This is a genomic window from Pseudomonas sp. IT-P100 (assembly GCF_949767185.1).
GTDB classification, from domain to species: Bacteria; Pseudomonadota; Gammaproteobacteria; order Pseudomonadales; family Pseudomonadaceae; genus Aquipseudomonas; species Aquipseudomonas fluorescens_B.
In genome coordinates this window covers 56,016-166,576 of record NZ_CATKQK010000002.1, presented here as the reverse complement: position 1 = coordinate 166,576, position 110,561 = coordinate 56,016, and the positions used below count along the sequence as shown (strand labels likewise).

Genomic DNA, 110,561 nt, shown 5'->3' with positions numbered 1-110,561 from the left:
CACGAGTGCGAGGTTCTTGAACTTCACTTCGTCCTGAAACAGCGCGTGAGTGCCGACCACCATCGGTGTGCCGCTGGCGATCTGCTCGAGCGCAGCCGCGCGGTTCTTGCCTTTGAGCTTGCCGGCCAGCCACGCGACTTCAATGCCCAGCGGCTCGAGCCAGCGCTTGAAGGTGATGAAGTGCTGCTCGGCGAGGATTTCGGTGGGGGCCATCAACGCGACTTGATAACCCGCCTCCAAAGCCTGGAGCGCGGCGAGGGCGGCGACCACGGTTTTACCCGCACCGACGTCGCCCTGAATCAGCCGCAGCATCGGTTCGTGCTGGCTGAGGTCGTAGGCGATTTCGTTGCCGACGCGCTGTTGGGCGCCAGTCGGTGCGAACCCCAGGTTGGCCAGATACTTGGCCGGAAGCGTCGTGGCTTTCGGCATCGCTGGCGCGCGCAGGGAACGCATGCTTTCGCGCAGGCGTTGCTGCGACAGTTGATGGGTCAGCAGTTCTTCGAAGGCCAGACGGTGCTGGGCCCAGTGATGACCGAGGGCGAGTTCGTCGACGTCGGCATCGGCCGGCGGGTGATGCAGGTAGCGGATCGCGTCGGCCAGCGGCGCCAGTTGATAGTCCCGCGCCAGTTCGGTCGGCAGCCAGTCGGGCAGGCTGGTCGGGCCGAGCATCGTCAGGGTTTGCATGCACAGTTGGCGCAAACGCTGTTGGGTCAGGCCTTCGGTGAGCGGGTAGACCGGCGTCAGGGTTTCATCCACGGGCGGCGGCTCGTCGCCGGTGATGGCGCGGTATTCCGGGTGGTAGATTTCCAGCCCCGACGCACCGGGCCGCGCTTCGCCGTAGCAGCGAATCCGCGTGCCGCGTTTGAGGCCTTCTTTCTGGGCGTTGCTGAAATGGTAGAAGCGCAGGCTGAGCCCGCCAGTGCCGTCCTGCAAACGCACGACCAGGCTGCGGCGACGGCCCATGACCACGTCGGCGCCGCTGACGGTGCCTTCGATCACGGCGTCCTGTCCGGGTCGCAAGTGGCCGATCGGCACCACACGAGTGCGGTCCTGATAGCGCAGCGGCAGGTGGAACAGCACGTCCTGGAGATTCTCCAGGCCGACCTTGGCCAGTTTCTCGGCCATGGCCTCGCCGACACCCTTGAGTGCCGTTACCGACACTTGCGACAACTCGGTCATGACAGCGACTTAAGCCGCAACTACCGGCGCGGGCGGTTTGGCCACCGAGCACAGGCGAATGGAGTCAGCGAGGATTTCAATCGCCTTCGGCCGCGGGAAGCTCGCGCGCCAGGCAATGGCCACGGTGCGGAACGGCACCGGCGGTGTCAGTGGCCGCACTTCGATCACGCCGGGGGCGTAGTGGTGGCTGTCGACTGCCGAGAGCGGCAGGATCGAAATCCCGAGCCCCGAGGCAACCATGTGGCGAATGGTTTCCAGCGAGCTGGATTCCACCGTGGTGTGCTTGGCGCCGTCGTTGCCTTTGGTCAGCGTCGGGCAGGCTTCCAGCACTTGGTCGCGGAAGCAGTGGCCCTCGCCCAGCAGCAGCAGGCTCTTGTCGTTGAGCAGGGCGGCGTCGATGGATTCTTTTTGCGTCCACGGGTGCTGGGCCGGCATCAGGACGTAGAACGGCTCGTCATAGAGCTGCAGGGTCAGCACGTCGGCTTCGTTGAACGGCAGGGCGATGATGATCGCGTCGAGTTCGCCGTTGCGCAGTTTGTCGCGCAGCACGTGGGTGAAGTTTTCTTCGATGTACAACGGCATCTGCGGGGCGACCCGGTGCAGTTGCGGGATCAGGTGCGGAAACAGGTACGGGCCGACGGTGTAGATCGCGCCGACTTTCAGCGGGGCGGTCAGCTGGTTCTTGCCGGCCTGGGCCAGTTCGCGGATGCCCTGGGCCTGTTCTAGGACTTTCTGTGCCTGGGCCACGATGCCTTCGCCGACCGGGGTCAGGCGCACGGCACTCTTGCTGCGCTCGAAGATCAGCACACCGAGTTCGTCTTCAAGCTTTTTCACGCCCACCGACAGGGTCGGCTGACTGACGTGGCAACGCTCGGCCGCGTGGCCGAAGTGCTGCTCTTGGGCGAGGGTAACGATGTAGCGTAATTCTGTAAGAGTCATAGCGAGCGTCCATGAAGTTGCGGGCCAAGCATACCGGCTGCAATCGATAGACGCACGTTATCAGAGAGAGTGTGTCGGGTGACACCGGGCAATGCGGGTTTGCCGCTGGCGGATATGCGAAAGGCACCTTTCGGGTGCCTTTTGCAGGTATTTCGCTCGCTGAAGATCTCCTGTGGGAGCGGGTTTGCTCGCGATAGCGGTGTGTCATCCAACATTGATGTCATCTGATACGGCCCCTTTGCGAGCAAGCCCATTCCCACCCTGGTTCAGCGGTGGATTAGCGGCGACGTTCGAGCGAATAAACAAACGGTGCAACGATTTCGATGGAACCGTTGTTCAGCATGTCGGCCGGTGGCTTGGGCAACGGTTGGGCACGTCTGATCATTTCCAGGGTCGCCCGGTCCAGATCGGCGTTGCCGGAGCGGCCCACCAGTTCGAATGACAGTACGTTACCTTCGCCATCCACCACGAAACGCAGACGGTTCAAGCCTTCCTTGCCCCGCGCCTGGGCACTGGCCGGGTACTTTTTGTACTTGGCCAGGTGAGCGAGCAGCGTCCCTTGCCAGCTGGCCTTGGCGGCCTGCTGTGCGGGCGATGGGCCCGGTGCCGGTTGTGCGGATTTTTCCGTCGGTGCCTGGGTCGGTTGCGTGTCGCTCGGTTTTTCCTCGGACGGTTTTTCCTTCGGCGGCTCCGGCTTTTTCTCCACAGGCTTGGGCGGCTGAGGCTTCGGCTTGGGTTTGACCGGTTTCGGTACGGTAATTTCTGCCTTCGGCACTTCGGCCAGTTTCGGGATCGGCAGTTCTTCCACCGGCGCGGGTGGTTGTGGCGGCGTTATCACCTTTGGCGGTGCCGGCGGTGGCGGGGCAGGAACCGGCGCCAGCTCGACCATCATCGCCTGCGGTGGCAGCTCGATGGGTGATTGTGCGGTCCAGTTCATCGCCAGCGCAATGGCCACTGCATGGACGCCCAGCACCACGGCCAGGCTCCCGCTGTAACGCGTCAGCTTATGGCGCGTCGTGATCATTTCTTGACTGCCGTCTCAAGCCCGACCAGACCCACCTTCAGGTAGCCCGCGGAACGCAGGTTATCCATCACGCTCATCAGGTCGCCGTAGTCCACGCCTTTATCGGCCTGGAAGAAGATTGTCGTGTCTTTCTTGCCTTGGGTCCTGGCGTCGAGGGTGGCGCCGAGGGCTTCGGCCTTCACTTCTTCTTCGCCGAGGAACAGGCGCTGGTCAGCCTTGACGCTGAGGAACACCGGTTTCTCTGGCCGTGGCGCCGGTTTGGCGCTGGAGGCGGGCAGGTCGACCTTGATGTCCACGGTGGCCAACGGAGCGGCCACCATGAAGATGATCAACAGCACCAGCATCACGTCGATGAACGGCGTGACGTTGATTTCGTGGTTCTCGGCCAGATCGTCGTCTGCGCCTTCTTTCAAATGCAGGCCCATGGCCGATTACCCCACTTTCACCATGTGCGGTTGCGAGCTGCGCTCAGGCTGGTGGTCGAGGTCGCGGCTGACCAGCAACAGGACTTCTGCCGAGGCGTCGGACACTTGCGCCTTGTAGCCGGCGATGGAGCGGGCGAAGACGTTGTAGATCACAACGGCTGGAATCGCGGCCACCAGGCCCAGCGCCGTCGCCAGCAGGGCTTCGGCAATGCCGGGGGCCACGACGGCAAGGTTGGTAGTCTGGGTTTTGGCGATGCCGATGAAGCTGTTCATGATGCCCCATACGGTACCGAACAGACCCACGAACGGCGCGGTAGAGCCGATGGTGGCGAGTACACCGGTGCCGCTGCTCATGTTGCGACCACAGGCTGCGACCAGACGCTCGAGGCGGAAGGCGACACGTTCCTTGATGCCTTCTTTCTCGCGGCTGTTGGTCGACAGGCGCATTTCTTCCAGCGCGTCATGCACCAGCAAGTTGGCGAGGGTGCCTGCCTTGGTGGCAGACGCGCTGGCTTCCTTGAGGGTGGTGGCCTTTTTCAGGTGGACGATTTCGGTGCGCAGACGACGCTTGGCGCCCATCAGCTCGAAACCCTTGGCGATCCAGATGGTCCAGGTGATGATCGACGCGATAGCCAGGCCGATCATCACGATTTTCACGATGATGTCGGCGTTCTGATACATGCCCCACGGCGACAGGTCATGGGCCATGCCCAGGGAGTTGTCGGCTTCGAGGACTTCAGGAGCGTCTTCGGCAGTGGTGTCTACTGCCTGGGCCGGGTCGGTGGCAGCCGGTGCGGCGTGATCGGCTGGAGCAGGTGCGGCCGCGGCCTGGGTGGCTGGGGTAGCCGGCGCTTGTGCGTCAGCAAATGTGGCGGTTGGCGCCAGCATCAGGCTGAGCAGCAGGGCGGCCACCGCGCTCCAGGCGCGAGGTCGTTTGGTTGGCGAAGCGAGGAATTGATTGCGTGTCATGCTGGCCGGACCTGAGAGAAAAAGACGGTAAATGTTCTTCCAGGCCTCGAAGGCCGAGAACAAAAGTGGTGGGCATTATTGCAAGTAATTCTTGTTAACAAAAGTAATAGAGTATCTTTTTTTCCTTCATCGCTAGCCGCTCGTCCATTGCCGGCGCTAGTCTGTGGCTTTCCGATAGGAGTTTTTTGATGTCCGCGCCATCTGTTTTGATCGCCGGCTGCGGCGACGTCGGCAGTCGTCTGGCCACACAATTGCTGGCTGCAGGGTGGGAGGTTCACGGCCTGCGACGTGACGTCTCGCGCCTGCCCAATGGGGTGATCGGTGTTGCCGGCGACCTGTTCAACAAAGACTGCCCGCACACCTGGCCGGTTGGTGCGGTGGACTACCTGGTGTATTGCGCGGCCGCCACCGATCACGATGAAGCCGGTTACCGCGCCGCTTATGTCGAGGGCTTGGAGCACGTGCTTGAGTGGCTGGGCGACTATGGGCAGGTGCCCAATCGCTTGCTGTTCGTTTCCAGTAGTAGTGTTTATGGCCAGCAGGAGGGCGAGTGGGTCGACGAAACATCGCCGACCATCGCTGCCGGCTATTCAGGTCGACTGATGCTGGAGGCGGAGCAAGTGGCGCTCAACAGTGGCATCCCGGCGAGCATCGTGCGTTTGACCGGTATTTATGGCCCGGGCCGTGAATATCTGCTGACTCAGGTTCGTCGCGGCTATCGCGTGGCGATCGATCCGCCGCTGTACGGCAACCGCATTCACGCGGATGACGCGGCGGGGCTGATGGCGTTTCTGCTTGAGGCGGATCGGCGTGGTGTTGCGCTGGATGACATCTATATCGGTGTCGACGATGCGCCTGCACCGCTGGCCGAAGTGGTGGACTGGTTGCGTGAATATCTGGGCGTGACTGAATGGTCCGAGGATGCGAGCGTGCGGCGCACAGGTAGCAAACGGTGCAGTAATGCACGGGCGAAGGCCTTGGGCTGGACGCCAAAGTACCCAAGCTATCGTGAAGGTTACGCCGCCATTCTCGAAGGCCGCTGCTGACTCCCAGTCACCACAAACCAAATGTGGGGGCGGGCTTGCTCGCGAAGGCGCCATAACATTCAACATCATCGTTGACTGTTTCACCGCTTTCGCGAGCAAGCCCGCCCCCCCATTAGTTTTTTGGTGGTCTTAAGATCGGGTTACTGTTTTTCCAGCAACCATTTGCGCTGACCCGGCGTGAACTGAGGCATTTCATCCGCCTGTGCGGTGTTCACTGCCTGCAGGATCTCCAGTTCCTTGCCCTTGCGCGCAAAGATCCACGTGTTGCCTTGGCCGTTCAGTTGCAGCCACATGTTGTCGTCGCCGCCACTCATCGACGCGCAATCGCCGGCCAGACACAGTGCGTAGCGATCCGCGCCCGGCAGACCGGTCACCTGGCCGTCGGCCTGGAATTGCACAGTGCTACCTTCACCGGGGCCGCTGACGACTTTCCAGCTGCCACCCATGTAGGCGGAATACAGCGCGCGTTCGAAGCTCGCACCCATCGGCGCGCCATCCGGTACGGGGATCAGGGCGCGGTCAAAGACCTGTGCGGGTTCGTTGTCGCTGGCGATCTGGCTCAGTTGCTTGCCGTCACGCTTCAGCTCGCTGGCGGAACTGCCATAGAAGTCGACTTTCCAGGCGCCGGACTCCTCGCCCAGCAGCTTGCCGTCGACATTTTCAAAACCGTTGGTGTAGCGGGCCTGCCCGGCCTTGGTGTTGACGTCCCATTCCAGGTTCGGGCCATAGGCCTGGAGCGCTTCACGCAGTGGGCCGCCTTTGGATGCAGCGTCGATCGCCACCTGATTGATCCAGGTGCCGCTGATGTCGCGGTCGGCAGGGTTGCTGGCACATCCGCCCAAGAACAGGGCGACCAGCGAGAGGGCTAGCGCTTGGCGCATGGTGGAATCCTTTCAAAACAGAATCGACGCAGCCCAGGGGCTGCGCCGGACGTATTACTCGATGACCAGAATGGCATCCATTTCAACCTGCGAACCCTTTGGCAGGGCGGCTACGCCAATGGCGGCGCGGGCAGGGTATGGCTGGTCAAAGTACTTGCCCATGATCTCGTTGACCTTGGCGAAGTGGCTCAGGTCGGTGAGGAAGATGTTCAGTTTGACGATGTCCTTGAACGAGCCGCCAGCGGCTTCGGCCACGGCTTTCAGGTTTTCGAACACCTGGACGGTCTGGGCCTCGAAGCCTTCAACCAGTTCCATGGTTTTTGGGTCCAGAGGAATCTGACCCGACATGTAGACGGTGTTACCCGCCTTGATCGCCTGGGAGTAAGTGCCGATGGCGGCCGGGGCCTTGTCGCTGGTGATAACAGTCTTGGTCATGAATGACTCCTTGTAATAGGTTGGCTTAGGCGCGCATGCGGGTGATGCGAATCACCCCGGTCAGTGCGCGCAGTTTCTTGATCACGCGGGCCAGGTGCACGCGGTCGTGCACGCTGACCACCAGTTGAACCACGCTGATGCGACCATCGCGCTCGTCCATGCTGATTTTTTCGATATTGCCGTCGGCCGCGTTGACGCTGCTGGCCAGCAGTGCGATCAGGCCACGCTGGTGTTCCAGCTCGACGCGCAGCTCGACGTTGAATTCGCCGGTGACATCCTTGGCCCACGAGAGCTGGATGCATTTTTCCGGGTTGTGGCGGATTTCGCTGATGTTGCGGCAGTTGTCCAGGTGCACGACCATGCCTTTGCCTGCGGACAGGTGACCGACAATCGGGTCGCCCGGGATCGGCGTGCAGCACTTGGCGTAACTGAGGACCAGACCTTCGGTGCCGCGAATCGCCAGCGGGCCTTCCGGGCTTGGCAACTGTTCGCCTTCGCCCAACAGGCGGCGGGCGACCACGTAAGCCATGCGATTACCCAGGCCGATGTCTTCGAGCAGGTCTTCGATCAGTTCGAGACGGTACTCGGTGAGCATCGCCTTGACGCGCTCCGCCGCAACTTTTTCCAGCGAGCTGTCGAAGCCATTCAGCACCTTGTTCAGCAGGCGCTCGCCCAGGCTGATGGATTCGGAGCGGCGTTGCAGTTTGAGTGCATGACGGATATGCGTCCGCGCCTTGCCGGTGACCACGAAGTTAAGCCACGCCGGATTCGGCCGTGCGCCGGGAGCGCTGACGATCTCGACCGTGGAGCCGCTTTGCAGCGGTTCGGACAGCGGCGCGAGACGACGATTGATCCGACAGGCGATGCAGCTGTTGCCGACGTCGGTGTGCACCGCATAAGCGAAGTCGACTGCCGTGGAGCCTTTGGGCAGCTCCATGATCCGGCCTTTGGGCGTGAACACGTAGACCTCGTCCGGAAACAGGTCGATCTTCACACTCTCGATGAATTCCAGCGAGTTGCCGGCGCGTTGCTGCATCTCCAGCACGCCTTTGACCCACTGGCGGGCGCGGGCGTGAGTGCCTTTGGGCTGCTCGTCGCCGCTGGATTTGTACAGCCAATGGGCGGCGATGCCATTGTTGGCCATCTCTTCCATTTCACGGGTGCGGATCTGAATCTCGATCGGTACGCCGTGCATGCCGAACAGCGTGGTGTGCAGCGATTGATAGCCGTTGGCCTTGGGGATCGCGATGTAATCCTTGAAGCGACCCGGCAACGGTTTGTACAAATTATGCACGGCACCCAGCACGCGGTAGCAGGTATCGACCTTGTCGACGATGATACGGAACGCATAGACGTCCATGATCTCGTTGAAGGCCCGACGCTTGCCGCGCATTTTCTTGTAGATGCCGTAGAGATGTTTCTGACGACCGCTGACCTCACCCTGAATACCGTCGATGGCGAGGCAGTGGCTGAGGGACTCTTCGATCTTGTTGACGATTTCCTTGCGGTTGCCCCGGGCGCGCTTGACCGCCTGGTTGATCCGTGCGGAACGCATCGGGTGCATCGCCTTGAAGCCGAGGTCTTCGAATTCTATGCGAATGGCGTGCATGCCCAGCCGGTTGGCGATGGGTGCATAGATTTCCAGGGTTTCCTTGGCGATCCGCCGGCGTTTTTCGCCAGACAGGACTTCCAGCGTGCGCATGTTGTGCAGGCGGTCGGCGAGCTTGACCAGGATCACGCGAATGTCGCGCGCCATGGCCATGGCCATCTTCTGGAAGTTTTCGGCTTGTGCTTCGGCCTTGGTCTCGAAGTTCATCTGGGTCAGCTTGCTGACGCCATCGACCAGTTCGGCCACGGTTTCACCGAACTGCGCTTGCAGCGCTTCCTTGGCAATACCGGTGTCTTCGATCACGTCATGCAGCATCGCGGCCATCAAACTCTGATGGTCCATGTGCATGTCGGCAAGAATATTGGCCACGGCAAGAGGATGCGTGACATACGCCTCACCGCTGCGGCGGCGTTGGCCGTCGTGGGCTTGTTCGGCGTAGAAGTACGCTCGGCGGACCAGGTTGACCTGGTCCTTGCCGAGGTAGGTCGATAAGCGATCGGCGAGGGCGTCTATGCTCGGCATGATGACTCCTGCCGTTCGTTGTGACCCCGCGCCGTGCTACGTCGACCAGGCATAGGCTTAGACGGCCTCGTTGGACTCGTCCTCGAACGCTGCGAACAGCGGTTCGTCTTCGACGATTTCAGCGTTGGCGATGAACTCGTAGCTCATCAGGCCTTCGGCGATTTCACGCAGGGCTACAACGGTAGGCTTGTCGTTTTCCCACTGAACCAGTGGCTCTTTGCCGCCTGTGGCCAGTTGACGGGCACGCTTGGTAGAGAGCATGACCAGCTCAAAGCGGTTTTCCACGTGTTCTAGGCAGTCTTCAACGGTTACGCGGGCCATGGTATTCCTCGGAGCGAATGCAATATGCGCGCTGCCCGGTTGGGCGAGCGGACTCAACAGTTTAAAAAATCACCAGCGATTAGGGAAGCGCTGATTTTTTGACCAAGCCCTTCAACGCGCTGCAAGTGCCAATGTAAAGCCCTTGCAGCGGTTTTGGGAAGAGCTGTTTCAGCCCAGCAATTCAGCCAGCAACATGCCGAAACGCACCTGTTGGCGCTTCTGTTGCAATTGATTGGCACGGAAAATCGCCTTCAGGTCATCCAGTGCGTGGGAGAAATCGTCATTGATGATCAGGTAGTCGTACTCGACATAGTGGCTCATTTCGTTGACGGCTTCACGCATCCGGCCCGCAATGATCTCGTCGCTGTCCTGGCCACGGTGGGTCAGGCGCTGGTGCAAGGCTTGCAGCGATGGCGGCAGAATGAAGATCGAACGCGCCTGAGGCATCAGCTTTCGCACTTGTTCGGCGCCTTGCCAATCGATTTCCAGAATCAGGTCGTGACCTTCGTCCAGCGTTTGCTGCAGATGGCTTTGCGAGGTGCCATAGAAGTTGCCGAATACTTCGGCGCGCTCCAGAAAATCGCCGTGTTCGCCCATCTTCACAAAGGCTTCGCGGCTCACGAAGTGGTAGTTCACGCCGTCCACTTCACCCGGGCGCATGGCACGGGTGGTGTGGGAAATCGATACGCGGATCTCCGGGTTGGTGTCGGTCAGGGCCTTGACCAGGCTGCTCTTGCCCGCGCCCGAAGGGGCGGAAATGATGTACAGGGTGCCGGTGCTGTGGGTCATGTCGGGTTTGCCTTACTCAATATTCTGCACTTGTTCGCGCATCTGCTCGATCAACACTTTAAGGTTGACCGCTGCCTGTGTGCTGCGCGGGTCGAAGGCTTTGGAGCCCAGTGTGTTGGCTTCGCGGTTGAGTTCCTGCATCAGGAAGTCCAGGCGCCGACCGGCAGCACCACCGGACTTGAGCACCCGGCGAACTTCAATGATGTGAGTGCTCAGGCGATCCAGTTCTTCGGCGACGTCGCTCTTTTGCGCGAGCATGACCATTTCCTGCTCCAGGCGCTGCGGGTCCATCTCGGCTTTCATGTCGGCGAAGCGGTCGAGGACTTTCTGGCGCTGGGTGGCGAGCATCTGCGGAACCAGTTCTCGCAGGGTCACCACGTCTTCTTCGATGGAGGTCAGGCGATCGTTGATCAACCGTGCCAGCTCCGCGCCTTCGCGCTCGCGGCCAGCCTTGAGTTCTTTCAGGCCTTCGTTGAACAGTGCCAGCGCTTCGGCATTCAAGGCTTGCGGGTCGCTGGCGTCGCCGACCAGAACGCCGGGCCAGGCCAGCACTTCCAGCGGGTTCAGCGCCGCCGGATTCTTGATCAGGCCTGCGATGGTTTCGGCGGCCGCAACCAGTTGCGCGGCGCGCTCGCGGTCCACTTGCAGGGGTTTGTCAGTGTTTTCTTCGGTGAAGCGCAGGGTGCACTCGAGTTTGCCTCGGGAGATGCCCTGACGCAGTGTCTCGCGGACCGCGCCTTCGAGGTCGCGAAACGACTCGGGCAGCCGCAGGTGGGGTTCCAGGTAGCGGCTGTTGACCGAGCGCAGTTCCCAGCTCAGGGTGCCTTGGGCGCCGGCTTTTTCGACGCGGGCGAAGGCGGTCATGCTGTGCACCATGGAGGTACCTCGCAATGCAGGTCCATGCGTTACCCAAGGTTTCGCGGACCCGCTATCTGTGAATTGAAGCCAAGAGGCAGCAAAGGCGCAGGATTGTAGCGCAGTGGGGCGGATGCGCCCAAACACACGGTGTGACAAAGGGCTGCAGGCCGTCGGTTAAGCGCTGTTCTAAGCTCAAACCAGGCCCTTCAATCGTCGGGCGGCTTTTTTAGAAGTGCCCAGTCTTGGCGCGCGGCTCTATAATGCTCGGCAGTTTTCCGTCCTCCGTACAGGTATTCCCTATGAAACGTCCAAGTGGTCGCGCTGCCGATCAGCTCCGCTCGATCCGCATTACCCGCAACTACACCAAACACGCCGAGGGATCTGTGCTGGTCGAGTTCGGTGATACCAAAGTCATCTGCACTGTCAGCGTTGAAAACGGCGTGCCGCGTTTCCTCAAAGGCCAGGGCCAAGGCTGGTTGACCGCCGAATACGGCATGCTGCCGCGCGCCACCGGCGAGCGTAACCAGCGTGAAGCGAGCCGTGGCAAGCAAGGCGGCCGGACCCTGGAGATCCAGCGCCTGATCGGTCGTTCCCTGCGCGCCTCGCTGGACATGTCCAAGCTGGGCGACGTTACCCTGTACGTCGACTGCGACGTGATCCAGGCTGACGGCGGCACCCGCACGGCGTCCATTACCGGTGCCATGGTTGCACTGGTCGATGCCTTGAAAGTCATCAAGAAGCGTGGCGGCCTGAAAGGCGGCGACCCACTCAAGCAAATGATCGCGGCCGTTTCGGTGGGCATGTATCAGGGCGAGCCTGTGCTCGACCTCGACTACCTGGAAGACTCGGCTGCCGAGACGGACTTGAACGTGGTAATGACCAGCACCGGTGGCTTCATCGAAGTGCAGGGCACCGCCGAAGGTGCGCCGTTCCAGCCTGAAGAGCTGAATGCCATGCTGGAGCTGGCGAAGAAAGGCATGACCGAAATCTTCGAATTGCAAAAGGCTGCACTGGCTGACTGACCGGAACCATTCCAGACAAGGAGGACATCATGAGTGACGAGCAAGAGCTGCTTCCCACCCCGAGCAAAGAGGTTCGGCAGTGGGCAATGTTTTGTCATCTGTCCGCCTTGCTGGGAATCTGGATTCCGTTTGGCACGTTGATCGGCCCGCTGATTCTCTGGCAGATGAAGCGCGAGATGGACCCGTTTGTCGATGCGCAGGGCAAGGAGGCGCTGAACTTCCAGATCACCGTCGCCATTGCCTCCGCCATCTGCTTCTTGCTGATGGTGGTGATCATCGGGTTCTTCCTGTTTGGGCTGGTGGCGATTGGTGCGTTGGTGTTGACGATCATTGCTGGCGTGAAAGCCAATGAGGGCGTGCCGTACCGGTATCCGTTCACTTGGCGGTTGATCAAGTAGCCAGTAGCACGTAATTCATGTGGGAGCGGGCTTGCTCGCGAAAGCGGCTTATCATTCAACACTTAAGTTGAGTGATACACCACTTTCGCGAGCAAGCCCGCTTTCACATTTAAAATTCAGCGGCAAAACGCAGTGCACCGAAACTTGAAATTAATTACCCTGCCGTGTAGGACTTTTCTTTTTTTAAAGTTGAAACTTTCTCCCGATGTAAAAGATGCGTGCCCGACTGGCTAAGCCTCTGCCCAGATTTACACTTGTATAACTATCTCCCTTACACTTTTAGTCACAACTGTAAAGCTTCAGTGCCGTGTATGAGCTTGGCAATCTGACTTGGCGGTTGATAGAGTTGCGCCAAGTAATATTTATCAAGAAATATTTCGATATATTCTGACCATTGACGGTCCTTGAATCCAAAACTAACCAGCGTTGATAAATCAACCTGTTCAAGAGGCGTGTCCAGGTAAAAAGTTCGCCCCTGAATATATATCAAAGAATAATCCCAATGGTTCAGCTCGATTTTTATGGAACACTTGTGGCCGCCTCTTTAGTACTGTTACTGGGGCGCGGGCTGGTCACACGAATCGGTTTTTTACGTAACTACAATATCCCTGAGCCTGTAGCAGGCGGCCTGGTGGTTGCTCTGCTTCTCCTGGCTTTGCGGGGGCTCGATATTGACGTCCGGTTTGACACCTCACTGCAAACGCCCTTGATGCTGGCATTTTTTGCCACCATCGGCTTGAGTGCAGACTTCGCCAGCCTGAAGAAAGGCGGGCGCGTAGTGGGAATCTTTGTACTGGCGGTCACCACGCTTTTGGTGGTCCAGAATGCCATGGGCCTCGCGCTGGCAAAAACGTTGGGACTCGATCCGTTGATGGGCCTGCTGACAGGCTCGATTACCCTGGCGGGCGGTCACGGTACAGGCGCTGCGTGGGGAACGGTGTTCAGTGAGAAGTACGGTCTGGCTTCTGCCTCCGAGCTCGCGATGGCCTCTGCGACGTTTGGCCTTGTGTTGGGCGGTTTGATTGGTGGTCCGGTCGCTCGCCTGCTCATCAAGCGTGTCCAGGTGCCCGGTCTTACGCAAGAAAAGCCACGGCTGCCAAGGGGGTTTGAGCAACCGAACAAAGAGCGCTCGATCACGCCATTTTCGTTTGTCGAGACGCTCGCTCTGATCGCGGTCAGTTTGCTGGTGGGTTCTCTCCTGAATGGTCAGCTCCAAGGAACTGCATTTGAGCTGCCGACGTTCGTTTGCGTCTTGTTCGTGGGGGTGATTTTACGGAACGGGCTTTCAGCGCTTGGCTTGTATCAGGTGTTTGAGCGTGAAGTTTCCGTGTTGGGGAATGTCAGCTTATCGCTGTTTCTGGCGATCGCCTTGATGTCGCTCAAGCTGTGGGATCTGGCCGCACTGGCTTTGCCGATCTTTATCATCCTCGCTGCGCAAGCGTTGGTCATGGCGCTGTTTGCGATTTTCGTGACATTCAGAATGATGGGCAGTAACTACGATGCCGCCGTTCTGGCGGCAGGGCATTGCGGTTTTGGACTGGGTGCAACGCCAACTGCCATCGCAAACATGCAAGCGGTGACGCAGCGTTATGGGTCTTCGCAGATAGCGTTTCTGGTGGTGCCAATGGTGGGTGCTTTCTTCATCGACATCATTAATGTGATCGTGATCAAGTTGTATCTGGCGCTGCCATTCCTCGCTGCTGCGTGAAGGGATAACCCATAAGAAAAATGCCCGTATCTTTCGATACGGGCATTTTCGTTCACCGGTCAGCAGGTTTTCGTGTCAGCGAAAACTAGATAGTCAGCGTCCAGTCGTAGTCAACGATCAGCGGAGCATGCTGCGAGAACCGTGGCTGACGTGGCAGGCGCGCACTGCGTACAAAGCGGCGCAGGCCCGGGGTCAGTATCTGGTAATCGAAGCGCCAGCCCAGGTTGAGCATTTCTGCCTGCTCATTATCCGGCCACCAGCTGTACTGGTCACCTTCCCGGCTGACTTCGCGCAGGGCATCGACATAACCCATGTTGCCGACAATCTCGTCCATCCAGGCACGTTCAGGTGCCAGGAAGCCCGGGGATTGCTGGCTGTCGCGCCAGTTCTTGATATCCAGCTTCTGTTGCGCCACGTACAGCGAGCCACAGTAAATGTACTCGCGACGTTTGCGCCGCTGTTTATCCAGATAACGGGCGAAATCATCCATTAGCTTGAACTTCTGGTTCAAGTCTTCATCGCCGTTCTGCCCCGAAGGGAGCAGTAAGGTCGCGATGCTGACCTTGTCGAAATCGGCTTGCAGGTAGCGCCCGTAGCGGTCGGCCGTCTCGAACCCGAGACCGCTGATGACTGCCTTCGGTTGCAACCGCGAATACAAAGCCACGCCACCCTGGGCGGGAACTTCGGCTTCGCAGGCATAAAGGAAGTAGCCATCCAGTTGGAAGGCTGGATCGTCCAGTTCAAAGGCGGAGGCGCGGGTGTCCTGCAGGCAGATGACGTCGGCATTCTGTGCTTGCAGCCAACTGAGCAAACCTCGCTCCACTGCAGCCTGAATACCATTGACGTTCACACTGATGATCCGCATAAATGGCCCCAAAAATCGCGTGCGTGTATGATACACGGCGTCAACCTAATTAGCTAAATCCGTGGTATTTGGGGTTTTTTTCATGCAAGCGTATCAGCGCGATTTCATTCGTTTTGCCATCGATCGCGGCGTTTTGCGCTTCGGTGAGTTCACCCTGAAGTCCGGGCGCACCAGTCCTTACTTCTTCAATGCCGGCCTGTTCAACACCGGTTCCGCCCTTGCGCAGCTGGGTCGTTTCTACGCGGCAGCCATTGTCGAGAGCGGTATTTCGTTCGATGTACTGTTTGGCCCGGCGTACAAGGGCATTCCGTTGGCGGCGACCACTGCGGTGGCCCTGGCTGAACATCACAACCGTGATTTGCCATGGTGCTTCAACCGTAAAGAGGCCAAGGCCCACGGCGAAGGCGGCAGCCTGGTTGGCGCACCGTTGACCGGTGACGTGCTGATCATCGACGACGTGATCACCGCTGGCACCGCGATCCGCGAAGTGATGCAGATCATCGCTTCCCAGGACGGCGCCAAGGCGGCGGGCGTGCTGATCGCCCTCAACCGTCAGGAGCGTGGCAACGGTGAGTTGTCGGCAATCCAGGAAGTGGAGCGTGACTTCGGCATTCCGGTGATCAGCATTGTTTCGCTGAATCAGGTGCTGGAATTCCTGGCTGACGATCCGCAGCTCAAGCAGCACCTGCCAGCTGTAGAAGCTTACCGCGCCCAATTCGGCGTATAACGGCAGCTCCCTCAGGGATCGCAGGCGAAAAAAGACCCCGCTCAGTCAGGCTGATCGGGGTTTTTTTCTGGATCGGGGGCGTCCGCGAGGTTATTTTTTGCTCGCGGGTTTGATGACCTCGGCGCTTTTGATTCCAGGTTTTTCCGATTTCTCCGGATAGGGATCCTTCACTGCGTCGCCTTGGCCGGTGAGAATTTTCCAGCCATAGCGCGAATGCACGGTTTTACGAAACTGTGGACACGGCGGCATCGAAGTTTTGGCCTGATTCGAATATTGGTGGCCGCAGTCGACACACTCGTAAGTACCTGGGGAAACATCGCTGCCGTAAGGAACGTAATCTTTTTTCATGAGGGAGTCCTCCTGTGGATACAGGGAAGATCCTATGCAGATTGATTCCTGAGCGATGTCAGGCGTTTCGCTGAATCTGGTCAGGCATTTCCTATGCCCATAAAAAAAATCGCAGATTTCTTCAGAGCCTACGGAATTTTCTTACATCCGAAGGCGCTGCCAAAAGCTGCGATCTTTTAACGTTTTTGAATCAGTGACGCTTGCGATTGCTGATCAACGTACCCACACCCGTATCGGTGAAGATCTCCAGCAGAATCGCATTCGGTACCCGACCATCGATGATCAACGAACTGCCCACGCCGCCCTGAACCGCTTCCAGCGCGCAACGGATCTTCGGCAGCATGCCGCCGTAGATGGTGCCGTCGGCGATCAGATCGTCCACCTGCTGAGTCGTCAGGCCGGTCAGAACCGTGCCCGACTTGTCCATCAGGCCAGCGATGTTGGTCAGCAGCATCAGCTTTTCAGCCTTCAACGCCTCGGCGACTTTACCGGCCACGAGGTCAGCGTTGATGTTGTACGACTCGCCGTTGGCACCGACGCCGATTGGCGCGATCACCGGAATGAAGTCGCCTTTTACCAGCAGGTTCAGCAAGTCGGTGTTGATCCCGACCACTTCGCCCACCTGGCCGATGTCGATGATTTCCGGTTGGGTCATCTCTGGGGTCTGGCGGGTCACGGTGAGTTTTTTCGCGCGAATCAGCTCGGCGTCTTTACCGGTCAGGCCGATGGCGCTGCCGCCATGACGGTTGATCAGGTTGACGATGTCCTTGTTCACCTGGCCACCGAGGACCATTTCCACCACGTCCATGGTTTGCGCATCCGTCACGCGCATGCCATCGATGAAGTGGCTCTCGATCGACAGACGCTTGAGCAGGTCGCCGATTTGCGGACCACCGCCGTGAACCACCACCGGGTTGATGCCCACGGCTTTCATCAGCACGATGTCGCGGGCGAAGCCGGTTTTCAGCTCCTCGCTTTCCATCGCGTTGCCGCCGTATTTGATCACCAGCGTCTTGCCGACATAGCGGCGAATGTAAGGCAGCGCTTCGGACAGGACCTTGGCGGTGTTGGCGGCGGCTTCGCGTTCGAGGGTCATTCAGGGCTCCGGGTGAATCAGAACGGTAGTTGGAGATCAGGTGCAACACGCTTCAACTGGACTTTGAATACGTCCTTGATGCGCTGCAATTCAGCCTCGTCATCGGCCTCGAAGCGCAGCACCAGCACCGGTGTGGTGTTGGACGCGCGCACCAGGCCCCAGCCTTTGGCATAGTCGACTCGCACGCCGTCGATGGTGGTCAGGTCGGCGCCTTCGCCCCACTTCGCGTCGTGCAATGCATCAATGATGCTGAATTTGCTCTCTTCGGTCACATGGATATTGATTTCCGGCGTAGAAATATCGTTCGGGAAGGTCGCAAACAGCTCTTCCGCCGTGGATTTTTCCTTGCTCAGGATCTCCAGCAGTCGCGCGGCGCTGTAAATGCCGTCGTCGAAACCGAACCAGCGCTCCTTGAAGAAAATGTGCCCGCTCATTTCGCCGGCCAACAGGGCGCCGGTCTGTTTCATTTTCTTTTTGATCAACGAGTGACCAGTCTTCCACATGAGCGGACGACCGCCGTATTCCTTGATCAGCGGCGTCAGGCGGCGGGTGCATTTGACGTCGAAGATGATTTCCGCGTCCGGGTTGCGCGCCACCACGTCGCGGGCGAACAGCATCAGCAGGCGGTCCGGGTAGACGATGCTGCCGGTGTTGGTCACCACGCCAACGCGGTCGCCGTCGCCGTCGAAGGCCAGGCCGATGTCGGCGTTGGTTTCCTTGACCTTGGCGATCAGGTCGACAAGGTTTTCAGGCTTGCCCGGGTCCGGGTGATGATTCGGGAAGTTGCCGTCGACGTCGCAAAACAGCGGGATGACTTCGCAGTTCAGCGCTTCGATCAGTTGCGGAGCGATCACACCGGCCGCACCGTTACCGCAGTCGACCACGACTTTCAGGCGGCGAGCCAGTTTGATGTCCCCGACGATTTCAGTGTTGTAGCGGTCGAGGATTTCGACTTGGGTGATGCTGCCCTTGCCGCTGCTCAGGTTGTTGGTCTTGAGGCGGTCGTGCAAGGCCTGGATTTGTTCGTTGGCCAAGGTATCGCCAGCGATGACGATCTTGAAACCGTTGTAGTTCGACGGGTTGTGGCTACCGGTGAGCATCACGCCCGACTTGCCGGCCAGTACGTTGGCGGCGTAGTAAAGCGCCGGCGTTGGCACCAGGCCCACGTCACTGACATGGCAACCAGCCTCGGCCAGGCCTTTGATCAGTTGTTCGACGAGTTCCGGGCCGGACAGGCGACCGTCACGGCCAACGGAAACGTTCGGTTCGCCCTCGGCCAGGCTCTGGGCGCCGATGGCGCGACCGAGCCAGTAAGCGGTCTCAGCGTTCAGGAATTCCGGGACGGTGCCGCGAATGTCGTAGGCGCGGAAAATGCTGTCAGGGAACTTGGGTGCGACTTGGGCGGGGGTGTTCATCTGTAGGAATGCTCCATCTCGAAAGTGGCTGGACCTGCACGCGAAGAACGCTTTGGCGGGTTCGAACTGAAGGGTATGACGACGTTTTCCACAGAGAGTTCGTGGTGCGAAAAGGCCATGACACCGGTTTCAGTCAGCATCTGGCCGGTCAATGCCTTGGTTTTCAGTAGTAAACCTTGCAGATGACGGCTGTGCGATTTCAGCATCCTGTGGCGAGGGAGCTTGCTCCCGCTTGAGTGCGGAGCACTCACAGTATTTAAGGGTTGCTACGCAACCCAGCGGGAGCAAGCTCCCTCGCCACAGGGTCGCCGTCTATCCGATCAATGGCTGCCGGAATGCCCGAAACCGCCCGTACCGCGCTGGGTTTCAACGAACTCTTCGACCATCTCGAAATGCGCTTGAACCACTGGCACCAAAACCAACTGTGCCAAACGCTCGCCCACCACCATGTTGAAGTCGGTCTGCCCACGGTTCCAGCACGACACCATCAGTGGACCCTGGTAATCGGAGTCGATCAAGCCGACCAGATTGCCCAGCACGATGCCGTGCTTATGGCCCAGGCCGGAGCGCGGCAGAATCAGCGCGGCCAGACCTGGATCGCCGATGTAGACGGACAGGCCCGTCGGAATCAGCACGGTTTCGCCCGGCTTGATCACGGTGTCTTTTTCCAGCATGGCGCGCAGGTCGAGGCCGGCGGAGCCTGGGGTGGCGTACTGCGGCAGCGGAAATTCGGTACCGATGCGGGGGTCGAGGATCTTGGCTTGCAAAGCGTGCATGTAAATTAAACCTGGTTCAGACGTTCGGCGATAAAAGTGATCAGCTGGCGAGCAATCTTGCTCTTGCTGGTCTGGGCGAAAAGTGTGGCGTGTAGCTCCCGGTCGATCACGCTGCAGGCGTTTTCTTCGCTGTTGAAACCAATGCTCGGGTTGGCGACGTCGTTGGCGACGATCAAATCGAGGTTTTTGTCTTTCAACTTGCGCGCAGCGTAGTCGAGCAGGTGTTCGGTTTCGGCGGCAAAACCGACACTGAACGGACGGTCGGGGCGGGTGGCAATGGTGGCCAGGATGTCTGGGTTACGCACCATTTGTAGTAACAAGCCGTCGCCGTTCGTAGGGTCTTTCTTGAGTTTCTGTGGGGCAACGACTTCGGGGCGGTAGTCCGCGACCGCTGCCGAGGCAATGAACAGGTCGCAAGGGATCGCGGCTTCGCAAGCGGCGAGCATGTCGCGGGCACTGACCACGTCGATGCGCGTGACGCGATCCGGGGTTGGCAGGTGCACGGGGCCTGTGATCAGGGTCACGCGGGCGCCGGCTTCAACCGCCGCTTCGGCCAGGGCAAAGCCCATTTTGCCGGAGCTGTGGTTGGTGATGTAGCGTACCGGGTCGATGTTTTCCTGGGTCGGGCCGGCAGTGATCAGCACGTGTTTGCCGGTCAGCGCCTGGCGCTGGAAGCAGTCCGCCGCGCATTGCGCGAGTTCGACGGCTTCGAGCATGCGGCCCAGGCCGACGTCACCACAGGCCTGGCTGCCGGAGGCCGGGCCGAAGGCTTTGATGCCGCGGCTTTCGAGGGTTTGCAGGTTGGCCTGGGTGGCTGGGTCGCGCCACATGGCCTGGTTCATCGCCGGGGCTACGGCGACCACAGCGTCGGTGGCCAGCACCAGTGTGGTCAGCAGATCGTCGGCAATACCCTGGGCCAGGCGGGCGATCAGGTCCGCAGTGGCGGGGGCGATCAGCACCATGTCGGCCCATTTGGCGAGCTCGATATGGCCCATCGCGGCTTCGGCCGCCGGGTCGAGCAGGTCCAGATGAACCGGGTGGCCGGACAGGGCCTGCATGGTCAGCGGGGTGATGAACTCGCTGCCGCCACGGGTCATGACCACGCGCACTTCGGCGCCCTGGTCGATCAGGCGGCGAACCAGGTCAGCGCTCTTGTAGGCGGCAATACCGCCGCCGACGCCCAGAACGATGCGTTTCCGATACAGCCGCTGCATAGGTCTGCCTTTCATTTCGTTGATGACTGCGTGGCGGTACCCCCTCCCCAGGAGTGAAATCGCCCGCAAAAAAGATGGGCTACGATATCACAGCGACCGCTACGGAACAGCGGCGCCCACAGACCAGGGAGGTGTTATGAGTATTCGGGATTGGCCGGCGGCGGAGCGGCCGCGGGAGAGATTACTGGAGTTGGGCTCGGCGAGCCTTTCGGATGCCGAGCTGCTGGCGATTTTTTTACGCACCGGGGTGGCCGGTAAAAGTGCGGTGGATCTGGCGCGACACTTGTTGAGCCAATTTGGCAGTCTGCGTTCGCTGTTGGAAGCCGATCAAGCAACATTCAGCAAGCAATTAGGGCTCGGTCCGGCGAAATTCGCTCAGTTGCAGGCGATTCTGGAAATGGGGCGGCGACATTTGGCCGAGCGCGCGCGTCAGAAACCAGCGCTGGAAAATCCCCAGGCCGTTCGTGATTACCTGAAGTCGATGCTTCGGCACGAGCCTCACGAAGTGTTTGGCTGCCTGTTTCTGGATTCGAAGCATCAGGTGCTGACCTTCGAAGCGTTGTTTCGCGGCTCGATCGACAACACGAGCGTTCATCCACGGCAGGTGGTCAAGCGCGCCCTGGCGCACAACGCCGCCGCGTTGATCCTCTGCCACAACCATCCCTCGGGAAACACCAACCCCAGCCAGGCCGACCGCACGCTGACCAAACGCCTGCAAGAGGCGCTGGAATTGATTGATGTGCGGGTGCTTGACCATTTCATCATTGGTGACGGCGAGCCGCTTTCAATGGCCGAGTATGGGTGGATGTAGGGCGGGGGACGGGCTTCTGTGGCGAAGGAGCTTGCTCCCGCTTGAGTGCGCAGCGCTCACAGGATCTTCAGGGCCGCTGCGCAGCCCGGCGGGAGCAAGCTCCCTCGCCACAGAGAAGCATTTGCGCAGCGTTTCCGAGCGTTACTTGAGGTTGACCCTGGAGTAATCCTGGCGACCAAACGGGCTGACCGAATACCCCTCGACTCCCTTGCGCATCAGCGCGAAGGCCGTCGGGTGGGCCAGCGGCAACCACAGCGCCTGCTGCTGGATCTGCGCCTGGGCCTGTTCATAAAGCTTGGTGCGCACGCCTTGCTCGGAAGTGGTCTTGCCGGCACTGATCAGCTTGTCCAGATCCTGATTGCAGTAGCGAGCGAAATTGGTGCCGGACTTGACCGCCGCGCAGGAAAACTGCGGCGTGAGGAAGTTGTCCGGGTCACCGTTGTCGCCGGCCCAGCCCATGAACAGCAGATCGTGTTCGCCTGCCTTGGCGCGGCGGATCACTTCGCCCCACTCGATCACGCGAATTTCGGCCTGGATGCCGATCTCTGCGAGATCCGATTGCAGCATCTGCGCCCCGAGGCTTGGGTTCGGGTTGAGCAGGCTGCCGGATGGGCGCGTCCAGATGGTGGTCTGGAAACCGTCCTTGAGCCCGGCTTTGGCCATCAATGCCTTGGCTTTTTCCACGTCGTACGCGTAGCCCGGCAAGCCTTTGGCATAACTCCATGTGTTGGGCGGGTACGGGCCGTTGGCGGCTTCGGCGGTGTCTTCGAACACGGCTTTGACATAGCTGGCCTTGTCGAACGCGAGATTGATGGCTTGCCGTACTTCAGGCTTGTCCAGCGGTGGATGCTGGCTGTTGATGGCGACGAACGCCGTCATGAACGCGTCGGTCTTTTCCACTTTCAGCGTCGGTTCTTTCAGCGCGGCTTGTACGTCCAGTGGCTTGGGCGACAGGGCGATCTGGCACTCGTTGCGGCGCAGCTTCTGCAGTCGGACGTTGGCGTCCGGGGTGATGGCAAAAATCAGCGGGTCCACCGCAGGCTTGCCACGGAAGTAGTCCGGGTTGGCCTTATAGCGAATCGAGGCATCTTTCTGGAACCGCGTGAATACGAAGGGGCCGCTGCCGATCGGCTGGCTGTTGAGCTTCTCCGGCGTACCGGCTTTCAGCAGTTTATCGGCGTATTCGGCGGAGTAGATCGAAGCGAAGCCCATGCTCAGGGTCGGCAGAAAGGTTGAATCCGGATGGTCGAGGGTGAAGCGCACAGTCAGCGGGTCGAGCGCGTCGATCTTCTTGATCAGCGCCGGTAGCTGCATCGATTGCGCGTGCGGGAAGCCGCTCTGTGCCACTTTGTGCCAAGGGTTGGCCGGGTCGAGCATGCGGTCGAAGCTGAATTTCACGTCTTCGGCGGTCAGGTCGCGCGTCGGGCTGAAGTATTCGGTGCGGTGGAATTTCACCTGCGGATGCAGCTTGAACACGTAGGTCAGGCCGTCGGGGGTGACTTCCCAGCTGTCCGCGAGGCCGGCGACCACTTTGCCGCTGGCCGTGTCGAAGTCCACCAGACGGTTCATCAACACGTCGGCCGAAGCGTTGGTGGTGGTCAGCGAGTTGTATTGCACCACGTCGAACCCTTCCGGGCTGGCCTCGGTGCAGACGCTCAGGGCGGCAGCATGGGCCAGCGGGCTCAGTAGAAGCGGGGCGAGCAACAGCGGTAGGGCAGCGAGGCGCATGGTCGGATTCCTTTACAGATCGAAGGCCCATCTGCAAGTGCAGTCTGGAAACGTCTTACCCTAGTGGGCTCTTTTGCAAATGACTATCCCCTTTTTCATTTTAAGAGGACTATATGCGATCGTTTTCGGTGAATGCCGGCCGAGGAAAACCCTGAACAGGCCGGTTGGCCGATTTTCTGCGACGAGCGGTCTTTATCGACGATAGCCTTTATCCAAGGCGCTCGGAGCCAGAAAAACGGGGTTTTTATCATGTCCGTGCACACGGAATGTTGTTGCACCCCAGTCTTTCTGGTATAAAGCAGCGCTCTTTTCTAGGGGCCCGGTTCCTTCACTGTAGGTGTAGCCGGTAAGACCTCTAAAGAAACGCGGCGCCTGGCGCCAAATGACTGAGAGATTAAGCGGCCAACCCATGCCGGGTTGGGCATGTGGTTTTAGAGGGCTGAGGCATGTCGAGAGTATGTCAAGTTACCGGTAAGGGTCCGGTGACTGGGAATAACATTTCCCACGCAAACAACAAAACCCGTCGTCGTTTCCTGCCGAACCTGCAGCATCACCGCTTCTGGGTTGAAGAAGAGAAACGTTTCGTGCGTCTGCGCGTATCTGCCAAAGGCATGCGTATCATCGACAAGCGTGGCATCACTGTCGTGCTGGCCGAAATCCGCAAAGCTGGCAAGATCTAAGGGAGATAATCATGCGTGAATTGATTCGTTTGATCTCGAGCGCCGGTACTGGTCACTTCTACACTACCGACAAGAACAAGCGCACTACTCCGGACAAAATCGAGATCAAGAAATTTGATCCGGTTGTTCGCAAGCACGTGATCTACAAAGAAGGCAAAATCAAGTAATTGATTTTTCCCTCTTACGAAAAAGGCCCGTATCGCGAGATACGGGCCTTTTTTGTTGCCTGAATTTCTTGTTGCCCAGCTCAGACAGCGCAAATCCTCACGCTTTCTGTTCAAACGCCACATAGATCTTGCGGCACGGCTCCAGCACTTCCCAGGTGCCGCGGAACCCGGCCGGGATCACGAAGCGATCACCTGCGCGCACGGTCTTGCTGTTGCCATCGTTGTCGCGCAGCACCGAAACGCCCTGAACGATTTCGCAGTATTCATGCTCGGTGAAGTTCACGTGCCACTGGCCAACCGCCCCTTCCCACACGCCCGCATTCAACTGGCCACACGGGCTGTTGTAGTGGTTGTAAACCACCTGCTCAGGGTCGCCCTTCAAGATTTTCGCCTGGTCCGGTCTGTAGCGCTCGGGCTCGGTAGCGGCCTGGCTGAAGTCGACGATGTTCTGGATGCTCATTGTTGTTATCCCCCGTGATTGCGGCGCGAGTGGCTGGAAAGGTGCTGGAAAGCCCAAAGTCTATGTTTATTAAAATGAACACCGCAAGGCCGTTTAACGACCTTATGTCAAATATATTGAAACAACCCCGGTCACTGGTTTAGGGTGGCGGTTGCCTTGGGCCGAATTGCAGGCTGGCCGGGCAGAATTCCTGGGGACGTCCGCGAAGAACGCGGGGCGCTCGTATTCAATAAGAGGAGGACACTCGAATGACCACCCTGACTCGTGCCGATTGGGAACAACGGGCTCGCGATCTGAAGATCGAAGGCCGCGCCTACATCAATGGCGAATACACCGATGCCGTCTCCAGCGAGACCTTCGAGTGCATCAGCCCGGTCGATGGCCGTCTGCTGGGCAAAGTCGCCAGCTGTGACGCCGCCGATGCCCAGCGCGCTGTTGAAAACGCTCGTGCCACGTTCAATTCCGGCGTCTGGTCGCGCCTGGCGCCGACCAAACGCAAAGCCACCATGATCCGTTTCGCCGGCCTGCTGAAACAGCACGCCGAAGAGCTCGCCCTGCTTGAAACCCTCGATATGGGCAAGCCAATCAGCGATTCCCTGTACATCGACGTTCCCGGTGCGGCGCAAGCCCTGAGCTGGAGCGGCGAAGCCATCGACAAGATCTACGACGAAGTCGCCGCGACCCCGCACGATCAACTGGGTCTGGTGACCCGCGAGCCGGTGGGCGTTGTCGGCGCCATCGTGCCGTGGAACTTCCCGTTGATGATGGCCTGCTGGAAACTCGGCCCGGCGCTGTCCACCGGTAACTCGGTGATTCTCAAACCGTCGGAAAAATCGCCGTTGACCGCCATCCGCATCGCTGCGCTGGCCGTTGAAGCCGGCATTCCGAAAGGCGTGCTGAACGTGCTGCCGGGTTATGGTCACACCGTCGGCAAGGCTCTGGCCCTGCACAACGATGTCGACACCCTGGTGTTCACCGGTTCGACCAAGATCGCCAAGCAACTGCTGATCTACTCCGGCGAATCGAACATGAAGCGCGTCTGGCTTGAAGCCGGTGGCAAGAGCCCGAACATCGTGTTCGCCGATGCTCCGGACCTGCAAGCTGCCGCAGAAGCCGCCGCCGGCGCCATCGCCTTCAACCAGGGCGAGGTCTGCACCGCCGGTTCGCGTCTGCTGGTCGAGCGCTCGATCAAGGACAAATTCCTGCCGCTGGTGATCGAGGCCCTGAAAACCTGGAAGCCGGGTAACCCGCTGGACCCGGCGACCAACGTCGGCGCGCTGGTCGATACCCAGCAGATGAACACCGTACTGTCCTACATCGAATCCGGCCACGCCGATGGCGCCAAACTGGTCGCTGGTGGCAAGCGCACGCTGCAGGAAACCGGTGGCACTTACGTTGAGCCGACGATTTTCGACGGCGTCAGCAACGCAATGAAAATTGCCCAGGAAGAAATCTTTGGCCCGGTCCTGTCGGTCATTGCTTTCGACACTGCCGAAGAAGCCGTCGCGATTGCCAACGACACGCCTTACGGCTTGGCCGCCGCGGTGTGGACCAAGGACATCTCGAAGGCTCACCTGACTGCCCGTGCGCTGCGTGCCGGTAGCGTGTGGGTCAACCAGTACGACGGCGGCGACATGACCGCACCGTTCGGTGGCTTCAAGCAGTCGGGCAACGGTCGCGACAAATCGCTGCACGCGTTCGACAAGTACACCGAGCTGAAGGCGACCTGGATCAAGTTGTAAGCCGTTAAGGGAGGCCTATAAGTAACAGGCCTCCCGAACGACGCAGATCCCTTGTGGGAGCGAGCCTGCTCGCGATAGCGGTGTAACAGTCGACGAAAATGTTGAATGTTGCTCCGTCATCGCGAGCAGGCTCGCTCCCACAGTGTTTTGTGTTGTACATAAAGATATCCACAGGAGCGTGGAACATGCGTTGGGCGACTTATTTCGCCGTGCTGGCGTCTGTCTTGAGTGTCGGCCTGGCCCTGGGCGTCAGCATGCCGCTGGTATCGTTTCGCCTGGAAGGCTGGGGCTACGGTTCGTTTGCCATCGGCGTAATGGCCGCGATGCCGGCGATTGGTGTGTTGCTGGGGGCGAAAATCTCCAGTCATCTGGCGGCGCGTCTCGGCACGGCCAATCTGATGCGCCTGTGCTTGTGGGCCGGGGCGGTATCCATCGGGTTGCTGGCGCTGTTGCCGAGCTATCCGGTGTGGCTGGTGCTGCGATTGATGATTGGTGTGATCCTCACGCTGGTCTTCATTCTTGGCGAAAGCTGGATCAATCAGCTGGTGGTCGAGCAGTGGCGTGGCCGACTGGTGGCACTGTACGGCAGCAGCTATGCGCTGAGTCAGTTGGCCGGGCCGTTGCTGTTGGGCGTTCTGGGCACCGAACACGATTATGGATTCTGGGTCGGCGTCGGTTTGCTCACGGTGGCGCCGTTCCTGTTGCTGGGTCGCAGCGGCGCACCCACCAGTGAAGCCTGCAGCGTGACCTTCAGCGACTTGTGGCGCTTCTGCCGAGGACTGCCGGCGATTGCCTGGGGTGTGGCGCTGTTCGCGGCGTTCGAGGCGATGATCCTGACCTTGTTGCCGGTCTATTGCCTGCGTCAGGGGTTCACTACTGAGATAGCCTTGGCGATGGTCAGCACCGTGGTGGTCGGTGATGCCTTGCTGCAATTGCCGATTGGTGCGTTGGCGGATCGTCTGTCGCGACGCACGTTGTTCACCGGTTGTGCTGTGGTGCTGATGCTGTCGAGTCTGGCAATCCCGTTGCTGATCGACACGTTGCTGATCTGGCCGTTGTGGGTACTGTTCGGCGCCAGTGCCGGGGGCTTGTTCACCTTGTCACTGATCCTGATCGGCGAGCGTTATCGCGACGATGCGCTGGTGCGGGCCAATGCGCATATCGCGCAGCTATGGGGCATTGGTTGTCTGGTCGGACCGTTGGCTGCCGGGGCTGGCAGTCAGTGGATCAGCGGGCACGCGTTGCCTCTTTTGATGGCGGCTGGTGCGTTCGGGCTGGTGATTTTGCTGATGCGCGAAGGTGCATTCGGTACGGTCGCCGAGCCTGCCTGACGCCACGGACTGTCCCGCGGGGGGGGGGGGTGTCGTCTGTCAGAGCATCCGTTCCAGGCCGACCGCGGTACTCATCCACGCATTGAAATGGCGCCACCAGCTGCCCGGCTCCTTGGTCAGCGTATGCATTTTTCCGTCGTCCTCGGTCACCCAGACGATCCGGTCGTTTTCCAGCTTCACCTGATAACTGAGGGGCGGCGCCATACCCTCCATCGCCGCTGTGCGCACATGCGCGGCGAGTTCGGGGCTGTCCACCAGCACGCCGACTTCGGTGTTCCACAACACTGAGCGCGGGTCGAAGTTGAACGAGCCGATGAAGGATTTCTGCTGATCGAAGATCATCGCCTTGCTGTGCAGGCTCGAATCGGAACCACGGTAGGACTTGCTGTAGAAAATATGCGGCCCGCTGCCGCCGCCTTCGCCGGGCTGGCGGCGCAATTCGTACAACTTCACGCCATGTTCCAGCAGCGCCCGGCGATAGGGCGCGTACCCGCCGTGCACCGCCGGGACGTCGGTGGCTTCCAGCGAGTTGGTCAGCAGGCTGACGGAGACCCCGGCATCGGCGCGGCCAGTGAGGTAAACCAGCCCCGGTTGCCCCGGTACGAAGTATGCCGAGATCATGATCAGCTCTTTGCTGACGCCGGTGAGCTCGGGCGCCAACTGCGTGGTGAGCAGCAAATGCGGATCGGGCTCGCCGTCTGACAGGACCTTGCTTGGTGCGTCCCACAACGCCTGGTTCCAGGCCCAGATCAACTCCCGGCGCCAGATGTCCATGCGCGGGTTTGTGGTGTAGGTCATCAGCTGCTGATACAGCGCGTGATTCTGCTTGCGCGTCTCTTCCAGCGACTCTTCCAGGCGGGTGCGGGTATTTTGCAGGTCCTTTTGCGTCGGTTTGCTCGACAGGAATTCATCGATCGGCTTGCTCAGCGCACTGTTCCAGTACTGGTCGAAACTATGGCCAAGCTGCTCGGCAACCGGCCCGACGCCGAGCATGTCGATGTCGGTGAAGTTCAGGTTGGGCTCGGCATCGAAATACTCGTCCCCCAGATTGCGGCCACCGACGATGGCCGCGCTGTTGTCCGCCAGCCACAGCTTGTTGTGCATGCGCCGGTGTTGCAGCGACAGGTTGAACAGCCGGCCCATGGTTCGCGTCACGCCTGTGGCCCGGCCCAGATGCAACGGGTTGAACAGGCGGATCTGGATCTGCGGGTGCGCCGCCAGGGTCGCAATAATCCAGTCGAGGCCGTCGCTGGTGGTGTCGTCGAGCAGGATTCTCACGCGCACGCCACGGTCGGCCGCCTTGAGCAATTCCTCTGCCAGCATGCGGGTGCTGATGCCGTCGTGGACGATGTAGTACTGCAAATCGAGGCTGCTTTGGGCGTTGCGGATCAACTCGGCACGGGCCATGAAGGCTTCGCCGCTATTGGACAGCAGGCGAAAACCGGACTTCCCCTCATGGGGCGCGGCCTGGGCCTGGATCGATCGACCGAATGCCGAATCACTGGCGGGCAGCGCCTGACTGGGCTCGCGTTGAACGTCGAAGCTGGCGCAACCGCCCAGGAGCGAGGCCAGTAGCAGAAGAGCGAGCAGGGGCTGTCTGACTCTCACGTAGGATCGTTCCGATTGGCGGCAGGTGTCCGCATATGGACGCTGGATTCCGGTAAAAAGTCAGTCCGTGAAGCTGTCATTTTCCGCCAGCAGTTTGATCGCCGCAGCGCCGACCTTGCGCACCGCGTCTTCGATCTGTGGTGTTGGCTTGGCAGCGTAGTTCATCCGCAAGCAATTGCGGTACTTGCCCGAGGGCGAAAAGATGCTCCCGACGGCAATCTGTACGCCCTGGTCATGTAAGGCGCGATTCAGTTTCAGGGTGTCGAAACCATCAGGCAGTTCGACCCAGAGCATGAAACTGCCTTGCGGGCGACTGGCGCGGGTGCCGGCGGGGAAATAGCGGCTGACCCAATCGATCATCATGTCGCGATTGCGCTGGTATTGCGTGCGCATCCGCCGCAAATGCGGTTCGAAGTGACCGGCTTTGAGGAATTCGGCGATGGCAATCTGCGGCTGCGGCGCCGTAGAGCCGGTGCTGATGTATTTCATGTGCAGCACCCGCTCCAGATACCGGCCCGGTGCAACCCAGCCGATGCGCAAACCCGGCGCCAGCGTTTTGGAAAATGAACTACAGAGCAGGACCCGGCCGTCTTCGTCGAAGGATTTGATCGTGCGGGGACGCGGGTAGTTGTAGGCCAGTTCGCCATACACATCGTCCTCGATAATCGCCACGTCGAAACGCTGTGCGAGCGTCAACAACGCACGTTTGCGCGATTCCGGCATGATGTAGCCCAGCGGGTTGTTGCAGTTGGGCGTCAACTGTATGGCCTTGATCGGCCATTGTTCCAGAGCCAGTTCCAATGCATCGAGGCTGATCCCGGTCAGCGGGTCGGTGGGGATTTCCAGGGCCTTCATATTCAGGCCCTTGAGCGTCTGCATCGCGCCGTGAAAGCTGGGTGAGTCCACCGCGACGATGTCACCTGGCTCACAGATAGAGCGAATGCTGGTGGACAGCGCTTCGTGACAGCCAGTGGTGATCACCAGGTCGTTGGCGGTCAGTTGGCATCCGGAATCCAGCATCAGGCGGGCGATCTGTTCGCGCAGTTCGAGGGTGCCGTGAATGTTGTCGTAATACAGACCGGGCATATCCTGCCGCCGACTGATGCGGGCGAGGTTACGCAGCAACGGTTTCATGGTCGGGGTGGTGATGTCTGGCATACCGCGGCCCAGTTGCACTACATCCTTGCGCGGTACCGCACGGATCAGTTCCAGCACTTGATCCCACTGCGAAATATCCACCGGGCGCTGGGCGGGGCGACCGATCGCCGGCAACTCCGGCAGTTCACGACTGACCGGAACGAAGTAGCCGGATTTTGGTTTCGGCATCGCCAGGCCATTGTCTTCCAGCACCCGATAGGCTTGCTGCACCGTGCTCAGGCTGACGCCATGCTCGACGCTCAGCGCCCGCACCGACGGCAGCCGATCACCGGGGCGATAGAAGCCCTGTTCGATACGCGTGCCGAGCAATTCGGCGAGGTTGACGTAAAGGGTCATGGCGCAGTCTCGGTGTGGGTGATTCGCTTAACCAGTACAGATCAGGTAAAAAATCATGATTCAGAGGCTAAAACGCGAAATCTGTATGGAGTTAATACTGACAAGTTGAATCTGTAATGCTTTTCGCCGTCCACGCATCATGAAAGCTCTGGCTACCCAAGTAAACAGGAGCAATCAAAATGAACGGCTTGAGCGATGTGCGGCTGGCGTTACGCAGTCAGGAACTGGCGGCAGGGCAAAAAAACGGTGCGCGGGAAGCGATTATGCGCAACGCACCGTCCGGCCTGAGTCGCTGGGGCCTGTTCTGGCATCGTCTGCACACGCGCAAGGCATTGCTCGATCTGACGCCGGAGCAATTGAAGGATGTCGGGTTGAGTCGGGAGCAGGCGCGGGAGGAGGGGCTTAAGTCTTTCTGGAGGATCTGAAGCCTAAACGCGATCCCCTGTAGGCGCTGCCGAAGGCAGCTCCTACAGGGTTCAGACCAACTCTTTCATCCGGTGCCACAACATCCCCAACGCCAACAGCGGCGAGCGCAAATGCTTCCCGCCGGGGAAGGTGATATGCGGCACCTTGGCAAACAGATCGAACCCACCACCCTGCTGCCCACTGATCGCCTCGGCCAGCAACTTGCCTGCCAGGTGCGTGGCATTCACCCCGTGACCTGAATAAGCCTGGGCGTAATACACATTCGGCTGATCCTTGAGCCGGCCGATCTGCGGCAGGCGGTTGGCGCCGATACCGATCATCCCGCCCCATTGATAATCGATTTTCACCCCACCCAGTTGCGGAAAAACCTCCAGCATCTTCGGCCGCATGTACGCGGCGATGTCCTTCGGGTCGCGACCTGAGTAGTGGCAGGCGCCACCAAAGAGCAAGCGTCGATCCGCCGAGAGCCGGTAGTAATCGAGCGCCACCCGCTGATCGCAGACCGCCATGTTCTGCGGCAGCAGTTCGTGCGCCTGTTCTTCGCTCAAGGGTTCGGTGGCGATGATGTAGCTGCCGGCGGGCAATACCTTGCCACTGAGTTCGGGGTTGAGCTGGTTAAGGTAGGCATTACAGCCCAGCACCAGCGTCTTCGCGCGAACCGAACCTCGAGCCGTATGGGCCTTCACCTCCGGGCCGTAATCGATGCGGGTTACCGCCGATTGTTCGAACAACTTCGCGCCCAATTCCTGCGCGGCGGCAGCTTCGCCCAAGGCCAGGTTGAGAGGGTGCAGATGCCCGGAGCCCATGTCGATCAGGCCACCAACGTAGCGGTCGGAACCCACCACCGAGTGCATTTCATGGGCTTGCAGCAAACGGGTTTCGTAGCGGTAGCCGAGGCTGCGCAGTTCTTCGGCGTCTTCGGCGAAACCTTCCAGGTCGCGAGGCTTGTTGGCGAGATCGCAGTAACCCCATGTCAGGTCGCAAGGGATCTGAAAACGCTCGACCCGCTGTCGGACGATTTCCACCGCTTCCAGGCCCATGAGTTTCATCTGACGCACACCGTCCGCGCCGATCACGTTGGTGAATTGATCGAGCCCATGACCGACGCCACGAATCAGCTGCCCTCCGTTGCGGCCGCTGGCGCCCCAGCCAATCTTTTGCGCTTCGAGTAGCACCACGCTGAGGCCGCGTTCTGCCAGCTCAAGCGCGGTGTTCAGCCCGGAAAACCCACCACCGATCACGCACACATCGGCCACCAAATCCTCCGTAAGCACCGGGTAATCGGGCTGTGGCAGGCTGCTGGCGGCGTAATAGGAAGCAATGTGCTGGGCGCGGGCATTCATGCGCGTCATCCTGAGTCTTGTGTCTAGAAAATTTGACGGAGCATAAGCCGGACCTTCCGGCGCGGGCAACACTGGTCGGTTGTGGCTGTCTGGATCGACACTTTTGCTGCAGAATCCCGCTCTATTCCGCTTTGGACTACCGTTTCGATGAGCTGCAACAGTCAGAAAATCCGCACCTTGCGCCAGCAGATCCCCTCGTTCGAGTGCGTGCCCGGCTGCCATGACTGCTGTGGGCCGGTGACCACATCACCCGAAGAAATGTCCCGCCTGCCGCGCAAGACCCGCGCCGAGCAGGATGCGGCGATGGATGAGCTGAACTGTGTGCACCTTGGGCCGAACGGCTGCACGGTGTATGACGAGCGGCCGCTGATTTGTCGGTTGTTTGGCACCACCAAGACGCTGCCGTGCCCGAATGGGCGGGGGCCGGTTGAGTTGATTCATCCGCGGGTGGAGAAGCAGATTCATGAGTACATGGCTTCTACCCGGCAGGTGCTCGTCTGAAGGAAGACCGAGTCGCCTGTAATCGCTAGCAGGCCAGCTCCCACAATGGTTCTGTGTCGTACACAGAATGTGTGTCCACTGAAGTCCACCTGTGGGAGCAGCTGGCCTGCTAGCGATGAGGTCTGAACAGACACCACAAAGGCTCAATCCGGAATCGGCAAACTCAAACTTTCTTTAACCTCTTCCATCACGATATAGCTCTTGGATTCCCGCACATGCGGCAGCTTGAGCAGAATGTCGCCCAGTAGCTTGCGGTACGAGGCCATCTCGGAAATCCGCGCCTTCACCAGGTAGTCGAAATCCCCTGACACCAAATGGCATTCCAGCACGTGGGGCAGTTTCAGCACCGCACGTCGGAACTCTTCGAAAGTATCGCCGGATTTGTAGTCGAGGCTGATCTCGACGAACACCAGCAGACTACCCTTGAGGTGCTGCGGATTCAGCCGGGCGTTGTAGCCCATGATGATGCCTTCGCGCTCCAGGCGCCGAACCCGCTCGGTGCAGGGTGTGGTCGAGAGCCCGACCTTTTCCCCAAGCTCTGTGAAGGAAATGCGCCCGTCGGCTTGCAGGATCCGCAGGATGTTGCGGTCGATCTTGTCCAGCTCACGTTTGGTCTGAGTGTTGGTACGCATAGGGGATGCGCCTCCGTGAAAAGCGTTTTTGCCGAGAATTGTCGCCAAATATAGGTGCTTATATAGTGAAAAGCACTGGCTAATCTTTTTTAAACTGCCCACATCTACGGTCTGAACTACAAACGTCAGCGGCACGCCGCGATGAGGGATATGAAAATGCGCGTTATGGTCTTGGGTAGCGGCGTCATCGGTACCACCAGTGCTTATTATCTGGCGCGTGCCGGGTTCGAAGTGGTGGTGGTGGACCGTCAGCCGGCTGCGGCCATGGAGACCAGTTTCGCCAACGCCGGGCAGGTATCGCCGGGTTATGCCTCGCCGTGGGCCGCGCCGGGTGTGCCGCTCAAGGCCATCAAGTGGCTGCTGCAGCGTCACGCACCGCTGGCGATCAAGGCCACCGCCGACATCGACCAGTACCTGTGGATGGCGCAGATGCTGCGCAACTGCACCGCCAGCCGTTACGCGGTGAACAAGGAGCGCATGGTCCGCCTGTCCGAGTACAGCCGCGACTGCCTCGACGAATTGCGCGCCGAAACCGGCATTGCCTACGAAGGCCGAAGCCTCGGTACGACTCAATTGTTCCGCACCCAGGCTCAGCTCGACGGCGCCGCGAAAGACATCGCCGTACTCAAAGAGTCCGGCGTGCCGTTCGAACTGCTCGACCGTGCCGGTATTGCCCGCGTTGAACCGGCCCTGGCCAGCGTCACCGACATTCTCGCCGGTGCCCTGCGCCTGCCGAACGACCAGACTGGCGATTGCCAGATGTTCACCACCAAACTCGCAGAGATGTGTACGAACCTTGGTGTGGAATTCCGCTTCGGCCAAGACATTCAGAAGCTCGACTTCGCCGGTGATCGCATCAACGGTGTATGGATCGACGGCAAGCTGGAAACCGCTGACCGTTATGTATTGGCACTCGGCAGCTACTCGCCGCAACTGCTCAAGCCGCTGGGCATCCGCGCCCCGGTGTATCCGCTCAAGGGTTACTCGCTGACCGTGCCGATCACCAATCCGGCGATGGCCCCGACTTCGACTATCCTCGATGAGACCTACAAGGTCGCGATCACCCGTTTCGATAACCGTATCCGTGTCGGCGGCATGGCTGAAATAGCCGGTTTTGACCTGTCGTTGAACCCGCGTCGGCGCGAAACCCTGGAGATGATCGTCAACGACCTTTATCCTCAGGGCGGTGATCTGGCCCAGGCGAGTTTCTGGACCGGTCTGCGTCCGACCACCCCGGACGGTACGCCAATTGTTGGCGCAACGCCGTTCAGCAACCTGTTCCTGAACACCGGGCACGGTACGCTCGGCTGGACCATGGCGTGCGGTTCCGGCCGTTTGCTGGCCGACCTGATGGCGAAGAAAACGCCACAGATCAGCGCCGAAGGCCTCGATATTTCCCGTTATGGCAGCAAACTCCAGGAGTCCGCAAAACATGGCAATCCAGCGCCAGCTCACCAATGAGCGCATGAGTCAGATCGTCGCTCACAACGGTACGGTGTATCTGGCCGGGCAGGTCGGCGATGACATGAACGCCGGGATTGAACAACAGACTCGCGAAGCCCTCGCCAATATCGAGCGATTGCTCGATCTGGCGGGTACCGATAAGCACCACTTGCTGTCTGTGACGATTTATTTGAAAGACATCGACGCGCACTTCGAAGGCATGAACGCGGTGTGGGACAAGTGGCTGCCAAAAGGCGTCGCCCCGGCCCGTGCGACAGTTGAGTCAAAGCTGTGCGAACCGGAAATCCTGGTAGAGCTGTCGGTTGTAGCCGCTCTGCCATAAGCCTGTCAGAAAGATCCCTCTCCCGGTGCTGTGGGCGGTTAACGCCGTCAGCCAGCGCCGGTTTTTATTTCCACGACCGCCTAGAAGCCTGCCGCCATGCGTCCAGCCCGTGCCCTGATCGACCTTCAAGCCCTGCGTCACAACTACCAAATCGCCCGAGAACTCACAGGGGCCAAGGCCCTCGCGGTGATCAAGGCCGATGCCTACGGCCATGGCGCGGTACGTTGCGCCCAGGCGCTGGAAGCTGACGCGGACGGGTTCGCCGTGGCCTGCATCGAAGAAGCGCTGGAGCTACGCGCCGCGGGCATTCGGGCGCCGGTGTTGCTGCTGGAAGGTTTTTTCGAAGCCGATGAACTGGCGCTGATCGTCGAGCATGATTTCTGGTGTGTGGTGCATTCGTTGTGGCAGCTCGAAGCCATCGAGAAAGCCGCGCTGAGCAAGCCGATCACGGTGTGGCTCAAGCTTGACTCGGGCATGCACCGGGTCGGCCTGCATCCGAAGGATTATCAGGCGGGGTATCAACGTCTGCTGGCGAGCGGCAAGGTCGCGAAGATCGTGCTGATGAGTCACTTCGCCCGTGCCGATGAGCTGCACAGTCAGGCCAGTGCCGAGCAAGTGGCCGTATTTGAAGCGGCGCGTCAGGGTTTGTCCGCCGAGATCAGCCTGCGTAACTCTCCGGCGGTGCTCGGTTGGCCGCAGATTCCAAGCGACTGGGTACGCCCGGGCATCATGCTCTACGGTGCCACGCCGTTTGAAGAAGCCAACGCGGTAGCCTCCCGCCTGCAACCGGTGATGACCCTGGAATCGAAGGTGATTTGCGTGCGTGAGCTGCCGGCTGGGGAGCCGATCGGTTACGGCGCAAAATTCATCACGCAAAAACCGATGCGTGTGGGCGTGGTGGCCATGGGGTATGCCGATGGTTATCCGCGTCACGCGCCAACCGGTACACCGGTGATGGTTGCCGGTCAGCGCAGCCAGTTGATCGGCCGGGTGTCGATGGACATGCTCTGCGTGGATTTGACCGATGTGCCGCAAGCCGGCCTCGGCTCGACCGTCGAGTTGTGGGGCAAAAATGTGCTCGCCAGCACGGTTGCGGAAGCGGCTGACACGATTCCTTACCAGATCTTTTGCAACCTGCGCCGGGTACCGCTGCTCTATTCCGGGGCTTAAGCCCAAACACTGCGCACCGGAAGTCGCCTCGCCGCACGGGATTCAGGCCAAAGTGTTGTAAATACTGAACGCTGTCGCCATGATAACGCTCAATATTCCTACAACCTGAATCCTGGAGGCGCAAGCTTGGACGTCGGTGAACGACTGCAATCCATCCGTAAGCTCAAAGGTCTTTCGCAGCGTGAACTCGCTAAACGCGCGGGCGTCACCAACAGCACCATTTCGATGATCGAGAAGAACAGCGTCAGTCCCTCGATCAGTTCGCTGCGCAAGGTTCTGGGCGGGATTCCCATGTCCATGGTCGAGTTCTTTTCCGAAGAGATCCTGCAGGAAAAACCGACTCAGATCGTCTACAAGGCCAACGAGCTGATCGATATTTCCGATGGTGCCGTGACCATGAAACTGGTCGGCCGGGCGCACCCGAGCCGCGCCATCGCCTTCCTCAATGAAATCTACCCGCCAGGCGCCGATACCGGTGACGAGATGCTCACCCATGAGGGCGAGGAAACCGGGATTCTGGTGGAAGGACGGCTGGAACTGGTGGTCGGGCTGGAAACTTTTGTGCTTGAAGCAGGCGATAGCTACTACTTTGAAAGTACCAAGCCACATCGCTTCCGTAATCCGTTCGATGCGCCGGCGCGGCTAATCAGCGCAGCCACGCCGGCGAATTTCTAAGAGAAGAGGCGTCCTGCCAGCACGGCAGCGACACCCAAAGGGTTTTTCCGCGGCGCAACAAGACCCCTTCGACTTTGGGGTTGTTTCAGTGCGGCGGGCTTACCGCTATACTTGCGCCCGCCTGCGAACCGTGGCCGTAGGCGTGACTAGCCACCATTGAGGGTGAACGCGTGAATCTAATTATGAAAATGCTGGCTGCACCAGCAACCGTATTGGCCCTATGGGCTGTCAGCGCTCAAGCTGCGACCAGCGACGATATTGCCAAACGCCTTGAGCCAGTCGGCCAGGTTTGCGTTCAGGGTAAAGAGTGCAAGGGGATGGAAGTGGCTGCCTCTGCTGGCGGAGGCGGCGGTGCCAAGGCACCTAAAGACGTGATTGCCAAGCATTGCAATGCTTGCCACGGTACTGGCCTGCTGGGCGCGCCGAAAATTGGCGACAAAGCGGCCTGGAAAGAGCGCGCCGATCACCAGGGCGGCCTCGACGGCATCCTGGCCAAAGCTATCACCGGTATCAATTCGATGCCGCCTAAAGGCACCTGCGCCGACTGCACCGACGACGAGCTCAAAGGCGCAATCAAAGAGATGTCCGGCCTGTAATACGCCTGCATCTTTCGCGAAAAAGCCGCTTTCGAGCGGCTTTTTTGTGCCTGCGATTTGCCGCACGAGGCTGTTCATTGCAGCAAAGACACGGCACGATCGGTCCAACCCCAACTCACGGAATGTAAGGGAGGATCAGATGGTGCAGTTGTGTTCTATCGAACAGGCGGTCGATGATGTGTTGGCACGGTTGCCGGCGCACATCCACATGGGCCTGCCCCTCGGCCTGGGCAAACCCAACCACTTCGTCAACGCGCTGTATCAACGCGTGGCGCAACTGCCCGAGCGGCAGCTGACGATCTACACCGCGCTGTGCCTGGGCCGTCCTTCCTTGGGCGACGGTTTGCAAAAGCGCTTCCTTGAACCCTTCATCGAACGGGTGTTTGGTGACTATCCGGAACTGGATTTCCTCGCGGGCCTGCACAAGGACAACCTGCCGCCCAACATCCACGTTCATCAATTTTTCATGCAGCCCGGCAGCCTGCTGCATAGCGCATCCGCTCAGCAGGATTACGTCAGCAGCAACTACAGCCACGCCGCGCGGGACATCAATGCCGCCGGTTTGAACCTGGTCGCGCAACTGGTGGCCAGCCACAGCGAGCATCCCGATCGCCTCAGCCTGAGTTGTAACCCGGACATCACCCTCGACCTGTTCCCGATGATCGAGAAACGCCGGGCAGCGGGGGAGACGATCCTGCTCGTGGGCCAGGTGCACAACGACTTGCCGTATATGCCCGGTGATGCGGAAATCGGTATCGATGCCTTCGACCTGCTGATCGATGAGAAGGACACCACCACGCTTTTCTCGACGCCGAACATGCCGGTGGGTTTCCAGGATCACTTCATCGGCCTGCACGCCAGCACGCTGGTGCGCGATGGCGGCACTTTGCAGATCGGCATCGGTGCCATGGGCGACGCGCTGACAGCTGCGTTGCTGGCGCGACAGGCTGACAACGAGGGTTACAAAGCGCTGCTGGCGGACGTGAATCTCAGCCAGTGGGCGCAGTTGATCGACCGTGAAGGCGGAATCGAGCCCTTCGCCAAGGGCCTTTACGGTTGCAGCGAAATGTTCGTCAACGGCTTGCTGGTGCTGGCCGATGCCGGGATCGTGCGGCGCAAGGTCTACCCGGACGTGCCCACTCAGCAACAGGCCAATGCCGGCACCCTGGACGAGGCTGCGCAGATCGACGGCATTTCGGTGCACGGCGGATTTTTCCTCGGGCCACGCAGTTTCTATGAGCGCCTTCGTGAGTTGCCGCAAAGCAAGCGGCTCGAATTCAACATGACCCGCATCAGCTACATCAACGAGCTTTACGGTCAGGAAGAACTCAAACGCTTGCAACGCCTGGATGCGCGATTCATCAACACCGTGTTTACCATGACGTTGCTTGGCGCCGGTGTGGCCGATCAGCTCGAAGACGGGCGGGTACTCAGCGGCGTCGGCGGGCAGTACAACTTTGTCGCCCAGGGCCATGCGCTGGAGGGCGCGCGCTCCATTCTGTTGCTGCGAAGCTGGCGCGAGGCAGGCGGGGAGGTCAGTTCCAACATCGTCTGGCAGTACGGCCATTGCACGATCCCGCGGCATCTGCGCGACATCGTCGTCACCGAATACGGCATCGCCGATTTGCGCGGCAAGACCGATGCGGCAGTGATCGAGGCGTTGCTCAACATCAGCGATTCACGCTTCCAGTCGGGGTTGATCGAACAGGCGCAGGACGTAGGTAAATTGCCGAAAAATTTCCGCATTGATCCGCGTTTTGCCGACAACAGGCCAGAGCGTCTACAGGCGATTCAGGCGCGGCATCCGCAGTTGTTTCCGGAGTATCCGCTGGGGTGTGATTTCACTGGGGAGGAGCGGGACTTGTTGCGGGCGCTCAACTGGCTGAAGAGCAAGTTCAAGCTGACGGAGATTCTGGAGTTGGGCAAGGCCGCTCTGGATGCGCCAGAGCCTGAATCGTTTCCCGAGCATCTGGAGCGGATGCAACTGACCAACCCGGAGGGGTTGAAAGAGGATTTGTTCCAGCGCCTGCTGCTCACCGGCCTGAAGGCCACCGCGCCATAACACGCAACGCAAAACCAACTGTGGGAGCCAGCCTGCTGGCGATGGCTGTCTGTCGGTCATGAAGATTTTGACTGACACGACGCCATCGCCAGCAGGCTGGCTCCCACAGGGGATAGTTATTCGATTAAGGTCACGACGCCGCCAGCCACATTTTTGAGACAGGAGGAATAGAACAGGTATTTTTACTTTCGTGGGATACCACTTAATTAGCTAGTGTATTGGGCTTACGTTCACAGATGGACTAAGGAAGTCTATGTGATAACCGGAAGACCCATCACCAATAGCTAAGTGAACTCCACTGATGCCTTCATTCATTTGTGAGTTTGTTTTGTAATCGATATTCGATGAGATAGCCTCGTTTACCCCGATGGCAAACTCCGTCAGCTTAAGTCCTCGAGCACCAGCCGCAAGATCTAAAAGCTTTATTTGCTCTTCATTTTTTATTTTTAGTGAGATGATGGTGTTGTCTTTAATTGATAACACTGCACCTTCTTTCGAAATTCGATTGCTCAGCCAATTAAGTGAAGTTTTTAGGCCCTCTGGTAGGGTCGGGTTAGGTTTTCTGAGCACTGTCAATATACCCGCGATTTTTAATGTTCCGGTAAAAGAAAATGGGCAGGGCTCTTGTGGGTTCATGTGTGCGTAATGAACTTCGAAAAATTCTGCTACGGACTGAACAAAATCGTGAGACACGTCTTCGGCAAGTAGTGCGTAAGGCTGGGCGTGCGGAAAAATTGAGACCTGCGCGTCGGCGTCGTTACCAGAAAGAAAAAAGAAATCATGTGAATTGAGCATGTTTAACACAGATCGCTGTGTGCATAAGGCATGTTCAAAATTGCTACTCAGCAAAAGCTTAAGGCTATAAAGCGCAGTAGCTACAGTGGGTTCGAACACTTGAGTTGCGCAGAAAACGCTTCTTTTGCTTTCTGTATTTTTTGCTAGGTCAAACGTCATTTTTGCGGCGTCATTGCTAAAAGAAAAAACAATACTGTTTCTTGGTAGTTTCTTTAGCTCAAAAATATTGGCTGTGTTGAGTCCTTGCAACGCACACTCTCTGAGGAAGTCATTTGAGTCCGAAATAATTAATAATTCTTCACGGCCGAAGAGTGTCGATATCATATTCGTTGGTGACATAAAATTCTCCTGGTTTTTCCAATGCGCGGAAAGAACACTTACCGCGCATTGGTATCATTTACTCAGTGTGAGCCCAGGCCAACGGTGCCCACCCAAAATTATCCGGGCCAGAAGTGATCCGGTTAAGCTTTTCTTTGACGACTTTTTCATTTTTCATATGATCATCCTTTTTCAATTTTTAGTTTGCTCCCCGAGCTGCTTGGGAGTGGACTAATTAATACAGGATTTTTTGGGTGCGTTAAGTGTCTTGCTAGGCATTTTTTAGAATATATTCATCTGTCACGACTCTCGGAGGATGTGATGCGGTTATTTGTGTGGGGCGCATCTGTAGTCTTATTCTGAAAGTTTGATTTTTTAATTTTCTATGTTGTTGTGGATGAGTTTGTGTAGTTAGCTTTATTTATGGGCTTCGTTTTCTGGCTCGATATTAACTGTAGGTAGAGGATTATATAGTGCGCGCATCAAAGAAATATCTGTCAGATACGTCTGTCCATCAGGCCTTATTGCTAGTTGATCTAACCGAAACAAACAATCCCAATCACGCCGTCCGGCTGCTGCTGCATGAAGTCCTGGAAGGACTCGCTGAAAAAGGCTGGCCTAAAGCACAGTTACAGACTGGGCCGCGTATTGTGTCTGCTGAAGAAAATTACGGTTTGCTCGGCTATGATCCGACAGAAGTCACGCTCGGGAGTGAACACACCCGTTGGGTCGATGAGTGCTCGCTGTTGCGAACGCAAACCACCAGTCAGATTCCGGCAGCGCTTCAGCGAGCGGCGCAAGTGCGGCAACCGGGGCAGACTATTTTGCTGGCCGCACCGGGTATTACTTTCCGTCGCGATAGTCGGGATCGTTGGCATTGCGCAGAACCGCATCAAATGGATATTTGGGTGCTGGGTGATCCGGATATGTCGACGCATGAACATCTGTTGCGCCTGGTCAGCGATATTCTCAAGTCCGCCGTTCCCGATAAACCTTGGGTCTACAGCAATAGTCCGCATCACTACACGGAGGGCGGAATTGAAGTAAATGTGTTGAATGACTGTGCTCCAGTTGAAGTGTTGGAGTGCGGTCGTATTGCGAGATCTTTGTTGGAGCGCTTGAAAATAGACCCGCTGCGTCATGGGGGGCTGGCGCTGGGGATGGGGCTGGATCGCCTGACAATGCTGCGCAAGGGCATCCCGGATATTCGCTTGCTACGCGATCAGAACGTGCGAGTGCAGGCGCAGATGCATGATCTGAAGCCATGGACGGCAGTATCGCGTTTGCCGTCGATTGCTCGTGACATCTCGTTGGCGGTTACGCCGGGGCTAAGCGAAGAGGTGCTGACCGAGAGGATGTTGCAGGCGGCTGGTGACTGCTCTGACTGGATCGAGGAGATGCAGGTCAAGGGACGCTGGGCGTTCTCGGATTTACCCGCACAAGCAATCAAGCGCCTAGGGCTGCTACCGGGCCAGGAGAATGTACTCCTGCGAGTGGTGCTGCGTGATTGTTCGCGATCAATCACTACCGCTGAGGCGAATGCCTTGTATGCGGACATTCAGGCAGCGATGCATGAAGGGGCGCCGGGGGCGGGTTATCGAATGGATCTTCCAAAGGCTTGAAATCTAGTTGCCCGAGTAACCACTCAATCGCCGCGGGAGCGAGCCTGCTAGCCAACATTGCTGTTGGGCTTTATGGCCTCATCGCGAGCAAGCTCGCTCCCACAGGGGAAATGCGGTGTAGCGGGTTATTCGATGAAGGTCACGACACCGCCCGCCAGCGACTGAACGCGAGCCAGCGACTCAACCCGATAACCCTGCGCATCCAGTTCCGCACGCCCACCCTGGAACGACTTCTCAATCACGATCCCCAAGCCCGCCACGGTCGCGCCGGCCTGTTTGATGATCGAGATCAGCGCCTGGGACGCCTTACCGTTGGCCAGGAAGTCATCGATGATCAACACGCGATCGCTGCTGGTCAGGTGGCGCGGGGAGATCGCCACTGTGCTTTCGGTCTGCTTGGTGAACGAGTAAACGGTCGCCGACAGCAGGTTTTCGGTCAGGGTCAGGGACTGATGCTTGCGGGCGAAAATCACCGGTACGCCCAGGTTCAGGCCGGTCATGATCGCCGGGGCAATGCCCGAAGCTTCGATGGTGACGATCTTGGTGATGCCCGAGTCCTTGAACAGCGCAGCGAACTCGTCGCCGATCAGCTTCATCAGCGCCGGGTCGATCTGGTGGTTCAAAAAGGCGTCGACCTTCAGGACCTGATCGGAAAGCACGATGCCTTGTTCGCGAATTTTCTGGTGCAGTGCTTCCATGAAGCGTTCCTCTACTGGCGCTGTGTGCGCCTAGCTTGTCAAAAAGTGTTTGGTTGAAAAGTGCTCAATTCTAGCGCTTTAACATCGCTCGTATATCCGCCAATGCGGTGTTGCCGCGAACGGCTTTGACTTCAACCGGCGTGTCATCGGTGCCTTCCCAAGCCAGGTCGTCCGGCGGCAATTCATCAAGGAAACGGCTCGGTGCGCAGTCGATGATTTCGCCGTATTGCTTGCGCTTGGCGGCGAAGGTGAAGGCCAGCGTCTGGCGCGCGCGGGTAATGCCAACGTAGGCGAGGCGGCGTTCTTCTTCGATGGTGTCGGCTTCGATGCTGGAGCGGTGCGGGAGGATTTCCTCTTCCATGCCCATGATGAACACGTAAGGGAATTCCAGACCCTTGGAGGCATGCAAGGTCATCATCTGCACGCCTTCGGCGCCGTCTTCCTCTTCCTGCTGACGTTCCAGCATGTCGCGCAGGACGAGTTTGCCGATGGCGTCCTCGACGGTCATCTCGCCTTCTTCGTCTTTCTCCAGGGTGTTTTTCAACGCCTCGATCAGGAACCAGACGTTACCCATGCGGTAGTCGGCGGCCTTGTCGCTGGAGCTGTTGGTGCGCAGCCAGTTCTCGTAGTCGATGTCCATGACCATGCTGCGCAGCGCCGAGATCGGGTCTTCGCCGGCGCACTGCTCGCGGACCTTGTCCATGAAACGCTTGAAGCGCGACAGGCGATCGGTGAAACGCGTGTCCAGATGCTCGCCCAGGCCGATTTCGTCGGTGGCGGCGTACATCGAGATTTTTCTTTCGGTGGCGTAGTTGCCGAGCTTTTCAAGGGTGGTCGAACCGATCTCCCGGCGTGGGACGTTGATCACCCGCAGGAAGGCGTTGTCGTCATCCGGGTTCACGATCAGGCGGAAGTAGGCCATCAGGTCTTTCACTTCCTGACGTCCGAAAAAGCTGTTGCCGCCCGACAACCGATACGGAATCTGGTGATGCTGCAGCTTCAGCTCGATCAGCTTGGCCTGGTAGTTACCGCGATACAGAATCGCGAAATCGCTGTAGGGCCGGTCGGTACGCAAGTGCAGGGTCAGCAGTTCCACGGCCACGCGTTCGGCTTCGGCGTCTTCGTTGCGGCAGCGGATCACGCGGATCTCGTCGCCGTGGCCCATCTCGCTCCACAACTGCTTTTCGAATTCGTGCGGGTTGTTCGAGATCAGCACGTTGGCGCAACGCAGGATGCGGCTGGTGGAGCGGTAGTTCTGCTCCAGCATCACCACTTTCAGGGACGGGTAATCGTCCTTGAGCAGCATCAGGTTTTCCGGGCGGGCGCCGCGCCAGGCATAGATCGACTGGTCGTCGTCGCCCACCACGGTGAACTGGTTGCGCGTGCCGATCAGCAATTTCACCAGCAAATACTGGCTGGCGTTGGTGTCCTGGTATTCGTCCACCAGCAGGTAGCGAACCTTGTTTTGCCACTTTTCGAGGATGTCGGCGTGTTCCTGGAACAGTTTCACCGGCAGCAGGATCAGGTCGTCGAAGTCCACCGCGTTGAACGCCTTGAGCGTGCGCTGATAGTGGGTGTAGACGATGGCGGCGGTCTGCTCCTTGGGGTTGCGTGCGTTTTCCAGGGCTTCGGCCGGCAGGATCAGGTCGTTTTTCCACGAGCCGATCATGTTCTTGATCTCGTCGACGCCGTCGTCGCCCGCGTATTCCTTCTGCATGATGTCGGTCATCAGGGCTTTGACGTCGGTCTCGTCGAAAATCGAGAAGCCCGGTTTGTAGCCCAGCCGCACGTGTTCCTTGCGGATGATGTTCAGGCCCAGGTTATGGAAGGTGCACACGGTCAGGCCACGGCCTTCGCCGCCCTTGAGCAGGGTGCCGACCCGTTCCTTCATTTCGCGCGCGGCCTTGTTGGTAAAGGTCATGGCGACGATGTACTGGGCGCGGATGCCACAGTTCTGGATCAAGTGCGCGATCTTGCGCGTGATCACGCTGGTCTTGCCGGAGCCCGCGCCGGCGAGCACCAAAAGAGGGCCGCCGACGTAGCTCACGGCTTCTTGCTGCCGGGGATTGAGTCGGGACATACGTAAATTCAGGAGTCAGTCACGAAATGGGCCGGCATTTTAACAGGCTCAGCGAATTGTGCTGCTCTCTCCGACTTGTGACGCAACACGCTATCTATATTTGCCGGTTTTGTTACTTTCACGCAGGATGCGCGGTGAATTTGCGTCTAATGTTCGTAATTCCGGATACAAAGGTATCGTTTGATAACTGATGTCATTTGGTCATTGGTTATCGGCACGGCATAATGCCCGCCGCCTACATCATTGCAGAGTCTAGGGAGCTAGCTTGTCTACGCCTGTCGAACCCTTGCGTTTGCTGCTACTGGCCGAAGAGCCAGCGTGGGCAGCGTTGTTGCGCGAGTGTCTGGCTCCGATGGGGAGCTCGGCCGTGCTCATCAGCGCTCCAAGCTGGGAATCGGTCAGCACTCTGTTCGATGACAACCGCAGCGCGGTGTTGTTGACGATCCCGGCCCTTCAGCCGGCGCCGGGCCGTTGCAATTTGCCGACGGTGTTGCTGCTCGAGCACGAGCCGCTGTTGCCGCCCGATGGCGTGAGCGACTGGTTGGTGCGCGAGCATCTCGACCCCGGCATGCTGCGCCGTTGCCTGCGCCATGTGCGCGAGCGCGGCGTGCTGGAAAACACCCTGCAGCGCCTCGCCGAACAGGACCCGCTGACCGGCATCGCCAACCGCCAGGGTTTCCAGACCCTGCTGGCCGCGCGACTGGCAGAAAACGAAGGCCGCGGCCTGGCCTTAGGTCACCTCGACCTCGACAACTTCCGCCACGCCAACGACGCCCTCGGCCATCAGGCTGGCGACCGGTTGATTCTGCAAGTGGTCGCGCGGCTGAAAAGCCAGCTCGAGGCGAGCGATCAGCTGGCGCGGCTGGGCAGCGATGAGTTCGCCCTGCTGATCGACACCCGCCGCGCGCCGCAACGCGCCGAGTGGATGGCCGAACGAATCACCGAGGCACTGGCAGAGCCCTATTGGGTCGACGGCGAAAGCCTGTTGATCGGTTCCAGTCTGGGCATCGCCCACGCCCGCGCCCAGGCCGGCGCCGATCCGTTGATGTGGCACGCGCACATCGCCATGCAGCAGGCCAAGAGCACTCAAGGCTGCACCTTTCACATCTTCAACGAACGCATCAATCGCAATGCCCGCAGCATGGCCGACCTCGAAAGCGAGCTGCGTCGGGCGTTGCGTCGCGATGAGCTGGAACTGCATTACCAGCCACGCTTGAACCTCGAAGACGGCCAGATTGTCGGCCTCGAAGCCCTGGTGCGCTGGCGTCACGCTGAACGTGGCTTGCTGCCGCCGAGCGAATTCGTGCCTCTGGCCGAGCAAAGCGGTTTGATCGTGCCGCTCGGTTACTGGGTGATTTCCCGCGCGCTGCGCGACATGCAGGCGCTGCGCGAGCTGGGTCTGCCGGCGTTGCACATGGCGATCAATCTGTCGTTCCGGCAGTTTCAGGACAGCCAGTTGCTTTCGACCCTGAGCCGGCTGATTGCCGAGCGCGGCGTCGAGGCGCAATGGCTGGAATTCGAACTGACCGAAACGGCGGTCATGCGTCGTAGCGATCTGGTGAAGCAGACCATGGATGCCCTCGGGCGTCTGGGCGTGCGGTTCTCGCTCGACGACTTTGGCACCGGCTTTTCGTCGTTCGTGCACCTCAACAGCCTGCCGATTGCCTTGCTGAAGGTCGACAAGAGTTTTGTCGGTGGGATGGAGGGGCGCGAAGAGAATCGCAAACTGGTGCATGCCATGATCAATCTGGCGCACAACCTCAATCTTGAAGTGGTTGCCGAGGGCGTGGAAACGCCGGAGCAGCTGGACCTGTTGCGCGGGTTTGGCTGTGATCAGGTGCAAGGGTATCTGATCAGCAAGCCGTTGCCGTTGGCGGAGCTGGTGGATTACTTGAGTTTCGGCAGCAATCAGCAGCCGGCGCTGGAAGGCGTGGTTTAACACGCAGCTTTTGTGGCGAGGGAGAAAGCGCCCTCGCGACAAAAGCTCCCACAGCGGATTTCAGTCAGGTTGAGCCATCCGGAAGCCTTCCTGAGGTGTTGGCTCCCGCCGAATCATCCGCTTCATCTTCCACTCAAACGCCAGCGTCAGGCTCACCGCCGCGCACGCCAGGCCCAGCGCCAACCCCCACCAGACGCCCGTCGGTCCCCAGTTCAAATGGAAGGCCATCCACCAGGCGGCAGGCGCGCCAATCAACCAATAGCAACCCAGCCCGACCAGGAACGTGGTCTTGGCGTCCTTGAGCCCACGTATGCAGCCCATGGCGATGGTTTGCGTACCGTCAAACAGCTCGAACCACGCCGCCACCGCCAGCAGGCTCACAGCCAGTTCGATGACGGGACGGAAGGCCGGATCGTTGTGGTCCAGGAACAGGCCAATCAACTGATTGGGTAGCAGCCAGAAGACCATCGCGAAGCCGAGCATTGCGGCCGCGCCAAACGCGATCCCGACCCGTCCGGCCAGTCGCGCATCCAACAGCTGCCCGGCGCCGTAATGCTGGCCGATGCGCATGGTGATCGCATAGGAAAGCCCCGCCGGAATCATGAACGCCACCGAGACGATCTGCAGCGCGATTTGATGCGCGCCCAGTTGCGTACTGCCCATGGTGCCCATGCACAGCGCCGCGAAGGCAAACAGCCCGACTTCCACTGCGTAGGTGCCGCCAATCGGCAGGCCCAGGCGCCACAGCTCTTTCAGATACTGCCGGTTAGGCCGCGACAAACCCTGACGCAACGGATACGCGTCGTACGCCGGGTGCCGCCGAATATGCAGCGCCAACGCCACGGCCATCAGGTTGGCCACAATCGCCGTGACCAGACCTATGCCCACCAGGCCCATTTTCGGCAGGCCGAACATCCCGGTGATCAACGCATAATTGAGCACGAAGTTGGCCACCGTGCCGCCGAGGCTGATGACCATCACCGGCGTCGCCCGGCCGATAGCGCTGGTGAAACCGCGCAGGGCCATGAAACTCAGGTAGCCGGGCAGGGCGAACGGCAGGATCAACAGGAATTGCCCGGCTGCCTGAACGTTGGTTTCAGTCTGGCCGAACATCAGCAGCACCGGTTTGAGATTCCACAGCAGCAAACCGGCGACCAACGCCATCAACCACGCCAGCCACAGGCCGGCCTGGGTCAGTCGCGCCGCCCCGACGATATCGCCCGCGCCCTGACGGATCGCCACCAGGGTGCCGACCGCCGCGATCACGCCGATGCAAAAAATCGACACAAACGAATACGTCGCCGCGCCGAGTCCGCCGCCAGCCAGTGCTTCGGGGCTCAGCCGCGCCATCATCAAGGTGTCAGTGAGGACCATCAACATATGCGCCAACTGCGAGGCAATCAACGGCCCCGCCAGCCGCAGGATGGCCCAGAGTTCAATACGCGCTGGATGCTGCATGGTCATCACGCTCGACGCTCAAAGAGAACAGGGAAAGCGTCGATTCTCGGCGCTCTGCGGGGTTTGCACAAAGGGATAAAAAGGATGGATGGCATGATTAAAACTCATCCTGCGGAGATTCTGATAAGTTGACGCCATTGCGCTATAGGAGCTTTCCGCATGTCTCGTCGTCTTCCTCCCTTGTATGCCCTTCGTGCATTCGAAGCGGCGGCGCGGCATAGCTCGTTTACCCGTGCGGCCGAAGAGTTGTCGATTACGCAGAGTGCGGTCAGTCGACACATTCGTACGCTCGAAGAGCACTTTGCCTGTCGGCTGTTTCACCGCAGCGGTCGCAATCTGCAACTGACCGAGTCGGCGCGGCTGATCCTGCCGGGCATCCGCGAAGGCTTCACGGCACTCGAACGCGCCTGCAATACCTTGCGCGCCGAAGATGACATCCTGCGCATGAAAGCCCCATCCACCCTGACCATGCGCTGGCTGCTGGCGCGGCTCAGCCGTTTCCGCCATCTGCAACCGGGCAACGAGGTGCAATTGACCAGCGCCTGGATGGACGTCGACTCGGTGGACTTCAACCACGAGCCGTTCGACTGTGCCGTGATCCTCAGCAACGGGCATTTTCCACCGGACTGGGAGGCGAGTTTCCTGTTCCCCGAGGAGCTGATTCCGGTGGGCGCGCCGAATCTTCTGAAGGATCAACCCTGGGATGTCGAACGCCTGGCCAATGCCGAACTGCTGCACCCGACGCCTGACCGGCGTGACTGGCGCAACTGGCTGGAGCGCATGGGGATGACCGAACAGGTGTCGCTCAAGGGCGGGCAGGTGTTCGATACGCTTGAGCTGGGGATGATTGCCGCCGCCCGGGGTTATGGCGTGTCGATGGGCGATCTTTTGATGGTGGCCGAGGATGTGGCGCAGGGTCGTCTGAGTTTGCCTTGGCCGACTGCCGTCGCCAGCGGTGAGCATTATTACCTCGTCTGGCCGAAAACACGTCCCGGAGGTGAACGTTTGCGCCGTCTCAGCGATTTCCTCCAAGGCGAAGCCCAGGCGATGAAACTGCCGGATGTCGAGCACCTGAGCTGAATCGTTAGAGCCAGCGAGATAGAGGCTTTGAGCCATATCCTCGCTTATTACTCAAGTATTCAGGTTTGCCGCCGAAAATCTGCAGATGGAACCTTCGTGCAGGTTCGATGCAATTCCCATTATTAGAAAATTTGCCGAGCAGCCGATCAATGAAGATCCGGTCACTTGGCCAGGAGCTGTCATGTCTCAACCTCGTGCCCGGATTGCCTCACAGCTTGGTCTTGCGCTCGCCGTTATTCTGGCGATTGTCATCAGCGGCAGCACCGTGTTTGCCTTGCGCTCGCTGGACTCGGCCAACCTCGCTACCCGCGAAGAGCACCTGGCCAGCGAAGCCCGCTTGCTGGCCGACCAGCTGAGTACGTTTCACGGTACGTTGCGTGAAAGTACCCAGCGCCTGGCCGGCCTGTTCGAGAAGCGCTTCAGCGCAGGCCTGAGCGTGCATCCGGACGAGCCGGTGGCCGTGGCGGGCACGCAGACCCCGGGCCTGCACCTGGGCAGCGAGGTGCTGAATAACAACTTCAAGGAAGTGGACGAGTTCAAGCAAATGACCGCGGGCGTTGCGACCGTGTTCGTGCGCAGCGGTGATGAATTCATTCGAGTCAGTACGAACGTCACTAAACAGGACGGCAGCCGCGCCATCGGCACCTTGCTCGATCACGCGAACCCGGCTTATGCACGTTTGCTGGCGGGGCAGAATTATGTAGGTCGGGCGTTGCTGTTCGAACGCTTCTACATGTCGCAGTACACCCCCGTGCGCGACAGCAGCGGTAAGGTCATTGCCGTGTTGTACGTAGGATTCGATTACACCGACGCTCAGAACGCGCAGTTCGCCAACCTCACACGATTCCGCATCGGGCAGACCGGCTCTTTGGCGCTGCTCGATGAGCAGAACAAATGGCTGGTGCCAATCGCGGGTGTGCAAGCACCGGAGCAAGCGGTCAAGTCGATCAACAGCCTGGCCAAGACGCCGGGTAAAGGTGAGTTCTGGAGCGACACGTCCGAAGACTTCTACAGCATTGCCGTGCCCTTTGAAGGCGGGCCGTGGTCGGTCGTGGCGAGCATGCCGAAAAGTGAAATCCGTGCTGTGACCTGGGCCGTGGGCATTCAATTGGCGATTGGCAGTCTGCTGGCGATGTTGATCGCCGTGGGCTCGGCTGTCTGGTTGCTGCGCAGTAAGCTCGCACCGCTGGGTGATCTGGTGCGTCAGGCCGAAGCTTTGGGCGCCGGTGATCTGAGCGTGCGCTTGAACGTGTCGAGCAACGACGAAATCGGTCAACTGGCCCGCGCCTTCAACCAGATGAGCCAGGCGCTGTCGACAATGGTCGAGCACATCCGCAAGGCCTCGCAAGAGGTCAACAGTCGTGCCCAGGCGCTGTCGGGTCTGTCGGGTGGCGCTTATGAAGGCATGGAACAGCAGTCGGGCGAAATCACCAGCATGGCCGGCGCCGTGGAAGAATTCAGCGCCACCTCGCTGAACATCGCCGACAACATGGGCAGCACTCAACGTCTGGCTCAGGAAAACGCACAACAAACCCAGATTGGGCGTACATCGATGGACGAAGCGTCCTCGTCCCTGGAGCAAATTGCCGGCGCACTGAACAGCACCGCCACGGTGATCAACACCCTGGGTCAGCGCTCTCAGGAAATCGGCGGGATTGTCGGGGTGATCACTTCGATTGCCGAGCAAACCAACTTGCTGGCGCTCAACGCCGCCATCGAAGCGGCGCGTGCCGGTGAACAGGGGCGTGGATTTGCGGTGGTGGCTGACGAGGTGCGCAACCTGGCATCGCGTACTCGCCAGGCCACCGATGAGATTTCCGGGATGATCCAAAGCATCCAGCAGGAAACCGGCAACGCTATCAGCACCATGGAACAGGGCAACGTGCTGATGCAGGAAGGCCTGTCGCGCAACGCCAACGTCGCGTCGGCCCTGGCGCGAATCGATGAGCAAAGTCGCTCGGCTGGCCAGCAGTTCGCGGCGATCACCACGGCGACCCAGGAGCAGAGCAGCACCGCGACATTGCTCAGCAGCAACCTGCAAAGCATTGCGTTGGCGAACAGTGAGCAGCGGGAAGTGGTGTCGAACCTGGCGGTGACTGCCAAGGAACTGGAGAAGCTGGCGGCTGATTTGCGCCAAGAGGTTGACCGGTTTCGTTGAGGCGCCTTTGAAATAGCCTTCGCGAGCAGGCTCCCACAGTTGACCTCAGGTGTTCACAAATGCTGTGTTCACCTGCGACCTAATGTGTGGGCTTGCTCGCGAAAGGATCGACCCCCTTTTCGATTTGCCGCACATTCGCGAATCATTTATCTCCAAGCGGTCTTCTTGGCTTTGTCTGCACTTTTTAACTTGATGAAACGTTTCAGCAAGTCTATAAAAATGGCACAACTCCAATAAAGGCTCCCGCCATGACTCCGCTCAAACTCATCGTCGCCCTCAGTGCGTTCTCTGCCGCGTCCCATGCGATGGCCTGGGATTACGTCCTTCTCGACACCGACAAGGCTGCCCAGAACTGGCAAATCACCAGCCAGCAACTCGGGGTGAAAACCGACAAACCCTTTTCCGTCACCCTGCGAACTCTGCACGGTGGGCGGCAGGAGGGGGTCAGCATTGTCGACATCGATAACGGCACGATGAAGCTTTCAGTGGTGCCGACCCGCGGGATGAACGTCCTGCAGGCCTCGGTCGGTAATGTGCGCATGGGCTGGGATTCGCCGGTCAAGGAAGTGGTCAATCCATCCTTCATCGAACTCAACGGTCGTGGTGGATTGGGCTGGCTGGAAGGCTTCAACGAGCTGGTCACCCGCTGCGGCTACGAGTGGGTCGGCCACCCCGGCATGGACAACGGCGAATTACTGACCCTGCATGGTCGCGCTGCCAACATCCCGGCCAGTAAAGTCACCCTGCACATTGACGAAAAACCGCCGTACGCCATCAGCCTGCGCGGCGAGTTGAAAGAGCAGGCGTTCAAGAAAGTCGACTTCTCTGTCGCGACCGAACTGGTCACCGAACCTGGCAGTGCGAGCTTCAGCCTCAATGACACCCTGACCAACAACGGCGACTACCCGAAGGAATACCAGGCGCTGTACCACAGTAACTTCAGCACCCCGTTTCTCGAGCAGGGCGCCCGCTTCGCCGCGCCGGTGAAACAAGTGTCGCCGTTCAACGACAAAGCGAAAGCGGAACTGCCGGACTGGCAGACCTATCGCGCGCCAACCAAGGATTACGACGAGACGGTGTACAACGTCGTGCCGTATGCCGACGCCAAGGGCGATACGCTGACGGTACTGCATAACAAGGCGGGCAGCCTGGGCGTTTCGGTCGGTTTCAACACACAAACGCTGCCCGTGTTTTCCCTGTGGAAAAACACCGATACCCAAGGCCAGGGCTACGTCACCGGGCTGGAGCCAGGGACAAGTTTTTCCTACAACCGTCGGTATCAGCGGCCACTCGGTTTAGTGCCGACAATTGCGCCAAAAGAACACAGGCAATTCCGGATCAACTACAGCTTGCTGGCGGACAAGAGCGCTGTGGATAACGCGCTGAAGCGGGTCACAGAGATTCAGGGTGGTCGGGAGACCGAGGTGAGGCAGGCGCCGTTAGTGGATCTCACCAAAGAGTAGAGCTTCAGTGGGTGGTTGGCCGGTACTGCAACGCTTCAGCCAGATGTTCACGGGTGATGCGATCGACGTGTTCAAGATCCGCCAGGGTGCGCGCAACCTTGAGCAATCGATGGGCTGACCTCAGCGACAAGGTCAGCCGTTCACACGCTGTTTCCAGCCAGGTTTCGTCGGTTGTGGATAACTTGCAATGCATGCGCAAGCCCGGCAGATCAAGGAACGCGTTGGCGCAACCCTGGCGTTTGTGTTGCCGCTCCCTTGCGTCGGCAACCAGAACGGCGGCGGTCAGGGTGTCGTCACCGGGTTTGATTGCGGGATTCAAAGCCGTGGCCTCACGGGCGACCGTCAAGTGCAGATCGATCCGATCCAGCAGCGGCCCGGAGAGTTTGTTGCGGTAGCGTTGAACCATGTCAGGCGTGCAGGAACAGCGACCACTCGGCTCGCCGAGATATCCACAGGGGCACGGATTCATCGCGGCCACCAATTGAAAGCGTGCGGGAAACCGCACGCGATCCTTCGCCCGGGAAATCACGATATGCCCGGATTCCAGCGGTTCTCTCAAAACCTCCAGCACCTTGCGATCAAACTCCGGCAGTTCGTCGAGAAACAGTACGCCATGGTGGGCGAGGGTGATCTCGCCGGGTTGTGGTGTCGAACCACCGCCCACCAGCGCCGGCCCGGAGGCTGAGTGATGGGGCTGGCGGAACGGTCGCTGTGGCCAGTGACTTAAAGGGACGCAACTGGTGACTGATTGAATGGCTGCGACCTCCAGCGCCTCGTTTTCCGCCAATGGCGGCAACAGCCCCGGCAACCGACTTGCCAACAGCGTTTTCCCGGTCCCCGGCGGGCCGCTGAACAGCAGGTTATGAGCCCCGGCCGCTGCAATCAGCAAAGCGCGCTTGGCTGAGAGTTGGCCTTGCACTTCATTCAAGTCGGGGTAGGGTTTGCTGGCGTAGAGCAGACCGTTGGAGACGTAAGGCTCGACGGGTGTGTGACCGTTGAAATGCGCGACCGCCTCCAGCAAATGATCCACCGCAATGACTTTCAGCCCCGACGCCAGGCAGGCTTCCTCGGCATTCGCCCGAGGCACCATCAACGAGCGTCCAGCCTTGCGCGCAGCCAGTGCCGCCGGCAACACACCTCTCACCGCACGTACCGCGCCGGACAGTGCCAACTCCCCCAGGCATTCCACATCGTCCAGCGTCAACGTCGGCACCTGCACGCTGGCCGACAGAATCCCCAAGGCAATCGCCAGATCGAACCGCCCGCCGTCCTTGGGCAAATCCGCAGGCGCCAGATTCAACGTGATGCGCCGTGCCGGAAACTGCAGGCCTGAATTGATGATCGCGCTACGTACTCGATCCTTGCTTTCCTTCACTGCTGCTTCGGGCAGACCGACCATGGTCAGTGATGGCAAACCGTTAGCCAGATGAACTTCGACGGTGACGGCGGGCGCATCCACGCCAATCTGGGCGCGGCTGTGGACGATGGAGAGGGACATGGTCGTTCCTTGAGCTTTACGGGGGCCGCTTCCTGCGGGTTTTTGAAGGGTAGTCGGGAGGTGGTGATTTAGCGTGGCGGCGCAGGCGCCAAATTTTCGCAGGATGTTGCGAATGGTTTGGTCTGAATCGCGGGCGAAAAAAAACCGTCTTGAGGAGACGGTTTTTCGATTGCAGGCTTTGGTGAGGCCAAGGCCTGCGTACCCTCAGTGGATACACTCGCGTGCGTTGAAGTTATGCATGTTTGATGGCCGATGCAAGTAGTCGGAAACTCAAAGCGACTGCAATACTCGTGAAGCTCGCTTCCACCACGATCCCACCGGGTGTCTTGCCTGCTCCCGCTCCGTCATCATCAGCGGAACATCCTGCAGCCGAATCCACGGCTGGTTATTCCAGTGCAGCAAACTCAGTGACATTTCCGGCCAGTTCAGCAGGCTCAGAATCGGGCGTTCGGTTGACGTCGGTTGTTGGGCATCTCTGAGGGCTGGCACTACGTCGTGGGTCAGCCATTCACGCAGGCCTCGGTATTCGGGGCAGTAGTGGTAGACGAGCAGGGCGTAGACGCCGGATTCGCTGATCAGCAGGGTGTTTTCGAGGATGCCGTGAATGACGACTCGCGCGGATTGATGTTGATCGGGATCGAGTTTTCGGACGGCGCGTTCGTCGAGGTAAAGGCGAAGCAGACGGCCCAGGTCTCGGGCGCTGAACCACGGCTGGTTTTCGATCAAAAGCGCGTGGAGGTGGAGTTTGTGGCGGGTGAAGACGTGAGGGACTAGATAAGCGTTATCGCAACTCATTAATACAGCTCCTTTTGCTAAAGAGGCTGCCGTCAATCGTCGCCAAACAATTGGGTGGCAGCTGTACGCGGGTTGGCGAACCGGAGCAAAAGGAACCCGGCAGACCCGAAGGTCTCCCACGCACAGCCGCCATGACTCGAGAGATGGTCGTCGTACGCCTTAAGCTTCCAGGTCGCCAAACCCAGTGCTGAATATTCAGCTGAGAATGAGCTTAGGAGCCTGGGCTTCACGGCGCTATCGGACGGCGGTGGTGATCTTTGTAGGACGTTGCCGAGATGGTGGCGGGGGCGGCAGATCAGAAGATTGCAGCCTTTGACAGGTCCTACAGGGTTGGTCTGGCCAGTGTGGGAAGGCTTGTAGACCGAGGTGACTCTAATCGCGAGCAGGCTCGCTCCCACAGGGGGCTGCGTTGTCAGCAGGGTTATTCGGCAGGCGGACTCAGCTTCGCTTCCAGCTCCGCAACCTTCGCTTCGAGGCTTTCCAGCCGTGCCCGGGTCCGTGCCAGCACGACCATCTGGCTATCGAACTCTTCCCGGCTCACCAGATCCAGTTTGCTGAAGCCACTCTGCAACAACGCCTTGAACTGGCTTTCGATTTCGCTTTTCGGCAGTGGGGTGTCGCCGCTGAAGAGGCGGGAGGCGGTGCCGGTCAGGGCGTCGAGGAAGTCTTTGGGCGCGAGCATGGGAAATGTCCTGAAAACAATGGCGGGCAGTGTATCACGCAGTGTCTATAGTCAATCCCGACCGCAGGGATGCACGCTTTTCGCGCATGCGGACGGACGGCACCGCACTGTTGTTGTGCGTTACGCGTCGTGCAATCGCGCGCAGCAAGCCACCGTGGCAGGCAAGCGCTTGATATCAGGGGTTTTTGGCGAGATGGCAAGCTTTCTGCTTAGTCGGTAGTAACCCATGCACTGATGCAGTCGCTGTGACGAATGCAGTGCGCCAAGCGGAACGGGGAAGTGTTTCGTGCGGAGCGGTTAGCTGGCGTCGGACGGGCAGGTAAGGCCGACGATGCGTTACAAAGCCAGGCACTGCGCTTAGACTTGAGTCGGGTTTGTTTTCCTGGGGCAAGTCCACCAATTCGGGAGAGAGTTTTCATGAAGCTAGTCACTGCCATCATCAAGCCGTTCAAGTTGGACGACGTGCGCGAGTCGTTGTCCGAGATCGGCGTGCAGGGCATTACCGTTACTGAAGTCAAAGGCTTCGGTCGGCAGAAGGGTCACACCGAGCTGTATCGCGGCGCGGAATACGTGGTCGATTTCCTGCCTAAGGTGAAGATCGATGTCGCCATTGACGACAAGGATCTGGACCGGGTTATCGAGGCGATAACCAAGGCGGCCAACACCGGCAAGATCGGTGACGGCAAGATCTTCGTGGTCAATCTGGAACAGGCGATTCGCATCCGTACCGGCGAAACCGATACCGACGCAATCTAAGCCGCCACAAACCCAACGCCCCAGGAGAAAACAATATGACTCTGCGTAAATTCGCAGGGCTAGGAGCCCTGTTGTCCCTCGTAATGCCCAGCCTTGCTTTGGCGGCAGACGAAGTGGCGGCCCCAGTCCTCAATTCCGGCGATACCGCCTGGATGCTGACCTCGACAGCCCTCGTGCTGTTCATGACCATTCCCGGCCTCGCGCTGTTCTACGGCGGCATGGTTCGTTCCAAAAACATTCTTTCCGTGATGATGCAGTGCTTCGCCATTACCGGTCTGATCAGCATTCTGTGGGTCATTTATGGCTACAGCATCGCGTTCGATACCACCGGCATGGAACAGGGCGTCGTCAATTTCAACTCGTTCTTCGGCGGTATGGGCAAGGCTTTCCTCGCCGGTGTCACGCCAGCCAGCCTGACCGGTCCTGCGGCGCTGTTCCCTGAGGCGGTGTTCATCACCTTCCAGATGACCTTCGCCATCATTACCCCGGCGCTGATCGTCGGTGCCTTCGCCGAGCGGATGAAATTCTCCGCGATGCTGATCTTCATGGGCATCTGGTTCACCCTGGTGTATGCACCGATCGCGCACATGGTCTGGTCCGGCAACGGCGGCCTGATGTGGGACTGGGGCGTGCTGGACTTCGCCGGCGGCACCGTGGTGCACATCAACGCCGGTGTGGCCGGTCTGGTGGCGTGCATCGTGCTCGGCAAGCGTAAAGGCTTCCCGACCACCCCGATGGCACCGCATAACCTCGGTTACACCCTGATGGGCGCGGCGATGCTGTGGGTCGGCTGGTTCGGCTTCAACGCCGGTTCCGCTGCAGCAGCCAACGGCACGGCCGGCATGGCGATGCTGGTGACTCAGATCGCAACGGCCGCCGCCGCACTGGGCTGGATGTTCGCCGAGTGGGTCACCCACGGCAAACCAAGCGCACTGGGTATCGCGTCGGGTGTTGTGGCCGGTCTGGTCGCCATCACGCCAGCCGCTGGCACCGTGGGCCCGATGGGCGCGCTGGTGATCGGCCTGGCAGCGGGCGTGGTGTGCTTCTTCTGCGCCACCACCCTGAAACGCAAGCTCGGCTATGACGATTCCCTGGACGCCTTCGGTGTGCACGGTATCGGCGGTATCCTCGGCGCGATCCTGACTGGTGTGTTCGCCGCACCGTCGCTGGGTGGCTTCGGCACCGTTACCGACATCGCCGCACAAGTCTGGATTCAGTGCAAAGGCGTGGGCTTCACGGTGATCTACACCGCGATCGTCACTTACATCATTCTCAAGGTGCTGGACGCCGTCATGGGGCTGCGTATCACCGAAGAAGAAGAGGCCGTCGGTATCGATCTGGCACTCCACAACGAACGCGGCTACAACTTGTAAGCACGCGCATAAAAATTTGCCCGGCTTGCCGGGCATTTTTTTGTCTGGGATTTGTCAGTGAAGGACCTGCTGAAAGGTTTTTTCGTACACGTTTAAGGGCGTTTACGACGGGCGTTTTTCTGCGGCCAATGGCTTACATGATTGAAGGAATATTAGGGCCTTTGTTTTTTCCCAGAGCGCGCTAGAATGCGCCCCGAACGTGCGGAGAACTGTATGTGGCAACAGACTCTGATTACCCTGCGGGCGAGGCCCCGGGGCTTTCATCTGGTAACGGACGAGTTACTCGCCGGCCTGCCTGAAATCAAGGCGTGTCGGGTCGGTCTGTTGCATTTGTGGCTGCAGCATACCTCGGCGTCGTTGACCATCAACGAGAACGCCGATCCGGCGGTACGTCGCGACTTCGAACGATTTTTCAATCGTCTGATCCCACAAGGAACAGACGGCTATGAGCATAACGACGAAGGCCTGGACGACCTCCCGGCGCACTTCAAGGCCAGCGTGCTTGGCTGTCAGCTCAGTTTGCCGGTTTCGGCAGGCCGACTGGCGTTGGGGACCTGGCAAGGCGTTTATCTGGGCGAGCACCGTGATTTTGGCGGTGCCCGTAAAGTCCTCGCCACCTTGCACGGTGAAGAGGCATGAACCGCTGGTCACCAGTGGTTATCGAATTTTTCCGGCGGCTGTCGACAGACGGTGAAGCTGGGCTATAACTAATCTGCTTTTCGCAAGTCATGAGGTAGAACATGAGCGACGATGATCTGGAAAACGACGACCTCGAAGTAGGCGACGACGAAACCGAGGAAGGCCTGGAAGCTGCGACCGACGACGTCGTTGAAGACGACGGCGGGGAAGCGCCCGTTCCGACCGCCAAAGGAAAGGCCAAGGCTGCGGTATCGGTCGATGAGCTGCCGAGCGTCGAAGCAAAAAACAAGGAGCGCGATGCCCTGGCCAAAGCCATGGAAGAGTTCCTGGCCAAGGGCGGCAAGGTGCAGGAAGTGGAGGCCAATGTGGTCGCCGATCCTCCCAAGAAGCCTGACAACAAGTACGGCAGCCGGCCTATCTAAGCGCTTGCTTCCTGCTTGCTGAAAAAGCCCGCCGTCGCTGCGGGCTTTTTCATGGGAGGGATAAAATTTTCGGGGCGATGCAATCCCTTGTGGGAGCGAGCCTGCTCGCGATGGCGGTGTGTCAGCCACTATCTATTTTGAATGTTAAGTCCTCATCGCGAGCAGGCTCGCTCCCACAGGGTTTTGTGGTGTTTTCAGGATCAGTGTTGGGCGTTCCACCGCGCCAGCAACGCCGGCAATTCGGTCAGGCTGCGAATCTCGGCATCCGGCGACTTCTGCGCTTCCCACAATTTGCCTTGCGGGTTAAACCAGATCGCCCGCAACCCCGCCTGCTGCGCCCCGGCAATGTCATCACCCGGATGATCGCCAATATGCACCGCCGTTTGCGCGGTCGCGCCGCCACGCTGCAACGCTTCATGAAACAGTCGCGCATCCGGTTTGGCGATGCCAATGTCTTCGGCGCACAACGCAAACTTGAAGTAATCCGCCAGCCCCAACCGGCGCACATCGGCATTGCCGTTGGTGACCACGCCCAGCGCGTAGTGTTTCGCCAGGACCTCCAGAGTCGGCTCCACGTCGGGGAATACTTCGAGCTGGTGCCGCGCATGCAGAAACACTTCAAAACTCTGATCAGCCAGGTCGGACGCCTGGCCATGGTCATAGCCGGCCTCTTCCAGCGCATGGAACAGTACTCGCCGACGCAACGCGCTGATGCGATGTTTGAGTCCCGGTTCGCTGCTCAGGATGCGCTCGCGAATCGTCCACAAATGCTCCACCGGCACCGCGCCCAGATTCGGTGCATGTTCGGTCAGCCATTCACGCAGGATGGCTTCGGCGCTGACGATCACCGGGGCGGTGTCCCACAGGGTGTCGTCGAGGTCGAAGGTGATCAATTGGATCGTCATGAATCATCGCCCTTAATGCGTTTGGCCCGTGGATGGGCGCTGTCGTAGACCGTCGCCAGGTGCTGGAAGTCCAGGTGGGTGTAGATCTGGGTAGTCTTGATGTCCGAATGGCCGAGCAATTCCTGCACGGCTCGCAGGTCTTGCGAAGATTCCAGTAAGTGACTGGCGAAAGAATGTCGCAGCATGTGCGGGTGCAGGTTCTGCCCCAGCTCGCGCTCGCCAGCGGCCTTGACTCGCACCTGAATGGCCCGAGGACCGAGGCGCCGACCTTGCTGGCTGACAAACACCGCGTCATCTGCCGGATTGGTCATGGCGCGCAATGGCAACCACAACTCCAGCGCTTCGCGGGCCTTTTTACCCACCGGCAACAGTCGGGTCTTGCTACCTTTGCCGAGCACCTGGACCATGCCGTCAGCCAGGTCCAGTTGATCGAGATTGAGTCCTGTCAGCTCCGACAGGCGCAAGCCGGAGGAGTAGAACAACTCCAGGATCGCCTGATCCCTGCGCGCCAGGAAATCATCCTCCACCGCACCTTCAAGCAGTTGCAGGGCGCGGTCAGTGTCGAGGGTCTTCGGCAGCCGTCGTTCGCCTTTCGGCGGCGCCAGACCGTTGGCCGGATCGTGATCGCACAGGCCTTCGCGATTCAGATAGTGATAGAGCCCGCGCACGGCCGAGAGCAGGCGCGCAAGGCTGCGCGACGATTGACCCTGGGAATGCAAGCGAGCGATCAGGCTGCGCAAGCGCTGAATATCCAGGGTGGCCCAGCTGTCGATGTTCTGTTTGACGCACCAGCCCAGCACCTTGTCGAGGTCGCGGCGATAGGCGTACAGCGTGTGGGGCGACACCTGCCGCTCACTGCGCAAGTGATCGCAGTAAGCGTCCAGTTGCCGTTCCACGATCAGCGTACCGAGCGAAGGGAGTTGTTGACCCGTGGCAGCACGCGGCCCATGACTTCGGCGATGTAGCTCAGGAACAGCGTGCCCACCGAGCTTTTGTAGTACTGCGGATCACGGCTGGCGATGGCCAGCACGCCGTGGATGCCTTGATGGCTGATGGCGACGACGGCGGTGGAGCCAATCTGCTTGCGCTGCTCTTCACCGAACAGGAAGTCCAGTTCATGCTCGCGCAGGCTGCCGCTGACACTTTTGTCTTCCGAGAGCAAACCACCAATGGCGGTTTGCGCATCGGCGTGGGTCACCCAGCGGCCGACCGGCATCGGGTTGTCACCCAGCAGGATCAGGCTGACAAAAGGCACCTGAAAGTCCTGGCGCAGGCTGTCTTCGACGCTGATCACCACGTCTTCCAGGCTGCTGGCGTCCATCAAGGCGAGAATCAGGCGGCGTGTCTTGTCGAACAGGCGGTCGTTGTCGCGGGCCACGTCCATCAAGTGCGAGAGGCGATGGCGCAATTCGATGTTGCGATCGCGCAGGATGGTCATCTGGCGCTCGACCAGCGAGATGGTGTCGCCACGCTGGTGCGGAATGCGCATGGCCGGGAGTAGTTCTTCGTGCTCGACGAAGAAGTCCGGATGAGCCTCCAGGTACGCGGCAATCGCCGCCGCCTCAAGGCTTTCGGAAGGGGATTCGTCGGGCTGTCGGGCGGGAACCTGGGGCTTGTCGGTCATGGGTTTGACTCACTCAAAGACGTACTTGTCCTTCGTAAACACGGACTGCCGGGCCGGTCATCAAGACCGGTTGGCCTGGGCCTGCCCATTCAATGGACAGACGCCCGCCGGGCAGGTCGATCAATAGCGGCGAATCCATCCACCCCTGGCTGATCGCGGCCACTGCAGCAGCACAAGCGCCGGTGCCGCAGGCCTGGGTTTCCCCGGCACCGCGTTCCCAGACGCGCAACTGCGCGCGGTTCCGGTCGATGACCTGGAGAAAACCGACATTGACCCGCGCAGGAAAGCGCGGGTGATGTTCGATTTTCGGCCCCAGTTCATGCACCGGTGCGTTGTTGATATCCGTGACGCGCAACACCGCATGCGGGTTGCCCATCGACACGGCGGCCAGTTCAACGGCTGCGCCGTCGACGTCGAGCGAGTAGCTCAGCGCCTGACTGTCGGCAACGAACGGTATGTCGGCCGGCACCAGGCGCGGTGCGCCCATGTCGACGCTGATCTGGCCGTCGCTGCGGATATCCAGCTCGATAATGCCACTTTTGGTTTCGACGCGAATCTGCCGTTTTGCGGTCAGGCGCTTGTCGAGCACAAAACGGGCGAAACAGCGCGCACCGTTGCCGCACTGTTCCACTTCGGAGCCGTCGGAGTTGAAGATCCGATAGCGGAAATCCACGTCAGGGTTGCTCGGCGCTTCGACGATCAGCAACTGGTCGAAACCGATGCCGGTGTGCCGGTCGCCCCATTGCTTGGCATGCTTGGGCAGGATGTGCGCGTGCTGGCTGACCAGGTCGAGGACCATGAAGTCATTGCCCAGGCCGTGCATCTTGGTAAAACGCAGCAGCATGGTTTTACTCCGGCAGCAGGCTTTCGCCAGCAAACAACTCGGCTACCGTCTCACGGCGACGCACTTCAACTGCCTGATCACCGTCCACCAACACTTCGGCGGCACGGCCGCGGGTGTTGTAGTTGGAACTCATGACAAACCCATAAGCACCGGCCGAATGCACGGCCAGCAGGTCGCCTTCTTCCAGGGCCAGCTCACGATCCTTGGCCAGGAAATCGCCGGTCTCGCAGATCGGCCCGACGATGTCATAGGCACGTGCTGCGGTTTGACGGGGGCGCACGGCGGTGACGTCCATCCAGGCTTGATACAGCGCCGGACGGATCAGGTCGTTCATGGCCGCGTCGACGATGGCGAAATCTTTGTGTTCGGTGTGCTTGAGGTACTCGACCTGGGTCAGCAGCACGCCAGCATTGGCGACGATGAAGCGGCCCGGTTCGAACACCAGCGCCAGGTCGCGGCCGTCGAGACGCTCGCGCACGGCTTTGATGTAGTCGGCAGCCAGTGGCGGCTCTTCATCGCGATAACGCACGCCCAAACCACCACCGAGATCGATGTGGCGCAGGTAAATGCCGCAATCGCCGAGGCGGTCGACCAGGCCCAGCAGGCGGTCCAGGGCGTCGATGAATGGCGGCAGGGTGGTCAGTTGCGAACCGATGTGGCAATCGACGCCGACCACTTCGAGGTTCGGCAGTTGCGCGGCGCGGATGTACACGTCTTCGGCGTCGGCAATGGCGATGCCGAACTTGTTCTCTTTGAGACCGGTGGAAATGTACGGGTGGGTGCCAGCATCGACGTCCGGGTTCACGCGCAGCGAGATCGGGGCGCGAACGCCCAGCTCGGCGGCGACCACTTGCAGGCGCTCCAGCTCGTCGGTGGATTCGACGTTGAAGCAGTGCACGCCGACTTCCAGGGCGCGGCGCATGTCGTCACGGGTCTTGCCGACACCGGAGAACACGATCTTGTCGGGGCTGCCGCCGGCGGCCAGAACGCGTTCCAGCTCGCCACGGGAGACGATGTCAAAACCGGCGCCCAGACGCGCCAGGACATTCAGGACACCCAGGTTAGAGTTGGCCTTGACCGCGAAGCAGACCAGGTGCGGCATGCCGGCCAGCGCATCGGCGTACGCCAGGTACTGGGCTTCGATGTGGGCGCGGGAGTAGACGTAGGTCGGTGTGCCAAAGCGTTCGGCGATGGCGGACAGGGCAACCCCTTCCGCGAACAGCTCACCGTCACGGTAGTTAAAAGCGTCCATGGCGGTTCCCTTATTGGTAGACGTCGTGCTTGTGTGCCTTCGACGGCTGCTTTTGCGAGGACTGCGCCTGCTCGGCCGGGTCCTGGTTTTCGTCGGGCAGGTACAGCGGGCCTTTTTGACCACAGGCCGACACAAGACAGGCAACCGCGACGAGCGCAGCAAGGGAAGAGATCAGGCGCTTCATGGCGAAATCCTTGAAAATGCGTTAATTGCGCCGGAGTATACCGGCCACCCGGCAGCTTGCCTATGCGACCGGGCTCCCGTCCGGCGGGGCTTGGCCAGTTAGGTGCAATCCCTGTGGGAGCGAACCTTTGTGGTGAGGGGATTTATCCCCGTTGGGTTGCGCAGCAGCCCCAGCAGTTCGCTAATCGGGAGTGCTTGCGACTGCTGCGCAGTCGAACGGGGATAAATCCCCTCACCACAGGCCCGCTCCCACAGGGGCGGTGTTTGATGTACCTAAATCGGTGCTGGGTCGTTATTCTTTGCAATCACTGGGGCTCGCCCGTATCTTGCGGCGCTTGAGCGTGAACAGACACTTTTTGAGGTTGCCGCAATGAGTTTGACCGAAGCCCGTTTCCACGATCTGGTCGATGCTACCCAGCAATCGCTGGAGGATATTTTCGATGAGAGCGACCTGGATATCGATCTGGAGAGCTCGGCCGGTGTGCTCACCGTCAAGTTCGAAAATGGCAGCCAGTTGATCTTCAGCCGCCAGGAGCCCCTGCGTCAGCTGTGGCTGGCGGCGGTATCGGGTGGCTTCCACTTCGACTACGACGAAGAGAGCGAGCGCTGGATGTGCGACAAGAGCGAAGAGCAGCTCGGCGAGATGCTTGAGCGCATCGTCAAGCAACAGGCCGGCGCTGAATTCGATTTCGAAGGTCTGTGAGATCGTGACTGAGCCTGCCCCCGCTCGTCCGCCAAAGCCGCTTTACAGCAATGTCAGCCCGGCGGTGCCCTCGCCGTGCAGCGGCGTGTGTCGGCTGGATGAACAGAAGGTCTGCCTGGGGTGTTTTCGCCATGTCGAAGACATCCGCGAATGGCGCTCGGCGGATGATGATCGTCGGCGAGTCATCTGCGCGCAGGCCGTTCAGCGCAAAGCCCTGGCATAAGGGCTTTTGTGGCGAGGGAGCTTGCTCCCGCTGGGCTGCGAAGCTGCCCCGGAAAGCTTACGACTGCTGCGCAGCCGAACGGGAGCAAGCTCCCTCGCCACACGTAAGCCTCCTCTCCCAAAGTCTGCGCCGGGCTGTGGTCGCCCCTCACTTGTATATTTTTTGAGCTGTGATAGTGTCCAGAAACGCCTCAACCCATCGAGGTTCGTGAAAACCCCGCCTTTTTCTGGCGGGGTTTTGCTTTTTCTGTGCAGAAGAAAGGAGTCTGCCTCTATCATGACCGCACCTTCCATCACCCTTACTCGTCTGGACGTTCAGCGTCTGGAACGCCTGATCGACAGCCTGGACGACACGCTGCCGGGCGTTATCGCGCTGCAAACCGAACTGGATCGCGCCGATACGCTGGTCGGTCACGATGAAGTGCCCGCCGATGTCGTGACCATGAATTCCCGTGTACATTGCCGTGAAGAAAGCAGCGGCAAGGACTATCACCTGACGTTGGTGTATCCAAAGGATGCCAACGCTGACGAAGGCAAGATCTCCATTCTGGCGCCTGTCGGCAGCGCACTGCTGGGCCTGAAGGTCGGCCAGCACATCGACTGGCCGGCACCTGGCGGCAAGACTCTGAAACTGACCCTGCTGGCAGTCGAATCGCAGCCCGCCCATGGCGGCGACTTCCCGGAATAAGCTTTTCTTCAGACCAACTCGAGCGCGTCGTTCAGTGCGCGCTCCAGATCGGCCTTGTAGCGCAAATACAAATTGCTTGAACTCTGACCATCACCGAGCAGGCCCGAGAGGTCCAGGTCGGTGATGTAGCAGCGATAGCGTTCGGTCTCGCGGCGCTGTTCGACAATTTCCCGGGCGACCACACTGAACAGTTGCTCGCCATGCTCCAGCTCTGAAAATTCCCGCTGATTGCAATACAACGTGACGTGCACTTCGCCCGGTGCGGCTTTGCCGACGATTGCCTGCACGTCGTAGAACGGTTTGTTGACCGGGGTTTGCGGCGGGGTTTTGGGCTCGACCCGGCGGGCTCGCCCAGGGCCGGATGGCAATAGTTGGTAATACAGCGTGTCCAGGCTCAATGGCTGGGCAGCGTCCATCGGCAGCAAGGCATCGCGCCGGTACTGGATCGATTGCAGGAAGCGTTGCAACGGCACCAGCAGGCTTTGTTCGTCGTGATAGGGCAAACGCTGCTGCCACAAGGCGTTGAATTCATCCATCACGTACAGATCGGCCTGGTTGTCGTGAATCCGGTAGAACACCTGAATACAGTCTGGCTGGCCCATGGGCAGAATCAGCGCCAGGTCCTGATCTTCCAGCGCCATCGGGTCCAGGTGCAGCGGGCTGTAGCTTGCCAGTTCTTCGCCCAGGTAATCGAACAGTGCCGGCAGGGTGGCGAGGGCGACGTGATTGACCTGCCCTGGCACCAGTTCCAGCACGTGGTAATGCTGCTGGACCTGAATCAGGTAGCGATGATTGAGTTTGCTCAGCAGCAGGTTCTGCGCGGTGTCGATCACTTCTTCGACCCGCTGCGCGATAAATTGCGCGCGGTTATGGCAGAAGCAACGCACGCGCAATTTTGGCTGTCGCGGCCCGCTTGGCAGGTTATTGAGGTAATCGCGCAGGCAGTCGAGCAGGGCGTGAGGGCCGTCAAAGCGATTGACCAGCACTTCATTCCAGCTGTTGAGCGTGACCTGATCCAGGGTCAGTACCAGGTTTTCCCGAACCCCGGCGTAACTCAGGGAGTCGGTGCGCTCGGTGGTCATCAGAATGTTCAGGTCGCGGTGATGCTTGAGCGGGTCAACACCGACGTTCACCAGAATCAGCACCTCGGTCGGCACGCTGGCGCGCAACAAGGGTTCTTCGGCGACGGTGGGCAGCGGCAGGGCGATGCTCTGTTGCAGGCTGCCGAGCAGGTTGAACAGTTCGAACTCGCTCAGGTCGCTCTCGCCGGGATGCAACGCCAGGCGGGTGCTGCTGTCGATGACGCCGTTGCGATGGCACCAGGTCAGCAGTTCCAGCAGTTGACGGCTGCGCTTGATCGGCGCGAAGTGCTCCCACTCGTGGGCGGTCAGGCTGCCGTTGTACAAGCCCCACTGGGTTTGCCCCGATTCTTTCTTGTTGGGCGCGTGCACCAGGGTCAGTGTGTCTTCGGCCAGGTCCGGGGCGATGCCGGGGTTGATAAATTCGACCTTGTCCGCCTTGCGCTCGAACGCCGCGTACAGGCGCCGGCCCAGCACGTTGAGGTCGCGCTTGTTGATCAGGCTGACGGTTTGTTCGCTGCGGGCGAACTCGGTCAGGAAGCGGTAGCTGTAATTCAGTTCGTTGACCAACGCCCGGCGCTCAGTGCTGACCTGGCGGACTTTCCACTGACTGCGGCTGTCGAGCAGGGCCAGTTGACGATGATCCCAGTGCCACTCGTGGGCCAGGCGTTCAAGCAACGAACGCTGCCAGCTCTGGGTGCGACTGCTGCCGGTGAGTTTGCGGTTGACCTTCAGGTACAGCGCACGGCGCACCAGCTCCAGACGCTCCGGTTCACCACGGGCAGTGAGGTATTCCTCGATGCGCCGGTAGACCACGACGTACGGATCCAGCTCGTCGAGGTCGAGCCGATTGGCGAACACAGCTTGCTTGAATCGCAGGCTCAGGCACTGAACCCTGGGGTGTTCGCTGGCGTAGACCTCGGTCAGCAACAGCTTGAGCACCGACTTGTAGGGGGACTCGATACCCTTGAACAACTGCCAGAGTCCTGCACCGATGAATTCGCCGGGGGGGATGTACGCCAGGTGTCCCAGATCAAGGGTTTCGTCCGCGCGGATAAACCGCTTGGAGAGCAACGCGTGGGTGTAGCGGTCGTAGGCGGCCTCTTCGTAAACCGGCACCAGCCACCAGATCGGCGTGCGTCCGGCCAGCCAGATGGCGGTGCGATAGAACTCGTCCAGCAGCAGGTAGTGCTGGGTGGTGCCGCAGTCTTCCGAACTCAGTTGATTGTCCCGCTCGCCGAGCACGAAGCGCGCCGGGTCGATCAGGAAGAAATGCGCTTCGGCGCCCTGGCTCGCGGCCCAGGTTTCCAGCAACTGGCATTTTTTACGCAGCTCGTTGAGTTCGCTTTCGCTCAAGTCCGGTGCGTGACAGACCCAGACGTCCATGTCGCTCTGATCGGCCTGGGCGAGGGTGCCGAGGCTGCCCATCAGAAACAGGCCGTGAATCGGTCGCGGCGGATTGCTGCCGTGGCGCGGCTTGTAGGAAAACGATCGGGTCAGGCGTTGGGCTTCGGCGAGGGCATTGGCGTCGGGCTCGAAGTTCGATAGCCCGGCGGGCGTGCTGCCCGAAACGTAACCCGGCAACAACGGATGATTGACGTGGAAAAACAGCGGCAGCAGGGTCAACACCCCTTGCTGGCGGGTCGACAGCCCTTCCATGGCGCGGGCCATGCGGCCCTCGTTGAGTTTTAAAAAGCGTGCGCGCAGCTGGCTGAGAACCTTGCGGTCGATCCCCTCGTCCAGATCAGGGCGGATTTCATGGGTGCGGGTCATGTCAGCTCAAACCGGCTCGCAGGGCTCGGACGTGGGAGGTCTCAGAATGAAGGGCAGTTTAGCGCCTCGGTCGCGGGACGTTTAAGCGGATTTTGTTTTTTGACGTCAGATTTTTATCGCTGGGCGACGGCATGCAACGAAGTGTGCCCGCGGAAATCCCGTAGCAGGGGTTTCCGTGGGCGATGCGGTGGTGCTCAGGCGGTTTCCGGGACGCTCAGAATGGTCAGGACGGTTTGTATGTTTTGCGCGGCGTCTCGACCCAGGCTGGTCAGATAACCGCCATCAGGCTGGTCGATCAGTTCTTTTGCGAAGAGGCGTTGAGCGGCAGCAATGGCTTTCGGGGCAGCGGTCTGATGAATTTTCAAACCTTCCTGGGAACTGTCCAGGTTGAAGAGTGCGAGGATTTCCAGTTCGGCAACCAGCTCAGGGGTAAGCGACATAAGGACTCCAGACTTTCTAGGAATTGGACGACAGCGCCCCTAAGGTGATCCCACTCGTGCGGCATGTCCAGTGCTCGCGACAGGGTTTTTCACCTTGGGAGGCATTCCCCGGCGGGTGGTGCGGCAGCGGGGTGCGTTCCAGTGTAGTCAGGGGCTGGAGGAAGGCAGGAATGATGGGTGACAAATTGTGTGGGGTGTTGCTGAGGGGAAGCTTGCTGAGGGGGGCTTAACTGTGGCGAGGGAGCTTGCTCCCGCTCGGCTGTGTAGCAGCCGTAAAGCTTTTGGGGCCGCTGCGCGATCCAGCGGGAGCAAGCTCCCTGGCCACAAAAGCCCCATCCGGCAATGAAGGGTTACTTCTTTTCCGGCGGCAATTCTGGCAGGGCACGCAGCGCCGCTTCGTACCATTCGGTGTTGAATGCGCGGTCTTCTTCGAGGATCGCGTCGATTTCCACCGCCAGAACGTGGGCCATCAGGTTGAGGATTTCTTCACGTTCGTAACCCACCAGGGTCAACTTGTTGAAGGTGGCCTTGGCGGCAGGCGGATTGTCGCTTTCGATCTGGTTTTCGATGGCTTCGACCAGGGTGTTTTCGGCGAATTCTTCTTCGTCGATATCGTCCTGGTTGTTGTCGGGGGTTGGCTCGCTCATGGCAGGCTCCTCAAGGAAAGGCGGTCAGTTTACCTGCATTCAGCGCCATGATGCTGCTGGCAAGAAACGCCCTGGCGTTCTATAAAGCAGGCACTGCCCACCCCGCACGGCCTGGAGGCTTTGTAATGCTCAAGCTTTATGGATTTTCCGTCAGTAACTACTACAACATGGTGAAACTGGCGTTGCTGGAGAAAGGTCTGCCGTTCGAAGAAGTACCGTTTTATGCGGGCACGAGCCCCGAGGCATTGGCAATCAGTCCGCGCGGCAAGGTCCCGGTGCTGGGTGTCGAGCAAGGTTTCATCAATGAAACCGCGGTGATTCTCGAATACATCGAGCAGAGCCAGAAAGGTACGCCGCTGCTGCCGGGCGATCCCTTCGAGCGGGCGCAGGTCCTGGCACTGGCCAAGGAAATCGAGCTGTACATCGAGTTGCCGGGGCGCGCCTGTTATGGCGAAGCATTCTTCGGCATGAAGGTGCCGGACGCGATCAAGGACAAGACCAAGGCCGAGTTGCTGCTGGGTTTTGCCTCGCTGGGACGGCACGGCAAGTTTGCCCCTTATGTCGCGGGCGACAGCCTGAGCATTGCAGATCTGTACTTTCTGTACAGCGTGCCGCTGGCCTGTGCGGTAGCGAAGAAGCTGTTCGACCTGGATTTGTTGGCTGAAATGCCAGCGGCCCGGGCACTGCTGGAGCGTTTGGAGCAGAACCCGAACGTGCAGCGGATCGCAGCGGACAAGGAAGCGGCGATGCCAGCGTTCATGGCGATGGTCGCGTCCAAGAAGTAGATTTGTAGCGTCCTTCAGGTCGCTTTCGCGAGCAAGCCCGCTCCCACACTGGATTGATGGTGAACACATAATTTGTGAACACCAGAGACCCAGTGTGGGAGCGGGCTTGCTCGCGAAGCTTTTGGCGGCTTAACGGCTGGCGAGCAACGCCTGACCGCGAGCCACAGCCTTCTTGACCTGCGCTGGCGCAGTCCCGCCGATATGGTCACGGGCGTTCACCGAACCTTCCAGCGTCAGCACGGCGAACACGTCCTGATCGATCTGGTCGCTGAACTTGCGCAGTTCTTCCAGGCTCATTTCCGCCAGGTCCTTGCCGCTTTCCACGCCGTACTTCACGGCATGGCCAACGATCTCGTGGCAATCACGGAACGGCAGGCCACGACGCACCAGGTAGTCGGCCAGGTCGGTGGCGGTGGAGAAACCGCGCAGGGCCGCTTCGCGCATCATCGCGTGCTTGGGTTTGATCGCCGGGATCATGTCGGCAAAAGCCCGCAGCGAGTCGCGCAAGGTGTCGGCGGCGTCGAACAGCGGCTCCTTGTCTTCCTGGTTGTCCTTGTTGTAGGCCAGTGGCTGGCCTTTCATCAGGGTCAGCAGGCCCATCAGCGCGCCGAAGACGCGGCCGGTCTTGCCACGCACCAGTTCCGGCACGTCCGGGTTTTTCTTTTGCGGCATGATCGAGCTGCCTGTGCAGAAGCGGTCCGGCAAATCGATGAACTGGAACTGCGCGCTGGTCCACAGCACCAGCTCTTCGGAGAAACGCGACAAGTGCATCATCGCGATGCTCGCGGCCGAGCAGAACTCGATGGCGAAGTCACGATCGGACACGTTGTCCAGCGAGTTGCCGCCCACGGCATCGAAGCCCAGCAGTTGCGCGGTGTACTCGCGGTCGATCGGGTAAGTGGTGCCCGCCAGTGCGGCGCTGCCCAAAGGCATGCGGTTGGTGCGCTTGCGGCAGTCGACCAGGCGCTCGTAGTCGCGGCTGAGCATTTCGAACCAGGCCAGCATGTGGTGACCGAATGTCACCGGCTGTGCGGTCTGCAGGTGGGTGAAGCCCGGCATGATGCTGCCGGCTTCGCGCTCGGCCTGTTCCAGCAAGCCTTTTTGCAGGCGGGTGATTTCCGCCAGGATCAGGTCGATCTCGTCACGCAGCCACAGGCGGATGTCGGTGGCGACCTGGTCGTTACGGCTGCGGCCGGTGTGCAGCTTTTTACCGGTCACGCCGATGCGGTCGGTCAGGCGCGCCTCGATGTTCATGTGCACGTCTTCGAGGTCGATGCGCCAGTCGAACTGGCCGGCCTCGATTTCACCCTGGATGGTCTTCAGGCCATCGGTGATGCTGTCGCGCTCGGCATCGGTCAGCACGCCGACCTTGGCCAGCATGGTGGCGTGGGCGATCGAGCCCATGATGTCGTGGCGATACAGGCGCTGGTCGAAGGTGACGGAGGCGGTGAAGCGGGCGACGAAGGCGTCGACGGGTTCACTGAAGCGGCCGCCCCAGGACTGATTGGTCTTGTCAGTGCTCATGAATTCGCTCGTATCGGCTGAAGAAAGATGGCGTTGAAAGCTGTCGCGGATAATAACAGGGTTGCCAATCCTGTCGCTGACACTGGTCGATACGTTTTTTTCTCATGTCCCGGCCTATGCTCGAAGCCAGCCTGACCGGAATTGCGCAACGATATTTTTCAATTGAGTAATAACGTCCCGGCAACCGTCTACAGTTGGACAGTAGGATCAGCGCACTTCTCGGCGCTGCAGCGGACTATAAGCAGAGGGGGTGTTCGTATTGTGTATCAGCAAACCCTACGGCGATGCCTCGCCAACCGCCGATTGCCCGGCAAATAAAAATTTAGCGGTCGGACGGGCGGCACTTTTTGGCCCTCGCGCTAGTCTTAGCGTGGATCGCGGTGACGGACGTCACTCCACTTGTCTACGCTATCCTTGTGCGAGACTCACGCAGGAATCCAGCGCAATATGAATGTCCTGATCGTTGATGACGAACCCCTTGCCCGCGAGCGCCTGAGCCGAATGGTCGGCGAACTCGAGGGATACAGTGTCCTGGAGCCCAGCGCCACGAACGGCGAAGAAGCGTTGGCACTGATCGACAGCCACAAGCCGGATATCGTGTTGCTCGATATCCGCATGCCAGGCCTCGACGGCCTGCAAGTGGCTGCACGGTTATGCGAACGTGAAACCCCGCCAGCCGTGGTGTTTTGCACAGGGCCCGATGAATTTGCCGTGGAAGCCTTACAGGCCAGCGCCGTAGGCTATCTGGTGAAACCTGTGCGTACAGAACAATTGCATGAAGCATTGAAAAAAGCCGAGCGGCCCAATCGTGTCCAGCTTGCGGCTTTGACCCGTCCCGCCGCCGAAACCGGTAGCGGCCCTCGCAGCCATATCAGCGCGCGTACCCGCAAGGGTATTGAGCTGATCCCGTTGGGTCAGGTGGTCTACTTTATTGCCGACCATAAATACGTGACCTTGCGCCATGAAGGCGGCGAAGTGCTGCTGGATGAACCGCTCAAGGCCCTTGAAGATGAATTCGGTGACCGATTCGTGCGCATCCACCGCAACGCACTGGTCGCCCGCGAACGCATCGAGCGCCTGCAACGCACGCCTCTGGGACACTTTCAGCTGTTCCTCAAAGGCCTGAACGGCGACGCCCTGATCGTCAGCCGGCGTCATGTGGCCGGCGTGCGCAAAATGATGCAACAGCTTTAATTCGCCATCCTCAGGCGAATTTATCACCCGATTGCCGGACATCCGGGGCCAGGGAGGCCAGGCAATACCTGATACAAGTCAAAGTGGATTTGGCTGAGCTGTTATTATCCGCCGTATCTATTCAGTACGGATTGATCCATGTCCTCTCGCGAAATCCGCATCGCCACCCGCAAAAGTGCTCTCGCCCTGTGGCAGGCCGAATACGTCAAAGCCCGTCTTGAAGCGGCCCATCCGGGTCTGCTCGTGACGCTGGTGCCCATGGTCAGTCGTGGCGACAAACTGCTGGACTCACCGCTGTCGAAAATCGGCGGCAAGGGTCTGTTCGTCAAGGAACTGGAAACGGCTCTACTGGAGAACGAAGCCGACATCGCCGTGCATTCGATGAAAGACGTGCCGATGGACTTCCCCGAAGGCCTCGGCCTGTTTTGCATCTGCGAGCGAGAAGACCCGCGTGATGCATTCGTCTCCAATACCTACGCCAGCCTGGACGAACTGCCGCAAGGCAGCATTGTCGGCACCTCCAGCCTGCGCCGTCAGGCCCAGTTGTTGACCCGTCGCCCGGACCTGGAAATCCGTTTCCTGCGCGGCAACGTCAACACGCGTCTGGCCAAGCTTGATGCCGGTGAATACGACGCCATCATTCTCGCGGCTGCCGGCCTGATTCGTCTGGGCTTCGAAGATCGAATCACCTCTGCCATCAGCGTCGATGACAGCCTGCCGGCCGGTGGCCAGGGTGCTGTCGGCATCGAATGCCGCTCCGTCGACAGCGAAATCCACGCTTTGCTGGCACCGCTGCACCATCAGGACACCGCCGCCCGCGTGACGGCCGAACGTGCGCTCAACAAACATTTGAATGGCGGCTGTCAGGTGCCGATCGCCTGTTACGCCGTGCTGGAAGGCGAGCAGATCTGGTTGCGCGGTCTGGTGGGCGATCCGAGCGGCGGCCTGCTGCTCAGCGCCGAGGCCCGTGCTCCGCGCAGCGATGCCGAGGCCTTGGGTGTGCAAGTGGCCGAAGACCTGCTGAACCAGGGCGCCAATGACATTCTGAAAGCGGTCTACGGCGAGGCAGGTCACGAGTGACGGGCTGGCGCCTGCTGCTGACGCGTCCCGCGGATGAGTCGGCGGCGCTGAGCGAGATTTTGGCCGAAGCGGGGATTTTCAGCAGCAGTTTGCCGCTTTTGGAAATTGAACCGATTCCTGCCTCTGACACAATGCGCGAGGTGATTCAGCATCTGGATCGGTACTGCGCGGTAATCGTGGTCAGCAAGCCGGCCGCCAGAATCGCGGTGGAGCTGGTCAGTCAATACTGGCCGCAACCACCACGCCAGAAGTGGTTCAGCGTGGGCGCCGCGACTGCACGGATTCTCGATGACCACGGATTGGACGTGAGTTTTCCGGCCGAGGGTGATGACAGCGAAGCCTTGCTGGAACTTGCGTCGTTGCGCGAGGCTGTCGCACCGCCCGATCCACGGGTATTGATCATGCGCGGAGAGGGCGGGCGCGAGTTGCTTGCTGAGCGTTTGCGCGAGCTTGGTGCTAGTGTCGAGTATCTGGAGCTGTACCGCCGCGATCTGCCGCAATACCCGCCAGCAGTACTGCCAGAGCGGATCAAGGCGGAACGCTTGAACGGACTGGTGGTCAGCAGTGGACAGGGTTTTGAGCACCTGCATCGATTGGCCGGCGCTGCCTGGCCGCAATTGGCGCGGTTGCCGTTGTTTGTTCCAAGCCCCAGGGTTGCCGAGCTGGCACGTGCCGCCGGAGCCCAAACAGTTGTGGATTGTCGTGGCGCCAGTGCCGCGGCTTTGCTGACGGCGTTACGGGAGCATCCCGAACCCGTTCTCTAATGCAAAGGATGGATACGTGAACGAAACAGCCTTGCCTAAAGATGACGTGAAGCCAGTGCTTGATGCGCCGGTTGAAACTCCGGTTGAAACTGCGCCACCTGCTGCCGAGCAGCGCCGAGGCAATGGGCTGGCAATAGTCGCGTTGCTGTTGGGCGCCGCCGGTGTGGCGGTGGGCGGTTGGGGTGTCTGGCAGGTGCGTCACCTGCAAGCCAATACGCAGCAGCAGTTGAGCCAGGTGCAGGCGTTGAACGATCAGGCGCAAAGCCTGAAGCTGAATGAGCAGCGCCTGAGTGCGCGCCTTGAGCAAATGCCAGCCGCCGAAGAACTGGACGCTCGAAGCCGTCTGGTGATTCAACTGCAAGGCGATCAGCAACGTTTGAATCAACGTCTGGAAACCGTCCTCGGCGCGAGCCGCAAGGACTGGCGTCTAGCCGAGGCCGAACACTTGCTGCGCCTGGCCAGCCTGCGACTTTCGGCGTTGCAGGACATCAGCAGCGCTCAGGCCCTGGTGCAGGGCGCCGACGAAATTCTTCGTGAACAGAACGACCCGGGTTCCTTTGCCGCTCGCGAGCAAGTGGCGAAAACCCTGGTCGCCTTGCGCAGCACCGAACAGCCGGATCGCACCGGCCTTTTCCTGCGCCTGGGGGCGCTGCGCGATCAAGTCATCAACCTCACCGAGCTCGCACCCGAGTACAAGGACCGCGGCGAATCCCTGCTGGGCCTGACCGCCGATGGCGACGGCGCCAGTCGCTGGGCGCAGTGGTGGGATCAGATCTCGCGTTACATCCGCATCGATTTCAACGCTGACAAAAATGTACGTCCATTGCTGGCAGGGCAAAGCCTGAGCCAGGTGCGTCTGGCCCTGAGCCTGGCGCTGGAGCAGGCGCAGTGGGCGGCACTCAACGGTCAGGCTGCGGTTTACACCCAGGCGTTGGCCGAAGCGCGGGACGTGCTCAAAGGCAACTTCAACCCGGACAACCCGCAGAGCAAAGTGATGCTCGAGCAGGTTGGCGAACTGAGCAAGCAGCCGGTTACCGTGGTCACGCCGGATCTGACCGCCACGCTGAGCGCGGTTCAGGGCTATCTCGAGCGACGTAATGTCAACGCCGAGGATTCGATCAAACCCATGGCCAAGCCTGCCGCAAACACTCTGCCGGAGGCCACGCCATGAAGCGCCTCTATGTGATCGTGTTTCTGGTCATCGCCGCTGCCGCCGCTTTGGGGTTGGCGATTGCCGAGCATTCCGGCTACGTGCTGATCGCTTACAAGAGCTTCCGTTTCGAGTCGAGCCTGTGGGCAACCCTGGCCCTGGTGGCGGTGTTGTGGCTGGTATTCTGGGGCATCAAGGCGTTGATCGAACTGGTCATGACGTCCAGTGGCGTGGTCAATCCCTGGTCGCGGCGCAACCGCAGCCGTCGGGTGCAAGTGGCGATCGAACACGGTCAGCTGGACTTGGCCGAAGGTCGCTGGGCCAGCGCGCAGCGTCATTTGCATCGCGCCGCCGAAGCCGAGCGCCAGCCACTGCTTTACTACCTCGGCGCTGCTCGCGCTGCCAACGAGCAAGGCCACTACGAGGAAAGCGACAACTTGCTGGAGCGTGCGCTGGAGCGCCAGCCCCAGGCCGAGTTGGCGATCGCCTTGAGTCACGCTCAACTGCAGACCGATCGCGGCGACACCGATGGCGCCCTGGTGACCTTGCAGGCGATGCATGAGCGTCACCCTCATAACGTCCAGACCTTGCGCCAGTTGCAGCGTTTGCATCAACAGCGCGGTGATTGGTCGGCCGTTATTCGCCTGCTGCCGGAGCTGCGCAAGGACAAGGTCCTGCCGCCGGCCGAGCTGGCCGAACTGGAACGCCGGGCCTGGGGGGAAAACCTGTCCCTGGCGGCGCACCGCGAAGAAGACGGAACCGTCGGATTGCAATCGCTCAACCGCGCCTGGCAGCAACTCACTTCGGCACAGCGCCAGGAACCGCAACTGGTGTTGGCGTATGCCGAGCAGCTTCGGCAAATCGGCGCCCAGATCGAGGCCGAAGAGGTCTTGCGAACGGCGCTCAAGCGCAACTACGACAGCCATCTGGCCCGCCTTTACGGACTGGTTCGCGGCAGTGATCCGGCCCGTCAGCTGCAAACCGCCGAGGGATGGCTGAAGAACCATCCGGCCGACCCAAGTCTGTTGCTGACCCTGGGTCGCCTGTGTTTGCAAAACAGTCTGTGGGGCAAGGCCCGGGACTATCTGGAAAGCAGCCTGCGCGTGCAGCGCAACCCGGAAGCCTGTGCGGAGCTGGCGCGATTGCTGGCACAACTGGGTGACACCGAGCGCAGCAATCAGTTGTTCCAGGAAGGCCTTGGCTTGCTGGATGAGCGTTTGTTGGCAGCGCCGTTGCCGGTGCCTGCAGCCGTCTAAAAGCTAACCGCTGTTGAAGCCTGTGGCGAGGCAGCTTGTTCCCGCCTGATTGCGAAGCAACCCTTTGATTTACCATGGCTGCGCAATCGAACGGGAGCAAGCTCCCTCGCCAAAAAGACGTTAATTCTTACAGTCCTGGTCGGTTGGTAACAAAGTCCTACAGAGGACTACATCTGATCCTCTCAACTCTGTCGGGAATTCCCTACACTTCTGTTGAAGTGTCCCTGCTGACCCGTCTTGTAAGGCTGGCGCGCTTTCCTCTACCGTAACCACTTGTCTCTACTGGTACGGAAAAGCCATGTCGTTGGCCTGCTCACGCTCCTTGTTTTTCATGGTTTTCGTTGCCGACGCCCTGGCCTTGGGCGTTTCCTATTACCTGGAATATGCGGTCGGCCTCCAGCCGTGCGGCATGTGCCTGTTGCAGCGGATGTGTCTGGCGTTACTCACGGGTGTCTGCCTGATGGCTTCGGTGCATGGGCCCGGCCGTTTGGGTTCTTCCCTGTATTGGCTGCTGGGTTTGCTGTGCAGCCTGGCGGGAACAGTGACGGCGTGGCGCCAGGTGTTGCTGCAAGGCGACCCGCTGCAACAGCTGTCCACGTGTTCGCCGGATCTGGCCGATCTGTTCGCAAGCAATCCCTGGGTTTATGTTGTGCAGCAAATGTTCAACGGCACGGCCGACTGTGCACGGATTTCATGGACGCTGTTCGACCTGAGCTTGCCGGAGTGGAGCCTGTTGTTCTTTGTCGCGATGACAATTCTCAGTATTCAGCAGCTGCTACGCGTTGTCTGGATCGCCTGCCGGCGACCGCTCAGCGGCGAGTCGTCGCACCCCGCGCTGGCGGGCGATTAAACACTTGTATGAACTTTATCTCCTGCGTACCTTGAAGCCACAGTCGCGCGGGCATAATCTGGCCCGCACGTGTCATTGGAATTATGTTGCTCGAATGACGCTCTGCCTGGCCGATTCTTGATCTTCAAGTGTGCGACAGGTGTAGGGCAGCATGACCCACAAGGGAAGAGAGATCACCATGCTCGAAAGTTGTCAGAATGCTCAGGAACGCTGGGGTGGAGTGCATCTGCTGATCGATCGCTGGTTGCAGGAGCGTCACGAACTGGTTCGGGCCTATGATGCTCTCGGCGCCAAGCCTGAAGCGCTGGGCGAGAACCGCAAGCCATTGCAGGAATTCTGCGGCGTGCTGGTCGATTACGTGTCTGCCGGGCACTTCGAGATCTACGAACAGCTGACGGGCGAAGCCAAGGCGTTTGGCGACACTCGCGGCCTCGAGTTGGCCGAGACGATCTACCCGCGTATCGACGTCATCACCGAGAAGCTGCTTGCGTTCAACGACCTGTGCGATGCAGGCAAGTGCGTGGCAGAGAAATTCAAGGAGCTGGGTGGCCTGTTGCACGAACGCTTCGAACTGGAAGACTGCCTGATCGAGGTGCTGCACACGGCTCACAAGGAAGAGGATTCGGTTCAAGCCTGAACCCCTTCCGGTAACACCCTCAAAAAAACGGTGCGCTTATGCGCGCCGTTTTTTGTTTGCGCTGTTCAGCCGGTGGCCCCGCGCAATTCGACTTCGAATACCAGCGGCGTGAATGGATCGATCAAGTCGCCGGCACCGTCGGCGCCATAAGCCTGTGCCGATGGAATCACCAATCGCCACTTCGCACCGACCGGCATGTTTTGCAGGGCGCTGCGCCATCCGCTGATCACACTGTCGAGACTGAACCACTGCGGCTGACTGTTCTGATCGAACACGGTGCCGTCGGGAAGTCGACCGATGTACAGGACCTGGACCTTGCCATTCGGGCCGGCTTTCGCGCCGGTGCCTGGCACCAACTCCGTCAGCAATACTCCATCGGCCAGTTCACGAACACCGGGTTTGGCTTTTTCTTCCGCGAGAAAACGTTTTTCTTTTTCGAGGGCGACTTCGCTCTGCGGCTCGCTCTGTTGCAAGGCAACCTGCGCTTCATGCTCGGCCAGAATCTGTTCGATCTGCTCGTCTTTCAGGGCCAGCGGTTTGCCTCGATAGGCTTGCTGCAATCCTTCGACCAGTGCCTGAAGTTGCAGATCGGGAACCTCCTGGCGCAGACGCTCACCGAGGCTTGCGCCCAGGCTGTACGCGAGATCGTGAGCTTCATTTCCGGTGGTTTTTTCGGCGGCCTCAGCCACGGAAAAAAACACGCACAGCGATAAAAAAAGGTAGCGCGACATCGGCACTCTCCGACCTGAGATGCGGCAGATTATGCCAGTGTGAATGCGTGCGACAGTGAACTTGTTTTACGCAAGCCCGGAAGATTTTCGATCCGTTGCAACGCAGCGCTTTCGATACTGTCAACATGCCCTAGCGGCGGTAGCAGCAGAGGTCTAGTATGAGCCGCACCCACGTCAGCCAGGAGGTAAACCATGTCGGCCACCAAGAAGCCTGTAAATACCCCGTTGCACTTACTCCAACAACTCTCGGGCAGCTTGCTCGAGCATTTGGAAACCGCTTGTTCACAAGCCTTGGCTGATGCTGAAAAATTGCTCGCCAAACTGGAAAAGCAGCGCGGAAAAGCGCAGGAGAAATTGCACAAATCCCGCACCAAATTGCAGGACGCTGCGGCGGCCGGCAAGGCCAAGGCACAAGCCAAGGCGAAGGACGGAGTGAAGCAACTCGAAGACTTGCTCGACTCCCTCAAGGATCGTCAGTCCGAGACCCGCACCTACATTCTGCAACTCAAGCGCGATGCTCAAGAAAGCCTGAAACTGGCCCAGGGCGTCGGTCGTGTACAAGAGGCTGTCGGCAAGGCGTTGTCCCTGCGTTCGGCCAAGCCTGCTGCGGCCCCTGCCAAGAAAGCCGCGGCCAAACCGGCTGCTGCAAAGGCACCGGCCAAGCCTGCTGCAAAGGCTCCGGTGAAAGCCGCAGCAAAAACCGCCGCTAAACCGGCTGCGAAAAAAACGGTCGCTGCCAGCGCTGCAAAACCGGCAGCGAAAACAGCCGCTGCCAAACCTGCCGCCAAGCCAGCCACTGCCAAAACAGCAGCCGCTAAACCGGCTGCAAGAACCGCGGCGGTAAAACCTGCTGCAGCGAAAACTGCGGCGGCTAAACCGGCTGCAAGAACCGCCGCTGCCAAACCTGCTGCGGCGAAAACCGCGGCCGCTAAACCGGCTGCAAGAACCGCTGCTGCCAAACCTGCTACGGCGAAAACGACAGCTGCCAAACCAGCCGCCAAAACCGCCGCCGCGAAACCTGCTGCCAAGCCTGCCGCAAAACCAGTAGCGGCAAAAACCGCTGCCAAGCCAGCCGCTAAACCGGCTGCTAAATCGGCGGCAAAACCAGCTGTAAAAACTGCTGCTGCCAAGCCAGCCGCCGCCAAACCAGCGACAGCCGCCAAACCAGCCGCTGCCAAACCAGCGGTGAAAAAACCGGCCGCCGTTGCCAAGCCAACCCCGGCTCCTGCTGCCAAACCAGCGACGCCAGCGCCATCCGCTTCGGCCGCTCCTGCACCAGCAGCCTCTACCTCGACAGCCACCACTGCGCCAACGCCAGTAGCGCCGTCGAGCACCACCCCAACCAGCGCTTCCTAAGTGCCGGTTACCGCGGCGCGCAGCTGATGCAGCGCGTCGCGGTCCAGGTGTGCGGCGTCCGCCGCCACACCCTCCAGCCAGGCCGATAAATCGGTCGCCTCATCCTGCGGCCAACTTTGCGCCGATCGCTCCAGTCGCAACAACAGATGCCGTTCGGCTTCCAGCTCCAGCACTTTCACTTGTTCGCGTAACGCATCCAGTTCGGCATCTTCAGTCGCGATGGCTTTCCATTGCAGGCGCAAGGCGCGCAGCGGTCGAACGACTTCCGTGTCCCAAGGTTCGGCCACGTTTCGCAGTTGCTGCAATCGTCGCCCGTTGCAGGCGACTCCGCGCTGTCCGAGCCACAGGCCACACAACAACAGGCACACATTCACCCCCGCCGACTGCAAAGTCAGGCACGCGGCTTCAACGCCGGGACGGGCGTAAGTGCCAAGGGAAAAGCTCCACAGGTCAGAGGACATAGTGCTACTCGCGCCAGTTGCGAGCGAAGCTGGTAGACTCCGCCGCCATTATGATTCGACTTCAGAACCTGACTTTACAGCGTGGCCCGCAACGTCTGCTAGAAGACGCCGAGCTGACCCTGCACGCCGGCCACAAAGCCGGCCTCATCGGTGCCAACGGCGCCGGCAAATCGAGCCTGTTCGCCTTGATTCGGGGCGAGCTGCACCCGGACTCGGGGGACTGCTTCCTGCCGGCCGACTGGCGCATCGCCCACATGCGCCAGGAAATCGAGACGCTCGAACGCCTGGCGGTCGACTATGTGCTCGATGGCGACCTGCGCCTGCGCGAGGTGCAACGTGACCTCGCCGCCGCCGAAGCGGCCCATGACGGTGCCGCTCAGGCCCGCCTGCACTCGGAACTCGACAGCGCCGACGGTTACACCGCCGATGCCCGCGCCCGCAAGCTGCTGGCCGGCCTGGGGTTCACCAACGAGCAGATGGATCGCCAGGTAGGAGATTTCTCTGGTGGCTGGCGGATGCGTCTGAACCTGGCGCAGGCGTTGATGTGCCCCTCGGACCTGTTGCTGCTCGACGAACCGACCAACCACTTGGACCTCGACGCCATCATCTGGCTCGAAGAATGGCTGAAAAGCTATCCCGGTACCTTGCTGCTGATTTCCCACGACCGGGACTTCCTCGACGCCGTGGTCGATCACGTGGCCCACGTCGATCAACGCAAGATCACCCTGTATCGCGGTGGTTACAGCGCTTTCGAGCGTGCCCGCGCCGAGCGTCTGGCCCAGCAACAGCAGGCCTACGAGAAGCAGCAAGCGCAACGTGCGCACATGGAAAGCTACATCGCCCGCTTCAAGGCCCAGGCGACCAAGGCCCGCCAGGCCCAGAGCCGGATCAAGGCGCTGGAGCGGATGGAAGAGTTGTCCGCCGCTCACGTCGATTCGCCGTTCGACTTCGTCTTCCGCGAGTCAACGAAGATTTCCAGCCCGCTGATCGACCTGTCCGATGCTCGTCTGGGCTACGGCGACAAAGCCGTGCTGGAGAAGGTCAAGCTGCAATTGACCCCTGGCGCGCGCATCGGTTTGCTTGGCCCCAACGGCGCCGGTAAATCGACCCTGATCAAAAACCTCGCCGGTGAACTCTCGCCGCTGGCCGGTCGACTGACCCGCGGCGAAAACACCGTCGTCGGTTACTTCGCCCAGCATCAGCTTGATTCCCTGGACTCGAAGGCCAGCCCGTTGCTGCACTTGCAGCGCCTGGCGCCGACGGAGCGCGAACAGACCCTGCGCGACTTCCTCGGCGGCTTCGACTTCCGCGGTGCGCGTATCGACGAGCCGGTGCTGAATTTCTCCGGCGGGGAGAAAGCTCGCCTGGCCCTGGCGTTGATCGCCTGGGAGCGACCGAACCTGCTGCTGCTCGACGAACCGACCAACCACCTGGACCTGGAAATGCGCCTGGCGCTGACCATGGCCCTGCAGGAGTTCAGTGGTGCAGTGCTGGTGGTCTCCCACGATCGTCATTTGCTCAAAAGCACCACCGACAACTTCTATCTGGTGGCGGACGGCAAGGTCGAGGAGTTTGACGGTGACCTGGAAGACTACGCCCGCTGGCTGGTCGATTATCGTCAGCGCAATGCCCCGGTCAGCAATACGCCAGTCAATCCGGACAAGACTGACAAGAAAGCCCAGCGTCAGGCCGCCGCCGCATTGCGTCAGCAACTGGCGCCGCACAAGCGCGAGGCTGACAAGCTCGAAGCCGAGCTGGGCAAGCTGCACGAGAAACTGGCGACGATCGACACCCGCCTCGGCGACAGCGACATTTACGAACCGGCACGCAAGAACGACCTGCGTGATCTGCTGGCTGAGCAAGCCAGGCTGAAGGTGCGCGAAGCCGAGCTGGAAGAAGCCTGGATGGAAGCGCTGGAATTGCTCGAAAGCATGCAGGCGGAGCTGGAGGCGCTGTCCTGATGGAAGCCTTCAAGCTACCGTTGCCGGCGATGTGGGTCGAGCCGATCTGGCTGGTCGTACAAATTCTGCTGATCCTGCTGGCCGGTTATATCGCTCAGCGCGTCGTCGCTAAATGCCTGACTCGATTGGGCGAGCGCTACCCGTTTCCGCCGCAGTTCTTGATGCCGCTGCGCGGCGGTCTGCGCTGGCTGATCATGGGCAGCGCGCTGATTTTCGTGCTGGAGCGCCTGGGCGTGTCGGCCACAGTGCTCTGGACCGCGTTGTCCGGTTTCGTTGCGGTGGCCGCAGTGGCGTTTTTCGCCATGTGGAGCGTGCTCTCCAATCTGCTCTGCGCGATCCTGATTTTTACCGTCGGGCCGTTCCGTATCGGTGATGTGGTCGAGTTGGTGGACACCACTGACAAGCCTGGCGTCAAAGGCCGGGTGGTGGCGATCAATCTGCTCTACACCACGTTGATCGAAGCGGAAGAGCTCGGCACCGGCAGCGCCATGGTGCAGGTGCCTAATAGCCTGTTCTTCCAGCGCTCGGTTAGACGCTGGCGTGGTATGGACGTGTTCTCGTCCGGCGGTTTCGAAAAGTAAGGCGTCCGCTGCCTGGCGCATCGCCTGCGCGAGTCATAAGACGCTGGTCGGTAGCCGCACTATCCTGCAAAAAAATCGGTAGTCATCGGCCCCAAGCCGCATTAGCTTAGACGTCTGTCACGAGTCTGAGTCGAGGTGTGCGATGGAGCTTCAAACATGGCTGGCGTTTTTTGCCGCCTGCTGGGTGATCAGCCTGTCTCCCGGTGCCGGCGCCATTGCGTCGATGTCCAGCGGTCTGCAATACGGTTTCTGGCGCGGTTACTGGAATGCCCTGGGCCTGCAATTGGGCCTGGCGGTGCAGATCGCGATTGTCGGTGCCGGTGTTGGCGCGATTCTCACGGCATCGGCCACTGCGTTTTATGCGATCAAATGGTTCGGCGTGGCGTACCTGGTTTATCTTGCGATCAAGCAATGGCGCGCGCTGCCGAGCGACATGAGTGACGACGCGGCCGTGCGCCAGATCGGCAAGCCGATGGCGCTGGTGTTCCGCGGTTTTCTGGTCAACATCAGCAACCCCAAGGCCCTGGTGTTCATGCTCGCGGTATTGCCGCAGTTCATTGACCCGCATGCGCCGCTGCTGGCTCAGTACCTGATCATCGGCGTGACCATGGTCTGTGTGGATCTGATTGTCATGGCCGGTTACACCGGGTTGGCGTCCAAGGTGCTGCGCTTGTTGCGCACGCCCAAGCAGCAAAAACGCATGAATCGCACCTTTGCCGGGCTGTTTATTGGCGCGGCGGCGTTCATGGCGACGCTGCGCAAAGCCGCGGTTTAAAGCTCGCAACCACAAAAAAGGCGACCTCACGAGGTCGCCTTTTTAGTTTGTCGCGAACCCATTGTGGCGAGCGAGCTTGCTCGCGCTCAAGTGCGAAGCGCTTGCATGAGGTTGGGACCGCTTCGCAGCCCAGCGGGAGCAAGCTCCCTCGCCACACTGGGGCAGCCGGGATTCAGCGCAAAATCACCGGCGCCGTATCCCGTGGCAAGTTGTTGCGCAACGGGGCTTGCCCCGGCTGCTCGTAACCACCGCCACCGAGTTGTTGGCTCAACTGCCCTGCCACGTCTTCACCCAGCGCCTTGGACACGTCACGAACCACCCGTGGGCGGTTCAGCGAAACCTTGATGTCCCGGCCATTCACCAGTTTGGTGTCCTGACCTTCGCCCATCGCTGTGAACGCCGAGGTGATTTCAAAAGTCCGGGTGTTGATCAGGCTGAAGTCCGCCACCAGGGTCAGGCCCAACACGGCCGAATGGCTGTCGGTGTTGGCCAGCTCGGTCACGTCGCGCGTGAAGTCAATGTCCGACACGGTGCCGAACAGCACATAGTCGGCACCCTTGAAGTTGCCGGCCTTGATCCGTTTGATCACGTCATAGACATCACCCTTGGACGAGGCGGTGTACGGCGTGCCTTGCACCAGCTGAAACATGCCGGTGCGCAATATCTCGCCCTTGATGTCGCCGGTGAATTTACGCAATTCACCTTGCTCGATGTAGCTGTAGGTGGCCTCGATTTCGTTGTAGCTCGAAGAACCGCTGGCGCTGTAGTAACTCTCGCGGTGATTGCTCTGGGCCGAAACGATGTGGATGTATTGTTCCACTCGCTCCTGATACGCCAGGTCCGTTACCGCGACTTTCGGGGCCGCCTGCGCGCTGAACGCACAAGCCAGGGCCATCATGCCAATCCATGCGCGCATCGATTAACGCTCCGTGGTCTTGCGGATCTCTTTCTCGTCCATCCACTCGGCCAGACCGCTTTCAACGTCGATCAATTGCAGGCTGAATTTGTAGAAGACGTCCTTGTAGTCGCTGCTGCGCTTGACGATGGAGCTGATCGAACCTTCAAGACGGTATTTGGCGGCGATCATGTTGCCGGTCTTGGCCACAGTGGCTTTCTTGTACAGGCCGCTCTGGTTTTGCAGCTTCAGCTGGTCAACCTGGCTTTGCATCGCGGTGTTGTCGCTGGCGAAACGGGCGATGCCGGACTTCATCAGCTGGGTCTTGATGCTGGTGGTGATTTCACGGGTGTCGATGTATTCGCTGGTCTTGTTCTTCACGTCGTAGACCTGAACCACCGGACGACCTTGCAGAATGCCGGACTGTGCCAGGGAGCGGGTCATGGACTCGGCAATCATCTGCAGGTCGGTGGAGCCGAACTCGTTGGTCACGGTTTCCACGGCCTTGGTGTCGCCGTAGCTGATGTTTTTGCTGCCCAGGGTAGGCGAGGTATTGGCGCAACCGCTGGCCAGCAGGGCGATAACGGCGATGAACGAAAAACGTGCAAACATGGGAATGCTCTCTAAAACTGATCGAATAGGGTGTTAAGGCGTTTTGATTTCGAGGCGGAAATCCACGGCTTTGGCGGTGGGCGCGATGGCCTGGATGAAACTGGTCTGCTCGCCGTACATCATCTGGCTTTTCCAGGTTTCTTCTTCGGCAATCGGGAAGCCTTCTGGGCCGAGCCAGGCAAAGCGGTAGTAGAAGGTCTTGTTGTTGAAGCTGGTGTTGCTCAGCTGCACATTGACCGTCATGAAGCCGTTTTCCCGGGCGACGCGCATGGCGCCCACCACAATGTTCTTCAACTTGCCCATGGCCACGACTTTGCTGGCGGCGCTGCCTGGCTCAGGTGGCGGCGGTGTGGCGCAACCGGCCAGCAAGGCCAGGGCGACGACAGCGATGAGTTTGAAACGCATGTAAAGACTCCGTTCTTAAGGTTGTTTGAGGCTGGCCACAGCCGTCGGGGTGCTGCTCGAGACGACATGAGCCGCCAGGCCGCTGGCAAACACCTGGTTGCCCACGGCACGCAGGCTGATGACCTGATAGCGTTGATCGACGGTGACCTTGACCACCGAACCGCCGACCGCACTTGGCAGCGTGACCTGGTGCTCGCCTTTCTTCAGGCGCAGGCGCACCACCTGGGTGTTGTCCGGCAGGGTGCGCCACGTTCGGGTATCGGCACCCTCGAGCACGGCTGAAGTGATACCGACCGCCAGGCCCGCGAGCGGGTTGGTTTCGTTGATTTTCTTCTGCGCGATGCCTTTGGTTACGGCGCGTACGGTGGTGCGCACGATGATGCCCGGCATGTCGTCACGCAGCGCGCGGCGGGACATGGCGGTGATGCTGTTGAGTTGCGTCAGGTTGAGCTGTTGGCCGTCCACGCCGATCTGGGCGAGCGTGGCGGTGGAGGTATCAGGCTTGATGATCGGGAACGACAGCGGGGTGATCACCACATTGCCGCTGATCGGCAGAGGCAGGGGCACGCGGATCGAATCCCGGGCTGGCGCCAGACCGCTTTGCACGACGATCAGGATGTCGCTGTCCTCGTCCTTGGCGTTTTTCTTGTCGAGGTCTTTCAGCGCCTGTTCCAGCAGTGGGGTGTTCGGGCGCAGTTCGGCCGCTTTGCGATAACCCGGCGCGGCCAGGTCTTTTTCACCCAGGGCTTCATAGACGAAGCCGGCCAGGTAATGGCTGAACGCACTCTGGTAGCTGTTTTTCAGGCCGACCACTTCCGGCGCATCGAGGCTGGCGACCGGGTAACCCTGCAGGTCCTTGTATTCGGTCTTGATGCCTTCTTTCTCGGCTTCCTCTTCGCTCTTGAGGTATTCCTTGTCGCGCAGGTCGGCGATCACCGCTTCACGTTCGTGGGTTTTCTTGATCGCAGTGCGCGCGCCGTCGAAGTCATTCACGGCCAGCAGGTTCAGGGCCATTTGCGTGGTCAGCATGACTTTTTCGTAGTCGTAGCCTTCGTAGCGACGGACCTTGTCGTTCACCAGGAAGCTGCCGAACTGGGCGAGGTACTTGCCGGTATCCAGCTTGACCGCTTCTTCCCACTGGCCGACCACCGTATCGGCGCTGGTCCAGGCGTTCTGGCTGCCGGACAAGTCGCCCTTGGCGCGCAGCAGTTCACCTTTCTCGAAGTAATACAGCAGGTCCTTGTCTTCGCCGGTGTTGTTCTTTTCCAGCAGGGTCAGCGCGGCGTCGACATTTCCGGAAGCCAGCTGCTGGTTGGTTTGTGCGAGTTCCGAGTCGTAGTTGCGGAATGCCGAACAGCCGGAGAGCAAAGTGACAGCGCTGAGCGCGATCAAGGTTAAGGCGCGGGAGGCCATAGTACTTCTTCCCTGAATGTATGCAGCCGTGCTTGCTGGTCGGGCTGTTGAGACCTATCGGCGCAGACGGGCGTCCTGCCAATTCCTCATGAGCAGAGGAGCTTGAGTGCCATGTCGATCAATTGCGGGCGCGGCATTATAAACAGGGATGGTGGCTACGTAATGGCTTTTTAGTTGCGTTTTTATAGAAAGTGCCATCATCGGGCAGCGACGAAAATCGAGGCTTCATGCGGCGTTTCACACAACAAAGCTTGAGCGAAAGTCATTCGAAGTGAACAATGTGTTACTTCGTATTTCCAATTGAGATTCATTCATGACTGCCCCGTCCCGTTTCCTGGCCTGGCTGGTGTTGCCACTGTTTGCCTTGTGCAGTTCCCATCTGCTGGCCGACACCGTGGAAGGCGCGCCGCAAGCGCTGCATTTGCTCGATTACATCGGTGCGGACTACCCGCAATCGGTACAAGCGGGCAAGGTCATCAATGAATCCGAGTACCGCGAGCAACTGGAATTTACCAAGGTGTTGCAAGGCTTGATCGCCGCCATGCCGGACAAAGCGGAAAAGGCTGGGTTGGAGCAGGGCGTCAGCACGCTGCACCGCGCCATCGCCGCTCGTCAGGACGGCGCAGACGTCGCCCGGCAGGCTCGGCAGCTGGGAGCGAAGCTGGCCGTGGCTTATGAAGTCAGTCAGGCGCCGATCATTACGCCGGACCCGACCCGGGGCGCGCCGCTGTACGCCCAGCATTGTTCGGTCTGCCATGGCGATGCCGGTGCCGGCGATGGCCCGGCCGGTGTCGGTCTGACGCCGCCGCCGGCCAATCTGCGCGATGTCGCGCGCCAGGACCGATTGAGCCTCTACGCGATCTACAACACCTTGGGGATGGGCGTGGAAGGCACCGACATGCCGGCCTTCGCCGATCAGCTGGACGACCGTCAGCGTTGGGACCTGGCGACCTACATCGCCAGTTTCAGTGCTGATCCGGCCGCGGCAACATCCGATAAAACCTACAACATCGCCGACCTCGCCCGTCAGACCCCGGCCGAAGTGCTGGCCGCCGAAGGCCCGCAAGCGGCAGCGACCTTCCGCGCCCAGCGTTCGCAACCGCCGCAGGTCAAGCGTGGCCCGGCGCAATTGCTCGACTACACCGCTGCAACACTGGACAAAAGCGTCGCGGCCTATCGCGCCGGCGATCACGATCAGGCCTATGACCTGTCGGTGGCGGCGTACCTGGAAGGTTTCGAGCTGGTCGAAAGCTCCCTGGACAATGTCGACGCCAATGTGCGCAAAGACACTGAAAAATCCCTGATGGCTTACCGTCAGTCGTTGCAGGACGGCTTGTCGGTGGCCGAGGTCCAGAAACGTCTGGACGCGGCCAAAGCCAGGTTGAAAGAATCTGCCAGCCTGCTCGGCAGTGATGGTTTGAGCTGGTCCCTGAGCTACATTTCCGGTCTGCTGATTCTGTTGCGCGAAGGTCTGGAAGCGATTCTGGTGCTGGCGGCGATCCTTGCGTTCCTGCGCAACACTGGCCAGCAATCGGCGGTGCGCAGTGTCAACGTCGGTTGGGGCCTGGCGCTGGTGGCCGGTCTGGCAACATGGGCGCTGGCGGCGTTTGTGATCGACGTCAGCGGCTCGCAGCGTGAATTGCTGGAAGGCGCGACGGCGTTGTTCGCCGCGGTTATGGTGCTCTGGCTCGGCGTGTGGATGCACGACCGTCGCCACGCAGCGGCCTGGCAGGATTACATCAAGAGCAGCCTGGTGGGCGGCGGCGGGCGTTTCGGCTTTGCGACGCTGGCGTTTTTCTCGGTGTATCGCGAGTTGTTTGAGGTGATCCTGTTCTACGAGACCTTGTGGTTGCAGGCGGGACCAGCAGGGCATAACGCGGTATTGGCTGGCGGTGCCACGGCGCTGGTGCTGCTGGTGGGCCTGGCGTGGGTGATCCTGCGGGGCTCGGCGAAACTGCCGCTGTCGCTGTTCTTCAGCATCAATGCCGGGTTGCTGTGCGCACTGTCGGTGGTGTTTGCCGGTCACGGTGTGAAGGCATTGCAGGAAGCCGGGATCTTCGGTACGCGGCCGGTGCCGTTCTTTGAGTTCGACTGGCTGGGCATCCATGCTGATGCGTATTCGCTGAGTGCTCAGGCGGTGGCGATCATTGCGATCATTGTGTTGTATGGGCGTAGCTGGATGGCGGAGAAGCGGCGGGTGTCTGTTTCTTGAAAGCATTCGCTGCGCTCACAATCGCGAGCAGGCTCGCTCCCACAGGATGGCGTATAACCTGTGGGAGCGAGCCTGCTCGCGATTTTTTTGGAGAGGTCAAACCCAATGCGTGTGTGGATCGATGCCGACGCCTGCCCTCGGGCGGCCAAGGATCTGGTGGTTAAGTTCGCCCTCAAGCGTCAGTTCGAAGTGGTGCTGGTGGCGGGGCAGCCGCAGATCAAGCCTGGGTTGGCGCTGGTGAAGCTGATTGTGGTGCCGAGTGGCCCGGATGCGGCGGACGACTATCTGGTGGAGCACGCGGTGCCCGGCGAGCTGGTGATCTGCAGCGACGTGCCACTGGCCGACCGGCTAGTGAAAAAAGGCGTTGCAGCGCTGGACCCGCGGGGCAAGGAGTTCGACGCGCAGAACATGGGTGATCGGCTGGCGGTGCGCAACCTGTTCACCGACTTGCGTGAACAGGGGCAGATGAGCGGCGGGCCGGCACCGTTTGGCGAGCGGGAGAAGCAGGCGTTTGCCAATGCGCTTGACCGGATTCTTACGCGGTTAACGCGCAAGCCCTGAACGGACCCTGTTCCTGTGGCGAGGGAGCTTGCTCCCGCTGGGGTGCGAAGCAGCCCCAAAACAAGCGGGAGCAAGCTCCCTCGCCACAAAAGCTCCTTATGCCATCCGTCAGGCGTCGTTTTCGTGGGTCAGTTCGAGGACGCGGTCGACCAGTTTGTTGATGCCGGACGCGGCTTCGCTGATCGATTGCGCCAGCATGTACGCCGGCGTGCTCACCAGTTTGCGGGCCTTGTCTTCAACGATGTCAGTCACCGCGCAGTCCGTGTGGGTCGCGCCCATCTTGTTCATCGCAGCGGCAGTGTCGGTATCGTTGCCGATGGTGCAGGTCACGCCCGGCCCATAGATCTTCGCGGCCAGTGCCGGGGAGATGCAGATCAGCCCGACCGGTTTACCCGCTTCGGCAAACGCTTCAGCCAGCGCCAGGACTTCCGGTTGAACGGTGCAGCCGGCGCCTTCGATCGCGAAGTTCGACAGGTTCTTCGCCGCGCCAAAACCACCGGGCACGATCAGCGCGTCGAAGTCTTCGACGTCGGCCTCACGGAGGTCCTTGATGTTGCCCCGGGCGATCCGCGCCGATTCCACCAGCACATTGCGTGATTCGGGCATCTCTTCGCCAGTCAGGTGGTTGATCACATGCAGCTGTGCGATGTTGGGGGCAAAGCACTGCACCTGAGCGCCACGCTGGTCCAGGCGCAGGAGGGTGATCACACTCTCGTGGATCTCGGCGCCGTCGTAGACGCCACAGCCGGAAAGGATCACTGCAATTTTTTTGCTCATGGGTTTTTCTCCAGATTCATGGCGTTAAATGTCCACTAATTTGTCACTCGTTGCCATAGGGTTAATTCGCGGCTAAACATAGGATCTGTCCTCAAGATTCCGATCAGGGCGCGTCATGGACTTCATTCTGTATGCGGTGCCGTTCTTCTTTGTGCTGATTGCCGTCGAACTGCTGGCCGACCGCTGGCGCGGGGTGAGCAATTATCGGGTGGCCGACGCGATCAACAGCATCAGCACCGGCGTGCTGTCCACCACGACGGGCCTGTTGACCAAGAGTGTGGGGCTGGTGACGTACGCATTTGCCCTCAAGCACCTGGCACTGTTCGAGCTCTCGGCCGACAGTGTCTGGGTCTGGGTGTTTGCCTTTGTCCTCTATGACTTCTGCTACTACTGGCTGCATCGCATGGGTCACGAACGCAATATCCTCTGGGCAGCGCATTCGGTGCATCACCAGAGCGAGGACTACAACCTCTCCACAGCGTTGCGCCAGACCAGTACCGGGTTTCTGCTGAGCTGGATTTTCTACCTGCCGATGGCCGTGCTCGGCGTGCCGCTGCTGGTGTTCATCAGCGTCGCCGCGTTGAATCTGCTGTACCAATTCTGGGTGCATACGCGGCACATTCCCAAGCTCGGCTGGTTCGAGTGGTTCTTCGTCACACCTTCCAATCATCGGGCCCACCATGCACAGAACGCTCTCTACATGGATCGCAACTACGGCGGGGTGTTCATTATTTGGGACCGTCTGTTTGGCTCGTTCCAGGAAGAAGACGACAACGAGCCGGTGATTTTCGGCGTGACCACGCCACTGGCGAGCTGGAATCCGATATGGGCAAACGTGCAGTTTTACGCGCAGCTCTGGGAGGACGCGCGGCGGGCTGAAAGCACCTGGGACAAGCTGCGGATCTGGTTCATGCGCACCGGTTGGCGGCCGGCGGACGTGGCGCAAAAGTTCCCGATGAACAAACCGGACCTGAGTCAGTTTCGCAAATTCGAAGTACCGCTGGATGGGCGTCAGCAGGTTTACGTCCTGTTGCAGTTCTGCGTCTACATCGCGCTGGGCAGCTACTTGATGAACTTCGAGCCGCATCTGCCGACCTCCGCATTGGTGCTCGGCTGGAGTGCGGTGGCCTTGGGTTTGTTTACGTTGGGCGTGGCCCTGGAGAATCGCCCGTGGGCGTTGAAGCTGGAGCTGCTGCGCCTGGCATCGAATGTGCCGCTGGTGTGGCTGGCGCCGCTGGTGGGGCTGTGGCCGGCCAGCGCGGTGGGCTGGGTCGGCCTGCTGAGTTACAGCCTGCTCAGCGGGATCGGTCTCTACTGTTGCAGAAACCGCATCACTCGGTTGGCGTCTTGACCTCGGCGGCCTTGGCCTGTTCGGCTTTCAAGGCCTGCTCGTCGGCGTAGACCTGCTTCGCCAGACGGGCGTTCTTGAAGCGTCGGCGCAACCACAGCACGACGCCCAGCACCAGCAGGGCGCCGAGCACCCATAGCTCGTACTTCTTGACGCTGCCTAGCATGCCTTCGAGCACCGCGCCGAAGTGATAGGCGGCGGCGGCCAGGGCGCTTGCCCAGATCGCGGCACCAATCCCGTTCAGCAGCAAGTAACGTCCTGGCGGATAGCCTGACAGGCCGATCGCCACCGGCATCACCGTGCGCAAACCGTAGACAAAGCGGAAGCTCAGCACCCAGATGTCCGGATGCCTGCGGATGTGTTCCAGCGCCCGATCACCCATCAACTGCCAGCGTGGCTTGCGCGCCAGCAGCTTGCGGCCGTGCTTGCGTCCCAGGAAGTACCACAGCTGATCGCCGGCATAACTGCCGAAAAAAGCCACGACCACCACCAGGTTGATGTCCATGTATCCACGGAACGCGAGGAAGCCCGCGAGCACCAGAATGGTTTCGCCTTCGAAGAACGTGCCGAGAAAAAGGGCAAAGTAGCCGAAGTCATGCAGAAGTTGTTGGAGCATTGTCTGGGTGCTGGCGAAATGAACGCGCAGCCTAACCCTTCGTGCACATTCATGAAAGTGTCCAAATGTGTCTCGACGTGAACATTTCCTACAAGGACAATGGAATGCGACTACCTGTCACAGGGGTGCACATAACTGTAATACGTTGGTCATAATGGCCGCTTATAACTGTCACGCTCGCCCGTTAGCGCGGGCTCAGGAGTCTGCCGTGAGCTTTACCCCCGCCAACCGTTTGTTCCCTGGAACCCGTCTGCGTCGTAACCGACGTGATGATTTTTCGCGTCGACTGGTACGTGAAAACGTCCTGACCGTCGATGACCTGATCCTGCCGGTGTTCGTGCTCGAGGGTGAAAACCGTCGTGAAGCGGTGGCCTCGATGCCTGGCGTTGAACGCCTGACCATCGACCTGTTGCTGGAAGAAGCGGCCAAGTGGGTCGAGCTGGGCATTCCGGCCGTGGCGCTGTTCCCGGTCACGCCGCCCGAACTCAAGTCGCTGGACGCCGCCGAAGCCTGGAATCCCGAGGGCATTGCGCAGCGCGCCACCCGCGCGCTGCGTGCGCAGTTCCCTGAACTGGGCGTGATCACCGACGTCGCGCTGGACCCGTTCACCACCCACGGTCAGGACGGCATCCTCGACGAAGAAGGCTATGTGCAGAACGACATCACCGTCGATGCGCTGGTCAGGCAGGCCCTGTCCCACGCCGAAGCCGGCGCTCAGGTGGTGGCCCCGTCGGACATGATGGACGGTCGCATCCAGGCGATCCGCGAAGCCCTTGAACTGGCCGATCACGTCAACGTGCGGATCATGGCCTATTCGGCGAAGTACGCCAGCGCCTATTACGGCCCGTTCCGCGATGCGGTGGGGTCGGCGCTGAACCTGGGCAAGGCCAACAAGGCCTCCTATCAGATGGACCCGGCCAACAGCAACGAAGCCCTGCACGAAGTGGCGGCGGACTTGTCAGAAGGCGCGGACATGGTCATGGTCAAGCCAGGCATGCCGTACCTGGACATCCTTTACCGGGTCAAGGAAGAATTCAAAGTGCCGACCTTTGTCTATCAGGTCAGCGGTGAATACGCCATGCACATGGCGGCGATCCAGAATGGCTGGTTGAGCGAAGGGGTTATCCTCGAATCCCTGACCGCTTTTAAACGTGCAGGCGCTGATGGCATCCTGACTTACTTTGCCGTTCGTGCTGCTCAACTGTTACGAGAGCAAAAATAGCCCTCCCAGGAACATTCGATGAATACCGAAGGACTCACTGAAGTTGCAGTACAAGAGGCTCAACCTGTGGTGGAGCAGATCGCCGAAACCCCGCCGGTGCTGGAGCCTGCTCCGCCCGCGGTGGTGGTCGAAACCGCGCCGGCGGCGCCAGCGATTGTCGTTCCAGGCCTGGATGACAGCAGCCTGTACATCCATCGCGAGCTCTCGCAACTGCAGTTCAATATCCGCGTACTGGAACAGGCGCTGGATGAGTCCTACCCGTTGCTGGAGCGGCTGAAGTTCCTGCTGATTTTCTCCAGCAACCTGGACGAGTTCTTCGAAATTCGTGTGGCCGGCCTCAAGAAGCAGATCACCTTCGCCCGTGAACAGGCCGGCGCCGATGGTCTGCAACCGCACCAGGCCCTGGCCCGGATCAGCGAACTGGTGCACGGTTACGTAGACCGCCAGTACGCGATCCTCAACGACATTCTGTTGCCGGAACTGGAGAAACATCAGGTCCGCTTCATCCGTCGCCGTTACTGGACCACCAAGCTCAAGACCTGGGTTCGCCGTTATTTTCGCGACGAGATCGCGCCGATCATCACCCCGATCGGCCTCGACCCGACGCACCCGTTCCCGTTGCTGGTGAACAAGAGCCTGAACTTTATCGTCGAGCTCGAAGGCATCGACGCCTTCGGTCGCGATTCCGGTCTGGCGATCATCCCGGCGCCGCGTCTGTTGCCTCGCATCATCAAGGTCCCGGAAGAAGTCGGCGGCCCTGGCGACAACTATGTATTCCTGTCGTCGATGATCCACGCGCACGCCGATGACCTGTTCCAGGGCATGAAGGTCAAGGGCTGCTACCAGTTCCGCCTGACCCGAAACGCCGACCTGGCCGTCGACACCGAAGACGTGGAAGACCTGGCCCGCGCCCTGCGCGGCGAACTGTTCTCCCGTCGCTACGGTGACGCGGTACGCCTGGAAGTGGCCGATACCTGCCCGAAACACCTGTCCGATTACTTGCTCAAGCAGTTCAACCTGCACGAGACCGAGTTGTACCAGGTCAACGGCCCGGTCAACCTGACCCGTCTGTTCAGCATCACCGGCCTCGACAGTCAGCGCGAGCTGCAATACCTGCCGTTCACGCCGCAGATCCCGAAACTGCTGCAGAACAGCGAGAACATTTTCAGCGTGATCAGCAAGCAGGACATCCTGCTGCTGCACCCGTTCGAGTCGTTTACGCCTGTCGTCGATTTGCTGCGCCAGGCTGCCAAGGACCCGCATGTACTGGCGGTCCGTCAGACGCTGTACCGCTCCGGCGCCAACTCGGAAATCGTTGATGCGCTGGTGGATGCGGCGCGTAACGGCAAGGAAGTCACTGCGGTGATCGAATTGCGTGCGCGGTTCGACGAAGAGTCCAACCTGCAACTGGCCAGCCGTCTGCAGGCGGCCGGTGCGGTGGTGATCTACGGCGTGGTCGGCTTCAAGACCCACGCCAAGATGATGCTGATCCTGCGTCGCGAGGCCGGCGAGATTGTGCGTTACGCCCACTTGGGTACGGGTAACTACCACGCCGCCAACGCCCGTTTGTACACCGACTACAGCTTGCTGACCTCCGATGACGCCTTGTGCGAAGACGTCGGCAAACTGTTCAGCCAGCTGATCGGCATGGGCAAGACCCTGCGCATGAAGAAGCTGCTGCACGCGCCGTTCACGTTGAAGAAGGGCATGCTCGACATGATTGCCCGTGAGACTCAGTTCGCCCTCGATGGCAAACCGGCGCATATCATCGCCAAGTTCAACTCGCTGACCGATCCGAAGATCATCCGTGCGTTGTACAAGGCCAGCCAGTCAGGCGTGCGCATCGATCTGGTGGTGCGTGGCATGTGCTGCCTGCGTCCAGGCATCGCCGGGGTTTCGCACAACATCCACGTGCGCTCGATCATCGGTCGCTTCCTGGAGCACACGCGAGTCTTCTACTTCTTGAATGGCGGTGACGAGCAGATGTTCCTGTCCAGTGCCGATTGGATGGAGCGCAACCTCGACAAGCGCGTCGAGACTTGCTTCCCGGTGGAAGGCAAGAAGCTGATCATGCGGGTCAAGAAAGAGCTGGAGCTTTACCTGACCGACAATACTCACAGCTGGAGCCTGCAGGCGGACGGTCGTTACATCCGCAACACGCCAACCGGCAACCAGAACCCGCGCAGTGCGCAGGCCACGTTGCTGGAGCGCTTGGGCAGTCCGATTCTGGCTGTGCGTTGACCCTGCACGCTGCATAAAAAATGGCGATCCCTGCGGATCGCCATTTTTGTTTGTAGCGAGATGCCTGTGGCGAGGGAGCTTGCTCCCGCTGGACTGCGCAGCAGTCCCTCTTTTGGGGGCGCTTCGCACCCCAGCGGGAGCAAGCTCCCTCGCCACAGGGATTGTGTTCGCTCCGGGTTTTTAGCGGACGTTCAGGGTGAAACCGACCCGCGTCAGCCACTCCGCTTCCAGGGCGAAGTCGGCCTGGGTCAGCTGGTTTTCGTCCAGCCAGTTCTCCGGGAACTGCACATCCAGGCTGTGGCCATTGGCGTGCAACACCACCTGAGGCATTTCCTGGGTGCCGCGGATGTGATGGAACAGGATCGCAAAGCGCAGCAGTACGCACAGGCGAATCAGCTTGATGCCATCGTCGCCAAAATCGGCAAACCGGTCCTTGGGAATATTGCGGCGGTGGCCGCGCACCAGTAGCGCGAGCATCAGTTGGTCTTCGCGGGAGAACCCGGCAAGGTCCGAGTGCTCGATCAGGTACGAGCCGTGTTTGTGATACTGATAGTGAGCGATGTCCAGGCCCACTTCATGGACCTTGGCGGCCCAGCCCAGCAACTCGCGCCAGACGCCGTCATCCAGATCCCAATCCTCGGCCACCTGATCGAAGGCATGCAGCGCCTTGCGTTCGACCCGTGCCGCTTGCTCCAGATCGACGTGGTAACGCTCCATCAGTGAGCTGAGCGTGCGCTCACGGACGTCTTCATGATGATGACGGCCCAGCAGGTCATAGAGCACGCCTTCGCGCAGGGCGCCTTCACAGTGGTCCATGCGCTGGAGTTCGAGGGCATCGAAGATTGCTTCGAGAATGGCCAGGCCGGCCGGGAAAATCGCCCGGCGGTCAGGCTTGATGCCCTCAAAGTCGATTTTCTCGACGTCGCCGAGTTTGATCAGCTTGCGCTTGAGCCAGGCCAGGCCCAGGGCGTTGACCTCGCCCGAGCCATGACCGCCGGCCTTCAGCGCCAGGCCGATGGCGCGGATGGTGCCCGAGGAGCCGATGGCTTCATCCCAGGTCAGGCGGTGCAGGGCGTGTTCAATGCTCATGATCTCCAGCCGCGCCGCCGTGTACGCCTGGGCGTAGCGGGCCGGGGTGATCTTGCCGTCCTTGAAATAGCGCTGGGTGTAGCTGACGCAACCCATTTGCAGGCTTTCGCGCAGCAGCGGTTCGAAGCGCTGGCCGATGATGAATTCAGTACTGCCGCCGCCGATGTCGGCCACCAGGCGCTTGCCCGGGGTGTCGGCGAGGGTGTGGGACACACCGAGGTAGATCAGGCGCGCTTCTTCGCGGCCGGAGATGACTTCTACCGGGTGACCGAGGATTTCTTCGGCGCGGTGGATGAATTCGTTGCGGTTGCGGGCTTCACGCAGGGCGTTGGTGCCGACGATCCGCACGGCGCCCTGGGGCATACCGTTGATCAGTTGGGCGAAGCGCTTGAGGCAATCGAGCCCGCGCTGCATGGATTCTTCACTGAGCTGGCGCTCTTCGTCGATGCCCGCGGCCAGCTGGACCTTCTCCCCGAGACGCTCGAGAATACGGATTTCGCCGTTCTGGGCCTTGGCCACGACCATGTGAAAGCTGTTGGAGCCCAGGTCGATTGCGGCGATCAGGGACAGATTCTTGGCTTGGGATTGCGGCATGGTCAGGGGGTCTCGGTCGATAACCCAGACATCGTGCCACGATCAAACGCTGACGCCAACGCGCAGTGTTCAAACCCTTGATCCTGCGCAACCCTGTAGATGACCGCAGCGCGGTCAATCGCGGGCAAGCCCGCGATGAGGCCATCAGAGACCTTAAAGAGCTTTCAGGCTGTCGCTTCCACAGTACCAATGAAATTCGCCAGCTCCGCCGTCTGCGGATTCGCGAACAGAATCTTCGGATCCCCGACCTCATGCACCTTCCCCAGATGCATGAACACCAACTTATCCCCAACCTCCCGGGCAAAGCGCATTTCATGGGTGACCATGATCAGCGTCATACCCTCTTTGGCCAATTGCCGAACCACGCTCAGCACCTCATTGACCAATTCCGGGTCCAGCGCCGAGGTGATCTCGTCACACAGCAACACCTTGGGTGACATCGCCAGCGCACGGGCAATCGCCACGCGCTGTTGTTGCCCGCCGGACAGCCGATCCGGGAAGGCATCAAACTTCTCGCCGAGCCCGACCCGTTCCAGCATCTCCCGCGCCAACTCCGCCGCTCTGGCCTTGGGCACTTTCTGCACCACCTGGGGCGCGAGCATCACGTTTTCGCCCACGGTCAGGTGCGGGAACAGGTTGAACTGCTGAAACACCATCCCGACTTTCTGCCGCAGGCTGCGCAGGTCGGCGCGGGCGGCATCGAGGTATTCGCCATCGACTTCGATGACCCCGTCGTTGATCGACTCCAGGCCATTCAACGTGCGCAGCAACGTCGATTTGCCCGAGCCGCTGCGGCCGATGATCGCCACCACCTGGCCTTCCTCGACGCTCAGGTCGATGCCTTTGAGCACATGGTGGTCGCCGTAATATTTATGCAGGGCGGAAATTCTAAGCAGAGGCATGCAGTCTCCTTTCCAGGTAGCGCGCACTGAGGGACAAGGGGTAGCAGAGCAGGAAGTAACCGAGGGCCACGAGGCCGTAGACCATGAACGGTTCGAAGGTTGCGTTGGCGAGCATGCCGCCGGTCTTGGTCAGCTCGGTGAAGCCGATGATCGAGGTCACGGCGGTGCCTTTGACCACTTGCACCGAGAAACCCACGGTCGGCGCCACGGCGATGCGCAAGGCTTGTGGCAGGATCACGTAGCGCAGTTGCTCCAGCGGGTTGAGTGCCAGGCTTGACGAGGCTTCCCACTGACCGTGGGGGATCGACTCGACGCAACCGCGCCAGATCTCCGCCAGGTAAGCGCTGGTGAACAGCGTCAGGGCTATCGCCGCTGCCATCCACGGCGAAATCTCCAGGCCGGCCAATGCCATACCGAAGAACACCAGAAACAGCTGCATCAACAGCGGCGTGCCCTGAAACAGCTCGATGTAGGTGCGGGCGAAACTGCGCGGCAGGGCTTTCTTTGAGATGCGCATGACCATGATCAGCAAGCCGATCAACCCGCCGCCGATAAACGCCACCAGCGACAGCGCCAGCGTCCATTGCAGGCCTGTGAGCAGGTTGCGCACGATGTCCCAGAAGGTGAAATCGCTCATTGGCCGCTCCTTGCTATGTAGCGACGGCCGATCCAGTTCAGTAACTGACGGATCAGCAGCGCCATGCACAGGTAAAGCAATGTGGTCAGGGCATAGGTTTCAAAGGCGCGGAAGTTGCGCGACTGAATGAAGTTGGCGGCAAAACTCAGTTCTTCGGTGGCGATCTGCGAGCAGACCGCCGAGCCGAGCATGACGATGATGATCTGGCTGCTCAGCGCCGGCCACACTTTGCCCAGCGCTGGCAGCAGGATCACGTGGCGGAAGGCTTCGAGCCGGGTCATCGCCAACGCTGCAGCGGCTTCCAGTTGCCCACGGGGAATCGCTTGAATGCCAGCGCGGATGATCTCGGTGGAATAAGCCCCGAGGTTGACCACCATGGCCAGCACCGCGGCCTGCCATTCGGAAATCTGCACGCCCAGCGATGGCAAACCGAAGAAGATGAAAAACAGCTGCACCAGAAACGGCGTGTTGCGGATCAACTCGACGTAGACCCCGAAAATCGCCGAGAACGGGCGGATGTTCCAGGCCCGCACCAGCGCCCCGACGATGCCCAGGCCCACGCCGAGCACCGCGCCGATGGCCGTCAGTTCAAGGGTGAACAGCGCACCGCGCAACAGCAGGTCGGTGTTTTGCACCACCGGTATGAAGTCGAACTGATAAGACATATCGAGTCTCCCGAGCGACGATCAGAGATCGGCCGGCAGCGGCTCTTTGAGCCAGGTCTGTGAATTCTTTTCCAGCGCGCCGTCGGTCTTGGCAGTGGCGAGGATCTGGTTGACCTTGCCCAGCAACGCCGGCTCGTTCTTGTTCACACCCACGTAGACCGGCGAATCCTTGAGCTTCACTTTCAGTGCCGGCACGCGTTTCGGGTTTTTCTCGCTGATCGCCACCATCACCACGTTGCCGCTGGCGATCAGGTCGACCTGGCCGGCGAGGTAGGCGGCGATGGTCGAGTTGTTGTCCTCGAAGCGCTTGATGGTCACGCCTTCGGGGGCAACCTTGGTCAGCTCGATGTCTTCGATGGCGCCACGGGTGACGCTGACGGTTTTGCCCTTGAGGTCGTCCAGGCCTTTGATATCGGCGTCCGGCGGGCCGAACACCGCCAGGTAGAACGGCGCATAGGCGCTGGAAAAATCGATGACTTTCTCACGCTCGGGGTTCTTGCCGAGGCTGGAAATCACCAGGTCGACTTTACCGGTGGTGAGGAACGGGATGCGGTTGGTGCTGTTGACCGGCGTCAGCTCAAGTTTGACCTGGAGCTGGTCGGCCAGCAGTTTCGCGGTGTCGATATCGAGGCCGCGGGGTTTCATGTCCGGACCGACCGAGCCGAACGGCGGGAAGTCCTGAGGCACGGCCACCTTGAGGACGCCGCGCTTGACCACCTGGTCCAGGCCGTCGGCGTGGGCGGGCATCTGGCTCAGCATCAGGCTGGCAAACAGGGAAGCGAGGAGGGCGCTGTAACGCAGGGTCATGGCAAATCTCCGGATCGGCGAGGAATGATTTCTGCGGATCGACAGAGCACGGGCCATGCCAACATCGGGGTTTAGCGGTGCGAAGCCACGGTTTTGCTGGCGTTGTACGGTCTTACTGGTCTGAACAGTCGTGCCGCGTTTCGCACTCCGATAGCGCATCGTTGGTCATCGCCGAACCCCGGTGGGGCACGACTTGCCGGGCGCCGCGAATAGCTTTAAAACTAGCCGCTCATTCGCCTGGTTCGTCTGAAAACCATGAACTCGATCTCCCGAGCCGTACCTGAAGTGGCGCTGCAAGCCATCCGCAAATTGATCGCCGAGCAAGGATTCGGGCCGGGGGATGCCTTGCCCTCGCAACGTGACCTGGCGGTGCAGTTGGGGGTGAGTCGGGCGTCGTTGCGCGAGGCGTTGTCGTCATTGAGTGCGTTGGGTGTGATCAGCATTCAGCCGGGCAAGGGCGTGTTCGTGCAGGCACCGGTGGAATTGCCGCGATTCGATGCGACGCCGGGCTGGCCGTTCGCGGCCCAGGCTTCGCCGCTGGACATCTTCCAGTTGCGCTATGCCCTTGAAGGTTTTGCCGCCGGGCTGGCTGCCGTGACGTTGAGCACCGATGAGCTCGATGCTTTGGAGGACAACGTCGCTGCGATGCGCAATGAATTGAAGGTGGGCGATTTTGAGGCGGCGGCACGCCTGGACTTCGAATTCCACCGGCGCATCCTGCTGGCCAGCGGCAATCAGGCGATGCTGAGCATTCTCAGCGCCAGCGCCGACATCTTTCTGGAGAGCCAGAAGCTACCGTTCATCCGGGCAGAGCGAGCCATGGAAACCTGGCAGGAGCATCGTAAAATTCTCCGCGCGCTGGCCCGGCGCTCGTCCGGCGCGGCGCAGAAGGCCATGCACGAACATGTGCGCAACGCCGCCCTGCGCACCGGGATTGCCTTCGTTGCTCCCGCCACGTCCTGACTTGAGCTATACCCAAACTCATGCACCACCATAGCGAGACTCAATCATCTGCACCTTCCTGAACGAAGGAAGGGCGGCTATGATGGGCCACGTTTTTTTGCTTACAACCTGGAGACTTCCATGAGCAGCGATCTTATCAAACACGTTAGCGACGCTAGCTTCGAGGCCGACGTACTCAAGGCCGAAGGCGCTGTACTGGTCGACTACTGGGCTGAATGGTGCGGCCCTTGCAAAATGATCGCTCCTGTTCTGGACGAGATTGCTGAAACCTACAAAGGCAAGCTGACCGTTGCCAAACTGAACATCGACGAAAACCAGGAAACCCCGGCCAAGCATGGCGTGCGTGGCATCCCGACCCTGATGCTGTTCAAGAACGGCAACGTTGAAGCGACCAAGGTCGGCGCACTGTCGAAGTCGCAACTGGCGGCTTTCCTCGACGCCAACATCTAAGCGTCGCTGTAAAGTGTCCGAAAAAAGGCCCCGCATATTGCGGGGCTTTTTCGTTATTGAGGGCTAGACGCTCCGAAACTCAGGTGGTACATTCGGCCCCGCACTGGTTTCTCCATTGCCCCCTGCTAGCCGTCGCCGACGCACTCCTTTTCGAATAAGTACGCGATCCTGTCGCCTTCTCTGCGGCGCGGCCTCATTAAGCCAAAAGCTTAATTTCCCCCCCTCCATAAATGATTACGTCATTCCTATATGAATCTGACTGAACTCAAGCAAAAGCCGATTACCGAACTGCTCGAATTGGCCGAACAGATGGGCATAGAAAATATGGCCCGTTCGCGCAAGCAGGACGTGATTTTCTCCCTGCTCAAAAAGCACGCTAAAAGCGGCGAGGAAATCTCCGGTGATGGCGTGCTGGAGATTCTCCAGGACGGCTTCGGCTTCCTGCGCTCCGCTGACGCTTCCTATCTCGCCGGCCCGGACGATATCTACGTCTCGCCGAGCCAGATCCGCCGCTTCAACTTGCGCACCGGTGACACCATCGTTGGCAAGATCCGCCCTCCGAAGGAAGGCGAGCGTTATTTCGCGCTGCTCAAGGTCGACACGATCAACTACGATCGTCCCGAGAACGCGAAAAACAAGATTCTCTTCGAGAACCTGACCCCGCTGTTCCCGACCGTGCGCATGAAGATGGAAGCCGGCAACGGTTCCACCGAAGACTTGACCGGTCGTGTCATCGACCTGTGCGCCCCGATCGGCAAAGGCCAGCGCGGTCTGATCGTTGCACCGCCGAAAGCCGGTAAAACGATCATGCTGCAGAACATCGCGGCGAACATCGCACGTAACAACCCTGAAGTTCACCTGATCGTGTTGCTGATCGACGAACGTCCGGAAGAAGTGACCGAAATGCAGCGCACCGTGCGCGGCGAAGTGGTTGCCTCGACGTTCGACGAGCCACCGACCCGCCACGTGCAGGTTGCCGAAATGGTGATCGAGAAGGCCAAGCGCCTGGTCGAACACAAGAAAGACGTGGTGATCCTGCTCGACTCCATCACCCGTCTGGCTCGCGCCTACAACACCGTGATCCCGAGCTCCGGCAAAGTGCTCACCGGTGGTGTCGATGCCCATGCCCTGGAGAAACCGAAACGTTTCTTCGGCGCTGCGCGGAACATCGAAGAAGGCGGTTCGCTGACCATCATCGCCACCGCACTGGTTGAAACCGGTTCGAAGATGGACGAAGTGATCTACGAAGAATTCAAAGGCACGGGCAACATGGAACTGCCGCTGGATCGTCGTATCGCTGAAAAACGCGTCTTCCCGGCCATCAACATTAACCGTTCCGGCACTCGCCGCGAAGAGTTGCTGACCGCCGACGACGAGTTGCAGCGCATGTGGATCCTGCGCAAGCTGCTGCACCCGATGGACGAAATCGCCGCCATCGAGTTCCTGGTCGACAAGCTGAAAACGACCAAGACCAACGACGAGTTCTTCCTGTCGATGAAACGCAAGTAACACGCAGTCCGCTGCAAAAAAGAGCGCCCCGAACAGGGCGCTTTTTTTTTGTGCATGAGATTTGTGTCTTGATTGATAACTTTCACCTCGCCGCGATGTCCCTTTCGAATCGGTTTTGTATCGGATACGACAAGGGACGTTATGCATACATTTGGCAGTCGCCGTGACATTGACGGCTTGCGGGCTCTGGCCGTTATTCCGGTCGTGCTCTTTCACTTCGGTTTCAGCACGTTCAGCGGTGGCTTCGTTGGCGTTGATGTTTTCTTTGTCATTTCCGGGTTCCTGATTACCAGCATCCTGTTCCGTGAGATCAGTGCGCAGCGTTTCAGCTTCGTCGATTTCTGGGCGCGCCGTGCACGACGCATCATTCCGGCGCTGAGCGTGGTGCTGTTGGTCACACTGGCACTGGGCTGGTTATTGCTGACCGCCAAGGACTTCTCCGAGCTGGGGAGGACTGTGCGTTATCAGGCGCTGTTCATTTCAAACATTCTGTTCATGCGCGAAGACGGTTACTTCCAGCCGGCGTCGGATTTGAAGCCGTTGCTTCATACCTGGTCCCTGGCCGTTGAGGAGCAGTACTACATCTTCTTTCCGCTGTTGATGGTGTTGTTGATGCGCCATGTTCGCCATTGGCGCTGGATGCTGTTTGCTGTGCTGTTGATCTCTTTCGGGCTGAACATCGCATATATCGATCGTAAACCCGACTTCACTTTCTTTTCGCTGCCAACGCGTGCCTGGGAGTTGTTATGCGGCGCGATGCTCGCGGTCCTGCCTGCGCGCAAACACGCTGTTCGACCCTGGCTCGCTCAGTCTGTGGGTGCTGCCGGGTTGGCGGCTGTTCTACTGGCGGTGTTCACGTTTGACCGGGGGACGGTGTTTCCAGGCTGGGCAGCGTTGTTGCCGGTACTCGGTGCCACCGCGCTGATCTGGTCGGGCGGGCAGGGTTCGACCTGGGCCGGCCAGCTGTTGAGTGCTCGCGTGTTCGTCTGGATCGGTTTGCTCTCCTATTCCTTCTATCTGTGGCATTGGCCGGTCTACGTCTATGCCAATGCCATTTCGATCGACGGTATTCAGCCCTGGGAGGCTGCAGGCTGGATACTGCTGGCGCTGGGCCTGGCCTGGTTGAGCTGGCGCTTCGTCGAGCTGCCGTTCCGTGATAAACGCCTGCTGGCCGGACGCAAGCCCGTGCTGGTCGGCGGCTTGATGGCGATGGCTGTCCTCGCGGTGACGGGCTCCGTCGTGCGTTCGCAGGAGGGTTTCCCCCAGCGTCTGAGCGGCAAAGCGCTGGAATATGCGCAGGCCAGGGAATGGCGCGCCGGGCAGATGAAATGCATGCTGGTGACCAAGGACAAGACGTTCGACAAGGCCTGTCTGCTCGGTGGCAATCAGGAGGTCCCGGCCACCCGACTGGTCTGGGGCGATAGCCATGCCGCGGCGTTGATGCCGGCCATTGAAAGTGGCGCCAGGCGCGAGGGTCGCCCGGTGTGGCTTTACAGCATGAGCGCCTGTCCGCCGGTCCTCAGCGATGACCCGCGCCAGCGCTGCAAGGACTTCAACGAACAGACCATGGAGCAGGTTCGTCGCCTGCAGATCAAGGACGTGGTGCTGGCATCCAACTGGAGTCTTTACGTTTACGGTCGTGAAGACGGCGACAAAAAGGTCTTGCTTAACTCCCGCGACAATACGGCTCAGGCTGAGGCGCGCATGGCTTCGGCGATCGAAGCGCGGGTGGCGGCGATCAGGGCTACGGGCGCGCAAGTCTGGCTGTTCAAGGAAGTGCCGCTGCAGCGCAAGGGCGCCATCAGCCGGCTGACGAGTCTTGCCCGGATCGGGCGTTCGGCCGACGGACTGGGGCGCCCGCTCGATGAGCACCTGGCTCGCCAGCATTTTCTCGGCGGCTTGTTCGATTCGATGAGCGCCGCCGACCCCGGCGTGCACGTCATTGACCCAACGCCACTGATGTGTGCGGACAACGTCTGCGGCATCGAGGTCAATGGGCATTCGAAGTACAAGGATGAGGATCATCTCTCGGACACTGGCAGCGCCCGGCTGAGCCCGCTGTTTACGCCGATGCTGCTGGGTGCAAATCGCAATTGATCGTGCTGTTTTAACGCCAGAGCAGGTAGGATGTACGCCTATTTTCGGGGTGGCATCTTCAATGAAATTCAAGGACCTTCGGGATTTCGTGCAGCAACTTGAGCAGCGCGGAGAGTTGAAACGCATCCAGATTCCCGTCTCTCCAGTGCTGGAGATGACGGAAGTCTGCGACCGCACGCTACGGGCCAAAGGCCCGGCGCTGTTGTTCGAGAACCCCACCGGCTACGACATCCCGGTTCTGGGCAACCTGTTCGGCACCCCCGAGCGGGTGGCCATGGGCATGGGCGCCGAAGCGGTGAGCGAACTGCGCGAGATCGGCAAGCTTCTGGCGTTCCTCAAGGAGCCCGAGCCACCGAAAGGCCTGAAAGACGCTTGGTCCAAGCTGCCGATCTTCCGCAAGATCATCGCCATGGCGCCCAAGGTCGTCAAAGACGCGGTGTGCCAGGAAGTGGTCATCGAAGGCGAAGACGTCGATCTCGCGATGCTGCCGGTGCAGACCTGCTGGCCCGGCGACGTCGCCCCGCTGATCACTTGGGGCCTGACCGTCACCAAGGGTCCGAACAAGGACCGCCAGAACCTCGGCATCTACCGTCAGCAAGTGATCGGCCGTAACAAGGTCATCATGCGTTGGCTGAGTCACCGTGGCGGCGCGCTGGATTACCGCGAGTGGTGCGAGAAGCATCCGGGCCAGCCGTTCCCGGTGTCTGTAGCGCTTGGCGCCGACCCGGCGACCATTCTCGGCGCCGTAACGCCGGTGCCGGACAGCCTCTCCGAATACGCGTTCGCCGGCCTGCTGCGTGGCAACCGCACCGAACTGGTGAAGTGCCGCGGCAACGACCTGCAAGTGCCGGCCACCGCCGAAATCATCCTCGAAGGTGTGATTCATCCCGGCGAAATGGCCGACGAAGGTCCCTACGGCGACCACACCGGCTACTACAACGAAGTCGACAGCTTCCCGGTGTTCACCGTCGAGCGCATTACCCATCGGATCAAACCGATCTACCACAGCACCTACACCGGTCGTCCGCCGGATGAACCGGCGATCCTCGGCGTGGCGCTGAACGAAGTGTTCGTGCCGATCCTGCAGAAGCAGTTCCCGGAGATCACCGATTTCTACCTGCCGCCGGAAGGTTGCTCGTACCGCATGGCCATCGTGACCATGAAGAAGTCGTATCCCGGCCATGCCAAGCGGGTAATGCTCGGTGTCTGGTCGTTTTTGCGACAGTTCATGTACACCAAGTTCGTTATTGTCACCGATGACGATATCAACGCACGGGACTGGAACGACGTGATCTGGGCCATCACCACGCGCATGGACCCCAAGCGCGACACGGTGATGATCGACAACACGCCGATCGACTACCTCGATTTCGCCTCGCCGGTCTCCGGCCTGGGGTCGAAAATGGGGCTCGATGCCACGCATAAATGGCCGGGCGAAACCACGCGCGAGTGGGGCCGGGTGATCGTCAAGGATGATGCCGTGACCCAGCGGATCGATGCCATCTGGAATCAGTTAGGAATAGATTGATGCGTGTAACCTTGCAGCCCTCCGGAGCGGTGCTTGAGATTCTGCCCGGCGAGCGGATTCTCGATGGCGCACGCCGTCTGGGCTATGAATGCCCTCAAAGCTGCCGCAACGGCAATTGCCACGTGTGCGCCGCGCTGCTGGTGGAAGGACGGGTCGAACAGGCCGGCGATGTGCGCGACCATGGCGAGTTCTACACTTGCATAGCAGAGCCGCTGGAAGACTGCATCGTGCTGTGGGATGGCGTGCTTGCGCAGGGAGAATTGCCGGTGCGCAGCTTGTCATGTCAGGTCATTGAGTGCAGGGACGTCGGCGGCGACACCTGGCGCGTGCGCCTGCGCGCACCGGCGGGCAAGCCGCCGCGTTATCACGCCGGTCAGTATTTGATGATCGAGCGGGAAAGCGGCGAGAAGTCCGCTTTCTCCCTGGCCTCGGCGCCCCACAGCGGGCGCGATCTGGAAATCCATGTACTGGCGCGCGAAAGCAGTGCGCTGAGCCTGATCGAACAGCTGCAACGCAATCCGATGGTGCGGATCGAAATGCCGTTCGGTGATACCCACCTGGCGGAATTGCCGGACGGGCCGTTGGTGTTGATCGCTGCGGGTACGGGCATGGGCCAGATCCACAGCCTGATCGAACATTGCCGGGCTTCGGGCTTCAAGCATCCGGTGCATCTGTATTGGGGGGTGCGTCGTCCCGAAGACTTTTATGAGATCGAACATTGGGATGAATGGCTGAAACTGCCCAATCTGTTCCTGCATAAAGTCGTCAGCGATCAATGTGGCTGGCCGGGGCGCTGCGGGATGCTGCATGAGGCGGTGTGTGAGGATTTCCCGGATTTGAAAGCGCTGCATGTCTACGCCAGCGGTTCTCCGGCAATGGTCTACGGCACGCTGGATGCGCTGGTGGAAGCGGGGATGGATGCTCATCAGATGCGTGCGGATGTGTTTGCGTACGCGCCGCGCGCTTGAATCGCGATATTGATCCGCGCGTTCAATCGTTATAACTTCATATATAGCCGATCGGTATTTATAAATTTATATAAATGCCGGTAGGTTATATGTCATTCAGGCAATTATCTAAAACTGTGCCATGGCACTTAAATTGCCTTAAAACATATGTGCCTTATTGTTACAGCGGTGCGTTCTATTAAGTAATCATCACCCGCGGGGAGCTGAACGCTATTCGCCATGAGCGCCATTGAATCTGCTTTCATGAATCTGGCTTATCCTCCGCGGCTCGATCTGGGGCCGCAGCTTACACACGAACAATTGCTCAGTTCGATGCAGTCGACCATGGCGCGCCACAAGGGTGGGCCGGTCTGGCTGTTCGCTTATGGCTCGCTGATCTGGCGCCCTGAATGCGCGGCAGTTGAACGCGTTCGCGGTCGGGTGCATGGCTATCATCGCGGTTTGTATCTGTGGTCCCACGAACATCGCGGCACGCCGGAAGTGCCAGGGCTGGTGTTTGGCCTGGATCGCGGCGGCTCTTGCAGCGGCTTCGCTTATCGTTTGCCTGAAGAGCAACTCGAAGCTTCGCTGTATGCATTATGGCAACGCGAAATGCCATTCCCGTCCTATCGCCCACACTGGCTCAACTGCCGTCTCGAAGACGGAAGCCAGGTTCAGGCATTGGGATTCGTGTTAGAGCGACACCTGCCCAGCTACGCCGGCAACTTGCCGGATCACGTACTGAGCCACGTGTTCGAAAACGCTTGCGGGCGTTACGGCACCACTCGCGATTATGTCGAGCAGACCGCCAACGCCCTGCGTAGCCACGCCATGCCAGACCGGAATCTGGAGGCGCGGCTCAAGCGCTGCAAATCAAAAAGCGATCAGGCGATGGCTTCGCGGGTCTGACTGGCGATCTGCTTGTGCCACAACGTTGGCGCAAGGAACGCCATCGCCAGCAGGCACGCACCAATCAGCAAGACGAAACCGCCGTCCCAGCCGAAATGGTCCACGGTGTAGCCCATGGCTGCACTGGCCGCGACCGAACCGCC

At 59.9% G+C, this 110,561-nt stretch carries 107 protein-coding genes and 2 pseudogenes (2 of these 109 cut by a window edge); 55 read left to right on the top strand and 54 right to left on the bottom strand.

The window, feature by feature from the left end; all coding sequences use genetic code 11:
* From recG to exbB, 5 genes are all read right to left on the bottom strand, one after another.
* Window positions 1-1,179, bottom strand: the 5' portion of a protein-coding gene (recG, locus tag ACM6IQ_RS01860; protein WP_017341497.1) for an ATP-dependent DNA helicase RecG. 897 nt of this gene lie to the left of the window's left edge; only the first 1,179 of its 2,076 coding nucleotides appear in the window; it begins with the start codon at window positions 1,177-1,179; its stop codon lies off the left edge, out of view.
* Window positions 1,180-1,188: 9 nt separating this feature from the next.
* Window positions 1,189-2,118, bottom strand: coding sequence for a hydrogen peroxide-inducible genes activator (locus tag ACM6IQ_RS01855; protein ID WP_017341496.1), 930 nt, complete (start codon window positions 2,116-2,118; stop codon window positions 1,189-1,191).
* Window positions 2,119-2,395: 277 nt separating this feature from the next.
* A complete protein-coding gene (locus tag ACM6IQ_RS01850) occupies window positions 2,396-3,142 on the bottom strand; it encodes an energy transducer TonB family protein (protein ID WP_414877955.1) in 747 nt (248 codons plus the stop codon).
* Complete coding sequence (exbD, locus tag ACM6IQ_RS01845) at window positions 3,139-3,567, bottom strand: TonB system transport protein ExbD (protein ID WP_017341494.1); 429 nt, start codon at window positions 3,565-3,567, stop codon at window positions 3,139-3,141. The genes ACM6IQ_RS01850 and exbD overlap by 4 nt, the downstream gene beginning before the upstream one ends.
* 6 nt (window positions 3,568-3,573) lie before the next feature.
* Window positions 3,574-4,536, bottom strand: coding sequence for a tonB-system energizer ExbB (gene exbB / locus ACM6IQ_RS01840; protein ID WP_414877954.1), 963 nt, complete (start codon window positions 4,534-4,536; stop codon window positions 3,574-3,576).
* A 188-nt stretch (window positions 4,537-4,724) separates the two neighbouring features.
* Between exbB and ACM6IQ_RS01835 the strand changes: the two genes are divergently transcribed.
* Window positions 4,725-5,582, top strand: a complete 858-nt coding sequence (locus tag ACM6IQ_RS01835; protein ID WP_017341492.1) for an SDR family oxidoreductase — start codon at window positions 4,725-4,727, stop codon at window positions 5,580-5,582.
* Window positions 5,583-5,722: 140 nt separating this feature from the next.
* Here the strand turns inward: ACM6IQ_RS01835 and ACM6IQ_RS01830 are convergent, their stop codons facing one another.
* The 6 genes from ACM6IQ_RS01830 to ACM6IQ_RS01805 all read right to left on the bottom strand — a co-directional run bounded on the left by ACM6IQ_RS01830 (window position 5,723) and on the right by ACM6IQ_RS01805 (window position 11,015).
* Window positions 5,723-6,463, bottom strand: coding sequence for a hypothetical protein (locus ACM6IQ_RS01830; RefSeq protein WP_017341491.1), 741 nt, complete (start codon window positions 6,461-6,463; stop codon window positions 5,723-5,725).
* Between the two features lie 54 nt (window positions 6,464-6,517).
* Complete coding sequence (locus tag ACM6IQ_RS01825) at window positions 6,518-6,898, bottom strand: RidA family protein (RefSeq protein ID WP_003229509.1); 381 nt, start codon at window positions 6,896-6,898, stop codon at window positions 6,518-6,520.
* Window positions 6,899-6,923: 25 nt separating this feature from the next.
* A complete protein-coding gene (gene spoT, locus ACM6IQ_RS01820) occupies window positions 6,924-9,029 on the bottom strand; it encodes a bifunctional GTP diphosphokinase/guanosine-3',5'-bis pyrophosphate 3'-pyrophosphohydrolase (protein WP_017341489.1) in 2,106 nt (701 codons plus the stop codon).
* A gap of 57 nt (window positions 9,030-9,086) precedes the next feature.
* Window positions 9,087-9,350, bottom strand: a complete 264-nt coding sequence (gene rpoZ, locus ACM6IQ_RS01815) for a DNA-directed RNA polymerase subunit omega (protein WP_003177259.1) — start codon at window positions 9,348-9,350, stop codon at window positions 9,087-9,089.
* Between the two features lie 168 nt (window positions 9,351-9,518).
* Window positions 9,519-10,139, bottom strand: a complete 621-nt coding sequence (gene gmk / locus ACM6IQ_RS01810; RefSeq protein ID WP_017341488.1) for a guanylate kinase — start codon at window positions 10,137-10,139, stop codon at window positions 9,519-9,521.
* 12 nt (window positions 10,140-10,151) lie between these two features.
* Complete coding sequence (locus ACM6IQ_RS01805) at window positions 10,152-11,015, bottom strand: YicC/YloC family endoribonuclease (RefSeq protein WP_017341487.1); 864 nt, start codon at window positions 11,013-11,015, stop codon at window positions 10,152-10,154.
* 281 nt (window positions 11,016-11,296) lie between these two features.
* Between ACM6IQ_RS01805 and rph the strand changes: the two genes are divergently transcribed.
* The 3 genes from rph (at window position 11,297) to gltS (ending at window position 14,125) form a co-directional block, all read left to right on the top strand.
* Window positions 11,297-12,019, top strand: a complete 723-nt coding sequence (gene rph / locus ACM6IQ_RS01800; RefSeq protein ID WP_010465211.1) for a ribonuclease PH — start codon at window positions 11,297-11,299, stop codon at window positions 12,017-12,019.
* 29 nt (window positions 12,020-12,048) lie between these two features.
* Window positions 12,049-12,417, top strand: a complete 369-nt coding sequence (locus ACM6IQ_RS01795; protein ID WP_017341486.1) for a DUF4870 domain-containing protein — start codon at window positions 12,049-12,051, stop codon at window positions 12,415-12,417.
* Between the two features lie 502 nt (window positions 12,418-12,919).
* Window positions 12,920-14,125 carry a sodium/glutamate symporter gene (gltS, locus tag ACM6IQ_RS01790; RefSeq protein ID WP_017341485.1) on the top strand — a complete coding sequence of 402 codons (1,206 nt, stop codon included), beginning with the start codon at window positions 12,920-12,922 and terminating at the stop codon, window positions 14,123-14,125.
* A gap of 85 nt (window positions 14,126-14,210) precedes the next feature.
* Here gltS and ACM6IQ_RS01785 read toward each other — a convergent pair whose 3' ends face one another.
* Window positions 14,211-14,990 (bottom strand): exodeoxyribonuclease III, encoded by a 780-nt coding sequence (locus ACM6IQ_RS01785; RefSeq protein WP_008030595.1) that lies wholly within the window; start codon window positions 14,988-14,990, stop codon window positions 14,211-14,213.
* A gap of 82 nt (window positions 14,991-15,072) precedes the next feature.
* On the opposite strand from ACM6IQ_RS01785, the gene pyrE reads away from it, so the two are divergent.
* Window positions 15,073-15,717: an orotate phosphoribosyltransferase gene (gene pyrE / locus ACM6IQ_RS01780; protein WP_017341484.1), complete on the top strand. Its 645-nt coding sequence runs from the start codon at window positions 15,073-15,075 to the stop codon at window positions 15,715-15,717.
* 90 nt (window positions 15,718-15,807) lie between these two features.
* On the opposite strand, the gene ACM6IQ_RS01775 is transcribed toward pyrE, so the two are convergent.
* The 5 genes and pseudogenes from ACM6IQ_RS01775 to coaBC form a co-directional block, all read right to left on the bottom strand.
* Window positions 15,808-16,065 carry a hypothetical protein gene (locus ACM6IQ_RS01775; protein ID WP_017341483.1) on the bottom strand — a complete coding sequence of 86 codons (258 nt, stop codon included), beginning with the start codon at window positions 16,063-16,065 and terminating at the stop codon, window positions 15,808-15,810.
* Between the two features lie 190 nt (window positions 16,066-16,255).
* A complete protein-coding gene (argB, locus tag ACM6IQ_RS01770) occupies window positions 16,256-17,161 on the bottom strand; it encodes an acetylglutamate kinase (RefSeq protein ID WP_008007602.1) in 906 nt (301 codons plus the stop codon).
* Between the two features lie 17 nt (window positions 17,162-17,178).
* Window positions 17,179-18,555 (bottom strand): annotated as a pseudogene (locus ACM6IQ_RS01765) (phosphomannomutase/phosphoglucomutase); the annotation flags it as partial.
* Between the two features lie 341 nt (window positions 18,556-18,896).
* Window positions 18,897-19,352 (bottom strand): dUTP diphosphatase, encoded by a 456-nt coding sequence (gene dut / locus ACM6IQ_RS01760; RefSeq protein WP_017341480.1) that lies wholly within the window; start codon window positions 19,350-19,352, stop codon window positions 18,897-18,899.
* A 5-nt stretch (window positions 19,353-19,357) separates the two neighbouring features.
* Complete coding sequence (gene coaBC, locus ACM6IQ_RS01755) at window positions 19,358-20,566, bottom strand: bifunctional phosphopantothenoylcysteine decarboxylase/phosphopantothenate--cysteine ligase CoaBC (RefSeq protein ID WP_017341479.1); 1,209 nt, start codon at window positions 20,564-20,566, stop codon at window positions 19,358-19,360.
* A gap of 136 nt (window positions 20,567-20,702) precedes the next feature.
* Between coaBC and radC the strand changes: the two genes are divergently transcribed.
* Entirely contained in the window at window positions 20,703-21,377 is a 675-nt protein-coding gene (gene radC / locus ACM6IQ_RS01750; RefSeq protein ID WP_017341478.1) for a RadC family protein, read from the top strand.
* Between the two features lie 141 nt (window positions 21,378-21,518).
* Here the strand turns inward: radC and ACM6IQ_RS01745 are convergent, their stop codons facing one another.
* Window positions 21,519-23,105, bottom strand: a complete 1,587-nt coding sequence (locus tag ACM6IQ_RS01745) for an ABC transporter substrate-binding protein (RefSeq protein WP_017341477.1) — start codon at window positions 23,103-23,105, stop codon at window positions 21,519-21,521.
* 446 nt (window positions 23,106-23,551) lie between these two features.
* On the opposite strand from ACM6IQ_RS01745, the gene rpmB reads away from it, so the two are divergent.
* Entirely contained in the window at window positions 23,552-23,785 is a 234-nt protein-coding gene (gene rpmB / locus ACM6IQ_RS01740; RefSeq protein ID WP_007894701.1) for a 50S ribosomal protein L28, read from the top strand.
* An 11-nt stretch (window positions 23,786-23,796) separates the two neighbouring features.
* A complete protein-coding gene (gene rpmG, locus ACM6IQ_RS01735) occupies window positions 23,797-23,952 on the top strand; it encodes a 50S ribosomal protein L33 (RefSeq protein WP_007894709.1) in 156 nt (51 codons plus the stop codon).
* A gap of 97 nt (window positions 23,953-24,049) precedes the next feature.
* Here the strand turns inward: rpmG and ACM6IQ_RS01730 are convergent, their stop codons facing one another.
* Window positions 24,050-24,412 (bottom strand): cupin domain-containing protein, encoded by a 363-nt coding sequence (locus ACM6IQ_RS01730; protein ID WP_017341476.1) that lies wholly within the window; start codon window positions 24,410-24,412, stop codon window positions 24,050-24,052.
* Window positions 24,413-24,660: 248 nt separating this feature from the next.
* Between ACM6IQ_RS01730 and ACM6IQ_RS01725 the strand changes: the two genes are divergently transcribed.
* Window positions 24,661-26,154: an aldehyde dehydrogenase gene (locus ACM6IQ_RS01725; protein ID WP_017341475.1), complete on the top strand. Its 1,494-nt coding sequence runs from the start codon at window positions 24,661-24,663 to the stop codon at window positions 26,152-26,154.
* Window positions 26,155-26,339: 185 nt separating this feature from the next.
* Window positions 26,340-27,485 carry an MFS transporter gene (locus ACM6IQ_RS01720; RefSeq protein ID WP_017341474.1) on the top strand — a complete coding sequence of 382 codons (1,146 nt, stop codon included), beginning with the start codon at window positions 26,340-26,342 and terminating at the stop codon, window positions 27,483-27,485.
* A gap of 39 nt (window positions 27,486-27,524) precedes the next feature.
* On the opposite strand, the gene ACM6IQ_RS01715 is transcribed toward ACM6IQ_RS01720, so the two are convergent.
* Window positions 27,525-29,093 carry a phospholipase D family protein gene (locus ACM6IQ_RS01715; RefSeq protein WP_017341473.1) on the bottom strand — a complete coding sequence of 523 codons (1,569 nt, stop codon included), beginning with the start codon at window positions 29,091-29,093 and terminating at the stop codon, window positions 27,525-27,527.
* Window positions 29,094-29,153: 60 nt separating this feature from the next.
* Window positions 29,154-30,587, bottom strand: a complete 1,434-nt coding sequence (locus ACM6IQ_RS01710) for a PLP-dependent aminotransferase family protein (RefSeq protein ID WP_017341472.1) — start codon at window positions 30,585-30,587, stop codon at window positions 29,154-29,156.
* A 179-nt stretch (window positions 30,588-30,766) separates the two neighbouring features.
* On the opposite strand from ACM6IQ_RS01710, the gene ACM6IQ_RS01705 reads away from it, so the two are divergent.
* Window positions 30,767-31,012: a DUF1127 domain-containing protein gene (locus ACM6IQ_RS01705; RefSeq protein WP_017341471.1), complete on the top strand. Its 246-nt coding sequence runs from the start codon at window positions 30,767-30,769 to the stop codon at window positions 31,010-31,012.
* A gap of 51 nt (window positions 31,013-31,063) precedes the next feature.
* On the opposite strand, the gene ACM6IQ_RS01700 is transcribed toward ACM6IQ_RS01705, so the two are convergent.
* Entirely contained in the window at window positions 31,064-32,356 is a 1,293-nt protein-coding gene (locus ACM6IQ_RS01700; RefSeq protein WP_414877953.1) for an NAD(P)/FAD-dependent oxidoreductase, read from the bottom strand.
* A 147-nt stretch (window positions 32,357-32,503) separates the two neighbouring features.
* Between ACM6IQ_RS01700 and ACM6IQ_RS01695 the strand changes: the two genes are divergently transcribed.
* Window positions 32,504-32,857 (top strand): YkgJ family cysteine cluster protein, encoded by a 354-nt coding sequence (locus ACM6IQ_RS01695; RefSeq protein WP_007947437.1) that lies wholly within the window; start codon window positions 32,504-32,506, stop codon window positions 32,855-32,857.
* Between the two features lie 143 nt (window positions 32,858-33,000).
* Here the strand turns inward: ACM6IQ_RS01695 and ACM6IQ_RS01690 are convergent, their stop codons facing one another.
* Window positions 33,001-33,489, bottom strand: coding sequence for an Lrp/AsnC ligand binding domain-containing protein (locus ACM6IQ_RS01690; RefSeq protein ID WP_003177284.1), 489 nt, complete (start codon window positions 33,487-33,489; stop codon window positions 33,001-33,003).
* Between the two features lie 156 nt (window positions 33,490-33,645).
* On the opposite strand from ACM6IQ_RS01690, the gene dadA reads away from it, so the two are divergent.
* From dadA to ACM6IQ_RS01660, 6 genes are all read left to right on the top strand, one after another.
* Window positions 33,646-34,950 (top strand): D-amino acid dehydrogenase, encoded by a 1,305-nt coding sequence (gene dadA / locus ACM6IQ_RS01685; protein WP_031319174.1) that lies wholly within the window; start codon window positions 33,646-33,648, stop codon window positions 34,948-34,950.
* On the top strand, window positions 34,922-35,275 hold the full coding sequence (locus tag ACM6IQ_RS01680) for a RidA family protein (RefSeq protein ID WP_414877952.1): 354 nt from the start codon (window positions 34,922-34,924) through the stop codon (window positions 35,273-35,275). The genes dadA and ACM6IQ_RS01680 overlap by 29 nt, the downstream gene beginning before the upstream one ends.
* Window positions 35,276-35,371: 96 nt before the next feature.
* A complete protein-coding gene (gene alr, locus ACM6IQ_RS01675) occupies window positions 35,372-36,445 on the top strand; it encodes an alanine racemase (protein WP_414877951.1) in 1,074 nt (357 codons plus the stop codon).
* A 126-nt stretch (window positions 36,446-36,571) separates the two neighbouring features.
* Entirely contained in the window at window positions 36,572-37,120 is a 549-nt protein-coding gene (locus ACM6IQ_RS01670) for a cupin domain-containing protein (protein ID WP_007947433.1), read from the top strand.
* Window positions 37,121-37,302: 182 nt separating this feature from the next.
* Window positions 37,303-37,716 (top strand): c-type cytochrome, encoded by a 414-nt coding sequence (locus ACM6IQ_RS01665; protein WP_017341466.1) that lies wholly within the window; start codon window positions 37,303-37,305, stop codon window positions 37,714-37,716.
* A 139-nt stretch (window positions 37,717-37,855) separates the two neighbouring features.
* Window positions 37,856-39,778 carry an acetyl-CoA hydrolase/transferase C-terminal domain-containing protein gene (locus tag ACM6IQ_RS01660; protein WP_017341462.1) on the top strand — a complete coding sequence of 641 codons (1,923 nt, stop codon included), beginning with the start codon at window positions 37,856-37,858 and terminating at the stop codon, window positions 39,776-39,778.
* Between the two features lie 210 nt (window positions 39,779-39,988).
* On the opposite strand, the gene ACM6IQ_RS01655 is transcribed toward ACM6IQ_RS01660, so the two are convergent.
* Window positions 39,989-40,912, bottom strand: coding sequence for a hypothetical protein (locus ACM6IQ_RS01655; RefSeq protein WP_414877950.1), 924 nt, complete (start codon window positions 40,910-40,912; stop codon window positions 39,989-39,991).
* A 452-nt stretch (window positions 40,913-41,364) separates the two neighbouring features.
* Between ACM6IQ_RS01655 and ACM6IQ_RS01650 the strand changes: the two genes are divergently transcribed.
* Window positions 41,365-42,513, top strand: coding sequence for a hypothetical protein (locus tag ACM6IQ_RS01650; protein ID WP_414877949.1), 1,149 nt, complete (start codon window positions 41,365-41,367; stop codon window positions 42,511-42,513).
* Between the two features lie 125 nt (window positions 42,514-42,638).
* On the opposite strand, the gene ACM6IQ_RS01645 is transcribed toward ACM6IQ_RS01650, so the two are convergent.
* Together ACM6IQ_RS01645 and rep are read right to left on the bottom strand one after the other, a co-directional pair.
* The gene (locus ACM6IQ_RS01645) at window positions 42,639-43,211 is read right to left on the bottom strand and encodes a xanthine phosphoribosyltransferase (protein WP_010465159.1); all 573 of its coding nucleotides are present in this window, start codon (window positions 43,209-43,211) and stop codon (window positions 42,639-42,641) included.
* 70 nt (window positions 43,212-43,281) lie between these two features.
* Window positions 43,282-45,291, bottom strand: a complete 2,010-nt coding sequence (gene rep / locus ACM6IQ_RS01640; RefSeq protein WP_017341457.1) for a DNA helicase Rep — start codon at window positions 45,289-45,291, stop codon at window positions 43,282-43,284.
* A 265-nt stretch (window positions 45,292-45,556) separates the two neighbouring features.
* Between rep and ACM6IQ_RS01635 the strand changes: the two genes are divergently transcribed.
* Window positions 45,557-47,230, top strand: coding sequence for a putative bifunctional diguanylate cyclase/phosphodiesterase (locus ACM6IQ_RS01635; protein WP_017341456.1), 1,674 nt, complete (start codon window positions 45,557-45,559; stop codon window positions 47,228-47,230).
* 60 nt (window positions 47,231-47,290) lie between these two features.
* On the opposite strand, the gene ACM6IQ_RS01630 is transcribed toward ACM6IQ_RS01635, so the two are convergent.
* The gene (locus tag ACM6IQ_RS01630) at window positions 47,291-48,688 is read right to left on the bottom strand and encodes a NorM family multidrug efflux MATE transporter (protein ID WP_414877948.1); all 1,398 of its coding nucleotides are present in this window, start codon (window positions 48,686-48,688) and stop codon (window positions 47,291-47,293) included.
* A gap of 159 nt (window positions 48,689-48,847) precedes the next feature.
* Here ACM6IQ_RS01630 and ACM6IQ_RS01625 point away from each other — a divergent pair, with 159 nt between their 5' ends.
* The 3 genes from ACM6IQ_RS01625 to ACM6IQ_RS01615 all read left to right on the top strand — a co-directional run bounded on the left by ACM6IQ_RS01625 (window position 48,848) and on the right by ACM6IQ_RS01615 (window position 53,389).
* Window positions 48,848-49,768 (top strand): LysR substrate-binding domain-containing protein, encoded by a 921-nt coding sequence (locus ACM6IQ_RS01625; RefSeq protein ID WP_414877947.1) that lies wholly within the window; start codon window positions 48,848-48,850, stop codon window positions 49,766-49,768.
* 181 nt (window positions 49,769-49,949) lie between these two features.
* Window positions 49,950-51,926 (top strand): methyl-accepting chemotaxis protein, encoded by a 1,977-nt coding sequence (locus ACM6IQ_RS01620; RefSeq protein ID WP_017341453.1) that lies wholly within the window; start codon window positions 49,950-49,952, stop codon window positions 51,924-51,926.
* A gap of 248 nt (window positions 51,927-52,174) precedes the next feature.
* The gene (locus ACM6IQ_RS01615) at window positions 52,175-53,389 is read left to right on the top strand and encodes an aldose 1-epimerase family protein (protein ID WP_017341452.1); all 1,215 of its coding nucleotides are present in this window, start codon (window positions 52,175-52,177) and stop codon (window positions 53,387-53,389) included.
* A 4-nt stretch (window positions 53,390-53,393) separates the two neighbouring features.
* Here ACM6IQ_RS01615 and ACM6IQ_RS01610 read toward each other — a convergent pair whose 3' ends face one another.
* The 3 genes from ACM6IQ_RS01610 to ACM6IQ_RS01600 form a co-directional block, all read right to left on the bottom strand.
* Window positions 53,394-54,887 (bottom strand): YifB family Mg chelatase-like AAA ATPase, encoded by a 1,494-nt coding sequence (locus ACM6IQ_RS01610; RefSeq protein WP_414877946.1) that lies wholly within the window; start codon window positions 54,885-54,887, stop codon window positions 53,394-53,396.
* A gap of 270 nt (window positions 54,888-55,157) precedes the next feature.
* Entirely contained in the window at window positions 55,158-55,682 is a 525-nt protein-coding gene (locus ACM6IQ_RS01605) for a Bro-N domain-containing protein (RefSeq protein ID WP_017341450.1), read from the bottom strand.
* Window positions 55,683-56,103: 421 nt separating this feature from the next.
* On the bottom strand, window positions 56,104-56,364 hold the full coding sequence (locus tag ACM6IQ_RS01600) for an accessory factor UbiK family protein (protein WP_017341449.1): 261 nt from the start codon (window positions 56,362-56,364) through the stop codon (window positions 56,104-56,106).
* A gap of 417 nt (window positions 56,365-56,781) precedes the next feature.
* Here ACM6IQ_RS01600 and glnK point away from each other — a divergent pair, with 417 nt between their 5' ends.
* The 4 genes from glnK (at window position 56,782) to sutA (ending at window position 59,554) form a co-directional block, all read left to right on the top strand.
* Window positions 56,782-57,120: a P-II family nitrogen regulator gene (gene glnK / locus ACM6IQ_RS01595; protein WP_002555808.1), complete on the top strand. Its 339-nt coding sequence runs from the start codon at window positions 56,782-56,784 to the stop codon at window positions 57,118-57,120.
* A gap of 35 nt (window positions 57,121-57,155) precedes the next feature.
* Window positions 57,156-58,493: an ammonium transporter gene (locus ACM6IQ_RS01590; protein WP_017341448.1), complete on the top strand. Its 1,338-nt coding sequence runs from the start codon at window positions 57,156-57,158 to the stop codon at window positions 58,491-58,493.
* 213 nt (window positions 58,494-58,706) lie between these two features.
* Window positions 58,707-59,132, top strand: a complete 426-nt coding sequence (locus ACM6IQ_RS01585) for a secondary thiamine-phosphate synthase enzyme YjbQ (RefSeq protein WP_017341447.1) — start codon at window positions 58,707-58,709, stop codon at window positions 59,130-59,132.
* Between the two features lie 101 nt (window positions 59,133-59,233).
* The gene (gene sutA / locus ACM6IQ_RS01580; protein ID WP_017341446.1) at window positions 59,234-59,554 is read left to right on the top strand and encodes a transcriptional regulator SutA; all 321 of its coding nucleotides are present in this window, start codon (window positions 59,234-59,236) and stop codon (window positions 59,552-59,554) included.
* A gap of 200 nt (window positions 59,555-59,754) precedes the next feature.
* Here sutA and ACM6IQ_RS01575 read toward each other — a convergent pair whose 3' ends face one another.
* From ACM6IQ_RS01575 to lptM, 6 genes are read right to left on the bottom strand one after another with little or no spacing between them, the layout of a single operon-like run.
* Window positions 59,755-60,459 (bottom strand): HAD family hydrolase, encoded by a 705-nt coding sequence (locus ACM6IQ_RS01575; protein ID WP_017341445.1) that lies wholly within the window; start codon window positions 60,457-60,459, stop codon window positions 59,755-59,757.
* Window positions 60,456-61,355 (bottom strand): tyrosine recombinase XerC, encoded by a 900-nt coding sequence (gene xerC / locus ACM6IQ_RS01570; RefSeq protein WP_017341444.1) that lies wholly within the window; start codon window positions 61,353-61,355, stop codon window positions 60,456-60,458. Before xerC ends, ACM6IQ_RS01575 begins: the two co-directional genes overlap by 4 nt.
* Window positions 61,356-61,357: 2 nt before the next feature.
* Entirely contained in the window at window positions 61,358-62,083 is a 726-nt protein-coding gene (locus tag ACM6IQ_RS01565) for a DUF484 family protein (protein WP_414877945.1), read from the bottom strand.
* Between the two features lie 13 nt (window positions 62,084-62,096).
* Window positions 62,097-62,927 (bottom strand): diaminopimelate epimerase, encoded by an 831-nt coding sequence (dapF, locus tag ACM6IQ_RS01560; protein WP_017341442.1) that lies wholly within the window; start codon window positions 62,925-62,927, stop codon window positions 62,097-62,099.
* A gap of 4 nt (window positions 62,928-62,931) precedes the next feature.
* Complete coding sequence (gene lysA / locus ACM6IQ_RS01555; protein WP_414877944.1) at window positions 62,932-64,179, bottom strand: diaminopimelate decarboxylase; 1,248 nt, start codon at window positions 64,177-64,179, stop codon at window positions 62,932-62,934.
* A gap of 10 nt (window positions 64,180-64,189) precedes the next feature.
* Entirely contained in the window at window positions 64,190-64,363 is a 174-nt protein-coding gene (gene lptM / locus ACM6IQ_RS01550; protein ID WP_017341440.1) for an LPS translocon maturation chaperone LptM, read from the bottom strand.
* 369 nt (window positions 64,364-64,732) lie between these two features.
* Between lptM and cyaY the strand changes: the two genes are divergently transcribed.
* From cyaY to rnk, 3 genes are all read left to right on the top strand, one after another.
* Window positions 64,733-65,065 carry an iron donor protein CyaY gene (gene cyaY, locus ACM6IQ_RS01545; RefSeq protein WP_017341439.1) on the top strand — a complete coding sequence of 111 codons (333 nt, stop codon included), beginning with the start codon at window positions 64,733-64,735 and terminating at the stop codon, window positions 65,063-65,065.
* Window positions 65,066-65,069: 4 nt separating this feature from the next.
* Window positions 65,070-65,288, top strand: coding sequence for a DUF1289 domain-containing protein (locus ACM6IQ_RS01540; RefSeq protein ID WP_017341438.1), 219 nt, complete (start codon window positions 65,070-65,072; stop codon window positions 65,286-65,288).
* A gap of 276 nt (window positions 65,289-65,564) precedes the next feature.
* A complete protein-coding gene (rnk, locus tag ACM6IQ_RS01535) occupies window positions 65,565-65,975 on the top strand; it encodes a nucleoside diphosphate kinase regulator (RefSeq protein WP_017341437.1) in 411 nt (136 codons plus the stop codon).
* 8 nt (window positions 65,976-65,983) lie between these two features.
* On the opposite strand, the gene ACM6IQ_RS01530 is transcribed toward rnk, so the two are convergent.
* The 3 genes from ACM6IQ_RS01530 to ACM6IQ_RS01520 all read right to left on the bottom strand — a co-directional run bounded on the left by ACM6IQ_RS01530 (window position 65,984) and on the right by ACM6IQ_RS01520 (window position 69,914).
* A complete protein-coding gene (locus ACM6IQ_RS01530; protein WP_414877943.1) occupies window positions 65,984-68,827 on the bottom strand; it encodes a class I adenylate cyclase in 2,844 nt (947 codons plus the stop codon).
* 194 nt (window positions 68,828-69,021) lie between these two features.
* Complete coding sequence (locus ACM6IQ_RS01525) at window positions 69,022-69,267, bottom strand: TIGR02647 family protein (RefSeq protein WP_017341435.1); 246 nt, start codon at window positions 69,265-69,267, stop codon at window positions 69,022-69,024.
* Window positions 69,268-69,617: 350 nt separating this feature from the next.
* A complete protein-coding gene (locus ACM6IQ_RS01520) occupies window positions 69,618-69,914 on the bottom strand; it encodes a hypothetical protein (RefSeq protein ID WP_017341434.1) in 297 nt (98 codons plus the stop codon).
* A 125-nt stretch (window positions 69,915-70,039) separates the two neighbouring features.
* Between ACM6IQ_RS01520 and ACM6IQ_RS01515 the strand changes: the two genes are divergently transcribed.
* Window positions 70,040-70,699: a glutathione S-transferase family protein gene (locus ACM6IQ_RS01515; RefSeq protein WP_414877942.1), complete on the top strand. Its 660-nt coding sequence runs from the start codon at window positions 70,040-70,042 to the stop codon at window positions 70,697-70,699.
* 129 nt (window positions 70,700-70,828) lie between these two features.
* Here ACM6IQ_RS01515 and argH read toward each other — a convergent pair whose 3' ends face one another.
* A complete protein-coding gene (gene argH / locus ACM6IQ_RS01510; protein ID WP_017341432.1) occupies window positions 70,829-72,223 on the bottom strand; it encodes an argininosuccinate lyase in 1,395 nt (464 codons plus the stop codon).
* A 244-nt stretch (window positions 72,224-72,467) separates the two neighbouring features.
* Between argH and ACM6IQ_RS01505 the strand changes: the two are divergent.
* The 8 genes and pseudogenes from ACM6IQ_RS01505 to ACM6IQ_RS01470 form a co-directional block, all read left to right on the top strand.
* Window positions 72,468-72,674 (top strand): annotated as a pseudogene (locus ACM6IQ_RS01505) (sensor histidine kinase); the annotation flags it as partial.
* Window positions 72,671-73,417, top strand: a complete 747-nt coding sequence (locus ACM6IQ_RS01500) for a LytR/AlgR family response regulator transcription factor (RefSeq protein ID WP_017341431.1) — start codon at window positions 72,671-72,673, stop codon at window positions 73,415-73,417. The pseudogene ACM6IQ_RS01505 and the gene ACM6IQ_RS01500, both read left to right, overlap by 4 nt.
* Before the next feature lie 138 nt (window positions 73,418-73,555).
* Window positions 73,556-74,497: a hydroxymethylbilane synthase gene (gene hemC, locus ACM6IQ_RS01495; protein WP_414877941.1), complete on the top strand. Its 942-nt coding sequence runs from the start codon at window positions 73,556-73,558 to the stop codon at window positions 74,495-74,497.
* The gene (locus ACM6IQ_RS01490; protein ID WP_017341429.1) at window positions 74,494-75,261 is read left to right on the top strand and encodes a uroporphyrinogen-III synthase; all 768 of its coding nucleotides are present in this window, start codon (window positions 74,494-74,496) and stop codon (window positions 75,259-75,261) included. Before hemC ends, ACM6IQ_RS01490 begins: the two co-directional genes overlap by 4 nt.
* 16 nt (window positions 75,262-75,277) lie before the next feature.
* Window positions 75,278-76,432, top strand: coding sequence for a uroporphyrinogen-III C-methyltransferase (locus tag ACM6IQ_RS01485; RefSeq protein ID WP_017341428.1), 1,155 nt, complete (start codon window positions 75,278-75,280; stop codon window positions 76,430-76,432).
* Window positions 76,429-77,667, top strand: coding sequence for a heme biosynthesis protein HemY (locus tag ACM6IQ_RS01480; protein WP_414877940.1), 1,239 nt, complete (start codon window positions 76,429-76,431; stop codon window positions 77,665-77,667). The genes ACM6IQ_RS01485 and ACM6IQ_RS01480 overlap by 4 nt, the downstream gene beginning before the upstream one ends.
* A gap of 298 nt (window positions 77,668-77,965) precedes the next feature.
* Entirely contained in the window at window positions 77,966-78,517 is a 552-nt protein-coding gene (locus ACM6IQ_RS01475; RefSeq protein ID WP_414877939.1) for a disulfide bond formation protein B, read from the top strand.
* A 178-nt stretch (window positions 78,518-78,695) separates the two neighbouring features.
* Window positions 78,696-79,154, top strand: coding sequence for an Rsd/AlgQ family anti-sigma factor (locus tag ACM6IQ_RS01470; RefSeq protein WP_007899333.1), 459 nt, complete (start codon window positions 78,696-78,698; stop codon window positions 79,152-79,154).
* A gap of 65 nt (window positions 79,155-79,219) precedes the next feature.
* On the opposite strand, the gene ACM6IQ_RS01465 is transcribed toward ACM6IQ_RS01470, so the two are convergent.
* Window positions 79,220-79,885, bottom strand: coding sequence for an FKBP-type peptidyl-prolyl cis-trans isomerase (locus ACM6IQ_RS01465; RefSeq protein ID WP_414877938.1), 666 nt, complete (start codon window positions 79,883-79,885; stop codon window positions 79,220-79,222).
* 192 nt (window positions 79,886-80,077) lie between these two features.
* On the opposite strand from ACM6IQ_RS01465, the gene ACM6IQ_RS01460 reads away from it, so the two are divergent.
* Window positions 80,078-81,241 carry an AlgP family protein gene (locus ACM6IQ_RS01460; RefSeq protein WP_414877937.1) on the top strand — a complete coding sequence of 388 codons (1,164 nt, stop codon included), beginning with the start codon at window positions 80,078-80,080 and terminating at the stop codon, window positions 81,239-81,241.
* Here the strand turns inward: ACM6IQ_RS01460 and ACM6IQ_RS01455 are convergent.
* The gene (locus tag ACM6IQ_RS01455; RefSeq protein WP_414877936.1) at window positions 81,238-81,702 is read right to left on the bottom strand and encodes a TIGR02444 family protein; all 465 of its coding nucleotides are present in this window, start codon (window positions 81,700-81,702) and stop codon (window positions 81,238-81,240) included. The genes ACM6IQ_RS01460 and ACM6IQ_RS01455 overlap by 4 nt on opposite strands.
* A 50-nt stretch (window positions 81,703-81,752) precedes the next feature.
* Between ACM6IQ_RS01455 and ACM6IQ_RS01450 the strand changes: the two genes are divergently transcribed.
* From ACM6IQ_RS01450 to rhtB, 3 genes are all read left to right on the top strand, one after another.
* Window positions 81,753-83,663 (top strand): ATP-binding cassette domain-containing protein, encoded by a 1,911-nt coding sequence (locus tag ACM6IQ_RS01450; RefSeq protein WP_017341422.1) that lies wholly within the window; start codon window positions 81,753-81,755, stop codon window positions 83,661-83,663.
* Window positions 83,663-84,244 carry a mechanosensitive ion channel domain-containing protein gene (locus tag ACM6IQ_RS01445; protein WP_414877935.1) on the top strand — a complete coding sequence of 194 codons (582 nt, stop codon included), beginning with the start codon at window positions 83,663-83,665 and terminating at the stop codon, window positions 84,242-84,244. Before ACM6IQ_RS01450 ends, ACM6IQ_RS01445 begins: the two co-directional genes overlap by 1 nt.
* Before the next feature lie 142 nt (window positions 84,245-84,386).
* The gene (rhtB, locus tag ACM6IQ_RS01440) at window positions 84,387-85,019 is read left to right on the top strand and encodes a homoserine/homoserine lactone efflux protein (protein ID WP_017341420.1); all 633 of its coding nucleotides are present in this window, start codon (window positions 84,387-84,389) and stop codon (window positions 85,017-85,019) included.
* A gap of 172 nt (window positions 85,020-85,191) precedes the next feature.
* On the opposite strand, the gene ACM6IQ_RS01435 is transcribed toward rhtB, so the two are convergent.
* The 4 genes from ACM6IQ_RS01435 to ACM6IQ_RS01420 are packed head-to-tail and all read right to left on the bottom strand — an operon-like array spanning window position 85,192 to window position 88,344.
* Window positions 85,192-85,935, bottom strand: coding sequence for a hypothetical protein (locus tag ACM6IQ_RS01435; RefSeq protein WP_017341419.1), 744 nt, complete (start codon window positions 85,933-85,935; stop codon window positions 85,192-85,194).
* Between the two features lie 3 nt (window positions 85,936-85,938).
* On the bottom strand, window positions 85,939-86,526 hold the full coding sequence (gene lpoB, locus ACM6IQ_RS01430; RefSeq protein WP_414877934.1) for a penicillin-binding protein activator LpoB: 588 nt from the start codon (window positions 86,524-86,526) through the stop codon (window positions 85,939-85,941).
* A 33-nt stretch (window positions 86,527-86,559) separates the two neighbouring features.
* A complete protein-coding gene (locus ACM6IQ_RS01425) occupies window positions 86,560-86,931 on the bottom strand; it encodes a YcfL family protein (protein ID WP_017341417.1) in 372 nt (123 codons plus the stop codon).
* Window positions 86,932-86,946: 15 nt separating this feature from the next.
* Window positions 86,947-88,344 (bottom strand): COG3014 family protein, encoded by a 1,398-nt coding sequence (locus tag ACM6IQ_RS01420; protein ID WP_414877933.1) that lies wholly within the window; start codon window positions 88,342-88,344, stop codon window positions 86,947-86,949.
* Between the two features lie 313 nt (window positions 88,345-88,657).
* On the opposite strand from ACM6IQ_RS01420, the gene ACM6IQ_RS01415 reads away from it, so the two are divergent.
* A complete protein-coding gene (locus tag ACM6IQ_RS01415; RefSeq protein WP_017341415.1) occupies window positions 88,658-90,556 on the top strand; it encodes an FTR1 family protein in 1,899 nt (632 codons plus the stop codon).
* Between the two features lie 105 nt (window positions 90,557-90,661).
* On the top strand, window positions 90,662-91,117 hold the full coding sequence (locus tag ACM6IQ_RS01410) for a YaiI/YqxD family protein (RefSeq protein ID WP_017341414.1): 456 nt from the start codon (window positions 90,662-90,664) through the stop codon (window positions 91,115-91,117).
* Window positions 91,118-91,225: 108 nt separating this feature from the next.
* Here ACM6IQ_RS01410 and elbB read toward each other — a convergent pair whose 3' ends face one another.
* Window positions 91,226-91,894 (bottom strand): isoprenoid biosynthesis glyoxalase ElbB, encoded by a 669-nt coding sequence (gene elbB / locus ACM6IQ_RS01405; protein WP_017341413.1) that lies wholly within the window; start codon window positions 91,892-91,894, stop codon window positions 91,226-91,228.
* A 115-nt stretch (window positions 91,895-92,009) separates the two neighbouring features.
* Here elbB and ACM6IQ_RS01400 point away from each other — a divergent pair, with 115 nt between their 5' ends.
* Window positions 92,010-93,245: a sterol desaturase family protein gene (locus tag ACM6IQ_RS01400; RefSeq protein WP_414877932.1), complete on the top strand. Its 1,236-nt coding sequence runs from the start codon at window positions 92,010-92,012 to the stop codon at window positions 93,243-93,245.
* On the opposite strand, the gene ACM6IQ_RS01395 is transcribed toward ACM6IQ_RS01400, so the two are convergent.
* Window positions 93,226-93,858 carry a DedA family protein gene (locus ACM6IQ_RS01395; protein ID WP_414877931.1) on the bottom strand — a complete coding sequence of 211 codons (633 nt, stop codon included), beginning with the start codon at window positions 93,856-93,858 and terminating at the stop codon, window positions 93,226-93,228. The genes ACM6IQ_RS01400 and ACM6IQ_RS01395 overlap by 20 nt on opposite strands.
* A gap of 208 nt (window positions 93,859-94,066) precedes the next feature.
* Here ACM6IQ_RS01395 and hemB point away from each other — a divergent pair, with 208 nt between their 5' ends.
* Together hemB and ppk1 are read left to right on the top strand one after the other, a co-directional pair.
* Window positions 94,067-95,080, top strand: a complete 1,014-nt coding sequence (gene hemB, locus ACM6IQ_RS01390; RefSeq protein ID WP_017341410.1) for a porphobilinogen synthase — start codon at window positions 94,067-94,069, stop codon at window positions 95,078-95,080.
* 18 nt (window positions 95,081-95,098) lie between these two features.
* A complete protein-coding gene (gene ppk1, locus ACM6IQ_RS01385; RefSeq protein WP_017341409.1) occupies window positions 95,099-97,321 on the top strand; it encodes a polyphosphate kinase 1 in 2,223 nt (740 codons plus the stop codon).
* Between the two features lie 180 nt (window positions 97,322-97,501).
* Here the strand turns inward: ppk1 and ppx are convergent, their stop codons facing one another.
* The 5 genes from ppx to ACM6IQ_RS01360 all read right to left on the bottom strand — a co-directional run bounded on the left by ppx (window position 97,502) and on the right by ACM6IQ_RS01360 (window position 102,015).
* Entirely contained in the window at window positions 97,502-99,004 is a 1,503-nt protein-coding gene (gene ppx / locus ACM6IQ_RS01380; RefSeq protein ID WP_414877930.1) for an exopolyphosphatase, read from the bottom strand.
* A 164-nt stretch (window positions 99,005-99,168) separates the two neighbouring features.
* On the bottom strand, window positions 99,169-99,906 hold the full coding sequence (locus ACM6IQ_RS01375; protein WP_017341407.1) for an amino acid ABC transporter ATP-binding protein: 738 nt from the start codon (window positions 99,904-99,906) through the stop codon (window positions 99,169-99,171).
* Window positions 99,893-100,543 (bottom strand): amino acid ABC transporter permease, encoded by a 651-nt coding sequence (locus ACM6IQ_RS01370; RefSeq protein WP_414877929.1) that lies wholly within the window; start codon window positions 100,541-100,543, stop codon window positions 99,893-99,895. Before ACM6IQ_RS01370 ends, ACM6IQ_RS01375 begins: the two co-directional genes overlap by 14 nt.
* The gene (locus ACM6IQ_RS01365; RefSeq protein ID WP_017341405.1) at window positions 100,540-101,208 is read right to left on the bottom strand and encodes an amino acid ABC transporter permease; all 669 of its coding nucleotides are present in this window, start codon (window positions 101,206-101,208) and stop codon (window positions 100,540-100,542) included. The genes ACM6IQ_RS01370 and ACM6IQ_RS01365 overlap by 4 nt, the downstream gene beginning before the upstream one ends.
* A gap of 21 nt (window positions 101,209-101,229) precedes the next feature.
* Window positions 101,230-102,015: a transporter substrate-binding domain-containing protein gene (locus ACM6IQ_RS01360; protein WP_414877928.1), complete on the bottom strand. Its 786-nt coding sequence runs from the start codon at window positions 102,013-102,015 to the stop codon at window positions 101,230-101,232.
* A 255-nt stretch (window positions 102,016-102,270) separates the two neighbouring features.
* Between ACM6IQ_RS01360 and ACM6IQ_RS01355 the strand changes: the two genes are divergently transcribed.
* The 7 genes from ACM6IQ_RS01355 to ACM6IQ_RS01325 all read left to right on the top strand — a co-directional run bounded on the left by ACM6IQ_RS01355 (window position 102,271) and on the right by ACM6IQ_RS01325 (window position 110,418).
* The gene (locus ACM6IQ_RS01355; protein ID WP_017341403.1) at window positions 102,271-102,978 is read left to right on the top strand and encodes a FadR/GntR family transcriptional regulator; all 708 of its coding nucleotides are present in this window, start codon (window positions 102,271-102,273) and stop codon (window positions 102,976-102,978) included.
* A gap of 120 nt (window positions 102,979-103,098) precedes the next feature.
* Window positions 103,099-103,428, top strand: a complete 330-nt coding sequence (trxA, locus tag ACM6IQ_RS01350; RefSeq protein WP_003206727.1) for a thioredoxin TrxA — start codon at window positions 103,099-103,101, stop codon at window positions 103,426-103,428.
* A gap of 249 nt (window positions 103,429-103,677) precedes the next feature.
* A complete protein-coding gene (gene rho / locus ACM6IQ_RS01345; RefSeq protein WP_007942421.1) occupies window positions 103,678-104,937 on the top strand; it encodes a transcription termination factor Rho in 1,260 nt (419 codons plus the stop codon).
* Window positions 104,938-105,078: 141 nt separating this feature from the next.
* Window positions 105,079-107,034 (top strand): acyltransferase family protein, encoded by a 1,956-nt coding sequence (locus ACM6IQ_RS01340; protein ID WP_414877927.1) that lies wholly within the window; start codon window positions 105,079-105,081, stop codon window positions 107,032-107,034.
* Between the two features lie 61 nt (window positions 107,035-107,095).
* Window positions 107,096-108,562, top strand: coding sequence for a 4-hydroxy-3-polyprenylbenzoate decarboxylase (gene ubiD / locus ACM6IQ_RS01335; RefSeq protein ID WP_017341401.1), 1,467 nt, complete (start codon window positions 107,096-107,098; stop codon window positions 108,560-108,562).
* Window positions 108,562-109,530: a CDP-6-deoxy-delta-3,4-glucoseen reductase gene (locus ACM6IQ_RS01330; protein ID WP_017341400.1), complete on the top strand. Its 969-nt coding sequence runs from the start codon at window positions 108,562-108,564 to the stop codon at window positions 109,528-109,530. The genes ubiD and ACM6IQ_RS01330 overlap by 1 nt, the downstream gene beginning before the upstream one ends.
* Window positions 109,531-109,749: 219 nt before the next feature.
* Window positions 109,750-110,418: a gamma-glutamylcyclotransferase gene (locus tag ACM6IQ_RS01325; RefSeq protein ID WP_017341399.1), complete on the top strand. Its 669-nt coding sequence runs from the start codon at window positions 109,750-109,752 to the stop codon at window positions 110,416-110,418.
* Here ACM6IQ_RS01325 and glpT read toward each other — a convergent pair.
* Window positions 110,394-110,561 carry the 3' end of a glycerol-3-phosphate transporter gene (glpT, locus tag ACM6IQ_RS01320; RefSeq protein WP_017341398.1) on the bottom strand. The gene runs 1,182 nt beyond the window's last position, so 168 of the gene's 1,350 nt are visible here — the last part of the coding sequence; its start codon lies beyond the right edge, outside the window; its stop codon occupies window positions 110,394-110,396. The two genes, ACM6IQ_RS01325 and glpT, sit on opposite strands and share 25 nt — an antisense overlap.

What these genes read in the sequence shown, in the direction of transcription:
- rhtB (WP_017341420.1), top strand. Translation starts at nt 84,387, where the DNA reads ATGGAGCTTCAAACATGGCTGGCGTTTTTTGCCGCCTGCTGGGTGATC.
- ACM6IQ_RS01420 (WP_414877933.1), bottom strand. Translation starts at nt 88,344, where the DNA reads ATGGCCTCCCGCGCCTTAACCTTGATCGCGCTCAGCGCTGTCACTTTG.
- ACM6IQ_RS01370 (WP_414877929.1), bottom strand. Translation starts at nt 100,543, where the DNA reads ATGAGCGATTTCACCTTCTGGGACATCGTGCGCAACCTGCTCACAGGC.
- ACM6IQ_RS01830 (WP_017341491.1), bottom strand. Translation starts at nt 6,463, where the DNA reads ATGCGCCAAGCGCTAGCCCTCTCGCTGGTCGCCCTGTTCTTGGGCGGA.
- rnk (WP_017341437.1), top strand. Translation starts at nt 65,565, where the DNA reads ATGACCGCACCTTCCATCACCCTTACTCGTCTGGACGTTCAGCGTCTG.
- ACM6IQ_RS01500 (WP_017341431.1), top strand. Translation starts at nt 72,671, where the DNA reads ATGAATGTCCTGATCGTTGATGACGAACCCCTTGCCCGCGAGCGCCTG.
- gmk (WP_017341488.1), bottom strand. Translation starts at nt 10,139, where the DNA reads ATGACCCACAGCACCGGCACCCTGTACATCATTTCCGCCCCTTCGGGC.
- radC (WP_017341478.1), top strand. Translation starts at nt 20,703, where the DNA reads ATGAGTATTCGGGATTGGCCGGCGGCGGAGCGGCCGCGGGAGAGATTA.
- ACM6IQ_RS01465 (WP_414877938.1), bottom strand. Translation starts at nt 79,885, where the DNA reads ATGTCGCGCTACCTTTTTTTATCGCTGTGCGTGTTTTTTTCCGTGGCT.
- hemC (WP_414877941.1), top strand. Translation starts at nt 73,556, where the DNA reads ATGTCCTCTCGCGAAATCCGCATCGCCACCCGCAAAAGTGCTCTCGCC.
- exbB (WP_414877954.1), bottom strand. Translation starts at nt 4,536, where the DNA reads ATGACACGCAATCAATTCCTCGCTTCGCCAACCAAACGACCTCGCGCC.
- alr (WP_414877951.1), top strand. Translation starts at nt 35,372, where the DNA reads ATGCGTCCAGCCCGTGCCCTGATCGACCTTCAAGCCCTGCGTCACAAC.
- ACM6IQ_RS01705 (WP_017341471.1), top strand. Translation starts at nt 30,767, where the DNA reads ATGAACGGCTTGAGCGATGTGCGGCTGGCGTTACGCAGTCAGGAACTG.
- ACM6IQ_RS01610 (WP_414877946.1), bottom strand. Translation starts at nt 54,887, where the DNA reads ATGTCCCTCTCCATCGTCCACAGCCGCGCCCAGATTGGCGTGGATGCG.
- dapF (WP_017341442.1), bottom strand. Translation starts at nt 62,927, where the DNA reads ATGCTGCTGCGTTTTACCAAGATGCACGGCCTGGGCAATGACTTCATG.
- ACM6IQ_RS01600 (WP_017341449.1), bottom strand. Translation starts at nt 56,364, where the DNA reads ATGCTCGCGCCCAAAGACTTCCTCGACGCCCTGACCGGCACCGCCTCC.
- ppk1 (WP_017341409.1), top strand. Translation starts at nt 95,099, where the DNA reads ATGAATACCGAAGGACTCACTGAAGTTGCAGTACAAGAGGCTCAACCT.
- ACM6IQ_RS01365 (WP_017341405.1), bottom strand. Translation starts at nt 101,208, where the DNA reads ATGTCTTATCAGTTCGACTTCATACCGGTGGTGCAAAACACCGACCTG.
- lpoB (WP_414877934.1), bottom strand. Translation starts at nt 86,526, where the DNA reads ATGTTTGCACGTTTTTCGTTCATCGCCGTTATCGCCCTGCTGGCCAGC.
- rep (WP_017341457.1), bottom strand. Translation starts at nt 45,291, where the DNA reads ATGTCCCGACTCAATCCCCGGCAGCAAGAAGCCGTGAGCTACGTCGGC.
- ACM6IQ_RS01330 (WP_017341400.1), top strand. Translation starts at nt 108,562, where the DNA reads ATGCGTGTAACCTTGCAGCCCTCCGGAGCGGTGCTTGAGATTCTGCCC.
- ACM6IQ_RS01460 (WP_414877937.1), top strand. Translation starts at nt 80,078, where the DNA reads ATGTCGGCCACCAAGAAGCCTGTAAATACCCCGTTGCACTTACTCCAA.
- ACM6IQ_RS01565 (WP_414877945.1), bottom strand. Translation starts at nt 62,083, where the DNA reads ATGACCGACAAGCCCCAGGTTCCCGCCCGACAGCCCGACGAATCCCCT.
- rpmG (WP_007894709.1), top strand. Translation starts at nt 23,797, where the DNA reads ATGCGTGAATTGATTCGTTTGATCTCGAGCGCCGGTACTGGTCACTTC.
- ACM6IQ_RS01400 (WP_414877932.1), top strand. Translation starts at nt 92,010, where the DNA reads ATGGACTTCATTCTGTATGCGGTGCCGTTCTTCTTTGTGCTGATTGCC.
- ACM6IQ_RS01615 (WP_017341452.1), top strand. Translation starts at nt 52,175, where the DNA reads ATGACTCCGCTCAAACTCATCGTCGCCCTCAGTGCGTTCTCTGCCGCG.
- ACM6IQ_RS01835 (WP_017341492.1), top strand. Translation starts at nt 4,725, where the DNA reads ATGTCCGCGCCATCTGTTTTGATCGCCGGCTGCGGCGACGTCGGCAGT.
- ACM6IQ_RS01605 (WP_017341450.1), bottom strand. Translation starts at nt 55,682, where the DNA reads ATGAGTTGCGATAACGCTTATCTAGTCCCTCACGTCTTCACCCGCCAC.
- glnK (WP_002555808.1), top strand. Translation starts at nt 56,782, where the DNA reads ATGAAGCTAGTCACTGCCATCATCAAGCCGTTCAAGTTGGACGACGTG.
- gltS (WP_017341485.1), top strand. Translation starts at nt 12,920, where the DNA reads ATGGTTCAGCTCGATTTTTATGGAACACTTGTGGCCGCCTCTTTAGTA.
- rho (WP_007942421.1), top strand. Translation starts at nt 103,678, where the DNA reads ATGAATCTGACTGAACTCAAGCAAAAGCCGATTACCGAACTGCTCGAA.
- ACM6IQ_RS01745 (WP_017341477.1), bottom strand. Translation starts at nt 23,105, where the DNA reads ATGCGCCTCGCTGCCCTACCGCTGTTGCTCGCCCCGCTTCTACTGAGC.
- trxA (WP_003206727.1), top strand. Translation starts at nt 103,099, where the DNA reads ATGAGCAGCGATCTTATCAAACACGTTAGCGACGCTAGCTTCGAGGCC.
- ACM6IQ_RS01625 (WP_414877947.1), top strand. Translation starts at nt 48,848, where the DNA reads ATGTCTCGTCGTCTTCCTCCCTTGTATGCCCTTCGTGCATTCGAAGCG.
- ACM6IQ_RS01515 (WP_414877942.1), top strand. Translation starts at nt 70,040, where the DNA reads ATGCTCAAGCTTTATGGATTTTCCGTCAGTAACTACTACAACATGGTG.
- ACM6IQ_RS01410 (WP_017341414.1), top strand. Translation starts at nt 90,662, where the DNA reads ATGCGTGTGTGGATCGATGCCGACGCCTGCCCTCGGGCGGCCAAGGAT.
- ACM6IQ_RS01645 (WP_010465159.1), bottom strand. Translation starts at nt 43,211, where the DNA reads ATGGAAGCACTGCACCAGAAAATTCGCGAACAAGGCATCGTGCTTTCC.
- ACM6IQ_RS01710 (WP_017341472.1), bottom strand. Translation starts at nt 30,587, where the DNA reads ATGACCCTTTACGTCAACCTCGCCGAATTGCTCGGCACGCGTATCGAA.
- ACM6IQ_RS01450 (WP_017341422.1), top strand. Translation starts at nt 81,753, where the DNA reads ATGATTCGACTTCAGAACCTGACTTTACAGCGTGGCCCGCAACGTCTG.
- dut (WP_017341480.1), bottom strand. Translation starts at nt 19,352, where the DNA reads ATGCACGCTTTGCAAGCCAAGATCCTCGACCCCCGCATCGGTACCGAA.
- ACM6IQ_RS01660 (WP_017341462.1), top strand. Translation starts at nt 37,856, where the DNA reads ATGGTGCAGTTGTGTTCTATCGAACAGGCGGTCGATGATGTGTTGGCA.
- ACM6IQ_RS01395 (WP_414877931.1), bottom strand. Translation starts at nt 93,858, where the DNA reads ATGCTCCAACAACTTCTGCATGACTTCGGCTACTTTGCCCTTTTTCTC.
- ACM6IQ_RS01855 (WP_017341496.1), bottom strand. Translation starts at nt 2,118, where the DNA reads ATGACTCTTACAGAATTACGCTACATCGTTACCCTCGCCCAAGAGCAG.
- ACM6IQ_RS01730 (WP_017341476.1), bottom strand. Translation starts at nt 24,412, where the DNA reads ATGAGCATCCAGAACATCGTCGACTTCAGCCAGGCCGCTACCGAGCCC.
- lptM (WP_017341440.1), bottom strand. Translation starts at nt 64,363, where the DNA reads ATGAAGCGCCTGATCTCTTCCCTTGCTGCGCTCGTCGCGGTTGCCTGT.
- ACM6IQ_RS01620 (WP_017341453.1), top strand. Translation starts at nt 49,950, where the DNA reads ATGTCTCAACCTCGTGCCCGGATTGCCTCACAGCTTGGTCTTGCGCTC.
- ACM6IQ_RS01530 (WP_414877943.1), bottom strand. Translation starts at nt 68,827, where the DNA reads ATGACCCGCACCCATGAAATCCGCCCTGATCTGGACGAGGGGATCGAC.
- ACM6IQ_RS01525 (WP_017341435.1), bottom strand. Translation starts at nt 69,267, where the DNA reads ATGTCGCTTACCCCTGAGCTGGTTGCCGAACTGGAAATCCTCGCACTC.
- ppx (WP_414877930.1), bottom strand. Translation starts at nt 99,004, where the DNA reads ATGCCGCAATCCCAAGCCAAGAATCTGTCCCTGATCGCCGCAATCGAC.
- ACM6IQ_RS01850 (WP_414877955.1), bottom strand. Translation starts at nt 3,142, where the DNA reads ATGATCACGACGCGCCATAAGCTGACGCGTTACAGCGGGAGCCTGGCC.
- ubiD (WP_017341401.1), top strand. Translation starts at nt 107,096, where the DNA reads ATGAAATTCAAGGACCTTCGGGATTTCGTGCAGCAACTTGAGCAGCGC.
- rpmB (WP_007894701.1), top strand. Translation starts at nt 23,552, where the DNA reads ATGTCGAGAGTATGTCAAGTTACCGGTAAGGGTCCGGTGACTGGGAAT.
- ACM6IQ_RS01805 (WP_017341487.1), bottom strand. Translation starts at nt 11,015, where the DNA reads ATGGTGCACAGCATGACCGCCTTCGCCCGCGTCGAAAAAGCCGGCGCC.
- spoT (WP_017341489.1), bottom strand. Translation starts at nt 9,029, where the DNA reads ATGCCGAGCATAGACGCCCTCGCCGATCGCTTATCGACCTACCTCGGC.
- argH (WP_017341432.1), bottom strand. Translation starts at nt 72,223, where the DNA reads ATGAGCACTGACAAGACCAATCAGTCCTGGGGCGGCCGCTTCAGTGAA.
- ACM6IQ_RS01445 (WP_414877935.1), top strand. Translation starts at nt 83,663, where the DNA reads ATGGAAGCCTTCAAGCTACCGTTGCCGGCGATGTGGGTCGAGCCGATC.
- ACM6IQ_RS01775 (WP_017341483.1), bottom strand. Translation starts at nt 16,065, where the DNA reads ATGAAAAAAGATTACGTTCCTTACGGCAGCGATGTTTCCCCAGGTACT.
- ACM6IQ_RS01785 (WP_008030595.1), bottom strand. Translation starts at nt 14,990, where the DNA reads ATGCGGATCATCAGTGTGAACGTCAATGGTATTCAGGCTGCAGTGGAG.
- ACM6IQ_RS01725 (WP_017341475.1), top strand. Translation starts at nt 24,661, where the DNA reads ATGACCACCCTGACTCGTGCCGATTGGGAACAACGGGCTCGCGATCTG.
- ACM6IQ_RS01590 (WP_017341448.1), top strand. Translation starts at nt 57,156, where the DNA reads ATGACTCTGCGTAAATTCGCAGGGCTAGGAGCCCTGTTGTCCCTCGTA.
- ACM6IQ_RS01415 (WP_017341415.1), top strand. Translation starts at nt 88,658, where the DNA reads ATGACTGCCCCGTCCCGTTTCCTGGCCTGGCTGGTGTTGCCACTGTTT.
- ACM6IQ_RS01695 (WP_007947437.1), top strand. Translation starts at nt 32,504, where the DNA reads ATGAGCTGCAACAGTCAGAAAATCCGCACCTTGCGCCAGCAGATCCCC.
- ACM6IQ_RS01425 (WP_017341417.1), bottom strand. Translation starts at nt 86,931, where the DNA reads ATGCGTTTCAAACTCATCGCTGTCGTCGCCCTGGCCTTGCTGGCCGGT.
- pyrE (WP_017341484.1), top strand. Translation starts at nt 15,073, where the DNA reads ATGCAAGCGTATCAGCGCGATTTCATTCGTTTTGCCATCGATCGCGGC.
- ACM6IQ_RS01630 (WP_414877948.1), bottom strand. Translation starts at nt 48,688, where the DNA reads ATGCAGCATCCAGCGCGTATTGAACTCTGGGCCATCCTGCGGCTGGCG.
- cyaY (WP_017341439.1), top strand. Translation starts at nt 64,733, where the DNA reads ATGAGTTTGACCGAAGCCCGTTTCCACGATCTGGTCGATGCTACCCAG.
- ACM6IQ_RS01435 (WP_017341419.1), bottom strand. Translation starts at nt 85,935, where the DNA reads ATGCGCGCATGGATTGGCATGATGGCCCTGGCTTGTGCGTTCAGCGCG.
- ACM6IQ_RS01825 (WP_003229509.1), bottom strand. Translation starts at nt 6,898, where the DNA reads ATGACCAAGACTGTTATCACCAGCGACAAGGCCCCGGCCGCCATCGGC.
- ACM6IQ_RS01455 (WP_414877936.1), bottom strand. Translation starts at nt 81,702, where the DNA reads ATGTCCTCTGACCTGTGGAGCTTTTCCCTTGGCACTTACGCCCGTCCC.
- exbD (WP_017341494.1), bottom strand. Translation starts at nt 3,567, where the DNA reads ATGGGCCTGCATTTGAAAGAAGGCGCAGACGACGATCTGGCCGAGAAC.
- ACM6IQ_RS01480 (WP_414877940.1), top strand. Translation starts at nt 76,429, where the DNA reads ATGAAGCGCCTCTATGTGATCGTGTTTCTGGTCATCGCCGCTGCCGCC.
- sutA (WP_017341446.1), top strand. Translation starts at nt 59,234, where the DNA reads ATGAGCGACGATGATCTGGAAAACGACGACCTCGAAGTAGGCGACGAC.
- ACM6IQ_RS01475 (WP_414877939.1), top strand. Translation starts at nt 77,966, where the DNA reads ATGTCGTTGGCCTGCTCACGCTCCTTGTTTTTCATGGTTTTCGTTGCC.
- ACM6IQ_RS01700 (WP_414877953.1), bottom strand. Translation starts at nt 32,356, where the DNA reads ATGAATGCCCGCGCCCAGCACATTGCTTCCTATTACGCCGCCAGCAGC.
- ACM6IQ_RS01795 (WP_017341486.1), top strand. Translation starts at nt 12,049, where the DNA reads ATGAGTGACGAGCAAGAGCTGCTTCCCACCCCGAGCAAAGAGGTTCGG.
- ACM6IQ_RS01665 (WP_017341466.1), top strand. Translation starts at nt 37,303, where the DNA reads ATGAAAATGCTGGCTGCACCAGCAACCGTATTGGCCCTATGGGCTGTC.
- ACM6IQ_RS01340 (WP_414877927.1), top strand. Translation starts at nt 105,079, where the DNA reads ATGCATACATTTGGCAGTCGCCGTGACATTGACGGCTTGCGGGCTCTG.
- ACM6IQ_RS01360 (WP_414877928.1), bottom strand. Translation starts at nt 102,015, where the DNA reads ATGACCCTGCGTTACAGCGCCCTCCTCGCTTCCCTGTTTGCCAGCCTG.
- ACM6IQ_RS01470 (WP_007899333.1), top strand. Translation starts at nt 78,696, where the DNA reads ATGCTCGAAAGTTGTCAGAATGCTCAGGAACGCTGGGGTGGAGTGCAT.
- ACM6IQ_RS01575 (WP_017341445.1), bottom strand. Translation starts at nt 60,459, where the DNA reads ATGACGATCCAATTGATCACCTTCGACCTCGACGACACCCTGTGGGAC.
- ACM6IQ_RS01690 (WP_003177284.1), bottom strand. Translation starts at nt 33,489, where the DNA reads ATGCGTACCAACACTCAGACCAAACGTGAGCTGGACAAGATCGACCGC.
- argB (WP_008007602.1), bottom strand. Translation starts at nt 17,161, where the DNA reads ATGACCCTCGAACGCGAAGCCGCCGCCAACACCGCCAAGGTCCTGTCC.
- ACM6IQ_RS01355 (WP_017341403.1), top strand. Translation starts at nt 102,271, where the DNA reads ATGAACTCGATCTCCCGAGCCGTACCTGAAGTGGCGCTGCAAGCCATC.
- ACM6IQ_RS01585 (WP_017341447.1), top strand. Translation starts at nt 58,707, where the DNA reads ATGTGGCAACAGACTCTGATTACCCTGCGGGCGAGGCCCCGGGGCTTT.
- coaBC (WP_017341479.1), bottom strand. Translation starts at nt 20,566, where the DNA reads ATGCAGCGGCTGTATCGGAAACGCATCGTTCTGGGCGTCGGCGGCGGT.
- ACM6IQ_RS01680 (WP_414877952.1), top strand. Translation starts at nt 34,922, where the DNA reads ATGGCAATCCAGCGCCAGCTCACCAATGAGCGCATGAGTCAGATCGTC.
- rpoZ (WP_003177259.1), bottom strand. Translation starts at nt 9,350, where the DNA reads ATGGCCCGCGTAACCGTTGAAGACTGCCTAGAACACGTGGAAAACCGC.
- lysA (WP_414877944.1), bottom strand. Translation starts at nt 64,179, where the DNA reads ATGGACGCTTTTAACTACCGTGACGGTGAGCTGTTCGCGGAAGGGGTT.
- dadA (WP_031319174.1), top strand. Translation starts at nt 33,646, where the DNA reads ATGCGCGTTATGGTCTTGGGTAGCGGCGTCATCGGTACCACCAGTGCT.
- ACM6IQ_RS01325 (WP_017341399.1), top strand. Translation starts at nt 109,750, where the DNA reads ATGAGCGCCATTGAATCTGCTTTCATGAATCTGGCTTATCCTCCGCGG.
- ACM6IQ_RS01375 (WP_017341407.1), bottom strand. Translation starts at nt 99,906, where the DNA reads ATGCCTCTGCTTAGAATTTCCGCCCTGCATAAATATTACGGCGACCAC.
- ACM6IQ_RS01520 (WP_017341434.1), bottom strand. Translation starts at nt 69,914, where the DNA reads ATGAGCGAGCCAACCCCCGACAACAACCAGGACGATATCGACGAAGAA.
- rph (WP_010465211.1), top strand. Translation starts at nt 11,297, where the DNA reads ATGAAACGTCCAAGTGGTCGCGCTGCCGATCAGCTCCGCTCGATCCGC.
- elbB (WP_017341413.1), bottom strand. Translation starts at nt 91,894, where the DNA reads ATGAGCAAAAAAATTGCAGTGATCCTTTCCGGCTGTGGCGTCTACGAC.
- ACM6IQ_RS01655 (WP_414877950.1), bottom strand. Translation starts at nt 40,912, where the DNA reads ATGTCACCAACGAATATGATATCGACACTCTTCGGCCGTGAAGAATTA.
- ACM6IQ_RS01720 (WP_017341474.1), top strand. Translation starts at nt 26,340, where the DNA reads ATGCGTTGGGCGACTTATTTCGCCGTGCTGGCGTCTGTCTTGAGTGTC.